The 115,343-nt window shown below is 70.4% G+C and carries 100 protein-coding genes and 2 riboswitches (2 of these 102 only partly in view); of the genes, 43 read left to right on the top strand and 57 right to left on the bottom strand.

The features are described 5' to 3' along the window. The 10 genes in view from sdhC to V6S02_RS02720 are tightly spaced (at most 58 nt apart) and all read left to right on the top strand, a layout consistent with a single transcriptional unit that may run on beyond the window. Positions 1-273 carry the 3' portion of a succinate dehydrogenase, cytochrome b556 subunit gene (sdhC, locus tag V6S02_RS02765; RefSeq protein ID WP_141937552.1) on the top strand. The gene continues 159 nt to the left of window position 1, outside the view, so the window shows 273 of its 432 coding nt (coding positions 160-432); its start codon lies off the left edge, out of view; the stop codon is at positions 271-273. Beyond that, the gene (locus V6S02_RS02760) at positions 273-725 is read left to right on the top strand and encodes a succinate dehydrogenase hydrophobic membrane anchor subunit (protein WP_336399787.1); all 453 of its coding nucleotides are present in this window, start codon (positions 273-275) and stop codon (positions 723-725) included. Before sdhC ends, V6S02_RS02760 begins: the two co-directional genes overlap by 1 nt. A gap of 49 nt (positions 726-774) precedes the next feature. After that, positions 775-2,580, top strand: coding sequence for a succinate dehydrogenase flavoprotein subunit (gene sdhA / locus V6S02_RS02755; RefSeq protein ID WP_124292684.1), 1,806 nt, complete (start codon positions 775-777; stop codon positions 2,578-2,580). Next, complete coding sequence (locus tag V6S02_RS02750) at positions 2,580-3,386, top strand: succinate dehydrogenase iron-sulfur subunit (protein ID WP_235014665.1); 807 nt, start codon at positions 2,580-2,582, stop codon at positions 3,384-3,386. The genes sdhA and V6S02_RS02750 overlap by 1 nt, the downstream gene beginning before the upstream one ends. 58 nt (positions 3,387-3,444) lie before the next feature. Further along, positions 3,445-4,668 carry a YihY/virulence factor BrkB family protein gene (locus tag V6S02_RS02745; RefSeq protein WP_336399786.1) on the top strand — a complete coding sequence of 408 codons (1,224 nt, stop codon included), beginning with the start codon at positions 3,445-3,447 and terminating at the stop codon, positions 4,666-4,668. 51 nt (positions 4,669-4,719) lie between these two features. Then, positions 4,720-5,577, top strand: a complete 858-nt coding sequence (locus V6S02_RS02740; RefSeq protein WP_240638793.1) for an exodeoxyribonuclease III — start codon at positions 4,720-4,722, stop codon at positions 5,575-5,577. Positions 5,578-5,631: 54 nt separating this feature from the next. After that, positions 5,632-7,533 (top strand): NHL repeat-containing protein, encoded by a 1,902-nt coding sequence (locus V6S02_RS02735; protein ID WP_336399785.1) that lies wholly within the window; start codon positions 5,632-5,634, stop codon positions 7,531-7,533. Between the two features lie 23 nt (positions 7,534-7,556). Further along, positions 7,557-8,561 carry a tryptophan--tRNA ligase gene (gene trpS / locus V6S02_RS02730; protein WP_336399784.1) on the top strand — a complete coding sequence of 335 codons (1,005 nt, stop codon included), beginning with the start codon at positions 7,557-7,559 and terminating at the stop codon, positions 8,559-8,561. Between the two features lie 43 nt (positions 8,562-8,604). Continuing rightward, complete coding sequence (locus V6S02_RS02725) at positions 8,605-9,174, top strand: GNAT family N-acetyltransferase (RefSeq protein ID WP_336399783.1); 570 nt, start codon at positions 8,605-8,607, stop codon at positions 9,172-9,174. Positions 9,175-9,207: 33 nt separating this feature from the next. After that, on the top strand, positions 9,208-10,098 hold the full coding sequence (locus V6S02_RS02720) for an Fpg/Nei family DNA glycosylase (RefSeq protein ID WP_336399782.1): 891 nt from the start codon (positions 9,208-9,210) through the stop codon (positions 10,096-10,098). Between the two features lie 61 nt (positions 10,099-10,159). On the opposite strand, the gene glpK is transcribed toward V6S02_RS02720, so the two are convergent. The 3 genes from glpK to V6S02_RS02705 form a co-directional block, all read right to left on the bottom strand. Further along, the gene (gene glpK, locus V6S02_RS02715; protein ID WP_124292678.1) at positions 10,160-11,674 is read right to left on the bottom strand and encodes a glycerol kinase GlpK; all 1,515 of its coding nucleotides are present in this window, start codon (positions 11,672-11,674) and stop codon (positions 10,160-10,162) included. Between the two features lie 72 nt (positions 11,675-11,746). Beyond that, entirely contained in the window at positions 11,747-12,505 is a 759-nt protein-coding gene (locus tag V6S02_RS02710) for an MIP/aquaporin family protein (protein ID WP_160141370.1), read from the bottom strand. A 113-nt stretch (positions 12,506-12,618) separates the two neighbouring features. Then, positions 12,619-14,352: a glycerol-3-phosphate dehydrogenase/oxidase gene (locus V6S02_RS02705; RefSeq protein WP_124292677.1), complete on the bottom strand. Its 1,734-nt coding sequence runs from the start codon at positions 14,350-14,352 to the stop codon at positions 12,619-12,621. Between the two features lie 115 nt (positions 14,353-14,467). Between V6S02_RS02705 and V6S02_RS02700 the strand changes: the two genes are divergently transcribed. The 7 genes from V6S02_RS02700 (at position 14,468) to V6S02_RS02670 (ending at position 21,146) form a co-directional block, all read left to right on the top strand. Continuing rightward, on the top strand, positions 14,468-15,487 hold the full coding sequence (locus V6S02_RS02700) for a sugar-binding transcriptional regulator (RefSeq protein WP_336399781.1): 1,020 nt from the start codon (positions 14,468-14,470) through the stop codon (positions 15,485-15,487). A 37-nt stretch (positions 15,488-15,524) separates the two neighbouring features. Further along, positions 15,525-15,684, top strand: a riboswitch (FMN riboswitch). 69 nt (positions 15,685-15,753) lie between these two features. Beyond that, positions 15,754-16,800: a bifunctional diaminohydroxyphosphoribosylaminopyrimidine deaminase/5-amino-6-(5-phosphoribosylamino)uracil reductase RibD gene (gene ribD / locus V6S02_RS02695; RefSeq protein WP_336399780.1), complete on the top strand. Its 1,047-nt coding sequence runs from the start codon at positions 15,754-15,756 to the stop codon at positions 16,798-16,800. Further along, positions 16,800-17,444: a riboflavin synthase gene (locus V6S02_RS02690; protein WP_336399779.1), complete on the top strand. Its 645-nt coding sequence runs from the start codon at positions 16,800-16,802 to the stop codon at positions 17,442-17,444. The genes ribD and V6S02_RS02690 overlap by 1 nt, the downstream gene beginning before the upstream one ends. Further along, entirely contained in the window at positions 17,441-18,715 is a 1,275-nt protein-coding gene (ribA, locus tag V6S02_RS02685) for a GTP cyclohydrolase II (protein ID WP_336399778.1), read from the top strand. The genes V6S02_RS02690 and ribA overlap by 4 nt, the downstream gene beginning before the upstream one ends. Further along, a complete protein-coding gene (gene ribH / locus V6S02_RS02680; protein WP_336399777.1) occupies positions 18,712-19,188 on the top strand; it encodes a 6,7-dimethyl-8-ribityllumazine synthase in 477 nt (158 codons plus the stop codon). Before ribA ends, ribH begins: the two co-directional genes overlap by 4 nt. Positions 19,189-19,303: 115 nt before the next feature. Beyond that, positions 19,304-19,654, top strand: a complete 351-nt coding sequence (locus tag V6S02_RS02675) for a Fe-S protein (RefSeq protein WP_336399776.1) — start codon at positions 19,304-19,306, stop codon at positions 19,652-19,654. A gap of 4 nt (positions 19,655-19,658) precedes the next feature. Beyond that, positions 19,659-21,146 (top strand): MFS transporter, encoded by a 1,488-nt coding sequence (locus tag V6S02_RS02670; protein ID WP_336399775.1) that lies wholly within the window; start codon positions 19,659-19,661, stop codon positions 21,144-21,146. Between the two features lie 3 nt (positions 21,147-21,149). Here V6S02_RS02670 and V6S02_RS02665 read toward each other — a convergent pair whose 3' ends face one another. From V6S02_RS02665 to V6S02_RS02650, 4 genes are all read right to left on the bottom strand, one after another. Then, a complete protein-coding gene (locus V6S02_RS02665) occupies positions 21,150-21,779 on the bottom strand; it encodes a LysE family translocator (RefSeq protein ID WP_248241339.1) in 630 nt (209 codons plus the stop codon). Positions 21,780-21,849: 70 nt separating this feature from the next. Continuing rightward, positions 21,850-22,677, bottom strand: coding sequence for an ABC transporter permease (locus V6S02_RS02660; RefSeq protein ID WP_336399774.1), 828 nt, complete (start codon positions 22,675-22,677; stop codon positions 21,850-21,852). Further along, positions 22,674-23,570: an ABC transporter permease gene (locus V6S02_RS02655; RefSeq protein ID WP_442927913.1), complete on the bottom strand. Its 897-nt coding sequence runs from the start codon at positions 23,568-23,570 to the stop codon at positions 22,674-22,676. Before V6S02_RS02655 ends, V6S02_RS02660 begins: the two co-directional genes overlap by 4 nt. Before the next feature lie 26 nt (positions 23,571-23,596). Beyond that, a complete protein-coding gene (locus tag V6S02_RS02650; protein ID WP_336399773.1) occupies positions 23,597-24,538 on the bottom strand; it encodes an ABC transporter ATP-binding protein in 942 nt (313 codons plus the stop codon). A 686-nt stretch (positions 24,539-25,224) separates the two neighbouring features. On the opposite strand from V6S02_RS02650, the gene V6S02_RS02645 reads away from it, so the two are divergent. Then, positions 25,225-25,440: an AsnC family protein gene (locus tag V6S02_RS02645; protein ID WP_442927889.1), complete on the top strand. Its 216-nt coding sequence runs from the start codon at positions 25,225-25,227 to the stop codon at positions 25,438-25,440. 23 nt (positions 25,441-25,463) lie between these two features. Further along, complete coding sequence (locus V6S02_RS02640) at positions 25,464-27,410, top strand: ABC transporter ATP-binding protein (protein WP_336399772.1); 1,947 nt, start codon at positions 25,464-25,466, stop codon at positions 27,408-27,410. Between the two features lie 7 nt (positions 27,411-27,417). Here V6S02_RS02640 and V6S02_RS02635 read toward each other — a convergent pair whose 3' ends face one another. Beyond that, positions 27,418-29,295, bottom strand: coding sequence for a phosphoenolpyruvate carboxykinase (GTP) (locus tag V6S02_RS02635; RefSeq protein WP_124292664.1), 1,878 nt, complete (start codon positions 29,293-29,295; stop codon positions 27,418-27,420). A gap of 116 nt (positions 29,296-29,411) precedes the next feature. On the opposite strand from V6S02_RS02635, the gene V6S02_RS02630 reads away from it, so the two are divergent. Continuing rightward, positions 29,412-30,875: a helix-turn-helix domain-containing protein gene (locus V6S02_RS02630; protein WP_336399771.1), complete on the top strand. Its 1,464-nt coding sequence runs from the start codon at positions 29,412-29,414 to the stop codon at positions 30,873-30,875. A 12-nt stretch (positions 30,876-30,887) separates the two neighbouring features. On the opposite strand, the gene V6S02_RS02625 is transcribed toward V6S02_RS02630, so the two are convergent. From V6S02_RS02625 to V6S02_RS02615, 3 genes are all read right to left on the bottom strand, one after another. Further along, on the bottom strand, positions 30,888-31,943 hold the full coding sequence (locus V6S02_RS02625) for a winged helix DNA-binding domain-containing protein (RefSeq protein ID WP_336399770.1): 1,056 nt from the start codon (positions 31,941-31,943) through the stop codon (positions 30,888-30,890). 67 nt (positions 31,944-32,010) lie between these two features. Continuing rightward, entirely contained in the window at positions 32,011-33,483 is a 1,473-nt protein-coding gene (locus V6S02_RS02620) for an NAD-dependent succinate-semialdehyde dehydrogenase (protein ID WP_124292661.1), read from the bottom strand. Positions 33,484-33,600: 117 nt separating this feature from the next. Further along, positions 33,601-35,544, bottom strand: coding sequence for an FAD-dependent monooxygenase (locus tag V6S02_RS02615; protein WP_336399769.1), 1,944 nt, complete (start codon positions 35,542-35,544; stop codon positions 33,601-33,603). A gap of 154 nt (positions 35,545-35,698) precedes the next feature. On the opposite strand from V6S02_RS02615, the gene V6S02_RS02610 reads away from it, so the two are divergent. Continuing rightward, a complete protein-coding gene (locus V6S02_RS02610; RefSeq protein ID WP_336399768.1) occupies positions 35,699-36,406 on the top strand; it encodes an IclR family transcriptional regulator in 708 nt (235 codons plus the stop codon). A gap of 29 nt (positions 36,407-36,435) precedes the next feature. Here V6S02_RS02610 and V6S02_RS02605 read toward each other — a convergent pair whose 3' ends face one another. Beyond that, positions 36,436-37,197 (bottom strand): enoyl-CoA hydratase/isomerase family protein, encoded by a 762-nt coding sequence (locus tag V6S02_RS02605; RefSeq protein WP_336399767.1) that lies wholly within the window; start codon positions 37,195-37,197, stop codon positions 36,436-36,438. A gap of 65 nt (positions 37,198-37,262) precedes the next feature. Between V6S02_RS02605 and V6S02_RS02600 the strand changes: the two genes are divergently transcribed. From V6S02_RS02600 to V6S02_RS02580, 5 genes are all read left to right on the top strand, one after another. Continuing rightward, positions 37,263-38,060 (top strand): transglutaminase-like domain-containing protein, encoded by a 798-nt coding sequence (locus V6S02_RS02600; RefSeq protein ID WP_336399766.1) that lies wholly within the window; start codon positions 37,263-37,265, stop codon positions 38,058-38,060. Between the two features lie 39 nt (positions 38,061-38,099). Further along, positions 38,100-38,669, top strand: a complete 570-nt coding sequence (locus V6S02_RS02595) for a hypothetical protein (protein ID WP_336399765.1) — start codon at positions 38,100-38,102, stop codon at positions 38,667-38,669. Between the two features lie 137 nt (positions 38,670-38,806). Beyond that, on the top strand, positions 38,807-39,679 hold the full coding sequence (locus V6S02_RS02590; RefSeq protein WP_336399764.1) for an ABC transporter substrate-binding protein: 873 nt from the start codon (positions 38,807-38,809) through the stop codon (positions 39,677-39,679). Between the two features lie 34 nt (positions 39,680-39,713). Beyond that, positions 39,714-40,565 carry an amino acid ABC transporter permease gene (locus V6S02_RS02585; protein WP_240638791.1) on the top strand — a complete coding sequence of 284 codons (852 nt, stop codon included), beginning with the start codon at positions 39,714-39,716 and terminating at the stop codon, positions 40,563-40,565. Next, positions 40,562-41,296: an amino acid ABC transporter ATP-binding protein gene (locus V6S02_RS02580; RefSeq protein WP_124292655.1), complete on the top strand. Its 735-nt coding sequence runs from the start codon at positions 40,562-40,564 to the stop codon at positions 41,294-41,296. The genes V6S02_RS02585 and V6S02_RS02580 overlap by 4 nt, the downstream gene beginning before the upstream one ends. Before the next feature lie 32 nt (positions 41,297-41,328). Here V6S02_RS02580 and V6S02_RS02575 read toward each other — a convergent pair whose 3' ends face one another. The 4 genes from V6S02_RS02575 to glyA form a co-directional block, all read right to left on the bottom strand. Next, positions 41,329-41,460 (bottom strand): hypothetical protein, encoded by a 132-nt coding sequence (locus tag V6S02_RS02575; protein WP_336399763.1) that lies wholly within the window; start codon positions 41,458-41,460, stop codon positions 41,329-41,331. Further along, positions 41,457-41,759 carry a hypothetical protein gene (locus tag V6S02_RS02570; RefSeq protein WP_124292654.1) on the bottom strand — a complete coding sequence of 101 codons (303 nt, stop codon included), beginning with the start codon at positions 41,757-41,759 and terminating at the stop codon, positions 41,457-41,459. Before V6S02_RS02570 ends, V6S02_RS02575 begins: the two co-directional genes overlap by 4 nt. A 60-nt stretch (positions 41,760-41,819) precedes the next feature. Continuing rightward, positions 41,820-42,704: a bifunctional methylenetetrahydrofolate dehydrogenase/methenyltetrahydrofolate cyclohydrolase gene (locus V6S02_RS02565; RefSeq protein ID WP_336399762.1), complete on the bottom strand. Its 885-nt coding sequence runs from the start codon at positions 42,702-42,704 to the stop codon at positions 41,820-41,822. A 160-nt stretch (positions 42,705-42,864) separates the two neighbouring features. Continuing rightward, the gene (gene glyA, locus V6S02_RS02560) at positions 42,865-44,139 is read right to left on the bottom strand and encodes a serine hydroxymethyltransferase (protein ID WP_336399760.1); all 1,275 of its coding nucleotides are present in this window, start codon (positions 44,137-44,139) and stop codon (positions 42,865-42,867) included. A 28-nt stretch (positions 44,140-44,167) separates the two neighbouring features. Further along, positions 44,168-44,269, bottom strand: a riboswitch (ZMP/ZTP riboswitch). Between the two features lie 57 nt (positions 44,270-44,326). On the opposite strand from glyA, the gene V6S02_RS02555 reads away from it, so the two are divergent. Beyond that, on the top strand, positions 44,327-45,856 hold the full coding sequence (locus V6S02_RS02555) for a family 20 glycosylhydrolase (protein WP_336399759.1): 1,530 nt from the start codon (positions 44,327-44,329) through the stop codon (positions 45,854-45,856). A 10-nt stretch (positions 45,857-45,866) separates the two neighbouring features. Here V6S02_RS02555 and V6S02_RS02550 read toward each other — a convergent pair whose 3' ends face one another. Genes V6S02_RS02550 through V6S02_RS02535 form a run of 4 tightly spaced genes read right to left on the bottom strand, consistent with a single transcriptional unit; the run spans position 45,867 to position 49,946 of the window. Beyond that, positions 45,867-46,814: a glycoside hydrolase family 43 protein gene (locus V6S02_RS02550; RefSeq protein ID WP_336399758.1), complete on the bottom strand. Its 948-nt coding sequence runs from the start codon at positions 46,812-46,814 to the stop codon at positions 45,867-45,869. Further along, positions 46,811-47,725, bottom strand: a complete 915-nt coding sequence (locus V6S02_RS02545; RefSeq protein WP_124292649.1) for a carbohydrate ABC transporter permease — start codon at positions 47,723-47,725, stop codon at positions 46,811-46,813. The genes V6S02_RS02550 and V6S02_RS02545 overlap by 4 nt, the downstream gene beginning before the upstream one ends. After that, entirely contained in the window at positions 47,722-48,681 is a 960-nt protein-coding gene (locus tag V6S02_RS02540) for a carbohydrate ABC transporter permease (RefSeq protein WP_336399757.1), read from the bottom strand. Before V6S02_RS02540 ends, V6S02_RS02545 begins: the two co-directional genes overlap by 4 nt. Beyond that, entirely contained in the window at positions 48,678-49,946 is a 1,269-nt protein-coding gene (locus V6S02_RS02535) for an ABC transporter substrate-binding protein (protein ID WP_336399756.1), read from the bottom strand. Before V6S02_RS02535 ends, V6S02_RS02540 begins: the two co-directional genes overlap by 4 nt. 174 nt (positions 49,947-50,120) lie before the next feature. Here V6S02_RS02535 and V6S02_RS02530 point away from each other — a divergent pair, with 174 nt between their 5' ends. From V6S02_RS02530 to V6S02_RS02510, 5 genes are all read left to right on the top strand, one after another. Continuing rightward, positions 50,121-51,158, top strand: coding sequence for a LacI family DNA-binding transcriptional regulator (locus V6S02_RS02530; RefSeq protein ID WP_336399755.1), 1,038 nt, complete (start codon positions 50,121-50,123; stop codon positions 51,156-51,158). Between the two features lie 14 nt (positions 51,159-51,172). Then, entirely contained in the window at positions 51,173-52,996 is a 1,824-nt protein-coding gene (locus tag V6S02_RS02525; RefSeq protein ID WP_336399754.1) for a glycoside hydrolase family 2 protein, read from the top strand. 63 nt (positions 52,997-53,059) lie between these two features. Beyond that, a complete protein-coding gene (locus tag V6S02_RS02520) occupies positions 53,060-53,467 on the top strand; it encodes a YrdB family protein (protein ID WP_336399753.1) in 408 nt (135 codons plus the stop codon). Then, positions 53,464-54,837: an FAD-binding oxidoreductase gene (locus tag V6S02_RS02515; RefSeq protein ID WP_336399752.1), complete on the top strand. Its 1,374-nt coding sequence runs from the start codon at positions 53,464-53,466 to the stop codon at positions 54,835-54,837. Before V6S02_RS02520 ends, V6S02_RS02515 begins: the two co-directional genes overlap by 4 nt. Continuing rightward, on the top strand, positions 54,834-55,247 hold the full coding sequence (locus tag V6S02_RS02510) for an NUDIX hydrolase (protein ID WP_336399751.1): 414 nt from the start codon (positions 54,834-54,836) through the stop codon (positions 55,245-55,247). The genes V6S02_RS02515 and V6S02_RS02510 overlap by 4 nt, the downstream gene beginning before the upstream one ends. Here V6S02_RS02510 and V6S02_RS02505 read toward each other — a convergent pair. From V6S02_RS02505 to V6S02_RS02480, 6 genes are all read right to left on the bottom strand, one after another. Next, positions 55,235-56,014 (bottom strand): glucosamine-6-phosphate deaminase, encoded by a 780-nt coding sequence (locus V6S02_RS02505; protein WP_336399750.1) that lies wholly within the window; start codon positions 56,012-56,014, stop codon positions 55,235-55,237. The genes V6S02_RS02510 and V6S02_RS02505 overlap by 13 nt on opposite strands. Beyond that, entirely contained in the window at positions 56,007-56,966 is a 960-nt protein-coding gene (locus V6S02_RS02500) for an ROK family protein (protein ID WP_336399749.1), read from the bottom strand. Before V6S02_RS02500 ends, V6S02_RS02505 begins: the two co-directional genes overlap by 8 nt. Continuing rightward, positions 56,966-57,847 carry a carbohydrate ABC transporter permease gene (locus V6S02_RS02495; protein WP_336399748.1) on the bottom strand — a complete coding sequence of 294 codons (882 nt, stop codon included), beginning with the start codon at positions 57,845-57,847 and terminating at the stop codon, positions 56,966-56,968. Before V6S02_RS02495 ends, V6S02_RS02500 begins: the two co-directional genes overlap by 1 nt. Further along, complete coding sequence (locus V6S02_RS02490) at positions 57,844-58,839, bottom strand: carbohydrate ABC transporter permease (protein WP_336399747.1); 996 nt, start codon at positions 58,837-58,839, stop codon at positions 57,844-57,846. Before V6S02_RS02490 ends, V6S02_RS02495 begins: the two co-directional genes overlap by 4 nt. An 83-nt stretch (positions 58,840-58,922) precedes the next feature. Beyond that, positions 58,923-60,161, bottom strand: a complete 1,239-nt coding sequence (locus tag V6S02_RS02485) for an extracellular solute-binding protein (RefSeq protein ID WP_336399746.1) — start codon at positions 60,159-60,161, stop codon at positions 58,923-58,925. 67 nt (positions 60,162-60,228) lie between these two features. After that, positions 60,229-61,410, bottom strand: coding sequence for an ROK family transcriptional regulator (locus V6S02_RS02480; RefSeq protein WP_336399745.1), 1,182 nt, complete (start codon positions 61,408-61,410; stop codon positions 60,229-60,231). Between the two features lie 122 nt (positions 61,411-61,532). Between V6S02_RS02480 and V6S02_RS02475 the strand changes: the two genes are divergently transcribed. The 3 genes from V6S02_RS02475 to V6S02_RS02465 all read left to right on the top strand — a co-directional run bounded on the left by V6S02_RS02475 (position 61,533) and on the right by V6S02_RS02465 (position 64,638). After that, positions 61,533-62,012 (top strand): hypothetical protein, encoded by a 480-nt coding sequence (locus V6S02_RS02475; protein WP_336399744.1) that lies wholly within the window; start codon positions 61,533-61,535, stop codon positions 62,010-62,012. 96 nt (positions 62,013-62,108) lie between these two features. Then, the gene (locus tag V6S02_RS02470) at positions 62,109-63,629 is read left to right on the top strand and encodes a L,D-transpeptidase family protein (RefSeq protein WP_336399743.1); all 1,521 of its coding nucleotides are present in this window, start codon (positions 62,109-62,111) and stop codon (positions 63,627-63,629) included. Positions 63,630-63,669: 40 nt separating this feature from the next. Next, on the top strand, positions 63,670-64,638 hold the full coding sequence (locus tag V6S02_RS02465; RefSeq protein ID WP_336399742.1) for an acetylxylan esterase: 969 nt from the start codon (positions 63,670-63,672) through the stop codon (positions 64,636-64,638). A gap of 33 nt (positions 64,639-64,671) precedes the next feature. On the opposite strand, the gene V6S02_RS02460 is transcribed toward V6S02_RS02465, so the two are convergent. Beyond that, the gene (locus V6S02_RS02460) at positions 64,672-66,891 is read right to left on the bottom strand and encodes an NADP-dependent isocitrate dehydrogenase (RefSeq protein WP_336399741.1); all 2,220 of its coding nucleotides are present in this window, start codon (positions 66,889-66,891) and stop codon (positions 64,672-64,674) included. Between the two features lie 177 nt (positions 66,892-67,068). Here V6S02_RS02460 and V6S02_RS02455 point away from each other — a divergent pair, with 177 nt between their 5' ends. Beyond that, positions 67,069-67,521, top strand: a complete 453-nt coding sequence (locus V6S02_RS02455) for a GNAT family N-acetyltransferase (RefSeq protein WP_124292634.1) — start codon at positions 67,069-67,071, stop codon at positions 67,519-67,521. A 209-nt stretch (positions 67,522-67,730) separates the two neighbouring features. Next, positions 67,731-68,618 carry an endonuclease domain-containing protein gene (locus tag V6S02_RS02450; protein ID WP_336399740.1) on the top strand — a complete coding sequence of 296 codons (888 nt, stop codon included), beginning with the start codon at positions 67,731-67,733 and terminating at the stop codon, positions 68,616-68,618. A 119-nt stretch (positions 68,619-68,737) separates the two neighbouring features. On the opposite strand, the gene V6S02_RS02445 is transcribed toward V6S02_RS02450, so the two are convergent. The 10 genes from V6S02_RS02445 to V6S02_RS02400 all read right to left on the bottom strand — a co-directional run bounded on the left by V6S02_RS02445 (position 68,738) and on the right by V6S02_RS02400 (position 82,330). Then, the gene (locus V6S02_RS02445) at positions 68,738-70,555 is read right to left on the bottom strand and encodes an ABC transporter ATP-binding protein (RefSeq protein ID WP_336399739.1); all 1,818 of its coding nucleotides are present in this window, start codon (positions 70,553-70,555) and stop codon (positions 68,738-68,740) included. Then, on the bottom strand, positions 70,552-72,444 hold the full coding sequence (locus tag V6S02_RS02440) for an ABC transporter ATP-binding protein (RefSeq protein WP_336399738.1): 1,893 nt from the start codon (positions 72,442-72,444) through the stop codon (positions 70,552-70,554). Before V6S02_RS02440 ends, V6S02_RS02445 begins: the two co-directional genes overlap by 4 nt. A gap of 260 nt (positions 72,445-72,704) precedes the next feature. After that, positions 72,705-73,220, bottom strand: a complete 516-nt coding sequence (locus V6S02_RS02435) for a methylated-DNA--[protein]-cysteine S-methyltransferase (RefSeq protein WP_124292630.1) — start codon at positions 73,218-73,220, stop codon at positions 72,705-72,707. Beyond that, positions 73,217-74,893: a DNA-3-methyladenine glycosylase 2 family protein gene (locus tag V6S02_RS02430; RefSeq protein ID WP_336399737.1), complete on the bottom strand. Its 1,677-nt coding sequence runs from the start codon at positions 74,891-74,893 to the stop codon at positions 73,217-73,219. The genes V6S02_RS02435 and V6S02_RS02430 overlap by 4 nt, the downstream gene beginning before the upstream one ends. Positions 74,894-74,986: 93 nt before the next feature. Further along, positions 74,987-77,026, bottom strand: coding sequence for a hypothetical protein (locus tag V6S02_RS02425; RefSeq protein WP_336399736.1), 2,040 nt, complete (start codon positions 77,024-77,026; stop codon positions 74,987-74,989). 35 nt (positions 77,027-77,061) lie between these two features. Further along, entirely contained in the window at positions 77,062-78,156 is a 1,095-nt protein-coding gene (locus V6S02_RS02420; RefSeq protein WP_442927888.1) for a glycoside hydrolase family 130 protein, read from the bottom strand. Beyond that, on the bottom strand, positions 78,153-78,992 hold the full coding sequence (locus tag V6S02_RS02415; protein ID WP_336399734.1) for a carbohydrate ABC transporter permease: 840 nt from the start codon (positions 78,990-78,992) through the stop codon (positions 78,153-78,155). Before V6S02_RS02415 ends, V6S02_RS02420 begins: the two co-directional genes overlap by 4 nt. Beyond that, the gene (locus V6S02_RS02410; protein ID WP_336399733.1) at positions 78,989-79,975 is read right to left on the bottom strand and encodes a carbohydrate ABC transporter permease; all 987 of its coding nucleotides are present in this window, start codon (positions 79,973-79,975) and stop codon (positions 78,989-78,991) included. The genes V6S02_RS02415 and V6S02_RS02410 overlap by 4 nt, the downstream gene beginning before the upstream one ends. A 1-nt stretch (position 79,976) precedes the next feature. Then, on the bottom strand, positions 79,977-81,266 hold the full coding sequence (locus V6S02_RS02405; RefSeq protein WP_336399732.1) for an extracellular solute-binding protein: 1,290 nt from the start codon (positions 81,264-81,266) through the stop codon (positions 79,977-79,979). Between the two features lie 41 nt (positions 81,267-81,307). Beyond that, positions 81,308-82,330, bottom strand: a complete 1,023-nt coding sequence (locus tag V6S02_RS02400) for a LacI family DNA-binding transcriptional regulator (RefSeq protein ID WP_336399731.1) — start codon at positions 82,328-82,330, stop codon at positions 81,308-81,310. A gap of 280 nt (positions 82,331-82,610) precedes the next feature. On the opposite strand from V6S02_RS02400, the gene V6S02_RS02395 reads away from it, so the two are divergent. Beyond that, positions 82,611-84,044, top strand: a complete 1,434-nt coding sequence (locus V6S02_RS02395; protein ID WP_336399730.1) for a dihydrolipoyl dehydrogenase family protein — start codon at positions 82,611-82,613, stop codon at positions 84,042-84,044. Between the two features lie 97 nt (positions 84,045-84,141). Here the strand turns inward: V6S02_RS02395 and purH are convergent, their stop codons facing one another. From purH to V6S02_RS02380, 3 genes are read right to left on the bottom strand one after another with little or no spacing between them, the layout of a single operon-like run. Beyond that, entirely contained in the window at positions 84,142-85,746 is a 1,605-nt protein-coding gene (purH, locus tag V6S02_RS02390) for a bifunctional phosphoribosylaminoimidazolecarboxamide formyltransferase/IMP cyclohydrolase (RefSeq protein WP_336399729.1), read from the bottom strand. A gap of 41 nt (positions 85,747-85,787) precedes the next feature. Next, a complete protein-coding gene (gene purN, locus V6S02_RS02385) occupies positions 85,788-86,414 on the bottom strand; it encodes a phosphoribosylglycinamide formyltransferase (RefSeq protein WP_336399728.1) in 627 nt (208 codons plus the stop codon). A 4-nt stretch (positions 86,415-86,418) separates the two neighbouring features. Then, complete coding sequence (locus V6S02_RS02380; protein ID WP_336399727.1) at positions 86,419-87,837, bottom strand: cell division protein PerM; 1,419 nt, start codon at positions 87,835-87,837, stop codon at positions 86,419-86,421. 88 nt (positions 87,838-87,925) lie between these two features. Between V6S02_RS02380 and V6S02_RS02375 the strand changes: the two genes are divergently transcribed. After that, on the top strand, positions 87,926-89,377 hold the full coding sequence (locus V6S02_RS02375; RefSeq protein ID WP_336400764.1) for an NCS2 family permease: 1,452 nt from the start codon (positions 87,926-87,928) through the stop codon (positions 89,375-89,377). A 34-nt stretch (positions 89,378-89,411) separates the two neighbouring features. On the opposite strand, the gene V6S02_RS02370 is transcribed toward V6S02_RS02375, so the two are convergent. The 5 genes from V6S02_RS02370 to sucC form a co-directional block, all read right to left on the bottom strand. Beyond that, positions 89,412-90,950 (bottom strand): polysaccharide deacetylase family protein, encoded by a 1,539-nt coding sequence (locus V6S02_RS02370; RefSeq protein WP_336399726.1) that lies wholly within the window; start codon positions 90,948-90,950, stop codon positions 89,412-89,414. Between the two features lie 53 nt (positions 90,951-91,003). Next, positions 91,004-91,540 carry a hypothetical protein gene (locus V6S02_RS02365; protein WP_336399725.1) on the bottom strand — a complete coding sequence of 179 codons (537 nt, stop codon included), beginning with the start codon at positions 91,538-91,540 and terminating at the stop codon, positions 91,004-91,006. Positions 91,541-91,610: 70 nt separating this feature from the next. Next, a complete protein-coding gene (locus V6S02_RS02360) occupies positions 91,611-92,060 on the bottom strand; it encodes a nitroreductase family deazaflavin-dependent oxidoreductase (RefSeq protein ID WP_124292617.1) in 450 nt (149 codons plus the stop codon). Positions 92,061-92,065: 5 nt separating this feature from the next. Further along, a complete protein-coding gene (gene sucD / locus V6S02_RS02355; RefSeq protein ID WP_124292616.1) occupies positions 92,066-92,968 on the bottom strand; it encodes a succinate--CoA ligase subunit alpha in 903 nt (300 codons plus the stop codon). A gap of 28 nt (positions 92,969-92,996) precedes the next feature. Beyond that, positions 92,997-94,160, bottom strand: coding sequence for an ADP-forming succinate--CoA ligase subunit beta (gene sucC, locus V6S02_RS02350; protein WP_336399724.1), 1,164 nt, complete (start codon positions 94,158-94,160; stop codon positions 92,997-92,999). A gap of 296 nt (positions 94,161-94,456) precedes the next feature. On the opposite strand from sucC, the gene V6S02_RS02345 reads away from it, so the two are divergent. Then, positions 94,457-94,948 carry a hypothetical protein gene (locus V6S02_RS02345; RefSeq protein WP_124292614.1) on the top strand — a complete coding sequence of 164 codons (492 nt, stop codon included), beginning with the start codon at positions 94,457-94,459 and terminating at the stop codon, positions 94,946-94,948. A gap of 12 nt (positions 94,949-94,960) precedes the next feature. Here the strand turns inward: V6S02_RS02345 and V6S02_RS02340 are convergent, their stop codons facing one another. Together V6S02_RS02340 and V6S02_RS02335 are read right to left on the bottom strand one after the other, a co-directional pair. Further along, positions 94,961-95,563, bottom strand: coding sequence for a response regulator transcription factor (locus V6S02_RS02340; protein WP_124292613.1), 603 nt, complete (start codon positions 95,561-95,563; stop codon positions 94,961-94,963). Continuing rightward, positions 95,560-96,795: a sensor histidine kinase gene (locus tag V6S02_RS02335; RefSeq protein WP_124292612.1), complete on the bottom strand. Its 1,236-nt coding sequence runs from the start codon at positions 96,793-96,795 to the stop codon at positions 95,560-95,562. Before V6S02_RS02335 ends, V6S02_RS02340 begins: the two co-directional genes overlap by 4 nt. A gap of 149 nt (positions 96,796-96,944) precedes the next feature. Between V6S02_RS02335 and V6S02_RS02330 the strand changes: the two genes are divergently transcribed. After that, positions 96,945-97,445: a small multidrug efflux protein gene (locus V6S02_RS02330; RefSeq protein WP_124294383.1), complete on the top strand. Its 501-nt coding sequence runs from the start codon at positions 96,945-96,947 to the stop codon at positions 97,443-97,445. 50 nt (positions 97,446-97,495) lie between these two features. On the opposite strand, the gene V6S02_RS02325 is transcribed toward V6S02_RS02330, so the two are convergent. Further along, the gene (locus tag V6S02_RS02325) at positions 97,496-98,233 is read right to left on the bottom strand and encodes a hypothetical protein (protein WP_336399722.1); all 738 of its coding nucleotides are present in this window, start codon (positions 98,231-98,233) and stop codon (positions 97,496-97,498) included. Positions 98,234-98,337: 104 nt separating this feature from the next. On the opposite strand from V6S02_RS02325, the gene V6S02_RS02320 reads away from it, so the two are divergent. Then, positions 98,338-99,012 (top strand): TetR/AcrR family transcriptional regulator, encoded by a 675-nt coding sequence (locus tag V6S02_RS02320; RefSeq protein ID WP_124292610.1) that lies wholly within the window; start codon positions 98,338-98,340, stop codon positions 99,010-99,012. A gap of 3 nt (positions 99,013-99,015) precedes the next feature. Here the strand turns inward: V6S02_RS02320 and V6S02_RS02315 are convergent, their stop codons facing one another. Further along, entirely contained in the window at positions 99,016-100,320 is a 1,305-nt protein-coding gene (locus tag V6S02_RS02315) for an acyl-CoA dehydrogenase family protein (RefSeq protein ID WP_336399721.1), read from the bottom strand. Between the two features lie 134 nt (positions 100,321-100,454). Between V6S02_RS02315 and V6S02_RS02310 the strand changes: the two genes are divergently transcribed. Then, on the top strand, positions 100,455-101,642 hold the full coding sequence (locus tag V6S02_RS02310; RefSeq protein WP_124292608.1) for an AI-2E family transporter: 1,188 nt from the start codon (positions 100,455-100,457) through the stop codon (positions 101,640-101,642). Positions 101,643-101,686: 44 nt separating this feature from the next. On the opposite strand, the gene V6S02_RS02305 is transcribed toward V6S02_RS02310, so the two are convergent. From V6S02_RS02305 to V6S02_RS02270, 8 genes are all read right to left on the bottom strand, one after another. After that, positions 101,687-102,748: an ATP-dependent DNA ligase gene (locus V6S02_RS02305; RefSeq protein WP_336399720.1), complete on the bottom strand. Its 1,062-nt coding sequence runs from the start codon at positions 102,746-102,748 to the stop codon at positions 101,687-101,689. Between the two features lie 173 nt (positions 102,749-102,921). Then, a complete protein-coding gene (locus tag V6S02_RS02300; RefSeq protein WP_336399719.1) occupies positions 102,922-105,756 on the bottom strand; it encodes an AfsR/SARP family transcriptional regulator in 2,835 nt (944 codons plus the stop codon). Further along, a complete protein-coding gene (locus V6S02_RS02295; RefSeq protein WP_336399718.1) occupies positions 105,753-108,644 on the bottom strand; it encodes a BTAD domain-containing putative transcriptional regulator in 2,892 nt (963 codons plus the stop codon). The genes V6S02_RS02300 and V6S02_RS02295 overlap by 4 nt, the downstream gene beginning before the upstream one ends. A gap of 58 nt (positions 108,645-108,702) precedes the next feature. After that, on the bottom strand, positions 108,703-110,289 hold the full coding sequence (locus V6S02_RS02290; RefSeq protein ID WP_164478155.1) for a S1C family serine protease: 1,587 nt from the start codon (positions 110,287-110,289) through the stop codon (positions 108,703-108,705). Between the two features lie 92 nt (positions 110,290-110,381). Further along, positions 110,382-110,966, bottom strand: a complete 585-nt coding sequence (locus tag V6S02_RS02285) for a hypothetical protein (protein ID WP_336399717.1) — start codon at positions 110,964-110,966, stop codon at positions 110,382-110,384. Between the two features lie 448 nt (positions 110,967-111,414). Then, positions 111,415-112,449, bottom strand: coding sequence for a non-homologous end-joining DNA ligase (gene ligD / locus V6S02_RS02280; RefSeq protein ID WP_336399716.1), 1,035 nt, complete (start codon positions 112,447-112,449; stop codon positions 111,415-111,417). Positions 112,450-112,499: 50 nt separating this feature from the next. After that, the gene (locus V6S02_RS02275; protein ID WP_336399715.1) at positions 112,500-113,627 is read right to left on the bottom strand and encodes an SseB family protein; all 1,128 of its coding nucleotides are present in this window, start codon (positions 113,625-113,627) and stop codon (positions 112,500-112,502) included. Positions 113,628-113,975: 348 nt separating this feature from the next. Beyond that, positions 113,976-115,343, bottom strand: partial view of an ATP-dependent helicase gene (locus tag V6S02_RS02270; protein WP_336399714.1) — the 3' portion only. The gene runs 1,101 nt beyond the window's last position; only the last 1,368 of its 2,469 coding nucleotides appear in the window; the start codon falls outside the window, past its right edge — the gene reads right to left on this strand; it ends in the stop codon at positions 113,976-113,978.

Here is a 115,343-nt window from a genome sequence, read left to right as displayed (position 1 = left end):
ACCGCGCTCATCCGGGTCTCCCCCGAGGCGTACGACGCGGTCATCGGCACCTACAAGAACCCCGTCATGGGCGTCGGCGAGGTGGCTCTCGTGGGAGCGATCGCCTACCACGCCTACAACGGGCTGCGGATCATCCTCGTCGACTTCTGGAGCTGGGCCACCCGCCACCAGCGGCAGCTGTGGTGGGGCGTCCTCGGCCTCTGGGTCGTGACGATGCTCGCCTTCACCCCGCGACACCTGATCAACGTCTTCGCCGAGCTCGGAGGGAACTGATGACCACCGACCTGCTCGCCGCACCCCGCAGCCCCCGCTCGGCCACCCAGCGCCGCCGCGGCAACCTCGAGAAGTGGGGCTGGATCTACATGCGCGCCTCGGGCGTGCTGCTGATCGTCCTCATCTTCGGGCACCTCTTCGTCAACCTGATGGTCGGCGAGGGCATCCGCGGCATCGACTTCGCCTTCGTCGCCGGTAAGTTCGCCACCCCGTTCTGGCAGTGGTGGGATGTCGCGATGCTCTGGCTCGCGCTCATCCACGGCACCAACGGCATGCGCACGATCGTCAACGACTACGTCGCCAACGAGACCACCCGCAGGGTCCTCGTCTACGGCCTCTGGGCATCCGCCGCCTTCCTCATCCTCCTCGGCACCCTCGTGGTGTTCACCTTCGACCCGTGCCTGGGCCTGAGCAGCACCAGCGCCGACTGGCTGCAGGAGCTGTGCGCCTGACCGGCGCTGCGGTTCACGGCCCTCTCACCAGAACGGAAGACATCCTCCAGTGAGCACGCAGACCTCCGACAGCGTCGTTCGCGACGGCGTCCACTACCACCAGTTCGACATCGTCATCGTCGGCGCCGGCGGCGCCGGCATGCGAGCGGCGATCGAGGCGGGTTCGGGTGCGAAGACCGCTGTCATCTCCAAGCTCTACCCCACGCGCTCGCACACCGGTGCGGCCCAGGGCGGGATGGCCGCGGCCCTCGCCAACGTCGAAGAGGACTCGTGGGAGTGGCACACCTTCGACACCGTCAAGGGCGGCGACTACCTCGTCGACCAGGACGCGGCCGAGATCCTGGCCAAGGAGGCCATCGACGCCGTCATCGACCTCGAGAACATGGGCCTGCCCTTCAACCGCACGCCCGACGGCAAGATCGATCAGCGCCGATTCGGCGGTCACACCGCCGACCACGGCAAGACCCCCGTGCGCCGCGCGTGCTACGCCGCCGACCGCACCGGGCACATGATCCTGCAGACGCTGTTCCAGAACTGCGTGAAGCTCGGCATCAACTTCTTCAACGAGTTCTACGTCCTCGACCTGCTCACCGTGAAGGACGCCGAGGGCAAGACCCAGACCGCCGGCGTCGTCGCGTACGACCTCGCGACCGGTGAGCTGCACGTGTTCCACTCCAAGGCCGTGGTGTTCGCCACCGGCGGTTTCGGCAAGATCTACAAGACGACCTCCAACGCCCACACCCTCACCGGTGATGGTGTCGGGATCGTCTGGCGCAAGGGCCTCCCGCTGGAGGACATGGAGTTCTTCCAGTTCCACCCCACCGGTCTCGCCGGTCTCGGCATCCTCCTCACGGAGGGAGCACGCGGCGAGGGAGCGATCCTCCGCAACGTCAGCGGCGAGCGCTTCATGGAGCGCTACGCCCCCACGATCAAGGACCTCGCACCGCGCGACATCATCAGCCGTTGCATGCAGCAGGAGGTCGCCGAGGGCCGCGGCGCCGGCCCCAACCGCGACTACGTGCTGCTGGACTGCACGCACCTGGGCGCCGAGGTGCTCGAGACGAAGCTTCCCGACATCACCGAGTTCGCCCGCACCTACCTCGGTGTCGACCCGGTGGTCGAGCCGGTGCCGGTGATGCCGACGGCCCACTACGCCATGGGCGGCATCCCCACCAACATCAAGGCCGAGGTGCTGGCCGACAACGACACCGTCGTGCCGGGCCTGTACGCCGCGGGCGAATGCGCGTGCGTGTCGGTGCACGGCTCGAACCGTCTCGGCACCAACTCCCTGCTCGACATCAACGTCTTCGGCAAGCGCGCCGGTCGCTACGCCGTCGAGTACGCCGCGACCGCCGACTTCGTGCCCCTCCCCGACGACCCCGCCCGCGGCGTGCGCGAGATGATCGAGGGCCTGCGCAACAACGCCGGCACCGAGCGCATCTCGGTGCTGCGCAAGAAGCTGCAGGAGGAGATGGACAAGGGCGCCCAGGTGTTCCGCACCGAGGAGTCGCTCGCCCACGTCCTCGACGTCATCGCCGATCTGCGCGAGCGCTACAAGAACATCCACGTCGACGACAAGGGCAAGCGGTTCAACACCGATCTGCTCGAGGCGGTCGAGCTCGGCTTCCTCCTCGACATCGCCGAGGTGGTCGTCGTCACGGCGCGCAACCGCAAGGAGAGCCGCGGCGGCCACATGCGCGACGACTTCCCCACGCGCGACGACGAGAACTACATGCAGCACACGATGGCCTACCTCACGGGCGACCCCACCTCGTCCCACGCCGACGACCACATCACGCTCGGGTGGAAACCCGTGGTCATCACCCGCTACCAGCCGATGGAGAGGAAGTACTGATGTCGACGGTTCTCGACACTCGGACGGATGCCGCAGGCGATCGCGTCGCGGACGGAGAAGACCGCGTCGAGCAGGCGCCCGAAGACACCGGCATCCAGTCGTTCCTGGTCACCTTCAACATCCGCCGCTTCGATCCCGAGGTCGATGATGAGCCGCGCTGGGTCGACTACGACGTAGAGCTGTATTCCACCGACCGTGTGCTCGACGCCCTCCACAAGATCAAGTGGGAGGTCGACGGCTCGCTGACCTTCCGCCGCTCGTGTGCGCACGGCATCTGCGGATCGGACGCGATGCGCATCAACGGCCGCAACCGCCTGGCCTGCAAGACCCTCATCAAGGACCTCGACATCTCGCAGCCGATCTACGTCGAGGCCATCAAGGGTCTGCCGTTGGAGAAGGACCTCGTGGTGGACATGGAGCCGTTCTTCGCCTCCTACCGCGAGATCAAGCCGTTCCTCATCGCGAACTCGACGCCCGAGCCGGGCAAGGAGCGCATCCAGTCGATCGCGAACCGCGAGATCTTCGACGACACCACCAAGTGCATCCTGTGCGCCGCGTGCACGTCGTCGTGCCCGGTGTTCTGGACCGACGGGCAGTACTTCGGCCCCGCCGCGATCGTCAACGCCCACCGGTTCATCTTCGACTCGCGCGACGACGCCGGGGATGTTCGTCTGGACATCCTGAACGACAAGGAGGGCGTGTGGCGCTGCCGCACCACCTTCAACTGCACCGAGGCCTGCCCTCGCGGCATCGAGGTCACCAAGGCCATCGCCGAGGTGAAGCAGGCGGTCCTGCGCGGGCGCTGACGTCTCCGAGGGGCGACCGCGACGACTCCGCGGGCGCACCCCTCGATACAGTGGGCCTGTGACCAGAGGAGCGGATGACGCCGGGCGCGCCGATCCGGATGCCGGGTCGTCGCCGACGTCGACGGCCTCGCGACGATGGTCGGACACCGAGGGCCGGTTGCGTGAGCGCTTCGATGTTCCCCTGACGCGGGCAACCGAGCTCACCCGACGAACACTGGCCTGGTTTCCCGTGCGCGTCTGGCGCCACTTCCTGCAGCACAACGGCTTTCTCCTCGCCGCCGGCGTGAGCTATCAGTCCCTCTTCGCGATCTTCGGTGTCATCTACCTCGCCTTCGCGATCGTGGGGCTGTGGCTCGGCGCGTCGAGCGCCGCGATCCAGCGTGCGATCGAGATCATCAACGAGTACATCCCGAACCTCATCAGTGAGAACGGGCTCGTCACGCCCGAGCAGGCGGAGGATGTGGCCAACCAGTCGGCAAGCGCCCTCGGGATCACGGGTGCGATCGCGCTCGTCGTGGTCATCTGGACGGCGATCGGATTCATCACCTTCACCCGCCGCGCGGTGCGCGACATCTTCGGGCTGCCCTTCGATCGACGACCGTACGTGCTGTTGAAGGCCCGCGACCTCGTCGCCGCCGTCATCTTCGGCGTCGCCCTGCTGGCGGGGGCTTCGCTCAGCAGCGTCGCGGTCTGGGCGTTGGAGGGGGTCTTCGACCTCCTCGGCCTCGCGGCGCTGAGCACGGTGACGGATCTGCTCACCCGACTTCTCTCGCTCAGCGTCTCCTTCGCGATCAACGCCGCCGCTCTCGCCGCGCTCATCCGCTTCCTCACCGGCGCCGCGCTCGGCTGGCGGCGCATCTGGCCGGGGGCGATGCTCGGTGGTGCGGCGATCGTGGTGCTGCAGATCGGCGCGGGTCTGCTGCTGCGCTACACCCCTTCCAATCCGCTGTTGACGACCTTCACGGTGTTCATCGGGTTCCTGCTCTGGTTCCGCCTGAACAGCATCGTGATCCTCGTCGCGGGTGCGTGGATCGCCGTGGCGGCCGCCGACCGCAACGTCGCTCTCGCCGAGCTGAGCGAAGAGGAGCGTCGTCTGCACGAGCACGAGGCGCTCGTCGTCGCCGCGCGCGTCAGGGTGCGAGAGGCCCAGGAGGATCTGGCGACGGCGCCGTGGTTCCGACGGTGGAACGCGGCACGCACGCTCCGACGTGCCGAGGAGGATCTCGCCTTGCTGGAGGCGTCCCCTCCCCCACCGGTCAAGCGCTCGCTGCTGCTCGAGTGACTCCGCCGCGCACCGGCCCCGATGTCGGAGGCGCCGGTTAGGCTGGCGGGCGTGTCTCGCCGGGTTCGTATCGCCACTGTCAACGTCAACGGCATCCGTGCCGCCGTCCGCAAGGGGATGACCGAGTGGTTGGCCGACGCCGACGTGGACGTCCTCGCCCTGCAGGAGGTGCGGGCGACGGCCGACGAGCTGGGGGCCGCGCTGCCCGGCTGGCAGATCGTGAACGAGGAGGCCGTGGCCAAGGGCCGCGCCGGAGTGGCGATCGCGACCAGGGAGCCGGCGGCGGCCGTTCGCCGCGGACTGGGCCCCGACGACGACGACCGCACGGAATGGGCCGGGCGGTGGATCGAGGCAGACCTCGACATCGACGGCGAGCGCCTCACGGTCGTCAGCGCCTATGTGCACAGCGGTGAGGCCGACACCCCGCGTCAGGAAGCGAAGTGGGCCTTCCTCGACGCCATGGAGGCACGGATGCCGCAGCTCGCCGCATCGTCTCCCCTCAGCCTCATCATGGGTGACCTCAATGTCGGACACCGCACCCTCGACATCCGCAATTGGAAAGGCAATGTGAAGAAGGCCGGCTTCCTCCCGCGGGAGCGTGCCTACTTCGATCGGTTCACCGGGCCCGCAGGAGAGGAGATCACCGCGAATGACGGCTCGGTGGGCACCGGGCTCGGCTGGGTGGATATCGGGCGCCGCGCGGCCGGCGAGGTCGACGGCCCCTACACCTGGTGGTCGATGCGCGGGCGGGCCTTCGACAACGACGCAGGGTGGCGGATCGACTACCACCTGGCGACGCCCGCGCTCGCGGAGCGGGCGAGTGACTATCGGGTGGTGCGCGCGCCGTCGTGGGATACGCGGTGGAGCGATCACTCACCGGTCGTCGTGGACTACACGCTCGGTCTCTGACCGCGCCGGGTGGACGGGTGTCTCGCTAGACTGCGCCTGACGATCGGGGGATCGATGGCGCGGCGCCCACACATCCTTGTCTTCGCGGCGGCTCTGGGGCTCTCGGCCTTCGTCGTCTCAGCCTGCACCGGGGCTCCTCCGGCGGACGCCTCCTCCCTCACGGGTGGGATCTCCCCCGTCGTCGACGGCGTCGATGCCTCCGGCTGGGAGGTCACGGCGTGGGAGATCGCCGACGCCGAGGCGCGCGAGGTCGCGTCGGCCACCGCCGGAGCGGACGGCGCCTTCACGCTGGACCTCGCAGACGACACCCGCCGCCCGATCATCGTCGACGCGCGCCCGGCCGGGGCTGAGGCGCCGCTGCTGGCCGGGGTGATCGCCGAGGACACCACCGATGTGACGCTCAACGAGCGGACGACGGTGGCCGCAGGCTACGGCATGGCGCAGTTCTTCAGCGACGCGCAGCCGTCGGGCGAGGAGATGCCGCTCGCCAACGCGGCCGCGATGGCGGCCAATCTCGCCGATGTCGCCACCGGCGAGTACGGCGAGGTGCTCACCTCGTCGCCCAACGGGTCGGAGACCGAGGCGCTGGCGACCTTCACGTCCCTGACCGCGATGCTGTCGGCGTGCCTCACGGAGGAGGCGGCGTGCGTGTCGCTCTTCGAGACGGCTGCGGGGGCGTCGCCGGTCGCCTCGGCCGCCGCCGCCTTCGCCGCCATCGCGCGCGACCCGTCGGCCGAACCCGATGCGCTGTTCGATCTCGCCCAGGAAGCCGCGGGCGCGGAACCGGGACTCTCCGATCCCCCCGCGGCCTGGACGCTCGCCCTGCGCTTCGACGGTGACGGGCAGTCCCTCGACGGTCCGGGGAACTTCGCGATCGACCCCCGCGGTCACATCTGGATCAACAACAACTACGAGTACGGCGACGACCCGACGGTGCCCGTGTGCGGCAGCGACGAGATGTTCGAGTTCGCCCCCGACGGGGAGCTCGTCGGCACCTACAGCGGCGGCGGACTCAGCGGCTCGGGGTTCGGCATCGACTTCGATGCGCAAGGCCGGCTGTGGCTGAGCAACTACGGCTTCGCTGCGCCCGAGCCGGGGTGTCCTGCCGACCAGCAGCCGCTGCACAACAGCATGACGCTCTTCGACGACGGCGAATTCCTCTCTCCCGACACGGGCTTCACGCAGGGCGACCTCAGCTGGCCGCAGGGGATCGAGGTCGCCCGAAACGGCGACGTCTGGATCGCCAACTGCGGCAACGACACCGTCGCGGTCTATCCCGACGGCGACCCCGAACAGGCGCGGAACCTCGGAAGCCTCGGTCTGGAGCAGCCCTTCACGGTGATCGACAACGGTCAGCTCCTGTTCGTCAGTGCGATGGTCAACAGCGCCGTCGCCGTGGTCGACCGCGACGGCACGCCGATCGCGGGGTCGCCCCTCACCGGGCCGTTCGACCGTCCGATGGGACTGGGCAGCGACGCGGCGGGCAACGTCTGGGTGGCCAATTCGGGCGGGATCAGCCTCCCCTGCCCCGACCGGGTCGAGGAGGGCCGGGGTGTGCCGTCCGTGACGATGATCGCACCCGACGGCTCGACCACGGCAGGTCCCTTCACCGGGGGTGGCGTGGTGCTTCCCTGGGGTCTCGCGGTCGACGGTGTCGGCAATGTCTGGGTGGCGAACTTCGACGGTCAGCGGGTGTCGGCGTTCTGCGGGGCCGATCCGTCGGTCTGCCCGCGCGGGCTCGACACCGGCGACGGGATCTCCCCGGATGACACCGGCTACGCCTTCGACGGGCTCACCCGCAGCACCGGCATCGCGGTCGACCCGTCGGGGAACGTCTGGGTGATGAACAACTGGGAACAGGTGCCCCAGCAGACCAACCCCGGGGGCCACCAGATCGTCGCCTTCGTCGGTGCGGCGCCACCCGTGCCGGTCGCGGCCTTCGCCGACGGCGGGTGACACAGGGCGCCTAGGATTGACGAGTGAAGAAAGCGCGTCTCTACTCCGGCATGCAGCCCTCGGCCGACTCCCTCCAGATCGGCAATTACATCGGGGCGCTCATGCAGTGGCGAGACCTGCAGGAGACCTACGACGCGTTCTTCTCCGTGGTCGATCTGCACGCGCTGACGCAGCCGAACGACCCGGCCGAGCTTCGCGAGAAGACCCGTCGAACCGCAGCCCAATACATCGCCGCCGGCATCGAGCCGTCGAAGTCGACCCTGTACGTGCAGTCGCACGTGCCGGCGCACGCCGAGCTCGCCTGGATCCTGTCGACCATCACCGGGTTCGGTGAGGCCGGGCGCATGACCCAGTTCAAGGACAAGTCGCAGCGGTACGGGTCGGACGCGACATCCGTCGGCCTTTTCACCTATCCGGTGCTCATGGCCGCCGACATCCTGCTCTACCAGACCGACATCGTGCCGGTCGGCGACGACCAGAAGCAGCACGTCGAGCTCACACGCGATCTCGCCGAGCGTTTCAACGGCCGTTACAGCGAGGTCTTCCGCGTGCCGATGCCGGTCATCCAGCAGGAGACCGCCCGGATCTACGACCTGCAGAACCCGCTGGCGAAGATGTCGAAGTCGGCCGAGTCGGAGGCGGGCGTGCTGTGGCTGCTGGACGACCCGGCGGTCAGCGCGAAGAAGATCATGCGTGCCGTCACCGACAGTGAGGGTGCGGTGCGCTACGACCGTGAGAACAAGCCCGGAGTGTCCAACCTGCTGGTGATCTACGCCGCCCTCACCGGGCGCCAGATCGCCTCGATCGAGGACGAGTACGCCGGCCGCGGGTACGGCGACTTCAAGAAGGGCCTCGCCGAGGTCGTCGTCGCCGAGTTCGAGCCCGTGCGCGCCCGCGCGATGGAGCTGCTTAGCGACCCGGCCGAGCTCGACCGGGTGCTGGCGGTCAACGCCGCGCGCGCGGCGGAGGTCGCCGACGACACGCTGGCCAAGGTGTACGACAGCGTCGGGCTGCTGCGCCGCGCCTGAGGCCGCTGCGAGGCGGACCCGCGCGAGGTCGTAGGGTGGCGACATGCAGCCCGCCATCCTCCGCACCCGCCGACTGGTGCTGTCGCTGCCGACCAGGGCCGATACCGACGCCGTGTATCACGCGTGTCAGGACCCCGACATCCAGCGGTTCACCACCGTGCCCCGGCCGTACGTGCGCGAGCACGCCGAGAAGTTCATCGACCTCGTGCCCAAGCAGTGGGCGGAGGGCGTCTCGACGAACTGGGCGATCCGTCACGACGGTGCCCTGGCGGGCATGATCGGCATGCACCGGCTGGGCGCGACCGAAGGATGCGGTGAGATCGGGTTCTGGATGGCTGCGCCCTTCCGCGGCAAGGGCCTGCTGGCTGAGGCTGCGACGGCCGTGCTCGACTTCGCCTTCGCCCCGCAGGGGCTCGATCTCGTGCGGGTGGAATGGCGAGCGGTCGCCGGCAACGTCGGTTCGGCGTCCGCGGCCCGCGCCGTCGGGTTCCGTTACGAGGGGCTGCTCCGCCAGGCGCTCGTCGGGCCCGGCGGACGCGACGACGGCTGGGTCGCCGGCATCCTCCGCACCGACGACCGCTCTCCCGTCCCCTGGCCGGTGCTGCGCCCCTGACCTCAGGCCGTCCTCGCGTGCCAGGATGAGGGGATGCCGGAGATGCCCGAGGTGCAGGGACTGGTCGATTTCCTCCGCGGCCGCCTGATCGATCACACCGTCACCCGCGCCACCGTCGCGAACATCGCCGCGCTGAAGACGTACGACCCGCCCATCACCGCTCTGGTCGGCGCCACCGTGACCGGCGTCGAACGCCACGGCAAGTTCATCGACATCGCCACCGCCGCCACGGGCGAAGACAGCGGCACCGCGACGGCCCCCCACCTCGTCTTCCACCTCGCCAAAGCCGGCTGGCTGCGGTGGTACGACGCCCTCCCGTCGACGGTGATCCGCCCCGGGAAGACCCCCATCGCCCTCCGTGTCGGCTTCGACGACGGCTCGGGCTTCGACCTCACCGAGGCCGGGACGAAAAAGTCGCTCGCCGTCTCGGTCGTCCGCGACCCTGATGAGGTTCCCGGCGTCGCGCGGCTCGGACCCGATCCGCTCGACCCCGCCTTCGACCGCGACGCCTTCGCAGCGCTCCTCGCCGGACGTCGCACCCAGATCAAGGGGGTGCTGCGCGACCAGTCGATCATCGCGGGTGTCGGCAACGCCTACTCCGACGAGATCCTGCACGCCGCGAAGATGTCGCCGTACGCCCTCGCCGCCGGCCTCGACGACGTCGAGATCGACCGGCTGTACCAGGCGATGACCGACACCCTCGCGGAGGCGTTGGCCGCGGCATCCGGAAAGCCACCCGCCGACCTGAAGGATGCCAAGCGTCGGGGGATGCGGGTGCACGGTCGCCGCGGGGAGGCATGCCCGGTCTGTGGTGACGAGGTGCGCAGCGTGTTCTTCGCCGACAACTCGTTGGAATACTGCCCCACGTGTCAGACGGGCGGGAAGATCCTCGCCGACCGGCGGCTCTCCCGGCTTCTCAAATGACGCCGGCGGGAAAGAAGACGGGGAGGCCGCCGCAGCGACCTCCCCGTTGTTCACACGCGCATCACGACACGTCTTCGTCGACCCAGTCGAAGGTCTTGGTGACGGCCTTCTTCCAGTTGCGCAGCAGACGGTCGCGCTCGGCGTCATCCATCTTCGGCTCCCAGCGGCGGTCCTCCTGCCAGTTCTTGGACAGGTCGTCCAGGCCCGACCAGAACCCGACGGCCAGCCCCGCCGCATAGGCGGCACCGAGGGCCGTGGTCTCGGCGACCACCGGGCGGACGACGGGCACGCCGAGGATGTCGGCCTGGAACTGCATCAGCAGGTCGTTGGCGATCATGCCGCCGTCGACCTTCAGCTCCGTCAGCGGCACCCCCGAGTCGGCGTTGACCGCATCGATCACCTCGCGGGTCTGGAAGGCCGTGGCCTCCAGCGCCGCGCGGGCGATGTGCCCCTTGTTGACGTACCGGGTCAGACCCACCAGCGCACCGCGGGCGTCGGGACGCCAGTACGGCGCGAACAGACCGGAGAACGCGGGGACGAAGTACGCCCCGCCGTTGTCCTCGACGCTCGCCGCGAGGGTCTCGACCTCCGGCGCAGAGGAGATGATGCCGAGGTTGTCACGCAGCCACTGCACGAGCGATCCGGTGACGGCGATCGAACCCTCCAGGGCGTAGTGGGCCGGCTCGTCGCCGAGCTTGTAGCCGAGGGTGGTTAGCAGACCGTTCTGCGAGTGGACGATCTCGGTGTCGGTGTTGAAGATGATGAAGTTGCCCGTGCCGTAGGTGTTCTTCGCCTCCCCCTGCTCGAACGCCGCCTGACCGAAGGTCGCGGCCTGCTGGTCGCCGAGGATGCCGGCGATCGGGGTCTCGCGCAGCAGGCTCGAGCTCTCGGCGTGACCGTAGACCTCGGACGAGCTGCGGATCTCGGGCATCATCGACAGCGGCACCCCGAACGTGTCGAGGATGTCCTCCCGCCACGTCAGCGTCTCGAGGTCCATGAACATCGTCCGCGAGGCGTTCGTCACATCGGTGGCGTGCACACCGCCGTCGACGCCGCCGGTGAGATTCCACAGCACCCAGGTGTCGGTCGTGCCGAAGAGGAGGTCGCCACGCTCGGCGCGCTCGCGCGCACCCTCGACGTTGTCGAGGATCCAGACGATCTTCGTCCCCGAGAAGTAGGTCGCCAGCGGCAGACCGACGACCGACTTGAACCGCTCGGTGCCGCCGTCGGCGGCGAGCTTGTCGACGATGCCCTGCGTGCGGGTGTCCTGCCAGACGATGGCGTTGTAGACGGGCTCACCGGTGTTCTTGTCCCAGACCACGGCGGTCTCGCGCTGGTTGGTGATGCCGATCGCCGCGATGTCGTGACGCGTGAGGTCGGCCTTCGACAGCGCCTGACCGATCACCTCACGGGTGTTCCGCCAGATCTCCATGGGGTCGTGCTCGACCCACCCGGCCCTCGGGAAGATCTGCTCGTGCTCGAGCTGACCGCTCTGGATGATGTTGCCGGACTTGTCGAAGATGATCGACCGGGTGGACGTGGTGCCCTGGTCGATCGCGAGGATGTAGTCGGCCATGCGTGATACTCCTTTGTCTCGTTGAAGATGGTTCGTCGTGCGGAGGGGCTGTGGTGCCCGGGATGCCGGGACTCAGCCCAGGATCGGCATGAGCGGGATCGCGGCGAAACCGGCCAGGACACCACCGATGATCGGTCCGACGATCGGCACCCACGCGTAGCTCCAGTCGCTGCCGCCCTTGTTCTTGATCGGCAGGATCGCGTGGGCGATGCGGGGGCCGAGGTCACGCGCAGGGTTGATCGCGTAACCGGTGGGACCACCGAGCGAGGCGCCGATGCCGACGACGAGCAGGGCGACGGGAAGGGCGCCGAGGGCTGCCAGACCCGAGGGATCGCCGTTTCGGCCGAAGCCGATGACGACGAAGACCAGCACGAAGGTGCCGATGATCTCGGTGACGAGGTTCCAGCCGTAGGTGCGGATGGCGGGGCCGGTGGAGAAGACGCCGAGCTTGGTCGCCGCGTCCTCCTCGGCGTCGAAGTGCTTCTTGTAGGCCGCCCAGGCCAGCACGGCACCGATGAAGGCACCGATCATCTGCGCCCCGATGTACACGAGGATCGAGAGGGGGCCGACCGGCACGCCCTGACCGAACTCCGTCGCGCCGTTGGCGACGAGACCCAGCGTCACGGCGGGGTTCAGGTGCGCCCCCGACACGTAGGCGACGGTCACACCGGCGAAGACCGCCAGGCCCCAGCCGAAGTTCACCAGCAGGAAGCCGCCGGCGAAGCCCTTGGTCTTCGTCAGGGCGACGTTGGCGACGACGCCACAACCCAGGAGGGTCAGCAGCATCGTGCCGATCACCTCCGAGATGAAGACGATACCCAGATTGTCCACATTGACCTTCTTTCGTCGTGCGGCCCCAATGCCGCGTCAGGGATGGTCGCCGACAAGCGCGCCCCCCGGCGACCGGGGCGACATGACCGGCGCCGGAGCGTCGGTCATGACGATCACGAGAGTACGGCGTCCTGCGTCAGATCGACACCATGCCGCTCCGCAAGCAGGCGGGCGCTGGCGGCGACTTCTTCGCCACGCCGCTCGGCGTCCCAGCCGAGCGTGTCGCCGACGACCTCGGCGAGTTCCTGCAGGACCGGCATGGTGACCGATCCCACGAACGCCACGCTCGTGCGTCGCAGCAGCACGTCGATGAGGTGCACGACGTACTCCGTGCGCGTGAGGTAGGCGATCTCACCGGTGCTGTAGTCGGGCAGGGTCCGCAGCGGCCGGTCGTCTTCGGGCAGGGCCTCGATGAGCGCGGCGGCGCGAGTGCCGTAGCGCTCGAGGAGCTGGTCGGTGCGTGCGGCGTCGAGGTGACCCCGGTGACTCTCGACCCAGGTCGCGCGGGCGCGCTGGGTACGGGGGTACCCTTCAGCGCCGCCGATCATGAGGCCGGCGGTGCTGCGCACCCGACGGCGTCCGAGGATGCCCAGTACGCGGTCGGAGAGCTGCTCGCCGAGGGCGCGGAACGTCGTCCACTTGCCGCCGACGAGGCTCAGCACCGTGGTCTGCGGGCGACCCGAGGCCGTGGCCTGCTCGACGCGGTAGTCGCGCGAGACGAAGCCGGGCTGGGTGTCGTCGTGGCGCGGAAGGGGGCGGACGCCGGCGAAACGGTAGACGATCTCGGAGCGGTCGACGGGAATGTCGGGGAAGACGTGCGAGACGAGGTCGAAGAAGTAGTCGACCTCTTCCTCGGTGCACACCGCGGGGGTCCGCATGTCGTGGTCGATGTCGGTGGTGCCGACCATCACTCGACCCTTGAGTGGGTAGATGAGGACGATGCGCCCGTCTTCATGCTCGAAGAAGATCTCGCGTCCCCCGGTGGCCTCACGCAGCGCCGGGTTGTCGAGCACGATATGCGACCCCTTGGTGCCGCCCATGTACGCGGTGTCGCGACCGAGCGACTCGTTGGTGAGGTCGGTCCAGGGTCCGGAGGCGTTGACGACGACGTCGGAGGTGAGCTCGAACTCCTCGCCCGTCACTTCGTCGCGCACCCGCAGACCGGATGCCGACATCCCGACCGCCGACAGATAGTTCGCCGCTCGCGCGTGGGGACCGGCGGCCAGGCCGTCGTAGAGGACGTCGAGCGCGAGACGCTCGGGGTCGTGCATGCTGGCGTCGAAGTAGGTGGCGGTGTACTTCACATCGGTGTTCAGCGACGGAAGCTCGGAGAGCGAACGCTTGCGGCCGTAGAACCGGTGCCGGGGCACCGCACCGCCGTCGCGCGAGAAGAAGTCGTAGATCGTCAGCCCGACCTTGATCAGCAGGGCACCCCGCTCGGAGGGCTTGCCCTGCTTGTGGGTGAGGAAGCGCAAGGGGGCGGAGAACAGACCCGAGAAGGTGGAGAAGATCGGCACCGTCGTGGGCAGCGGGCGCACGTAGTGCGGTGCGGTCTTGATGAGGGCGTTGCGCTCGACGACCGACTCGCGCACGAGGCGGAACTCGCCGTTCTCGAGGTAGCGGATGCCGCCGTGGATCATGTGCGACGACGCGCTCGAGGCTCCCGAGACGAAGTCGTCACGCTCGACGAGGATCACCTTCACGCCCTGCAGCGCCAGATCTCGGAAGGTCGCGATGCCGTTGATGCCGCCGCCGACGATGACGACGTCGGCGGTCGGGTCCGCGGCGATGGCGCGAACGTCAGCGCGCTGCGACGCGGGCTCTGATGTGGCGGGCTGGCTGCTCATCGGGACTCCTCTCACGGTGCCCCTTGCGCGACACCGCATCATCTGGATGAATACATCCTGAACCCGCTCGAACGTCAGTGCAATCATCTTGCACATATGTGCAAAGGAGAGGATGATGCCGAAGTCGGCCGACATCTCGGAGACCGTCCTCCCCGAGCGGACGCGCGACGCTCTGCGTGCCGCGCAGCTGTACTACATGCAGGACCTCACGATGGATGCCATCGCCCGCGAGCTGCGCACCTCACGGTCATCCGTGTCGCGGCTGCTCAGTCAGGCGCGCGAGACCGGCCTGGTCGAGATCGTCATCCACTCCCCCCTCGAGGGCCCGTCCCGCCTCGCCGCCGACATCCGCGATCGGTTCGGGGTGACAGCCCACATCGTGCCGGTGCCCGACCGTGCGAGCGACGTCGAGCGCCTCGACCGCGTCGCCCTGTCCGCCGCGCGGACCCTCGCGAGCTGGGTCGATTCCAACCAGAGCGTCGGAATCGCGTGGGGCTCCACGATCGGCGCGGTCAGCCGCCACCTGCCGCGGCGCGTGACCCACAACACCGAGGTGGTGCAGCTCAACGGCGCCGGCAACATGCGCACGACGGGCATCATGTACGCCAGCGAGCTGCTGAGCCGGTTCGGCGACGCGTTCGGGGCGCAGGTCCACCAGTTCCCCGTGCCGGCCTTCTTCGACGACCCGGCGACCAAGCGGGCGTTCTGGCGCGAGCGCTCGATCCGGCGGGTGCTCGAGATGCAGGCCAGCCTCGACCTCGCGGTCTTCGGCGTCGGCTCGCCCTTCGCCGAGGTGCCGAGCCACGTCTATCAGGGCGGCTATCTCGACGCCGAGGACTACCGGGCCCTCAGCCGCGAGCACGTCGTGGGCGACGTCGCGACGGTGTTCTACCGCGCGGACGGTTCGAGTGACGGCATCCCCCTGAACGAACGTGCGACGGGACCGGACTTCACGGTTCTGCGCCGCGCGCCCCGGCGCGTCGGCATCGTCGCCGGTCGCGCGAAAGTGCCGAGCCTTCGCGGCGCCCTGCGCGCCGGGCTGATCACCGACGTCATCCTCGACGAGTCCACCGCGCGCGACCTCGCCGCGACGCCGGTCGACGCCGGCCACGCGCGCCCGCATGCGCGGGAATGAATCCGCGGAGAGTGCGTTGACTACACTCGAGAGCAGCAACGTGCTCCGGGGTCGGTGAGAATCCGAACCGGCGGTCAGAGTCCGCGAGCGACGGCGTCGCATCCGAAAGGGTGTCGCCCGACCTGATCCGGTGGAATTCCGGAACCGACGGTGATGCGAGGGAAGGTCCTCGCGAGTCCGGATGGGAGAAGCACGTCAGGCGCCTGCGCCTGTCCTTCCCGTGCCCCGGTGCCCGTAAGGGTCGATGGGATGACGAGGGAAGACGGATGACGGTGCGAGACGTCGAGCGTGACGCGATGCGTCGCGCTCTCGCGCTGGCGCTGAACGGCCCCGCGGGGGTCAACCCGCAGGTGGGAGCGGTCATCCTCGCACCCGACGGCCGCATCCTGGCCGAGGGGTGGCATCGCGGCGCAGGCACTCCCCATGCCGAGGTCGATGCGCTGTCCCACCTCTCCCCCGGCGAGGCGGAGGGCGCCACGGCCGTGGTGACCCTCGAGCCGTGCAATCACACCGGACGCACCGGGCCGTGCAGCCAGGCGCTGTTGGCCGCCGGGATCTCGCGCGTCCTCTACGCCGTCGACGATCCCGGCGTCGTCTCCGCCGGCGGCGCCGACACGCTGCGCGCGGCAGGCGTGGAGGTCGAAGCCGATGTGCTCGGCGACGAGGGCCGCGCGCTCCTCTCGGCCTGGCTGACCGTGCAGCGCCTCGGCCGCCCGCACGTCACCGTGAAGTGGGCGCAGTCCCTCGACGGCCGCGCCGCGGCATCCGACGGCACCAGCCAGTGGATCACCGGCCCGGCCGCGCGGGAAGACGTCCACCGGCGCCGGGCGATGGCCGATGCGATCGTCGTCGGGACCGGCACCGTGCTCGCGGATGACCCGTCGTTGACGGCGCGCGATGCCGACGGCGCGCTTCTCGCCCACCAGCCGCGCCCCGTGGTGATCGGCGAGCGGCAGACCCCGTCCGGCGCGGCCGTCCGGCGGCATCCTCGGGAACCCTTGTTCTTCTCCTCCCGCGACCTCACCCGGGTCCTGGATGACCTCCGCCGCGAGGGCGTGCAGCGCGTGTTCATCGAGGGCGGTCCGACTCTCGCCTCGGCGTTCGTGCGCGCGGGACTGGTGGACGAGGTGCTCGCCTACATCGCACCCGCCCTGCTCGGCGGTCCGCGTCTGGCGCTCGACGACATCGGCGTCGAGACGATCGGCGATGCCGTGCGCCTCACCCTCTCCTCCGTCGAGCGTCTCGGCGAAGACATCCTGCTCGTCGCGCGCCCCGCGACGGCCCCCTCCCCCGCGAATGTGAAGGACAGCTGATGTTCACCGGAATCATCGAAGAGATCGGCGCCGTCACCGCCGTCGCCCCGTCCGGCGACGGGCTGAGACTGACGGTGCGCGCCCCCAAAGCGGTGTCGGACGCCGGCCACGGCGACTCGATCGCCGTCAGCGGCGTGTGCCTCACCGTCGTCGACCGCGGCGAGGACTGGTTCACCGCCGATGTGATGCGTCAGACCCTCGACATGTCGACCCTCGCCGGCGTCGCCGCCGGGCGCGCCGTGAACCTCGAGCGCGCGACCGCCGCTCACGGACGCCTCGGCGGCCACATCGTGCAGGGTCACATCGACGGCACCGGCACCGTCGTCGAGGTGCGCCCGGGCGCCGAATGGCGGGTCGTGCGCATCGCCCTCCCCGCGCACCTCGCTCCTCTCGTCGTCGACAAGGGCTCGATCGCGGTCGACGGGGTCTCGCTCACCGTCAGCGCCGTGAGCACGCCCGAGGCGGCCGAGCCGTGGTTCGAGGTGTCGCTCATCCCCGAGACGCTCGAAGCCACCACCCTCGGCACCCGCGCGGCCGGCGATGCCGTCAACCTCGAGACCGACATTCTGGCGCGGCACGTGCAGCGCCTGCTCGCATTCCCTCCGACGGCGCCCGCCGTCCCGAAAGAAGGAGGCTCCCGATGAGCCTTTCCCCCCTCTCCGACGCCCTCGACGCCCTGCGCGCGGGCAAGCCCGTCATCGTCGTCGACGATGAGAACCGCGAGAACGAGGGCGACATCATCCTGTCGGCGCAGCTGGCGACCCCCGAATGGGTCGCCTGGACGGTGCGCTGGTCGAGCGGCTTCGTCTGCGCGCCGATGCCCGCCGACTGGGCCGATCGGCTCGACCTCCCGCCGATGGTCGAGGTGAACGAGGACGCCCGCGGCACCGCCTACACCGTGAGTGTCGACGCCGCCGACCGGGTGTCCACCGGCATCAGCGCGAGCGACCGGGCGCACACCCTGAACGTGCTCGCCGACGTCGAGTCGACACCGAGCTCGGTCATCCGCCCCGGACACATCCTGCCGCTGCGCGCGGTCGACGGGGGCGTGCGCGAGCGCGCCGGGCACACCGAGGCCGCCGTGGAGCTGATGAAGCTCGCCGGCCTCCCGCCGGTCGGCGCGATCGCCGAGGTCGTCGCCGAGGACGGATCCATGATGCGGATGCCGGGGCTCGTCGACCTCGCCGCCCGCGACGGTATCCCGCTCATCACCATCGAGCAGCTCATCGCCCACCTCGACGAGGTCGACCCCGTCGACGTCTCGGCGCACGCTACCCAGCGGCGCCGCGTGAGCCTGCGCGCCGAGGCGAAGGTCCCGACCTCGCACGGCGAGTTCCGCTTCCGCGCCTACAAGGACCGGGTCACCGGCACCGACCACCTCGCGGTCATCTCGGGCGAGCTCACCGATGCCGCTCCGCTCGTGCGGGTGCACTCGGAGTGCCTCACCGGCGAGGCCTTCGGCTCGCTGAAGTGCGAGTGCGGTCCGCAGCTGGATGCGGCGCTGGACGCCATCGAACGGGACGGCGGCGTGGTCATCTACATGCGTGGCCACGAGGGGCGCGGAATCGGGCTCATCAACAAGCTCCGCGCGTACAGCCTGCAGGAACGAGGACTCGACACCGTCGACGCGAATCTCGCCCTCGGCCTGCCCGCCGATGCCCGCGACTACGCCGCCGCCGCGGGGATCCTCGCCGACCTCGGCATCGAGAAGGTGCGGCTGCTGACCAACAACACCGACAAGGTCGCGCAGCTGCGCGGGTTCGGTCTGGACATCGTCGAGCAGGTGCCGCTTCTCGTCGGCATCGGCCCGAACAACCACCAGTACCTGGCCACGAAGCGTGACCGCATGGGGCACATCATCGACGAGGGCGATCTGGCCGATGCCATCGCCCACATGAAGGAGGGGGTCGCGTGAGCGGCAAGGGAGCACCGATCGCGGTCGACGAGATCGACGGCGCCGGCCTGCAGATCGTGGTCGTCGCCGGCACGTGGCACGCGACCATCAGCGACGGCTTGATCGCCGGTGCCGAGCGCGTGCTCGACGCCTCCGGCGCCGATCACCGCCTGGTGCGCGTGCCGGGATCGTTCGAGCTGCCGGTCGCCGCGAAAGCGGCGCTCGAGGCCGGAGCAGACGCCGTGGTCGCCCTCGGCGTGATCATCCGCGGTGGCACCCCGCACTTCGAGTACGTCTCGGCCGCCGCGACCGACGGTCTCACGCGGGTAGCGCTGGACACGGGCAAGCCCGTCGGATTCGGCGTGCTCACCCTCGACGATGAGCAGCAGGGCCTCGACCGTGCCGGCCTGGAGGGATCGAAGGAGGACAAGGGGGCCGAGGCAGCCGACGCGGCCCTGCGCACCGCGCTCGTCCTCCGCGCCCTGCGCGGCTGATCCCCCTTCCCCTCCCGTTCCCCGCGAGAGCGGGGGGGGGAGACGGAGCGAAGCGGGGGACGGTTGAGGCGCGCCTTCCTGGCGAGGCGCCGGTGCGCACCCTACCCTCTGAGCTATGGAATTCCTGCGCCACCTCGTCGTGCTCGTCCACCTCGTCGGATTCGCCGTGATCTTCGGCGCCTGGGTCGTCGAGGCCGTCTCGCGCCGCCGCCAGGCGACCTCCCTGATGAACTGGGGACTGCTCATCGCCGGCGTGGCAGGCCTGATCCTGGCAGCTCCCTGGCCGGCGGGCATCGAGCTGAACTACGCCAAGATCGGCGTGAAGCTCGTGATCCTCCTCGCGATCGGCGCGGTGATCGGCATCGCCCGCGCCCGCCAGCGGAAGACGGATGCCACGCCGCCGGCCCTCTTCTGGGCGATCGGCGTCCTGACCTTCGCCAACGCCGCCATCGCGGTGCTGTGGTGAGGCGATGACCCAGGCCACCGACTCCGCCGCCGCTTCCTCGCCCGCCGCCCCGGCCAACCCCCGCTCGCGCGTCATCACGGCGAGCCTGGTCGGCACGACGATCGAGTTCTACGACTTCTACGTCTACGCCACTGCGTCGGTGCTGGTCTTCCCGCTGCTCTTCTTCCCCACGGGCAACGACACCACCTCGCTCCTGGCCTCGTTCGGCGTCTTCGGCGCCGCAATGGTCGCCCGGCCGCTTGGTGCGGTCATCTTCGGCCACTTCGGCGACCGCTTCGGGCGCAAGGCCACGCTCGTGGCATCCCTTCTCACCATGGGCATCGCGACCTTCCTCATCGGGTGCCTCCCGACCTTCAACGACATCGGCCTGTGGGCGGCGCTCCTGCTGCTGATCCTGCGTCTCGCGCAGGGGTTCGCTCTCGGCGGCGAGTGGTCGGGGGCTGCCCTCGTGGCGACGGAGAACGCGCCCGCCGGCAAGCGCGCCTGGTACGGCACGTTCCCCCAGCTCGGAGCCCCGCTCGGCTTCATCATCGCCAACTCGGTGTTCCTGACGATCTACTTCCTCCTCCCCCACCCCGAGGATCCGGCGCTGCGCTCCGACGCCTTCCTCGCGTGGGGGTGGCGCGTGCCGTTCCTCTTCTCGGCCGTCATGGTGATCATCGGCCTGTGGGTGCGTCTGCGGCTGGTGGAGTCCGACACGTTCGTGAAGGCCGAGCAGAAGGGCGTCATCCGCCGCTTCCCCGTGGGCACGGTGCTTCGCCGCTACTGGCGGCAGGCGATCCTCGGCACGTTCATCATGCTGGCGACCTACGTGCTGTTCTACCTGATGACGCAGTTCACGCTGTCGTACGGGACGAAGCCCGCCGACCTGGAGTCCGCGAGCGCGGCGGCGCGGGCGGCCGCGGAATCCGCCGGCCGCGCCTTCGACGAGGCCGCCTTCGCCGCGCAGTTCTATCCGGGGCTCGGCTTCGGGTACACCGACTTCGTCATCATGCAGATCATCGGCGTGGTCTTCTTCGGCATCTTCACCCTGCTGTCGGGTCCGATCGCCGACGCGATCGGACGGCGGACCCTGCTGATGTGGGTCACCGGCCTCATCGTGGTGTTCGGGCTGTCGTTCTCGATCTTCCTGTTGCCCTCGGCAGACCCGAAGTTCACCGGCGCGCTGACCCAGGCGTTCCTCATCTTCGGCTTCATGCTCATGGGGTGGAGTTTCGGGCCCATGGGCGCGGTCCTTCCGGAACTCTTCCCGACGAACGTGCGCTACTCGGGCTCGGCGATCGCGTACAATGTCTCGTCGATCCTGGGTGCCGCCGTGGCGCCGATCATCGCCGTGGCCCTGTGGCAGCTCGGCGACGGGAATCCCTGGCTCGTGGGGCTCTACCTCTCGGCGATGGGCGTGCTCACCTTCATCGCCCTGGCGCTTGCGCCTGAGACGAAGGACGTCGACTACGACGCCGACCTCGGGGTCGGTGCCACCGGATCGCTCTGAGACTCAGGCGGAAGCCCGTCGGGATGTCGCCAGCCACGCAGCGAGCCCGAGCAGCACCGCACCCGAGACCCGCTCGAGCCACACCGCGCCCCGTCGCTTGAGGAGGCGCACGGCACCGGACCCCAGCACGGCGTAGCCGAGCATGATAGCGAAGTCGAGCGCGCAGAACACCACGCCGATGAGCAGATACTGCGGCAGCGGCGGTGCGGCGGGGTCGATGAACTGCGGCAGGAGCGCGCCGACGAAGAGGTATCCCTTGGGGTTCGTCACCGCGACAAGGAAGCTGCGGAGGAACAGCGCGCGGCGCGAGCCGCGCGGGTCGGCTGCCGGATCGCCGTGGAGGAGCGCGCCGCGGGACAGCAGCATCCGGATCCCGAGGAAAGCGAGATACGCCACCCCCACCCACTTCACGACGGTGAACGCCAGCTCGCTCGCAAGGAGCAGGGCCCCGAGGCCGATGCCGACCGCGACGACGAGGACGACATCGGATGCCACGGCACCGAGCATCCCGGCGGTGGCGCGCTTGACGCCGTACCGGGAGCCGTTCGCGAGGGCGAGCAGGACGGTCGGCCCGGGGATCGCGATGGCGACCACCGCGGCGAGGGAGAAGGCGAGGAGGGTGGCGAGGTCCACAGGCGTCCCTTCCGTGACAGCACGGTGCTGGGGTGCAACAGTGGCGCCGAGTGTAGTGCGGCGCCCGTTCTCAGTCGAGGAAGAGGGCGCGCAGGCGCTTCGTGGTGAAGATCAGGCCGACCGCGATCATCACGACGAAGTAGAGCACGTGCCAGAGCATGCCCCAGCTGAGATCGCCGAGGGTGAGACCGCGGATGAGCTCGACGCCGTGCCAGAGCGGGAGGGCCTGGATGACGGGGACGAGCCAGTCGGGGTAGACGCTCAGCGGATAGAACGTCGCCGAGAACAGGAACATCGGCAGCATGACGAAGTTGATCCAGTCCATGTGCTGGAACGCCTTCATGTAGCTTGTGATCGCCATTCCGAGGCTTGCGAACCCGAACGCGATGAGAAGGACCGCGGGGATGGCGAGAATAGCCGTCCAGGCGAGGTTCAGCCCCGCGAACTGCATGATCACCATGAACCCGCTGGCGTAGACGAGTCCGCGTAGCAGCGCGTAGAGGATCTCTCCCAGCGCCACGTCGAGCGGGCCGAGCGAGGTCGCCAGCATCCCCTCGTAGAGCTTGCCGTAGTTGAGCTTGAAGAAGACGTTCCAGGTCGAGTCGTAGACGGCGCCGTTCATGGCCGACACCGCCAGGAGTGCGGGGGCGATGAAGGCGGCGTAGGACACCTCCAGGCCCGAGGCGGTCGTGACGTCGCCGATGAGCGCGCCCAGTCCGACCCCCATCGAGAGGAGGTAGAAGACCGGCTCGAAGAACCCCGAGAGCACGACGATCCAATTCGACGAGCGCGCCGCGATGAGCCCGCGCTGCACGACGGCCTGCGGGTTGCCGGCCCAGAGCGACCGGACTCCCCCGGCGCGGGCGCGGGGCTCTGCAGCGATGGCGGTGGCGGTCATTTCGCGAGCCTCCGCACGAAGATCCGGCGCGCGAGGAACGCGGCGCCGACGGTGAGGGCGACGAGGTACAGGATGTGCACCCCGATCATCAGGAGGCTCTCGGGCCGGCCGTAGGTGACGAGTCGCCCGAGCTCGGTGGCGTGCCAGAGCGGCGAGATCCAGCCGATCACCTGCAGCCAGCCGAGCGTGGACAGCGGGTAGAACGTGCCGGAGAAGAGGAACATCGGCATGAAGATGAAGCGCTGCACGAGAGCGAACTGCCCTTTGTCGTCTTCGATCGATCCGGCGTAGGCCATGATCGGCACCCCGAAGGCGAGCCCCGCCAGGATCGAGATGAAGATCGAGATCCAGCCCGTCTCGGGGTTCGGGATCGCCTGGAAGAGCACGAGGAAGACGTAGTAGGCCGCTCCCACCACGACCATGCGGGCGGTGGCGCCGAGGATCACACCGTGGGCGATCTGCGGCGAGGACAGCGCCGACGCGTTGAAGCCGTAGAAGTAGCGTCGCCACTTGAACCCCGCCATCACCGGGTAGGTGAACTCCTCGCTCGCGACGGCGATGGTCGCGGTCATGAGGAGGGCGGGCGCCACGAACACGACGTAATCGACGGTGACGCCGCCGTCAGAGACCGGCGCGTCGATCAGCGCCGCCAGACCCAGGCCGAGGCCCAGGAGATACACGATCGGTTGACCGAGGGCACCGACGACGATGGTCCAGCCGTAGGCGCGCATCGCGCGCACCATGTGCTCGGTGACGTACCACGAGCCGTAAGCGCGGGGCTTGCGTCCCCACGCCATCGCTTCGGCGCGCAGCTCGTCGAGGCTCGGCTGGGCGACCTTCGCGGTCGCCTGGGCGGCGCTTCTCGGGCCGGCGCTGTTCGGGTCGGCGCTCATCGCATCGGCGCTGCTCGGGTCGACGCTCATTCGATCAGCGACCTTCCGGTCAGGCGCAGGAAGACGTCTTCGAGGCTGGAGCGACGCACGAGCGAGGTGACGGGCTCGAAGCCGAGCTGCGTGACGCGCTCGAGTGCCCGCTCGCCGTTGTCGGTGTAGATAAGGATGCGATCCGGGAGCACCTCGACACTGTCGCCGAGGCCCTGCAGCTGCGGTGCGACCTGCTCGTTGCGGTCGGAGCCGAAGCGCACCTCGAGCACCTCACGACTGGAGTGCTCGCGGATGAGCGATGCCGGCGTCCCCTCGGCCATGATGCGGCCCTTGTCGACGACGATCAGACGGTCGCAGAGCTGCTCGGCCTCATCCATGTAGTGGGTCGTGAGCACCAGCGTGGTGCCGCGCTCCTTCAGCCGGAACAGGCGATCCCACAGCACGTGCCGGGCCTGGGGATCAAGGCCCGTGGTCGGTTCGTCGAGGAGGAGGATGCGCGGGTCGTTGATGAGGCCGCGCGCGATGGTGAGGCGGCGCTTCATCCCACCCGACAGCTGCTCGACCTTGTTCTTGGCCTTGTCTTCGAGCTGCGCGAACGCCAGCAGCTCGTCGGCCTTCTCGTGGCACACCTTGCTCGGCAGACCGAAGTAGCGACCGTAGATGTAGAGATTCTCGCGGGCGTTGAGCTCGGCGTCGAGGTTGTCCTGCTGCGGCACGACACCCAGGCGGGAGCGGATCTCGGGGCCGTACCGGTCGGGGTCGAGCCCCAAGATGCTCAGCTCTCCGCGCGTGCGCGTCGACACCGCGCCGATCATCTTCATGGTGGTCGATTTGCCGGCGCCGTTGGGCCCGAGGAGCCCGAAGGACTCGCCCGGCGCGACCTCGAACGACAGCCCGTCGACGGCGACGAAGTCGGGCTTCCCCTTCGACGAATACGTCTTCACGAGGTTCTCGGCGCGGATCACGGGCTCAGGCACCGGACCACCCTACCCGCGACCTCCGACACGGTGGACGGCGGCTGACCGGCCGCCCCCGCGGCATCCGTTCTCTTGCTTTCCCGCCGCCCCGCGCATCCATCGCCTGTCTCTTTCTCCGCTTCGTTCGCCGCCCTCTTCCTCCGTCCCCCGCTTCGTTCGTCGCATATGCACGCCACGGCGCCCTCCGGCGTACATCTGCGACGAACGGAGTCGCGTGGGGGTGGCCCGGGTCGGCTCGGGTGCGATGGCTGGCGGGTGAGCGTCGAACCCGCCCTATCCGACTCGTCCGTCGCAAACGCACGCCTATCCCGCCCGAACGTGTACATCTGCGACGAACGAGGCAGGGGACGGTGACCTGGGGGGGCGAGCCGGTGGTAATAGCGGCGGTCGGCTCACGTCCCCCGGGGCCGCTGGCACGCGTTTGTTCGTCGCATATGTACGCCTAACCCCCTCGATCGCGTACATCTGCGACGAACGAAGAGGGAGAGGGAGCCGGACGTGGGTGGGCGGCGGGAGTCGGGGCGGACGCGAGCGCGGGCGCGGGCGCCGGCGCGCGGGCGCGGGGGCGGGCGCGGGGGCGGACGCGAGCACGGGCGCGGACGCGCGTCAACCTCGGTTGACAGAGCGCAGAACGTCACCTACGGTTGACGACGGATGCCGCGCCGCGGCCGAGAGGGAGAGAGACCGTGTCCAGCGACGACCTGCGCACCCTGATCGGGTCCGCGCCCGATTCGGAGCCGATCGCCGAACTGCGACGACTCGCAGGGGTCCGCGTCGAGCTGTCGCGGGCCGAGGAGGTGCAGGTACGCCGCGCGCGCACGCTCGGATACTCCTGGCAGGCCATCGCCGGGGCACTCGGTGTGAGCAAACAGGCAGCTCACAAGAAGTACGGTCGTAGCTGAGCCCTAGCCCTCGGAGCATCCCCATGTCTGACACCACCCGCCCGTCCCGTCGCCGCGGCCGTCGCGCAGCCTCCCAGGAGGGCCCCCGCGCGAGCCTGAAGCAGCTGATCCCCTTCCTCCTCGAGCACAAGGGCGTGCTCGTGGTGGTGGCGGTCCTCAGCATCATCGGGGCGATCGCCACGCTCGGCCAGCCCGTGCTCGTCGGCCAGGTGATCGAGCGCGTGCAGGCGGGCGAGACCCTCGGCCTGCTGGTGTGGGGCATCGTCGCCCTCGTCGTCGCCGCGTCGCTGATCGGCGGATACCAGCATTACCTGCTGCAGCGCACCGGAACCGCGGTGGTGTACTCCAGCCGCCGGAAGCTCATCTCGCGCATCCTCCACCTGCCGATCAGCGAGTTCGACTCCCGCCGCACCGGCGATCTGGTGTCGCGCGTCGGCACCGACACCACCCTCCTCTACGCCGTCCTCACCCAGGGCCTCGCCGACGCCGTGGGCAACTCGCTCATCTTCGTCGGCGCCATCATCGGCATGGCCATCATCGATCCGGTGCTGCTCGGGGCGATCGTTCTGGTCCTGGGTGTGTCGGTGGTGGGCGTGGTCCTTCTCAGCGGCCGGATCCGCCGGGCCACCCAGGTGCAGCAGGAGAAGGTGGGCGAGCTGGCTTCGGGGGTGGAGCGCGCCATCGGGTCGATCCGCACCGTCCGCGCGGCCGGGGCGACCGAGCGCGAGACCGCGGCGATCAGCGCGATGGCCACCGACGTCTACCACGTCGGGGTCCGCATCGCGAAGGTGTCGGCGCTCGTCGTTCCCGTCGCCGGCATCGCCCTGCAGGTCTCGCTGCTGGTCGTCCTCGGCTTCGGGGGCTTCCGCGTCGCATCCGGAGCGATCGAGATCGCGAGCCTGGTGACCTTCGTCATCTTCCTCTTCCTCCTCATCGGGCCCCTCGGCACGTTCTTCGGCGCGATCACGTCGGTGAACCAGGCACTGGGTGCCCTCGGCCGCATCCAGGAAGTGCTCGATCTCCCGACCGAGGACGCCGACGACGCCCGCACCGCCGCGGCCGTGCCCGCCGCCCCGGCGGTCGATACGACCGCGCCGGCCGCCATCGAATTCGTCGACGTGCGGTTCTCATATCCCGAGAACGTCATCGCCGCGCGGCGCACGGCCGAGAAGGAGGCCAAGGCGCTGCTCGAATCGGCCCATGTCGACACCACGACGATCGACGTGGTGCGCCGGGACGATGGATCGGATGCGGGGGCATCACCGCCCTCACAGGAGGCGACGCCCGACGGCGAGGTGCTGCGGGGCGTCTCGTTCCGCGTCCCGCGCGGAGCGCGCGTGGCCCTCGTCGGCCCGTCGGGCGCCGGAAAGAGCACGACGCTCGCCCTCATCGAGCGGTTCTACGATCCCACCGGAGGCGCGATCCTCCTCGACGGCGCGGACGTCCGCACGATCGACCGGGCGGCGCTGCGCTCACAGCTCGGCTACGTCGAGCAGGATGCTCCGACCCTCGCCGGCACGATCGCCGAGAACCTGCGACTGGCGGCGCCGGAGGCCTCGGACGCCGAATGCGAGCGGGTGCTCCGCGCGGTCAACCTCGGCGAGGTGCTGGAGCGCAGCCCCCTCGGTCTGGAGGCACCGGTCGGCGAGAGTGGCGTGATGCTCTCGGGGGGTGAGCGTCAGCGCCTCGCGATCGCGCGGGCGCTGCTGGCGGCGCCGCCCATCCTGCTGCTGGACGAATCGACCTCGTCGCTCGACGGCCTGAACGAGCAGCGGATGCGCGACGCGATCGACGCCGTGGCGGCCGGACGCACGCTGATCGTCATTGCGCACCGGCTGTCGACGGTGGTCGACAGCGACCTCATCGTGGTTCTCGACCACGGCCGCGTGGTCGGCCAGGGCACACACGGGGAGCTGGTGGAGACGACGCCGCTGTACCGCGACCTCGCCCGCCACCAGCTCCTGGTGTGACGCGGCGTCAGGCCCGCTGGAGGCGGTAGCGCAGCGCCGCGAGCTCGGCGTACAGCGCCGCGGGAATCCGTCCCTCGAAGGTGCGGAAGAACTCGTCGGTGAGATCGGCTTCCTGGAGCCACGACTGCGGGTCGATGGCGAAGAGGCGCTCGAGGTCGTCGGCCGAGACGTCGATGCCGTCGACATCGAGGTCTTCGGTGCGCGGCAGGCGCCCGACCGGGCTGTCGACCGCGGGGACCTCGCCCTCGATTCGGCGGATGATCCAGTCGATGACCCGGGCGTTGTCGCCGAAGCCGGGCCATAGGAAGCGTCCGTCGGGGCCCTTGCGGAACCAGTTGACCTGGAAGATGCGGGGAGCGCGGTCGAAGCGGAGCTTCTGACCGACCTTCAGCCAGTGCCCGAAATAGTCGGCCATGTTGTACCCGCAGAACGGCAGCATGGCGAACGGGTCGCGGCGGAGCTCGCCGACGGTGCCCTCGGCGGCGGCGGTGCGCTCCGACGAGATCGTCGCGCCCATGAACACGCCGTGGGTCCAGTCGGTCGCCTCGACGACGAGCGGGACGTTCGTCGCCCGGCGGCCGCCGAAGAGGATCGCATCCAGCGGCACTCCCTGCGGGGCATCCCAGTCCTCGGCGATCTGGGGGCACTGGGCGGCACCGACGGTGAAGCGCGAATTGGGGTGGGCGGCGGGTCGACCGCTCTCGGGCGTCCAGGGGTTGCCCTCCCAGTCGGTGAGCTCAGCGGGCGGGGTGTCGGTCAAACCCTCCCACCAGACATCACCGTCGGGGCGGAGCGCGACGTTGGTGAAGATGGTGTTGCCCCACAGGGTCTCGACCGCGGTCACGTTGGTCGATTCGCCGGTGCCGGGCGCCACCCCGAAGAAGCCCGCCTCGGGGTTGATCGCCCAGAGGCGTCCGTCCTCGCCCGGACGGAGCCAGGCGATGTCGTCGCCGAGGGTCTCCACGCGCCATCCGGGAATGGTGGGGCGCAGCATGGCCAGGTTCGTCTTGCCGCAGGCCGAGGGGAACGCCGCGGCGACGTGGTAGGCGCGACCGGCCGGGTCGATCACGCGGATGAGCAGCATGTGCTCGGCGAGCCAGCCCTCGTCTCGGCCGATCACCGAGGCGATCCGCAGCGCGAAGCACTTCTTCGCCAGGATCGCATTGCCGCCGTACCCCGAGCCGAACGACCAGACCTCGAGGGTGTCGGGGAAGTGCACGATGTACTTCTCGTCGTTGCACGGCCACGCCACATCGGGCTCGCCGGGGCGCAGAGGAGCACCGACCGAGTGCACGGTCTTCACCCAGGGCTTCCCGGCAGCGATCTCCCGCAGCACCTGCGTGCCCACGCGGGTCATGATCCCGATGGATGCCACGGCGTACGCGCTGTCGGTCACCTGCACGCCGATGTGCGACAGCGGACCGCCGACCGGGCCCATCGAGAAGGGCACGACGTACATCGTGCGACCGCGCATCGATCCCTCGAACAGCGGCGTGATCGTCGCGCGGATCTCGGCAGGAGGGGCCCAGTTGTTCGTGGGGCCGGCGTCTTCTTCGAGCTCCGAGGCGATGAAGGTGCGCGCCTCGGTGCGCGCGACGTCGCTCGGGTGGGAGCGGGCGAGGTACGAACCCGGGCGCCACTCGGGGTTGAGCTTGATCAGCTTCCCCTCGTCGACCATCTGGCGCAGCAGCGCATCGTTCTCGCCGCGCGACCCGTCGACCCAGTGGATGCGATCGGGCTGGGTGAGAGTGGCGATCTCCTCCACCCACGCCTCCAACTCGGCCATCCCGCCGCCGATGATCGTGGGGCGGGCGCCGTACGCACGGGAGTCTCCGGCGTCCATCGCGGCGGACGCGGTACGCGAGAAGATGTCGGCGATAGCCATGGAAGCTCCCTCAGCTCGGCATGAAACCTGGTGTTCCTCCACTATCTCGGGTTGCGATACCGTGTTTAGGGGCAGCTACCGCGCAAAAATACTGATTCTTTCGCTATCCTCAAATCATGGCGCTTCCCACCGCGACCTCGACGGCACCGCTGCACCTCACGACGCTGGGCCACCGGATCCGTCACCACCGGCTCTCCCGCGGTTTCACGCTCGACGAGCTCGGAGAGCAGGTCGGCGTCGCCGGCAGCCAACTGAGCCTCATCGAGAACGGCAAGCGGGAGCCGAAGCTGTCGCTGCTGCAGGCGATCGCCGGGGCCACCGGCGTCGAGGTCACCGACCTCCTCTCCACCGAGCCGCCCAATCGACGCGCGGCGCTGGAGATCGAGCTCGCGCGCGCGCAGACGAGTCCCGTCTTCCGCCAGCTGGGGGTCGCCCCCATCAAGGTGTCGAAGTCGATGACCGATGAGACGCTCGAATCGATCCTGGCGCTGCATCGCGAACTGCAGCGTCGCGAGCGCGAGGCGATCGCCACGCCGGAGGAGGCCCGCCGGGCCAACACCGAGCTGCGGGTACGGATGCGCGACGCCGACAACTACCTCCCGGACATCGAACGCCTCGCCGAGAAGCAGCTGAAGGCCGCCGGCCACGTCTCCGGCGCCCTCACCCACCGAACCGTGAGCATCATGGCCGAGCAGCTCGGCTTCGAGCTGATCTACGTCAACGATCTGCCGCACTCGGCGCGCTCGGTCACCGACCTCGAGCACGGACGCATCTACCTGCCTCCCGCGTCGATCCCCGGCGGGCACGGCCTGCGCTCCATGGCTCTGCAGGCGATGGCGCACCGTCTGCTGGGGCACGAGCGGCCCACCGACTACGCCGACTTCCTGCAGCAGCGTCTGGAGATCAACTACTACGCCGCGTGCTGTCTCATGCCCGAAACCGCCGCCGTGTCCTTCCTCCAGCAGGCGAAGAAGGACCGCAACCTCGCCGTCGAAGACTTCCGCGATGCGTTCGGGGTGACCCACGAAGCCGCGGCGATGCGCCTGACGAACCTCCTCACCCACCATCTCGGCATCCGACTGCACTTCCTGCGGGTCGACGGCAACGGCGGGATCTCCCGCGTGTACGAGAACGACGACCTCCCGGTGCCGATGGATGTCACGGGGTCGGTCGAGGGACAGATCGTGTGCCGCCAGTGGTCAGCGCGCTCGGCGTTCGAAGAGCAGAACCGCACCACGGAGCACTACCAGTACACCGATACCCCGGCGGGCACCTTCTGGTGCTCGACGCAGACGGGCGTGACCAGCGACGGGGAGTTCTCGATCACGGTCGGCGTGCCCTTCGACGACGCCAAGTGGTTCCGCGGTCGCGAGACGGCCACGCGGGCCACCTCCACCTGCCCTGACGAGTCGTGCTGCCGCCGTCCCCCCACCGACGTCGCCTCGCGCTGGAGCGGCAAGGCCTGGCCGAGCGCGCGGGTGCACCAGCACATGTTCTCCCCTCTCCCCCGCGGCGCGTTCCCGGGAGTCGACGACACCGAGGTGTACGCCTTCCTCGAGCGGCATTCCCCGGCGGAGTAGTCCGCCTGCGGGTCATCCCGCGCGGAACGCGGTGAACCGGGCGACCGCCGCGCGCGCGTCGGCGACCGAGACGCTGTCGGCGTCGAACAGGTCGATGCCGGCCGCACCTCTGGCAGGCGTCCAGGTGCCCGCCACCCGGCCGTCGGCGATCAGCACGGCGCGGACCATGCCGTTCTTCGACGGCCCCACCCGGTCGAGATGCTGCGGCGCGCACGTGGCCGAGCGGTCGTCGTAGGAGAGGTAGTACTCGTCGAAGGGCGGCAGCGCCAGTGCGTCGTCGTACGCCGTCGCGCGGGGCGCCGCGGCGGCGTCGACGTACAGCGGCTCGGCGCCCTCGCGCCAGACCGTGACGCGATCACCGGCATCGGCGAGCGCCGCGCGGACGGCCGTGAGCGGCAGACCCGACCACCACGCCGCATCGCGTGCGGAAGCCGGCCCGTGGCCGCGGATGTAGCCGACGATCAGCTCGACGAGAGGATCGGCCGGCGTCGCGGCATCCGGCCTCAGGTCATCGACGAGGATGACGGTCTGCTCCCGTGCCGCACGGCTCGGCCGCTCCTGGACGGGCCCCAGGCACAGCACACCCGCAACGGCGAGCGCGGAGAGCAGGTGATAGCCGCGCTGTCCCGCGGTGGGAATGCCCGCGGCATCCCACGCGGCGAAGAGGTCGGCGCGGGTCATCCGCTCGTCGTCGTCGAGCGCTCGGCGCGCGGCCTGCTCGGCGCGCACCAGCACGGCGCCGTCGACCCCCTCGCGCCGGAGCACCGGGGCGGCACGGCGCTCCTGCCTCGCCCGGGTCGCCTCCAGGATCCATCGGAGGTCGGCTGCGGAGACGATGTGGAGCGTTCCGCGCATCGTCCACGAGCGCACCAGCCGGCCGCCGTCGAAGAGCGCGTCGACGGCGCAGAGCGAGGGAGCACCACGCGTGCGCGTCGCGAGCGCCCACCGGCCGCCCACGAAATCCTGCGCCTGGACCGCGAGCAGCGACCGCGCGGCGGCCTCCAGCGTCGCGGCGGGCGCGCTCAGACGGTGCGAGCGCAGGCGGCGTGCGAGCAGCGGTGACGTCATCACTCGGTCATCCTGCCCCGCGCCCCCGACACCCGGTCGCCGCCCCTTCCGAGGCGCGCCGCCGCGCTCAGGCGAACGGGTTCGGGGTGAGCGTGTACTTCGTCTGCAGGTACTCGTGGATGCCCTCGGCGCCGCCCTCGCGGCCGAGGCCCGAGAACTTCCACCCGCCGAACGGGGCGGCGGCGTTGGAGACGACCCCCATGTTCAGGCCCATCATGCCGGTCTCGAGCCGCTCGATCATGCGCTGCCCGCGGGCGAGGTTCTCGGTGTAGACGTAGGAGACCAGGCCGTACTCGGTGTCGTTGGCGATGCGGACGGCATCGTCCTCGTCGTCGAACGGGATGATGGCGAGCACCGGCCCGAAGATCTCCTCGCGGAGGATGTCGCTTCCCGGCCGCACATCCGAGACCACCGTCGGCTCGTAGAACGTTCCCGGACCGTCGACGGCCTTGCCGCCGGTGCGCAGCTCCGCACCGCGGCTCACGGCGTCGTCGACCAGGGCCGTGGCCTTGGCCACCGCGCGATCGTCGATGAGCGGGCCGATGGTGACGCCCTCCTCCGTGCCGCGACCGATGCGGAAGCCCTGCACGCGCGCGGTGACGCGACGGGCGAACTCGTCGGCGACGGAGCGGTGCACGATGAACCGGTTCGCCGCGGTGCACGCCTGACCGATGTTGCGGAACTTCGCCGCCATCGCGCCGTCGACCGCCTTGTCGAGGTCGGCGTCGTCGAAGACGACGAAGGGCGCATTGCCGCCGAGCTCCATCGAGGTGCGGAGCACGCCCTCTGCGGCCTGCTCGAGCAGCCGCTGCCCCACCGGCGTCGAACCGGTGAAGGAGAGCTTGCGCAGGCGCGGGTCGCGGATGATCGGCTCGGAGACCTTCCCCGAGCTCGACGTGGTGAGGACGTTCACGACACCCGCCGGGAGCCCGGCCTCCTCGAGCAGTTTGACGAAGAACAGCGTCGTCAGCGGCGTGAGCTCGGCGGGCTTGATGACCACGGTGCAGCCGGCGGCGAGCGCCGGGGCGATCTTGCGGGTGGCCATCGCGAGGGGGAAGTTCCACGGGGTGATGAGGTAGCAGGGACCCACCGGGTGCTGCGAGACGATCATGCGCCCGGTGCCCTCGGGGTTCGCGCCGTAGCGACCCTGCACGTGCGCGGCCTCCTCGCTGAACCAGCGGATGAACTCCCCGCCGTACACGACTTCGCCGCGCGCCTCGGCGAGGGGCTTGCCCATCTCGATCGTCATCAGGAGCGCGAGGTCCTCCTTGCGTTCCTGGACGAGGTCGAAGGTGCGACGCAGCAGTTCGGCGCGCTCGCGCGCCGGGGTGCGCGACCACTCCGGGAACGCCGCGACAGCGGCATCCAGTGCCGCTTTGCCGTCGTCGACCGAGGCGTCGGCGATCGTCTTGACCGCGTGGCCGGTGGCGGGATCGAAGACGCGGAGCGTCCGGCCCTCCGAAGCGTGCCGCCAGGACCCTCCGATGAACAGTCCATCGGGGACCTCGGCGAGCAGGGCGGCTTCACGATCGGCGGTCATGGGACTCCTCGGGATCGGGGGCGGTCGTGGTCATTGTGCCCGGCTGTCGGCGCAGGCTTCGATATACACGGCGTACAGTCGGCGCAAACGCGGTGTGCGCCGGGGCGGGCGGATGTCTCAGCGCGCCGACGTACCGGCCCCAGCGACCTCGCGCTGCGGCAGGAAGGCGCCCGAGAGGAAGGCATCGAGCTCAGCGGCCGCCCGGAGCGGCAGGACGGCGGCGACGTACTGGTCGGGACGCACCACCACGACGACGCCATCGCGCGAGAGGCCACGCTCGTCGAAGATGTCGGTGCGGGTCCAGGCGCTCGGTGCCGCCGCGAACACCTTCTCGCCGTCGACGAGGCCCAGCGGGCCGGAGCGGGGCCGGAAGATCTGGGGCACAGCGGCGAGCTCGACGTCGTCGAACGCCTGCTGGTAGATCACCTTCACGTCGAAGACGGTGTCGAGGTCGGCGCCCTCGGGCGTCAGCCGGCGCACGGGTCCGTCGGGGGCGTCCACCCGCTCCGCCCAGTCTGCGAGCGCCGAGGACTCGCCGGCGGCCGGGCGATCGGCGAAGGCGTAGATGCGCCAGCGCCCGTCGGCCTTGGCGTGGTGACCGAGGTGGACGGCGTTGCCGTCGACCACCCTCACCACCTCGGAGCTCTTGAATCGCAAGCCCACGGGGAAGCCCTCCGCCAGCGGCTGGTGCGCGCCATCCGCCACGATCGAAGACGGCGCGTAGCGAGTCATGAACCCCGACGGGAACTCGGCGGTGCCCAGGTAGTAGGTCGCGAGCTCCTGGGGGTCGGAGATCTCGGCGGGTTTGCGAGCCATGAGCGACGACCACTCCCGGTCGAAGTCGATGAGCTGCTGGGCCACGGGCTTGCGCTCGGCGTCGTAGGTACGGAGGAGGGATGCCGGAGCGAGGCCGGAGAGCACGTGACCGAGTTTCCAGCCCAGGTTGAACCCGTCCTGCATGGAGACGTTCATCCCCTGCCCGGCCTTGGCGCTGTGGGTGTGGCAGGCGTCGCCGGTGAGGAAGACGCGCGGATCGCGGTCGTCGTCGGCAGCGACGTCGTCGAAGCCGTCGGTGACCCGGTGGCCGACCTCGTAGACACTGTGCCAGGCGACCTGCTTCACCTCGATCGTGTAGGGGTGGAGGATCGCATTGGCGCGCCGGATGATCTCCTCGATCGGGGTCTCGCGGACGCGGTGGTTGTCATCGGCGGCGACCTCTCCGAGGTCGATGTACATGCGGCTGAGGTAGCCGCCCTCGCGCGGAATGTGAAGGATGTTTCCCGCCTCCGCCGCGATCGCGCATTTGATGCGCCAGTCGGGGAAGTCGGTGTCGACGAGCACGTCCATGACACCCCAGGCGTGCTGGGCGGTGCTGCCGACGTGGGTGCGCCCGATCGCCTCGCGGACGCGGCTGCGCGCGCCGTCGCATCCGACGACGTAGCGCGCTCGGATGGCGCGCTCCTCCCCCGCACGGGGGCCGGCGACGTGACGCACGCGCACCTCCACGGGGTGGTCGGTGTCGGCGCCGGGGTCGATGTCGGCATCGCGAACGGTGAGGCCGAGGAACTCCACGCCGTAGTCGGGCGCGATGCGGGCGGGGCCGAGCGCCGCGGCCTCGGCGAAGTAGTCGAGCACCCGCGCCTGGTTGACGATGAGGTGCGGGAATTCGCTGATCTTGTAGCCGTAGTCCTCGGTACGCGCGGTGCGGGTGATTCGTGACGGGTCGGTCGGGTCGGGGCCCCAGAAGTTCATCCAGCCGATGTTGTAGGCCTCGGCGATGATGCGCTCGGCGAACCCGAAGGCCTGGAAGGTCTCGACGCTCCGCGGTTGGATGCCGTCTGCCTGACCGAGCGGCAGGCGCCCGTCGCGGCGCTCGATGAGTCGGGTCGTGAGAGTCGGGAACTGCGACATCTGTGCGGCCAGGAGCATGCCCGCGGGCCCCGAGCCGACGATCAGCACGTCGACGACGTCGGGGAGATCGTCGGGCCGGTCGATCCCGGTGCCGGCGGCGGGCTGGACGCGGGGATCGCCCGAGACGTAGCCGTGGTGATGGAACTGCATGGATTCTCCTTGACGCCGATGTCCGGGCGGCGCGGCGGTGCGCTGTTGAGAAGAGTCGGTATGTTCTATATTCGAACACGCCGTTCTACTATTGAACGGATCGTATACGACGAGTCGAGGATGCGGCAAGGACCGGTCCGGGAGGGGGGCAGTCGTGACGGATGCCGCGCCGAGCGCACCCGCATCGCAGACGCTCAGCCGTGGCATCCGGGTCCTCGAGACGCTCGCCGATGCCCGGGCGCCCTTGACGATCGACGAGGTCGCCGAACGACTCGAGGTGCACCGATCGGTCGCGTACCGCCTCGTACGCACGCTCGAGCAGCACGGACTCGTCGTGCGCGAGCGCAGCGGGCGACTGACGCTGGGTGCGCGGATGGCGGCCCTCGCCGCCGGTGTCGCCCACGATCTGCAGGCCGAGGCTCTCCCCGAACTCACGGGGGTCGCGAACGACCTCGGGATGACATGCTTCCTCGCCGTCCTCGACCATGAGGAGTGCGTCACGCTCGTCAGCGTCGAACCCCGCCACTCCGTCGCCGCCGTCGCGCAGCGGCCGGGCACCCGGCATCCGGTCGGCGTCGGCGCGCCGGGCAAGGCGATTCTCGCGCAACTCCCCGAACGTGCCTGGCCGAGCGTGCCCGCCCCGGTGGCCGCCGAGATACGGGAGGCTGCTGCGCGCGGCTTCGCCACGAGCCACGACGAGGTGCTGCCGAGCGTGCATGCCGTCGCCGTGCCGCTGACGCTGCGGTCCCGACCGCCCGCGACGATCGCCGTGGTTCACGTCGCCGGCGGAACAGAGCCCTCGGTCATCGCGGCGCGCCTGGCCCGCTCCGCCGAGGCCATCCGCGACGCCCTCGGCGGCTGAGGCTGTCGTCGGGGACTGCCGGGGGCAGATCAGGCGCCGCGGAAGGTGGGCCGCCGCTTCTGCTGGAACGCGGCGAAGCCCTCGCGGTAGTCGTCGGTGGCGCGCAGCGCCTCCTGACCGGCCGTCTCGGCGGCGACCACCGCCCACAGCCGCTCGTCGCGGAGCGAGCCGATGAGGCGCTTGGACCTCAGGAACGCCTGCGTCGGACCGGATGCCGCGGCCCGGGCCTTCTCACGGGTGAACGACAGCAGGTCGGCGTCGGGGACGGCGCGGCTGAACAGTCCCGCTGCGACGGCCTCGGTGCCGCCGAGCAGGTCGCCGGTGTAGATGAGGTCGAGCGCGCGATGAGCGCCGAGCCGATCGAACAGCAACGCGTGACCGCCGGAGTCCAGCAGAGCCCCGAGCTGGGCGAACGGCGAGCCGACCTTGGCCGCCTCGCCGACGTAGACGACGTCGGTGGCGATCGCGAGGCCGAGCCCGACGCCGAGCGCCGCGCCCTGCACGGCAGCGAACGTGGGGGCGGGATGCCCCGCCATCCGTCGCATCAGCCGCTCGACGGCTCCGAGGTAGCCGGTGACGTCGTCGGTCTCGGGGTCGACGCCGGAGATGTCGCGACCCGCGCAGAACACGCGGCCCTCGCCGCGCAGCACCAGTGCGCGGGAGCCCGCGTCGGCGGCGCGTCGGTAGGCGGCATCCAGGTTCGTCAGATCGTCCAGGGTGAGCGCGTTTCGTCGTTCGGGAGCGTCGAGGACGATCTCCGCGACGCCGTCGTCGAGGGTGAGGGTGATCACCTCTCATCCGTACCACACCGTCCGCGCGGTTGTGGGCGGCGCCCGCGCCCGCGAGAGTGGAGCGCATGAAGCGGGATGTGGGCGCGAACCTGGAGCTCGAGGTCACCGAGCCGTCGGAGCTGGTGTTCTCCATCGCCGTCGCCGCCGGGGTGCCGCGCGAGCGTGAGCAGCTGAGCGTCACGATCGATGGCGAGCCGATCGAGGCGGACGAACTCTCAGACGAGCACGGCACGCGGCTGCACCGGATCGTCACGCGTCCCGGCGCCCTCGTGGTCGACTACTCGGCGACGATCGTCGGCTGGGCCGAGCCCGCCACCGCGAGCGATGCGGAGCTCGTGCGCTACCGGCGGCCGAGCCGCTACGCCGAGTCGGACGCCCTCTTCCCCACCGCCGCTGCCGAGTTCGCCGGGATCAGTGACCCGGCAGAGCTGCTCGCATCGGTGTCATCATGGGTCGGCACACGTCTGGCCTACGTCAGCGGATCGAGCCTGCCGACCGACGGCGCGATGCGCACGCTCCTTGCCCGACAGGGCGTCTGCCGCGACTTCGCCCACCTGACCGTTGCCCTGCTGCGTGCCCGGAACGTTCCGGCCCGGCTCGTCTCGGTGTACGCCCCGGGACTTCACCCGATGGACTTCCACGCCGTCGCCGAGGCTCACATCGACGGCGCCTGGTACGTCGTGGATGCGACGACCCTCGCGCCTCGCAGCACACTCGTGCGCATCGCCACCGGCCGGGACGCCGCCGACACCGCCTTCCTCACCACTATCTCCGGGGCCGTCGCGCTCGGCACCATGACGGTGACCGCCGTCGCCGACGTGCTGCCCGACGACGACCTGACCGAGCTCGTGCCCCTGCGCTGACCCGTGGCCCCCGCGAAGCGGGCGTGGCACGCTGGAGCCATGAAGACCTGGGTCGTGCGGTTCGTCTCGCTGCTGGTGTTCAACATCGCGGTGCTGCTGATGATCGGGTTCCTCACGCCCGCGCGCGTCGGGTGGGCGGCCCTGTGGGCGGGCATCGTGCTCACCGCGATCGTGATCTGGATCAAGCCGCTCCTCTCCCGATGGTTCGGCGGCATGGCGGCCCGCTCCGCCGACCGGCGGACCCGGGTGGGCGAGAAGGTCGCGGAGTTCCTCGTCGCCTTCGCGGTCGCCTTCCTCGTGTGGATCGCCACGGTGCTGCTGACCGGCGTGTCGATCGGGGGATGGTTCTGGGGGTGGCTCCTTCCTCCCGTGCTGCTCATCATCGGCTGGGCGATCTACGACGTCATCGACGATCGAGTCGAGGCGCACGCCGGCGCCCTGTACGACCGCGCCACCGGCGCGAGGTCGGCGGGCGCCGCGGCGCCGGCGGGAGCGGATGCCACGGGCCCGCGCCCCGGGGTCGGCGACTCCCGCGCCGCCGCGCAGGGGCGGAAGGAACTCCGCGACGGCCTGACCGAGGAACAGCGCCGCATGCTCGATGAGCTCTGACCCCGCCCCTCCCCGCGCGTGAAGAGCGTGTAACAAAGCGACGCGTGGCGGCGCAGCATCCGCTCTCTCGCAGGATGATGGAGGGGCGCATACCGCGGCAGCACGCGGCGCGCGACATCCCGTATCTGGAGGCAGCCATGTCCCGCACCCGTTCCCGCCTGCACCTGGCCCTGGCCGGCATCGCCGTGGCCGCCCTCGCCCTCACCGGCTGCGCCACCGGTAGCGGCGATTCCGACGCCGACACCGGTTCCGACGCGTCGTCGGCTCCGGCCGACGAGGGGTACATCACCCCCGGCAAGCTCACGATCGCCACGGGCGAGCCGGCGTACTACCCGTACGTCATCGACGACGATCCGGCCTCGGGCGAGGGTTTCGAGGCGGCGGTCGCCTACGCCGTCGCCGAGGAGCTGGGCTTCGCCCCCGAGGATGTCGAGTGGGTGCGCACCACGTTCGAAGCCGCGATCGCGCCGGGGCCGAAGGACTTCGACATCAACATCCAGCAGTACTCCATCACCCCCGAACGCGCCGAGAACGTCGACTTCTCCTCGCCGTACTACGCCGCGAGCCAGGCGATCGTCGCGATCGAAGGCAACGAGGCCGCCGAGGGCGTCACCTCGCTAGCCGACACCAAGGGTCTGCTGCTGGGCGCCATGGTCGGGTCGACCAGTGCGCAGACGATCGAAGAGGTCGTCCAGCCCGACACCCCCGCGCAGCTCTACAACACCAACGAAGACGCCAAGGCCGCCCTCGAGGCCGGCCAGATCGACGGGCTCGTGCTCGACACGCCGACGGCGTACTACGCCACCGGCGTCTACATCGACAACTCGTTCATCGTGGGCGAGCTCCCCACCGCCGGCATCCCCGACGAGTGGGGCCTGGTGCTGGCCAAGGACTCGCCGCTGACCGAGCGCGTCACCGCCGCCGTCGACGCGCTGCGCGAGAACGGAACGCTCGAGGCCATCACCCAGGAGTGGCTGGGCGAAGGTGCCGGCGTCACGCTGCTGGAGTGAAGCCCGGCCCGGAGCGGTCGGCTAGCGTCGAAGGGTGAGCGCCGACATCCATCAGCCGAGCGCGCTCGAGCTGGAGCGTCGCGCCTATCGCGCGCGCCAGTCGACCCGGTCGGTGCTGATCGCCGTCATCTCCACCGTCGTCTTCGCGGTGGCGGTCTGGCTCACCGTGGTCAACACCCCCGGGTGGGAGTCGGTCCAGCGATCGTTCTTCGACCCCGAGACCGCCATCGCCTCTCTCCCGCGCGTGTGGGAGGGGTTCCTGCTCAACCTGCAGGTGCTGGGACTCTCGGTGATCACCGTCGCGATCGGCGCGACCGTCATCGCGCTGCTTCGCACCCTGCGCGGCGCGGTGTTCTTCCCGCTCCGGGCGCTCGCGGCCGGCTACACCGACGTCTTCCGGGGCATCCCGCTGATCATCGTGCTCTACCTCGTGGGGTTCGGGATCCCGGGGCTCGTGAACGAGCGCATCCCCCCGGTCATCCTGGGTACCGCGGCGATCACGATCACCTATTCGGCGTACGTGAGCGAGGTGATCCGCGCCGGCATCGAGGCCGTGCACCCCTCGCAGCGCCTGGCCGCACGGGCGATGGGCCTCGGCTATGCCCAGTCGCTTCGCCTCGTGGTGATGCCGCAGGCGCTCCGCAAGATGACGCCCCCGCTCATGAACGACTTCGTCGCGATGCAGAAGGACGTGGGGCTCGTCTCGGTCATCGGCGCCGTCGATGCGGTTCGGGCCGCGCAGATCGAGACATCGCTGGCGTACAACTTCACCCCGTACATCGTCGCGGCGGTGCTGTTCGTGCTGCTGGCGATCCCCACCATCCGCCTCGCGGACTGGTGGACGGCACGGCTGCAGCGACGCGAGCAGATGGGATCGATCCTGTGACGGCGCTCCTGCAGGCAGACGGCATCTGGAAGTCGTTCGGAGACCGCTCGGTGCTGCGCGGCGTGGGGCTCGACCTCTCGGCGCACGAGGTGGTCGCCGTCATCGGGGCAAGCGGGTCGGGCAAGTCGACGCTGCTGCGCTGCCTGAATCTTCTCGAGACGATCGACGACGGCGTCATCCGGCTGGGTGGCGATGACATCTCCGACCCCCGCGTCGACGGCAACCGGGTGCGCGCGCGGTTCGGCGCGGTCTTCCAGCATTACAACCTCTTCCCCCACCTGTCGGTCATCGACAACGTCACCCTCGCCGCGCGGAAAGTGCACCGGATGCCGCGGCGCGACGCCGAAGCGAAGGCGATGGCCCTGCTCGAGCGCATCGGGTTGGCCGACAAGGCGCGCGAGCATCCCGACCGGCTGTCGGGCGGTCAGCAGCAGCGCGCGGCGATCGTGCGCGCCGTCGTGACCGACCCCGAGGTGCTCTTCCTCGACGAGATCACCTCGGCGCTCGACCCCGAGCTCGTCGGAGAGGTGCTCGAGCTGGTGCAGTCCCTCGCCGAGGAGGGGGCGACCATCCTCATGGCGACCCACGAGATGGCGTTCGCCCGCGATGTCGCTCACCGCGTGCTGTTCCTCGACGAGGGACGGGTGGTCGAGGAGGGGCCGCCGGATGAGGTCCTCGTCGCGCCCCGCGAGGAGCGGACGCGACGGTTCCTGTCGCGCTTCACGACCTGATCAGCCCTGGTGCGAGCCACGCCGGCCGCGCGTCAGACCGGCTCAGTGGTCCGGATGACGCCGCAGTTCACACAGGACCACGCCACGAGGAAGCGCTCGTCGTCGAGGATCTCGTACCGCAACCGGTCGCCGCAGGTCGGGCAGCGGGGCCGATCGGGGGTCACGCCGGGAGCCCGTCGCCGAAGAGGTTCCCCTGCCGCTCGAGCGACGTGATCTCGAAGCGCGTGCGGGCGACGAGCGGATAGTCCACGCTCAGCCTCGTGAGGATCACCCGGACCTGCGCCTCCACCCACGGTTGGGCCTCCAGCGCGACGCGCTCGATCTCGGTGCGCGTCCGCAGCCACACCACCGGCGTGCCATCCGGACCGGGGAGCCAGTGCGCGTCGACCACTCCCCACGCCCCCGTCGACACGACGAGGGGCATGAGCGCCCGGTCGATCGCGCGGCGCGCGGTGTCGTCCATCCCCCTACGCTAATCCGGCTCCACAGGCCGGGGTCGATGAGGAGGGGCGGATGCCGCGGCTCAGGCCTCCAGCGAGCGCTCGGCGGCCTCCACGACGTTCGTCATGAGGAGCGCGACGGTCATCGGGCCGACTCCGCCGGGGTTCGGCGACAGCCAGCCGGCGACCTCCGCGACATCGGGATGCACGTCGCCGTACACGCGCTGAGCGCCGGTCTCGGGGTCGTCCTCGCGGGTCACCCCGACGTCGAGCACGGCGGCGCCGGGCTTGACGTCCTCCGCTCGCACGAGGTGCTTGACCCCCGCGGCGGCGACGATGACGTCGGCCTGGCGGAGGAAGGACGGGATGTCAGGGGTGCCGGTGTGGGTGAGGGTGACCGTGGCGTTGATCTCGCGGCGGGTCAGGAGCAAGCCGATCGACCGCCCGATCGTCACGCCGCGGCCGACGACGACGACGTGCTTGCCCTTCAGGTCGTAGCCGTTTCGCAGCAGGAGCTCGATCACACCCCGCGGAGTGCAGGGCAGGGGCGTCGTGATCGGCGCGTTGACGTTGAGAACCAGACGGCCGAGGTTGGTCGGGTGGAGCCCGTCGGCATCTTTCGCCGGGTCGATCCGCTCGAGGACCCGGTCGGTGTCGAGGTGCTTCGGCAGCGGCAGCTGAACGATGTAGCCGTGGCATTCCGGATCGGCGTTCAACTCGTCGATGAGGGCCTCGACATCCTCCTGCGTGGCATCCGCCGGCAGCTCACGCTGGATCGAGTTCATCCCGATGCCCACCGACTGCTTGTGCTTCATGCCCACGTACAGCTGCGAGGCGGGGTCGGCGCCGACGAGCACCGTCGCGATGCCCGGGGTGACGCCCCGTGCTGTGAGCGCGGCGACCCGTTCGGTCAACTCCGCGCGGATCGCCGCAGCGGCGGCCTTGCCGTCGAGCTTCTGAGCCGTCATGTCGTCTCTCCTTCTGCGTCCCTGCGGCGAGAGTGCATCTGCGCGCCGAGAGTGCGGGGTGTGCCCGCATCCTCGGCGTCCAGATGCATTCTCGCGGGAAGGCGCGGGGCGCCGGGGGGCGGGTGCCCGGTGAGTGGGATTCCGCGGAGCGGGCCGCGGGTTACTGCGTGAGGCCGGGGTACAGCGGGAACGCGTCGGCGAGGGCGGCGACCCGCGCGCGGAGCGCCTCGACGTCGGCACCCGGCTGGAGCGCGAGGCCGATGATGTCGGCCACCTCGGTGAACTCGGCGTCACCGAACCCGCGCGTGGCGAGCGCGGGGGTGCCGATCCGCAGGCCCGAGGTCACCATCGGCGGACGCGGGTCGTTCGGCACGGCATTGCGGTTGACGGTGATCCGGATGTCGTGGAGGAGGTCCTCGGCCTGCTTGCCGTCGATCGCGGCATCGCGCAGGTCGACGAGCACGAGGTGCACGTCGGTGCCCCCCGAGCGCACCGCCACGCCGGCGGCGGCGACATCGGGCTGCATGAGCCGGTCGGCCAGGATCTTCGCGCCGCGGAGCGTCCGCTCCTGACGCTCTCGGAACTCCGGCGTCGCCGCCAGTTTGAATGCGGTCGCCTTCGCGGCGATGACGTGCATGAGAGGCCCGCCCTGCTGCCCCGGGAAGACGGCGGTGTTGATCTTCTTGGCCAGGTCGGGATCGTCGGTGAGGATGATGCCCGAGCGCGGACCGCCGATGGTCTTGTGAACGGTGGAAGACACGACGTGGGCGTGCGGGAAGGGCGAGGGGTGCACACCGGCGGCCACGAGGCCGGCGAAGTGGGCCATGTCGACCCACAGGTAGGCGCCCACCTCATCGGCGATCTCGCGGAACCGCGCGAAGTCCAGCTGACGGGGGTAGGCCGACCAGCCCGCGATGATGACCTTGGGCTTGTGCTCCACGGCGAGGCGCCGCACCTCGTCCATGTCGATCAGGGAGGTCTCGGGGTCGACGCCGTAGGCGACGATGTCGAACAGCCGACCGGAGAAGTTGATCTTCATCCCGTGTGTGAGGTGACCGCCCTGGTCGAGCGCGAGACCGAGCAGTGTGTCACCGGGGCGGGCGATCGCGTGCAGCACGGCGGCGTTCGCCGTGGCACCCGAGTGCGGCTGGACGTTGGCGAACCCGGAACCGAACAGCGCCTTCGCGCGCTCGATGGCGAGCTCCTCAGCGATGTCGACGACCTCGCAGCCGCCGTAGTAGCGGCGACCGGGGTACCCCTCGGCGTACTTGTTGGTCAGCACCGAGCCCTGGGACTGCAGCACCGAGACGGGCACGAAGTTCTCGGACGCGATCATCTCGAGGAAGCCCCGCTGGCGGTCGAGCTCGCGCTCGAGCACGTCGGCGATCTCAGGGTCGACCTCGGAGAGAGGGGCGTTGAAGATCGGATCGGACACGACGGTCTCCTTCCACAGCGGCGGATCGGACATCGGCCCAGGCGTGCGGTCGGATGCTCTGCGGTCGGACGGATGACTCCCGGTCGCTCCCCGGTGGTGTCCCACCTCAACGCCAGTCGCGACACCCCGAGCATAGTGGATCGCGAACGGTAGGCTGATCGGACCGCTTTTTGTAAAGGATCCTTACATGACGGCGATTCCGGCCCTCGTCCCCCTTCCGCGCTCCGTGGTCGCCATCGAGGGCGCCCCGTTCGTCCTGACCGCGCAGACCCCCCTGATCGCTGATCCGGATGCGGCGGCCGCGGCCCGCCGCATCCTTTCCGCCGCCACCGCGCAGGCCCTCGCTCTGCCCTCCGACGGCTCCGCTTCCTCCCTCGCGCTCACCCTCTCGCAGCGGTCCGACATCGGGCCGCTCAGCGCGTACCGGCTCGTCGCCGCCGACACCGGCGTGGAGATCTCCGCCGCCGACGCCACCGGGCTCGCCGCCGGCCTTCACACCCTTGCGCAGCTGCTCACCCCCGTCTCCGAGGGATGGCTCGTGCCCGCCATCCGCATCGACGACGCTCCCCGCTTCGCCTATCGCGGGCTCATGCTCGATGTCGCGCGCCACTTCTTCCCGGTGGCCGACGTCTGCGCCGTCATCGACCGGGCCGCGAGCCTGAAGCTCACGCACCTGCACCTCCACCTCACCGACGACCAGGGGTGGCGTCTGCAGCTGCGTGCGCACCCGGCCCTCACCGCGGCGGCGTCGGGCTCGGAGATCGGCGGCGGTCCGGGAGGTTTCTACACGCGGGAGGACTACCAGGAGATCGTCGCGTACGCCGCCGCCCGCCACCTCACCGTGGTCCCCGAGATCGATCTGCCGGGGCATACGCACGCCGTCGGCCTCGCCTACCCGCATCTCGCAGCCGACCCCGTCGTCACCCCCGAGCTCGCCGCTGAAGCCGGCACCCGCGGCGAGGCCCTCCCCGCTGCAGGGGCGCCGTACACCGGGCTCGGCGTGGGGTTCTCCTCGCTCCGCCTCGATGACGAGGCGACGTTCGACTTCGTCGCCGATGTGCTCGGGGAGCTCGCCCACCTCACGCCGGGTCCGTACCTGCACCTGGGGGGCGACGAGGCGTTCGGCACCGCCCCCGACCAGTACGACTCCTTCCTCTCGCGCGTCACGCAGCTCGTCGCCGATCTGGGCAAGGTGCCGCTGACCTGGCACGACGCGGGGCGCGCCGACGTCGCCCCCGAGACCGTGGGGCAGTACTGGGGCCTGACGACCCCCGACGCCGAGAGCGCCGACGCGGCGCGCGCCTTCGTGCGCCGCGCGAGCGGCGTCATCCTCTCCCCCGCCGACGCGGTCTACCTCGACATGAAGTACGACGGCGACACCCCCCGCGGCCTCACCTGGGCGAACGGCCCCACGAGTGTCCGGCGGGCCTACGAGTGGGATCCGGCCTCGATCATCGACGGGATCGCCGACGACGACATCGTCGGCGTCGAGGCGGCCGTGTGGACCGAGACCATCGACGACCTCGCGGGCCTGGACACCATGATGTTCCCGCGCGTGGCGGCCGCAGCCGAGGCGGCGTGGTCGGCACCGCTCGGCTCCACCCCCGAGCGCTCGTGGGAATCGTTCCGCCGCCGCGTCGGCGGACTCGGCCCGCTCTGGCGGCGACAGGGGATCGCGTTCCACCCCGACGGGGGGATCACCTGGTCGGAAGACTGACCCCGTTCCGTCATCCGCCGAGGCGAGGCGCGCGCTCCTCCCATGTCAGCGGCGCCGTGTGCAGCATCCGGTAGGTGTACGACGAGTCCCATCCGTGGAACACCAGCCACGATTCTCCGTCCGGACCCGTGACGACGTCCTGCCCGCCGGGGCCGCGCACTTCCTCGTCGAGCGACGCCGTCGAGATCCAGGGCCCGTCCGCCTTCTCCCAGGGTCCCGCGAGATCGTCGGCGATGGCATACCCCATCGCGTACTCGTCGCCCCCGTACGAATTGGCGGAATAGAGCAGGGTGAAGCCGCCTTCGTCATGGGCGACGACGGTCGGCGCCTCGATGAGGTCGCCCTCCCACGCCTGGTCCTGTTTGAGCATCCTCACCGGTTCACCGGCGAGGGCGAGTCCATCGGAGGTGAGCGGAGCGGTCTGTATCCACGTGTCGACACCGACGGCGTTCCCGTCGTTCTTCCACACCAGGTGCCACTCGTCATCGATCTCGACCGTCGTCGCATCGATCGCTCCGCCCTCCTCCGGTGGGCAGACGAGCATCTCGTCGCCCTGAACGGTGAAGGGTCCGAGAGGATCGTCGGCGACGGCGACCCCGATGCACTGGAAGGTCGGCTGGAAATTCGTCGCCGTGAAGTACATGACGTACCGGCCCGGCGAGATCTCGGTGACCTCCGGCGCCCAGGTCTTGCCCGGGATGATCCACGACGGCAGGTCGGGCAGCGCGTCGTCCTCCAACTCCCAGGAGCGGAGGTCGTCGGAGGTCGCGACCGGCACATTCCTCCTGTTCCCATCCGACGAGTACGCGACGTATCCGCCGTCCACCTGCAGGACGTCGGGATCGGCGAAGTTCTCCCGCAGCACCGGCGTGAGGTCCGGCCCGCCGGCACACCCGCTCGCTGTGACGGTGAGGAGGAGGAAGAGGGCCGAGCCCAGGATGACGCGGCGCGGCGTCATCCTTTGATTCCCGACTGGGACACGCCCTCGACGATGAAGCGCTGCAACGCCACGAAGAGCAGCACGACGGGGGCGCTGGCGATGACCGCACCCGCCATCAGCAGGTCGTATCGCACCGCGTTGGCCGACTGGAGGGTCGACAGACCCGCGGGGAGCGTCTGCACGTCAGGGCTGAAGAGCACATACACCGGCCAGAGGAAGTCATTCCAGTTCGTCAGGAGCGCCAGAAGTCCCAACGTGGCGAGAGCGGGCTTGGCCAACGGCAGCACCACGCTGACGAAGGTGCGCAATCTGTTCGCGCCGTCCAGACGCGCAGCCTCCTCGAGTTCCACCGGGATGGAGAGGAAGAACTGCCTCATCAGGAAGACTCCGAAAGCGCCGGCAGCGGTCGGCACGATGACCGCCACGAGGGAGTTCAGCCAGCCCAGCTCGCTGACGATCAGGTAGTTCGGGATGACGAGGATGACGGGCGGCACGAGGAGCGTGGCGATGATCGCGCCGAAGACGAGATTCTTACCCCGGAACTGCATGCGCGCCAAGGGGTACGCGGCCAGCGACGCCGTGATCACGACGAGGACCGAGTTCGCCACCGCCGCGGTGACGCTGTTGAGGAACCAGGTGAAGACCGGCGTGGATGCCGATCCGAGAATCGTCTGGTACGCCTGGAGGGTCCACTCCTCGGGGATCCAGCTCGGGGGGACACTCGTGGCATCCGCGCGCGTCTTGAACGAGGTCATCAGCATGAACACCAGCGGGCTGATGAACACCAGCGCGATTCCGACGAGCGCGACCAGACGCAGACTGCCGCGCACTCGCTGACCGGCGCTCGCCTTCCGACGCTTCGGGATGGCCTCCGAGGCTGTCGGCGAAGCGGCTTGCGCGCCCCGGGGCGCGGATCGGACGGTGGTCATTTGCGCGCTCCCTTGCGCTCACGGAACAGCCAGAACACCATGACGCTCAACCCGATGAGGAAGAGGGTCAGGATGTAGCTCATCGCCGCCGCATCCCCCATCTGGAAATTGCGCAGCCCCGTTTCGGCGATCTGGTAGATCGCGGTCCGCGTCTCGCGCCCTGGTCCGCCCTGGGTCATCAGGTAGGACTGGCCGAACATGTTCGCCGAAGCGATGAGGGTGTTGATGGTGACGAAGGTCAGGATGGGTCGAAGACCCGGAAGGGTCACGTTGCGGAACTGCTGCCAGCGACCGGCGCCATCCATCCGCGCCGCCTCGTAGAGCTCGGCGGGGATGTCTTGGAGAGCGGCGAGGTAGATGATGGCGTTGAACCCGAGGGTCCACCACACCGTGACGCCGACGAGGGCGACCCAGGCTGCCGGGGTGGAGGTCAGCCAGGCGGTGTCATCGGGAAGACCGAGAACACCGAGGTAGTAGTTGACGAGCCCGATGTTGTTGTCGAGCAGGTACCGCCAGAGCACGGCCACGACCGCGACACCCAGGACGTAGGGGGCGAAGTACACGGCGCGGAAGAAATTGCGCCCCGGGAACTTCGCATTCATCAGCAGCGCCACCAGCAGGGGGATGACGAGCAGGAAGGGCACGCTCGCGACGGTGAAGATCGCCGTGGCCTGCATCGCCTGCCAGAAGATCCCCGACGTGGTCGATCCGGGCGTGAACAGGTCGACGTAGTTGTCGAGCCCCACGAAGGGTTTCAGAGGAAGCGTGTAGTCCCACTGGTGGAGGCTCATCCAGAGGCCGAGGACCACCGGGATGACGACGAACCCCGTGAACAGCAGGAGGTAGGGCGCGAGGAACAACCACGGCGTGGCGCGACCGTGATCACGCAGCCGCCGCGCGGGCGCACTCGCTGTGGCGAGTGCGCCCGCGCCGGAGGGAAAGGTCGTCTGGCTCATTGCCCGAACGTGGCCAGGTTCTCTTCCATGAGCTGCGTGGCGCGGCCCTGCGCCTCCTCGAGCACGCTGGCCGGCTCACCAGCGCCGAGGACACCGTCGGCGACGGCGACCTCCAGCGTCTCGGTGGTCACCGTTCCGATGCCGGGTGCCGTGGGCGTGAAGCGCATGCTGTCCAAGGCCTCGGCGATCGGAGCCTGCGGCATGCCGTCCAGCGCCCCGCTGTCGAGGACCGACTGTCGGGCGGGGATCATGGCCGCGCCGGCCCAGTCCTCGGAGTGCTCGCTCATCCAGGCGATGAAGACCTTCGCGGCGTTCATGCGATTCTCGTCGTCCTGACGGGGCAGGAAGAACTGGTGCGATGACGCCCACGTGGACTCCTGCCCACCGATGTTCGGAATCGGGGCGCCGGCGTAGGGCAGCCCCGAGTCTTCGAGATCGTTGAACTGCCAGATACCGTCCCAGGTGATGGACGTCTCACCGTTCTTGAAGGCGACGTACTGCGCATCGATGGCGACGTCCTCGGGACTGTACCCCTCGTCGACGATCCCGCGCATCCACTCCAGCGCCTGCACGCCGGACTCATCGGCGAAGGTCGCCTCCGACCCGTCCTGCGCGTACGGCTCACCACCGAACTGCCAGTCGAGGGTCATGAACATGAGGTGTCCGGGCCACCGGGCGGGCATCCAGAACGGCGTCTCGTACCCAGCCGCCTGCAGAGCGTCCAGCGCCGCCATGAACGACGCCTCGTCGGTCGGCGCCTCGGTGATGCCCGCGGCCGCGAAGTGCTCGGTGTTGTAGTACATCGCAAGGGAGTGGACATCGAGCGGAATGCCGTAGCGCTGGCCGTCGTATTCACCGGCTTCCCACACCGTCTCGGTGAAGTCGTCGGCGCTGAGCCCGAGCTCGTCGACCATGTCGTCGAGGGGAAGGATGACCTGCCGCGCCGCGTTCGAACCGAGCTGATCGAAGTGCATCACCCCGACGTCGGGGCCTTCCCCGGCCGTGACGGCGGCGGGGAGTCGCTGGTAGAAGTCGGCCCACTGCATCGTGTTGGACTCGACCGTGATGTTGTCGTGCTCCTCGTTGAACTGGTCGACCATCTGCTGCATGAACGGTCCGTCCCCGCCGGTGAAGCCGTTCCAGAACGACAGAGTCACCTCCGGTCCGTCGTACTCGCCGGTGAACTCCCCGCCCGTCGACGGAGCGCCGCCGCCGCAGGCACTGAGTACCAGCGCGGTCGCCAGTGTCGCGGAGGCGGCGAGCACTGCCCGTCCTCGTCCCCGTCGATGTGACCTTGTCATGAAGTCCTCCTCGTTGAAAACGCATCGCGCGGCCCAGCTGTGACAGCCGCGATGAGGGACACTGTACAGCGCTGTAAATTTTTCCGCTAGACCGCGCTCGGAAGGTCGAACCCTAGGATGGCGACGAAGGGAGGCCCGATGCGGCGAGTTCGTCTGATCGATGTGGCCGAACGTGCCGGGGTGTCCATGAAGACGGTCTCGAACGTCATCCATGACTACCCGCATGTCGCGCCTGCACTCCGCGCCCGCGTGCAGGCGGCCATCGACGAGCTGGGCTATCGACCGAACCTGACCGCTCGCCGGCTGGCCACCGGGCGCACCGGCATGATCGCTCTCGCGATACCCGAGATCGACCACCCCTACTTCTCGGAGCTCTCACGCCGGATCGCGGAGGAGGCGACCACGCTGGGCTATCGGGTCATCTTCGAGCAGACTCTGAGCGACGCCTCGGCGGAGCGCGCGGTCCTCCACGACCGCGAAGCGGGCCTGGTCGACGGGGTGATCTTCCATCCCGTGCAGATGGGCACGATGGAGATCGCTCGCCTGGCGCCCGACGTCCCCCTGGTCCTTCTCGGCGAGGCCGCGATGCCGGTCACCACCGACCACGTCATGATCGACAACGTCGCCGCCGCCGCCGACGGAGTGGCCCTCCTGCTCGGGGCCGGTCGCCGGCGGATCGCCTTCCTCGGCACGGTCCGCGACGACATCACCGGCTCGACCGGCCAGAGGTTGCTCGGTTATCAGGATCGACTCATCGCCACGGGGATCACCCCCAGCCCCGACCTGATCCTTCCGGTCGACGGATTCTCGATCGAGGACAGCCGCGACGCCCTGCTTCGCGCGATCGATCGCGGCGTGGAGTTCGACGCCGTGCTCTGCCGAGACGACAAGTTCGCGATCGGCGCTCTCAAGGCCCTCGCGACGGCCGGTCGCGCCGTTCCCGCCGATGTCGCCGTCCTCGGGTGGGACGACACCCATCTGGCAAGCTACAGCTCGCCCGCTCTGACCTCGATCGCTCCGGACAAGCGGGCCCTGGCGCGAACGGCGCTGGAGCTGCTGCTCGAGCGGATCGAGGGATACAAGGGCGTCGGTCGCCATCGCATCGTCCCGCACGCCATCTCTGTTCGAGAGACGACGCCCTCCTCGACGCCCGGCTTTACAGCGCTGGAAACCTAGGCCATGATGACCTCATGGCCGAAGATGTCTTCTCCCGACCGAGCCGCCAAGACGGCACGCACCCGCGACCGCAGCTCCTGCGCCCGGTGTGGCACAGCCTTGACGGAGTCTGGGGGTTCGAGTACGACGACGGCGACGTCGGCCTGACCGAGGGCTGGAGCGAGCCGAACCGTCCGCCGGCGCGGACGATCATGGTTCCGTACCCCCCGGAATCCGCCCTGTCCGGAGTCGGCGACACCGGACACCACCCGGTGGTGTGGTACCGCCGCCGTGTCACGGAAGAGGATCTCGCCGCCGCGGAATGGGACGAGGGCGGCCGACTTCTCATCCACTTCGGTGCTGTCGATTACCGAGCTTCGGTCTGGGCCGACGGGCGTCTGCTCGGGGTCCACGAGGGGGGCCACACACCGTTCACCCTCGATGCCACCGCGGCCGCACGGCGAGGCTCGTTCGAGATCGTGGTGCGCGCTGAAGATGATCCCGACGACCTCGAGCAGCCTCGCGGCAAGCAGGATTGGCTCCCCGACCCGCATGTCATCTGGTACCACCGGACGACGGGGATCTGGCAGACGGTGTGGCTCGAGACCGTTCCCTCCCTGTACCTGACGGGCCTGGCTTGGGAGACCGACGTGGCGGCAGGCACCGTCACCGCCGACATCGAACTGAGCGGCCGACCTTCCGGCGGCGTCGACGTCGAGGTCGAACTCACCTACGAGGGCACGGCGCTCGCGCGAGTCGGCGCCTCGGTCAGCGAGCCGCGGTCGCGCATCGTCCTCCCCCTGCCGCCGCTGACCAATGGACAGGGCTACGAGGACCTCCTCTGGACGCCCGACCATCCCCGCCTCGTCGACGCCCGCGTGACGGTCCGCACAACGGCCGGTGCGACCGACACGGTGGCCTCCTACTTCGGAATGCGCACTGTCGGGGTCGACGGCGCTCACTTCCTCCTCAACGATCGCCCGAGCCCCATCGTGGCGGTGCTCGCGCAGGGGTACTGGCCGCAGTCCCACCTGGCCGCTCCGAGCGTCGACGCGCTCCGCGAAGAGGTGCAGCTCATCAAGGATCTCGGCTTCACCACCGCTCGGGTCCATCAGAAGATCGAAGACCCGCGGTTCCTGTACTGGGCGGATCGACTGGGGCTGATGGTGTGGGAGGAGCTGCCGAGCGCCTATCGCTTCTCGGCGACATCCGTCTCTCGATTGAGCAGGGAATGGACGGAGGCGATCGCGCGTGATCGTTCGCACCCATCCGTGGTCGCCTGGGTGCCCGTGAACGAGAGCTGGGGCGTCCAACAGGTCGCCCACGACCCGCGTCAGCGTGACTTCGTGCGTGCTCTCTTCCACCTCACGAAGGCGCTGGACGGCACGCGCCCGGTGATCTCGAACGATGGATGGGAGCACACCGATTCCTCGCTCCTGACCGTTCACGACTACCAGAACGACCCCGAGACCCTCTCGGCGTCCTACCGGGATGACGACGCGATGAGGGCGACGATCGCCGGTATCGGGCCGGCGGGGCGCCGCATGACTCTCCTCGCCGAGAACGAAGCGCCGCTGCTGTCTTCGGCGCCCGTCGTGGTCAGCGAGTTCGGCGGCGTCACCTACGCGCCGGATGCACAGATCGAGACGTGGGGATACGCCGTCGCCGAGTCGCCCGACGAGTTCGAACGTCGCCTGCGCGGGGTGTTCGGTGCGCTTCAGGCGAGCAGGGTCCTGGGCGGGTACTGCTACACCCAGCTCACGGACACGCTCCAGGAGGCCAACGGTCTCGTGGACGAGAACCGGGTGCCGAAACTGGCGACCGAAGTCATCCGCGCGATCGTCAGGGGGGAGTCCTGACGGTCTCGTCCGCGCCCCCGCGTGCAGGACGCGCGGCAACAGGCGGCGGGTAAACTGGCCCGCGTGTCAGAGACGCCGAACGTCGCACCGCAGCAGCCGCACGCGCCGACAGAGGGGCGCCCCGCCGGCACCCGTGCACCACTGACGGGAATCGACATCCTCGCCTTCGTCTGCGAGCTGTTCGCCTTCGTCTCGCTGGCTTTCTGGGGCTTCGTCGCCTGGCCCCTCCCCTGGAACATCGTCGCCGGCATCGGCGCGCCGGTGATCGCGATCCTCATCTGGGCGCTGTTCGTCTCGCCCCGCGCCGTGTTCGCGGTGCACCCGTTCGTGCGGGCCTTCGTCGAGCTGCTCGTCTACGCCGCGGCCGTCCTGGCCTGGTGGGACCTCGGCGCGGTCTGGGTGGGCGTCGTCTTCGGCGTCATCGCCGTCACCGCCGGGGTGTTCGCCGGCCGGCGGCAGCTGTCGTCGTGACCGCCGACGCCCGCGCGGTGCTCGCCACGCTCCGCGCGGCGCTGGGCGATCGCGTGGATGACTCCGACGCCGCCCGCGAGGCGGCGCGCGCCGACAAGTCCGGTCACGCCGCTGCCGGCCCGCCCCTCGCCGTCGTCCACGCGCGCGACGTCTCCGATGTGCAGACGACCCTCCGCATCGCGAGCGAGACCGCGACCCCCGTCGTCACCCAGGGGGCGCGCACCGGCCTCGCCGGCGGCGCGAACGCCGGCGCGGGTGAGATCGCCCTCTCGGTCCGCGGGATGGACCGCGTGCTCGAGGTGCGCGGCGACGACCTGATCGCGGTCGTCGAACCCGGCATCCTCAACGCCGATCTGAATGCCGCCCTCGCTCCGCACGGACTGTGGTGGGCTCCCGACCCGGCGAGCAGGGCCATCTCGACCGTGGGCGGCAACATCGCCACCGGTGCCGGCGGCCTCCTGTGCGCGAAGTACGGCGTCGTCCGCGACGCGGTGCTCGGCCTCGATGTCGTCCTCGCCGACGGGCGCCTGCTCTCCCTCGGGCACCGCACCGTCAAGGGCGTCACGGGCCTCGACCTCACCTCGCTCTTCATCGGCTCGGAGGGGACCCTCGGCGTCATCGTCGGCGCCACCCTGAAGCTCCGCCGCCTCACCGCCGGTGAGGTCTGCACGATCGCAGCGACCTTCCCCACCGTGCGCGCCGCTGCCGGCGGTTCCGCGGCGGTGACCGCGGCGGGCATCCAGCCGGCGATCATGGAGCTGATGGATGCCGCGTCCCTCGCCGCCGTCCACGCGCTGCTGGACCTCCCCCACCCCACGCCCGGCGCCTCGCAGCTGACCATCCAGACCGACGGCGCCGCCGCACGCGCCGAGGCCGAGCAGATCGCCGCGATCCTCGCCGCCGCGGGCGGTACGGTCGCGCTCTCGCACGACCCGGAGGAGGGCGAGCGGCTGCTGGCGATCCGCCGGTCGATGCATCCCGCGATGGAGAGCCTCGGCACCACGCTCATCGAAGACGTCTCGGTGCCCCGCAGCGCCCTCCCGGCGATGTTCGACGAGATCGCGCGCATCGAGCGCGAGTACGACATGACCATCCCCACCGTCGCCCACGCCGGCGACGGGAACCTCCACCCGAACTTCATCTACCGGGGACCGGGCGAGGTTCCCGCCGAGGTGTGGGCGGCCGCCGACGAGCTCTTCCGCGCGGCGCTGCGGCTCGGCGGCACGCTCACCGGCGAACACGGTGTGGGCATTCTGAAGCGCCGCTGGCTCGCCGACGAGCTCGGCGATGACCAGTGGCGGCTCCAACGCGAGATCGCCCGCGTCTTCGACCCCCAGGGGATCCTCAACCCCGGCAAAGTGTTCGCGTGAACCCGCCGTCGATCCGTGTCAGCGCGGGGCTGGTGACGGATGCCGCGGGCCGCGCGCTCCTCGTGCGCAAGACCGGCACGCGGCTGTTCATGAACCCCGGCGGTAAGCCCGAGCCGGGCGAGACCCCCGCAGAGACGCTCGTGCGCGAGCTCCAGGAGGAACTCGGCCTCTCGGTCACGGCCGCGTCGCTGCATCCGCTCGGGGTCTTCCGCACCGCCGCCGCCAACGAACCGGGCCACGACGTCGTCGCCGACGCGTTCCGACTTCAGATCGATCCCGCCGACGCGGCGCCCCGGGCCGAGATCGCCGAGGCCCGGTGGATCACGACGGAGGATGCCGCACAGACTCCGCTCGCTCCCCTGTGCGTCGTGCTCCTGCCTCTCGTGTGGGGCGCGGACTACAGGCCCTGACCGTCGGGCTTGTTGTCCCAGGCGTAGCGGTAGTAGTCGGCCAGGCGCAGCTGAGACGCCGCCGCCTCGTCGACGACGACGGTGGCATGAGGATGCAGCTGGATCGCCGACGCCGGAAGCGAGGCGGTGAGCGGGCCCTCGACGGCCCCGGCGACCGCCGCGGCCTTGCCCTCACCGAAGGCGAGGAGCACGAGGTGTCGCGCGCGCAGGATCGTGCCGAGCCCCTGCGTGATGCAGTGCCGCGGCACGTCGTCGAGGCTCGGGAAGAAGCGGGCGTTGTCGCGGCGGGTCTGGGCGGTGAGCGTCTTCACCCGCGTCCGCGATGCGAACGACGACCCCGGCTCGTTGAACCCGAGGTGGCCATCGGTGCCGATGCCGAGGATCTGGAGGTCGACGCCGCCGGCGTCGTCGATCGCCCGCTCGTACTCCTCGCCCGACACGGTGATCCGCTCCAGGTCACCGTCGGGCACGTGGACGAGCGCCGGGTCGAGGCCGAGCAGTTCGACGACCTCACGGCGGATGACCGACGCGTAGCTCTCGGGGTGGTCGGGCGCGATTCCGACGTATTCGTCGAGGGCGAAGCCCCGGATGCCGGAGAGGTCGATCCCGGCGGTCCGCTCCCGCAGGGCCCGGTAGACGGGAAGGGGCGTCGACCCGGTGGCGAGTCCCAGCACAGTCCGGGGGTTCTCACCGATGAGACGGACGATCTCGGCGGCGACGAGGGCGCCGGCGGCGTCAGGGCTGTCGACGATGACGATCTCAGCCAACGGTCAGCACCTCCTCGCCCCGCTCGGCGCCGAGAAGGGCCGCACCGAGCGCCGCGGCCGGCGATCCGGTGGGAAGAAGCTCGATCCGCTCGTCCAGATGCAGCGACCGGAGGAACGGCGAGGTCTCGCCGCTCCGCCGCAGCGCCGCGCGCACCGGCGCGACGAGCCGGTCGCCGAGGGCCGTGAGCCCGCCGCCGAGCATCACGACGTCCACGTCGGCGGTGAGGACGAGCACCCGCACCGCTGCGGCCACTCCGCGCACGAGGTCGTCGCGAAGCTCGCGCGCCCGCTCACGGACAGCGCTGTCGGGTCGCTCTTCGTCGACGCAGTCGAACACGTCGGCGACGGGGAGCGCCGCGGGCCTCTCCCACCGCTCGGCGATGGCGCGGCCGCCGGCGAGCGCCTCGATGCATCCGCGTTGACCGCAACCACACCGGGGTCCGGCGGGATCGACGCTCAGGTGTCCGATCTCACCGGCCGCACCGCGCGACCCACGCCAGAGGTCCCCGCCGATGACGAGCCCCGCGGCCACCCCGGTGCCGAGGTTCAGGTACGCAAGACCCGACTCCGCAGCCCCGGAGGCCCCGGGCGACGCGGAGCGGCGGAGGACGGCAGCGCCGAGCGCGGCGGCCTTGACGTCATTCTCGACGTCGACGGGGACCGCGAGATCGGCGCCGACCACGGCGGCGACGTCGAGGGAGCGCACGCCGAGGTTCACCGCGTGGGAGATGACCCCCGAGCCGGGGACGATCTGTCCCGGCATCCCGATCCCGACCGATGTCGCGAGCCCGCCGGCGTGCGTGCTCACCTCCTCGACCGCGGCGAGGATCGAGGCGATGACACCATCGGGGCCGAAAGCCGTGGGGCGGCGCACGCGTGCGACGACCGACCCCTCGTCATCCAGCGCCACCGCTTCGGTCTTGGTGCCGCCGACGTCCAATCCGACCCGCATCAGCCCTTCACCGCCCCGGAGACCAGGCCCGACGTCATCCGGCTCTGCACGATGAGGAAGAACACCACGACCGGGATCGACACGAGCGTCGATCCTGCCATGAGCTCGGCCCAGTTGATGCCGCCGTTGGGGTCGAGGAACGTGCGGAGCCACACCGGCAGGGTCATGGCCTCGGGGCGCGGGTTGAGCACGAGCGCGAAGACGAACTCGTTCCAGGCCTGGATGAACCCGAAGACCCCGGTGGCGACCAGGCCGGGGGCCAGAAGGGGGAAGGTCACCCGCCAGAACGCCTGCGACCTGCTCAAACCGTCGATCATCGCCGCCTCCTCCAGCTCGATCGGCACGCCGTTGACGAAGCCGCGGAGCGTCCAGATCGTGAAGGGCAGCACCGTCGCGAGGTAGACCGCGGTGAGACCGATGACGGTGTTGAGCAGCTGCCAGCCGTCGATGAGGCGGAAGACCGAGATGATGAGCGCCTCGGCGGGGATCATCTGGATGATGAGGATCGTGACGATGAACGCCGCGCGGCTGCGGAACCGGAACCGCGTCACGGCGAGCGCGGCGAGGAAGGCGAAGACCAGCGAGACCGCGACGGTGAGCAGGGTCACGGCGAGGGAGTTGCCGAGCGCGGGGAGGAACGGCGCGCGGTCGTGGTCGAAGATCACGCCGAGGTAGTTCTCGAGGGTCGCGTTCTCGGGCCACAGGCGGAGGGTGCTGCCGCGCACCTGGCCGTTGGGCTGCAGCGAGGTGTTGACCATCCAGTACACGGGGAACACCGAGCACGCGAAGACGATCAACCCCGCGACGGCCGCGAGGACGGATGCGACACGGCGGCGGGTCCGCGCAGACGTCAGGTTCCGCGAGGGAGCGAGCGTGGTCACAGCGACTCCTCCCGGAGGTTGCGGCGGACGTAGAAGATCGACAGGGCCACCAGCAGCAGCACGACGATCACCGAGATGGCTCCGCCCACGCCGAAGTCGCCGGCGCCGAGCGAGACCCGGTAGATGTACACCCCGAGGGTGTTCGTCTGCTCCGCCAGGCCCCCGATCGACTGGAGGGCGTAGATCTGCGTGAACACGCGCAGATCCCAGATCACCTGGAGGATCGTGACGACCACGAGGATCGGGCGGATGAAGGGAACGATGACGAGGAAGAACCGCTTCGTCGCACCCGCCCCGTCGAGCTGCGCGGCCTCGAGCACCTCGTCGTGAACCTGGGTGAGCCCCGCGTAGACGGTGAAGGCGACGAACGGGATCGCGCCCCACACGATGATGATCGTCGCGACGAAGAAGAAGCTCAACGGCTCGATCAGCCAGGAGTGCCCCGCGAACTGCTCGAGGCCGAACACCTGGGAGAGCACCTGATTCAGCACGCCGTACTGGGTGTCGAAGATCCAGCCCCAGACGATCGTCGCTGACAGCGGGGGCATCGCCCACGCCAGCAGCAGCCCGATCGAGACGAGGGTGCGGATGACCGCGCCCAGGCGTCGCATCAGGAGGGCGATGAGGATGCCGAGCACCATCGTCGCGATGACGCACACCGCGGCGAACAGCAGCGAACGGGTGAGCACCTGCCAGAACTGCGGATCGCTGAGGATGCCGATGTAGTTGGCCAGGCCGATGAATTCCGGCGGGGCGCCGAAGACCTGCGGCCGGCCGAACTCCTGGAACGACATGATGACCAGCTGCACGAGCGGCCATCCGGTGATGGCGGCGAGGACGATCAGCGCAGGCGTGAGCAGGGCGTACGGGGTGAGGGTGCCGGGGCGAAGCGCTCGGCGCCTGCCGGGGCTCGGCGGCGGTGCGGGGGCGACGAGGCGTTCACCGTCGATCGCGCTCACGGCGGGGCTGACGTCGCTGTGCAGCGTCGACATGGCGGGTCTCCAGGGGTGGTTCTGAGCCGGGACGTGGGGGCGGGCCGGCGGCGCAAGACCGCCGGCCCGGATGGAGGGAGGAATCAGCCGTTGAGGATGTCCTCGATCTGGGTGTCGACCTCGGCCGCGAGCGCGGCGACGTCACCGCCCTGAGCGACCTTGACGAAGAAGTCCTCCAGAACGCGAGATGCTTCGACCTCGGCCCAGTTCGCAGACGCAGGGGTCAGCTTGGCGTTGCTCGCGGCCTCGGCGAACGCAGCCGCCTCGGGGGTGTCGCCGAGGGTGGAGGCGAGGGACTTCTTCGCGGGGATCAGACCGTTTTCGCCGTAGATCGTCTGGAACTCGTCGCTGAGGATGATCGCCAGCGCTTCTTTGGCGAGGTCGGGGTTGGCAGACCGGGCCGAGATGCCGATGTTCGAACCGCCGGCGAAGACCTGGGCGGGTCCGCCATCCATGCCGGGAAGGGCATAGACGAGCGGCGCCGCGGGCGGGTTCTCGGTCTCGCACGCGCTCGCGAGACCCAGGGCCCAGTTCGGAGCGGAGAACTGGATCGCCGATCCCTCGCAATAGGGAGTCCACGGCTCGGCATTGTCGCCGTCCTTGGGCGCGGTCGACGCCGTCGTCATCAGTTCCTGCACCTGGAGGAGGCCCGCGACCGACTCGTCCGAGCTCAGCTGCGCGTCCCACTCGCCGTCCGATTCGACGGCGATCTCGCCGCCGTTCTCCCAGATGAACGGAAGGGCGTTGTACCAGTCCTGACCGGCGAAGTAGATGCCCGACTTTCCGGGATTCGCCTCGGCGAGGGCGGTCGCCGAGGCGATGTAATCGTCGAGTGTCGCGGGTGCCTCGGTGACGAGCGCCGGATCGGCGAACACCACGCGGGCGCCGGAGTACAGCGGCGGCGCGTAGAACGCCCCGTCGTACGACCCGGCTTCGACGAATCCGGGCAGCAGGTCGTCACCGCCGAGGGCCTCGAACTCGTCGCTGAGGTCGAGGAGGGCGCCGACCGAGGTGAAGGCGGGCGCCTGGGTGTTACCGAACTCCACGATGTCGGGGCTGTCGGAGCTGGACAGGCTGGTGGTGAGCTTGTCGACCAGCCCCTCCCAGCTCTGCTCCTCGATCACGAGGGTGGAGCCGGGGTTATCCGCCTCGAACGTCTCGACGAGGTAGTCGCGGGCCTCCTGCGGCGTGTCGGCGCCGACCAGCCACACGCGGATCTCCGCGCCCTCGTCCGAGCCTGCCGAGCCCGTGCCGCCGGCGCAGCCGGCCAGCACCACGGCGCCGACCCCGAGCAGGGCGGCGCTCACGAGCGTCTTCTTCATAGCGTTCCTTCTTCTGGGTGGGGTCGGAGAACCGACCGGGTGTGCGGGGAGAGGAAGTGGAAGGGCATCAGGAGACCCCGAGCTGACCGGAGAGCACCATGACGGCGGCGCCGCGCAGGACGATGTCCTGACCGTGCGAGGTCATGCGGATGCGCACCCCCTCGTGGAAGGGGGCGAGGGTGCGGGCGCGGAGGGTGTCGAGGGTGGCGGCCGCGAGGGGCCCGTCCAGGAGCTCGGGAGGGCCGGAGAGCACGATCTCGGACAGATCGAGGGTGGCGACCACCGGAGCGAGTGCGATCCCGAGCCTCTCCCCCGCGTCGCGGAGCACGCCCTCGCGGGCGGCGTCGTCGGATGCCGCGGCGAGACGCGCGGCGAGCGAGGGGACCGAGAGCCACGCCTCGAGGCATCCGATCTTCCCGCACGCGCACTGCGGGCCGCCGTCGGTGCCGACGGTGACGTGGCCGATCTCGCCGGCGGCGAAGCGCGAGCCGCGGAGGGGGCTGCCACCGGTGAGAAGTCCCGCGCCGACACCGCGGCCGACCTTGATGAGCATCACATCGTCGGCGGCGCCACCGAGGGTGTACTCGGCGAGGACGGCGGCGTTGGCGTCGTTGGCCACGAGGACCGGCAGCTGCAGGGCGTCGGTGAGTGCGCGTTCCAGGTCGAAACCCACCCAGCCGAAGTTCGGCGCAGCGAGGATCACGCCGTGCTCGTCGACGACACCGGGGGTTCCCACCCCGACGCCGAGGACGGGAGCGTGGGCATCGGCGACGAGCGACCGCGCCAGAGCCACCGCCGTGTCCACCACATCCGCGGCCGCCTCGGGAACCGCCACCTCTTGCCGGGCGACGATCTCCCCGTCCAAGGTGAGCACCGCACCGATGAAGGTCTCGCTCCCGGAGAGGTCCAAGCCGACGATGCGGTGACCCGCACGGTCGAGGTCGACGAGGATCGCGGGCTTTCCGGGGCCGGCGCTCTCGCGGGTGCCGAATTCGGCGAGGAATCCGTCGGCGATCAATTCCGCCACGAGGTCGGAGATGGTCACGCGCGTCAGCCGGGTCTCCCGAGCCAGGTCGGCCCGGCTCATCGCCCCGCCGTGGAAGAGCGTCTGCAGCACCAGGGCACGGTTGTGTCGACGCGCCTGCTCGGGCAGCACCTTCGCGGTCTGGCGGCGCCCGCGCGACGGCAGGCTCTGCGCCGGGAAGGCGGTGTCGCCGAGGGAGGTGCGGGATGCGTCGACCGGAGTCATGTTTGTTAGTACACCTTACGAACTAAGTCCGTGGCAAGGGGTAACGGGTATTTGCTCGGAGTCTTTACGAATTCGTGATCAACGCCATTGACCTAGGGTGGAGGTCGACGAAGGAGGTCGCCATGCGATCCACAGCCGCCATCGGCACCCTCAGCCTGCTCGCCGTCCTGGCCCTCGCCGGGTGCACGGGTTCGCCCGCCTCCTCCCCTTCGGAGGACTCGGCGGCCTCGCAGGGCACCACCGACGAAGGATCCTCCGACACCTCGGGCGACGGCGGTCAGTCGACGCAGGACGCGTGCCTGCTCATCTCCGACAGCATCACCGAGGCGACCACCGAGTTCCAGGAGGCTTCGGCCGAAGATCCCGGCGCCGTCGCCGAGGCCGCCCGCGCCGCCGCCGACAGCCTGGCTTCCGCCGCCTCGCAGGTGACGAACGACGAGATCGCCGCCCTCCTGCCCGAGCTTCAGGACATGTTCACCCAGACCGCCGAGGTGATGGACTCCGTCGCCAGCGGCGACCTCACCCAGATCGAGGATGCCGCCGCGATCGGCGAGTCGTTCCAGGTGACGGTGACGAAGTTCCAGGAGCTCTGCGCGCCCTGACGGGCCGCACCCCGGGTCGTGATAAGACCGTTGCCCTCGCCGGTGACAGCGTCGTTTAGCATGTAACGACGACACTGACGCAGTCGGGGGGACCGCGTGACTGACCTTGTGACCCGGCCGAATGCCGACGGGGCCGCTGAATCGCAGCCGCAGGCTGCTGATTCCACTCAGCCGCTGGCTGCCGACGTCACCGACGCGGCGACGTCCGACACCCCTGGCGGGGATGCCCCGACCTACGCCTGGGCGCCCGCAGAACCTGCTCCCAAGAAGCGCCGCTGGGGCCTCTGGATCGGTGTGACGGCCGCGGCCGCTGCGATCGGCATGGTTGCGGCATCCGTCTTCCTCATCGCTCCGGGCACGGCGGTGGCCGGAGTACCCGTGGGCTTCATGACCCCCGGCGCCGCCGCCGCCGCGATCGAGACCCGTCTCGCCGAGACGACGGTCGTCCTCACCGGGCCCGGTGGCGACGCCGAACTGACCGGCGCCGATCTCGGCGCCACCGTCGACGCGCAGGCCCTCGCAGAGACCGCCTTCGCCGAGCATCCCATGTGGAACCCGACCGTCTGGTTCCCCTCCCCCGTCGACGCCGAGGTGCAGCTCGATCCGGTGCTCGCCGCCGAGGCCCTGCAGGCCGCCGCCCCCGATCTCGCCGTCTCACCCGTCGATGCGGCCGTCGCCTTCGACGCGACTTCGGCCACCTACCAGGTCACGCCCGCCGTTCCCGGCGAGGGCATCGACGCCGATGCCGTGCGGCAGAGCCTGCAGGACGCGTTCCTCGCAGGCCGGCAGCGTGTCGAGGTCGCTCCGTCGCTGGCGGCCGTCGAGGCCGAGACGACCACGACGATCGCCGAAGCGACCGCCTCGCGCCTGAACGCCATGCTCGACACCGCGGGGTTCTACGTCGGCGAAGAGCGGACCGTGCCGCTCGACCGCGCCGTCGTGGCGTCGTGGATCACCCTCGGCGACGGCGACCGCGGAACGATCTCGATCGAGGTCGACGAGGCCGGCATCCAGTCGGTCATCGACACCCTGCCGGGCCTGGTCAACCGCGAGGCCGTGAACGCCACCGTCATCACCAACAAGGCCGGTGCGGTCCTTCGCGAGGACGTCGCCGGCGTGAACGGCCGGGCGCTGGAGTCGACCGACGGGCTCGCGGCCGACGCCGCATCGCAGATCGCCGCCGGCGATGGTGTCGTCGAGCTCGGCGTCACCGAGACACCCTTCACCACGGTCGCTCTGGCCCGCTCGGTCGAGGTCGATCTCAGCGCGCAGCGTGCCTACCTTTTCGAGAACGGCAACATGGTGGAGTCGTTCACCATCTCGTCGGGGACGGCCGCCACGCCCACCCCGACCGGCAACTTCACCGTCTTCGCCTACACGCGCGTTCAGGACATGGGTGCGCTCTGCTACAACCCCGATGCGGTGAACAGCTACTGCACCGAGGACGTGCCCTACATCACCTGGTTCGCTCCCGACATCGCGTTCCATGGCGCATCGAACTTCCGCTCGTCGCTCGGCTTCCCGCAGAGCCACGGCTGCGTGAACATGTGGGATGACGCGGCACGCTTCATCTACGAGTGGACCGCCACCGGCACCGAGGTCAGCGTCTACTCCTGAGCCGCGGCGATCGACTCCGGGAGGGCGCTACGCTGACCCGGTGCCCCGCTTCGATCTGAGCCCCGCCGACCTGGCGACCTATCGCCCCACCGTGGCCGAACCGGCCGACTTCGACGAGTTCTGGACCGGGACGATCGGTGCCGCCCGCGCTGCGGGCGGCGACGTCGTCGTCACCCCGGTGGCGACGCCGCTGACCCTCGTCGACACCTACGACGTGACGTTCCCGGGGTTCTCCGGCGACCCTGTCAGAGCCTGGCTGTGGGTGCCGCGCGGCGCCGACGGCCCCCTCCCGGCCGTCGTGGAGTTCAACGGGTACGGTGGCGGCCGCGGGCTCCCCCACGAGCGTCTGTCCTGGGCGAACGCGGGGTATGCCCACCTGTTCATGGACACCCGCGGGCAGGGCAGCGGCTGGGGTTCGGGCGGCGAGACACCCGACCCGCACGGGTCGGGACCCGCGGCATCCGGGTTCATGACCCGCGGCATCGACGACCCCGCGACGTACTACTACCGGCGTCTTTTCACCGACGGCGTTCGTGCCGTCGACGCCGTGCGGGGGCTGCCGCAGATCGACCCCGCACGCGTCGCCGTCACCGGCGGCAGCCAGGGGGGCGGGATCGCCATCGCCGTGGGCGGGCTGGTCGAAGGTCTTCGCGCCGTCATGCCCGACGTGCCCTTCCTCTGCCACTTCGAACGCGCCGTGGGTCTCACCGACGCAGACCCCTACCAGGAGATCGTGCGCTACCTGCGGGTGCACCGCGGCGCCGAGGAGCGGGTCTTCCGCACCCTGTCATACGTGGACGGCGTGAACTTCGCCGCCCGGATCTCGGCGCCGGCGCTGTTCTCGGCCGCCCTCCACGACATGATCTGCCCCCCGTCGACGGTGTTCGCGGCGTACAACCGCGTGCCGGTGGGCGACAAGGCGATCGAGGTCTACCCCTTCAACGAGCACGAGGGCGGGCAGTCCTACCAGTGGCTCGTGCAGGCGGCGTTCCTGCGCGAGCGACTGTAGGCTGCCCGCCCTCGCGGCGAGTCGGCGAGCGGATCAGGCGATGCCGTCGATGATTCCGTTCAGGGTCGCCGAGGGGCGCATCACCTGCGCGACCAGCTCGGGGTCGGGACGGTAGTAGCCGCCGATCTCGGCGGGCGAGCCCTGCACGGCGATGAGCTCGTCGACGATGCGCTGCTCGTTCTCGGCGAGAGCCTCGGCGATGGGCGCGAAGGCTGCGGCGAGCTCGGGGTCGGCGCTCTGGCGAGCCAGCTCCTGCGCCCAGTACAGCGCGAGGTAGTAGTGGCTTCCCCGGTTGTCGATGGTCCCGAGGGCGCGGCCGGGGGACTTGTCGTTCTCGAGGAAGGTCCCGGTCGCGGCATCCAGGGTGTCGGCGAGGACCTGCGCCTTGCCGTTGCCGGTGACATCGGCGAGGTGCTCGAGCGAAGCGGCGAGGGCGAAGAACTCGCCGAGCGAGTCCCAGCGGAGGTAGTTCTCGGCGACGAGCTGCTGCACGTGCTTGGGCGCCGATCCCCCGGCCCCGGTCTCGAACAGGCCGCCACCGGCCAGGAGCGGCACGATCGACAGCATCTTGGCGCTCGTGCCGACCTCGAGGATCGGGAAGAGGTCGGTGAGGTAGTCGCGCAGCACGTTGCCGGTGACCGAGATCGTGTCCTCACCGCGGCGGAGGCGGTCGAGGGAGTACTGCGTCGCCTCCGAGGGGGCGAGGATCTCGATCGTGAGGCCGGCGGTGTCGTGGTCGGCGAGGTAGGTGTGCACCTTCTCGATGAGCGTGGCGTCGTGGGCCCGGGTCTGGTCGAGCCAGAACACCGCGGGAGCACCGGTGGCGCGGGCACGGGTGACCGCGAGCTTCACCCAGTCGCGGATCGCGACATCCTTCGTCTGCATCGCCCGCCAGATGTCGCCCGCCTCCACCTCGTGCTCGATGAGCACGTCGCCGGCGGCGTTGACCACCTGGACGGTGCCCGCAGCCGAGATCTCGAAGGTCTTGTCGTGGCTGCCGTACTCCTCGGCCGCCTGGGCCATGAGCCCGACGTTGGGCACGGTGCCGATCGTGGCCGGGTCGAGCGGGCCGTGCGCGAGACAATCGTCGATGACCGTCTGGTAGACGCTCGCGTAGGACGAGTCGGGGATGACGGCGAGCGTGTCGTCTTCGCCGCCGTCGGCGCCCCAGAGCTTGCCGCCGTTGCGGATCAGCGCGGGCATCGACGCGTCGACGATCACGTCGGAGGGGACGTGGAGGTTGGTGATGCCCTTGTCGGAGTTGACGTACGACAGGCGCGGTCCGCCGTCGAGGTCGGCACGAATGGCCGCCGCGATCTCGTCGCCGCCGTCGACTGTCGACAGTCCGGCCAGGATCGCGCCGAGACCGTCGTTGGGGGTGAGACCGGCCGCGGCGAGAGCCGCGCCGTGGCGTGCGAAGACGTCGGGGAGGAAGGCCTTCACGACGTGGCCGAAGATGATCGGGTCGCTGACCTTCATCATCGTCGCCTTAAGGTGCACCGAGTAGAGCACGTCGTCGGCCCGGGCGGTCTCGATGCTCTCGGCGAGGAAGGCGTCGAGGGCCTTCGCAGACAGGAACGTGGCATCCACGATCTCGCCCGGGAGTACCTTGATGCCGTCCTTGAGCACCGTCTCGGTGCCGTCGGCTGCGACATGGCGGATCGTCAGCACGTCGTCGGCGGGGATCAGCACCGACTTCTCGTTCGAGCGGAAGTCGTCGTGACCCATGGTCGCCACCCGGGTCTTCGACCCCTCGGCGAACGGCTTGTTGCGGTGGGGGTGCTTGCGCGCGTAGCTCTTCACCGACAGCGGCGCGCGGCGGTCGCTGTTGCCCTCGCGCAGCACCGGGTTGACCGCGGAGCCCTTGATGCGGTCGTAGCGGGCACGGATGTCCTTCTCCTCGACCGTGCTCGGCTCGTCGGGGTAGGCGGGGATGTCGTATCCCTGGCTCTGCAGCTCGGCGATCGCAGCTTTCAGCTGCGGGATCGACGCGGAGATGTTGGGAAGCTTGATGATGTTGGCCTCGGGAAGCGTGGCGAGGCCGCCGAGCTCGGCGAGGGCGTCGCCGACCTGCTGCTCGGGCGTCAGGTTCTGCGGAAAGGCGGCGAGGATGCGGCCGCCCAGCGAGATGTCGCGGGTTTCAATGTCCACACCCGCGGTGCGCGTCACCGCCTGCACCATGGGCAGGAAGGAGGCCGTCGCCAGCGCGGGCGCCTCGTCGGTGTAGGTGTAGATGATGGTGGATTCCGTCACGTCACTGTCCTTCATGCGGCTGCTGCCGGCCGTCGTTCGACTGTCGTTCACGTCGCATCCCACCCTATCCCAACCGGCTGAAGTATCTTGACGTCGAGATACTTACGGGGGTGGTGTGGGGCGTCATCCAGCGACCTCGGCGCGCGTGACAAGACCTTTCTCGCTAGCCTGTCGGGTATGGCCGAACTTCGCCTCGAGGAACTGTCCGCGTCCACGATCGTCGCGGTCAACAACATGTCCCTGAAGCCGGGCCAGGAGGAGTTCCTCTCGCCGGTGAGCTACGGCATCGCCGCAACCGTGGTCAACCCCCAGACCTCGTGGCAGCGGGTCGTGCTCGACGGCGACGAGGTGGTCGGCTTCGTCAGCGCCAACTTCGACCCCGACTTCCCCCAGGAGTACTTCCGCTCCGTGCTCTGGCGCATCAACGTCGACGCCGACGATCAGGGCCGCGGCGTCGGCCGGTTCGCGGTGGAGCAGCTGCTCGCCGAGGCCCGCTCGCGCGGCATGAGATCGGTCAACGTCATCTACGAGGCCGGCGAGGGCGGCCCCGAGGCCTTCTTCCGCCGAGTCGGCTTCTCCCCCGTCGGTGAGACCGAATACGGCGAGGTCATCGCCGAGGTCTCCCTCTAACCACCGGCCCGCGCCACCGGCCCGGCGCCTCCAACCATCCGGTTTGTCGGAGATCCGGTCGGTTGTCGGATACAGCGCGTTGCAGCATCCGATCTCGCCGGGTTTCACCGACATTCGTCCTCTCCTGCACACCGCAGGTCTGGCCTGTGTTGTGCACGACTTCGATATCGCGGCCGCACTTCCTCCGCCACGTCGCACACACTGGCCGAATGACGCAGACCGCCCCCTCGCATCCGACCGCGTTCAGTCCTCGCTCTCTGGAGCGCTGCGGACGACTGCGCACCTGGATCGATGAGCGCGGGGGCATCGCCCACCGTGACGCCGCGTCCGACGCCGGCTTCGCGCTGACTGTTCAGCGGGAAGCGGTGCGGATGGGCATCGTCGGAAAGGTCCGCCGCCACTGGCTCATGACCCCTTCATGTGCGGGCGACCTGCTCACCGCGGCGCGGAGCTCCGGCGTCTTGACCTGTGTGTCGGCGGCCCGGCGCTACGGGTGGTGGCTGCCCCCTGATGTCGATCAACGCGTCCACATCCAGCTGAAGCCTCACGGACGCCCGCCGTGTGAGGACGCGGTAGCCCACTGGTCCGCGCCGCTCGCGCCCGCGCGCGGGAAGTTGTTGGCGTCCGTCGAGGACACCCTGCGCGATGTGGCCTCGTGTCTGGGACACGCCTCGGCGTTGGTGGTGTGGGAGTCAGCCATCCGCACGGAGAACCTTGCGATCGACGCTCTCCGACTCATTCCCTGGCGACGGATCGAGGCGGCCCGTCTTGCGGACGAGGTGCGCGGGCTCTCCGACTCGGGCCTGGAGACGTTTTTTGCGGTACGGCTGACTGCGTGGGGGGTGCCCTTCGTCCAGCAGGCCGTGGTCGCAGGCCACCGCGTAGATCTCCTCGTCGGCCGGCGACTGGTGATCCAGATCGACGGGTTCTCGTACCACTCGACGGCCGCACAGCGCGGGCGCGACGTCGCCCTCGACGCAGAGCTGGTCATGCGCGGATACACCGTGCTGCGCTTCACCTACGCGCAGGTCATTCACGACTGGGCCAGCGTCGAGCGAGCGCTGTCGCGCGCGATCGCCGCGGGGCTGCATCGTTGATGACGCTGGATCGTCGGGGAATCCGCGCGTTGTCGGTGCCCAAAACCTCTCGAGCTCCGACAACGGAGCGAATCTCCGACAACCGGGGCAGGGGTTTCCCGGACTGACCGACGCGCGCGTCAGACCAGGGACTGCCGCCACGCCCGATGCAGCTGGGCGAACTTGCCGTCGCCGTTGATCAACACGTCGGGGGCGTCGTCCTCGATGATGCGGCCGTGCTCCATCACCAGCACCCGGTCGGCGATCGCGACGGTCGACAGGCGGTGGGCGATGATGATCGCCGTCCGATCGGCGAGGAGGGTCTGCAGCGCTTCCTGGATCGCGCGTTCGCTCGGGATGTCGAGCGACGCCGTCGCCTCGTCGAGGATCAGCACCGCGGGGTCGGCGAGGAACGCACGGGCGAACGAGATCAGCTGACGCTGCCCCGCCGAGACCCGGCCGCCGCGCTTGTTCACGTCGGTGTCGTACCCGTCGGGCAGCTTCTCGATGAACGCCTCCGCGCCGACCGCCCGCGCCGCGGCACGGATCTGGTCCATGGTGGCGTCGGGCTTGCCGAGGGCGATGTTGTCCGCGACCGTCCCGCTGAACAGGTACGCCTCCTGCGTGACCATGACGATCGCGCGCCGCAGGTCTTTCGGGTGGAGGTTGCGCAGGTCCACCCCGTCGAGCGACACCGAACCGATCGTTGGGTCGTAGAACCGCGAGACGAGCTTGGCCAGCGTCGATTTCCCCGCCCCGGTCGTGCCGACGAGCGCGATCGTCTGGCCTGCGGGGATATCGAGGCTGAAGTCGGGCAGGATGACGCGGTCATCGCCGTATCCGAAGGTGACGCCGTCGAACCTCACGTGGCCGCGCGCCGACCACAGGTCGACCGGGCGCTTCGGGTCGGGAACCGTCGGCTGCTCCTCCAGCACGCCCGACACCTTCTCCAGCGCCGCGACGGCGGACTGGTAGGAGTTCAGGAAGAACGCCACCTCCTGCAGCGGCGAGAAGAAGTTGCGCACGTACAGCACCGCCGACAGCAGGAAGCCGAGCCCGAGCGCCCCGGTCGACACCCGGATGCCGCCCCAGAGCACCACCATCGCGATGGCGACCGAGGCCACGGCCATCAGGCCCGGCTCGAAGGTGCCGAACAGGCGGATGGAGCGGATGTTGACATCGCGGTAGCTGAGGGCCAGGTCGCCGAACTCCTTGTCGTTGCGCTCCTCGCGCCGGAAGGCCTTGACGGCCCGGATACCCGTCATCGACTCGACGAACTTCACGATCACCGACGCGCTCACCACCCGCGACTGGCGGTAGACCATCTGCGAGCGCTTGTAGAACCAGCGCATGAGGAGGAAGAGCGGAATCCCCATGATGATGAGGATGACGCCGGACTGCCAGTCCACGAGCAGCAGCGCGATGAGGGTGAACAGGCCGAAGAGGATGCCGGAGACGAGCTCGTTCAGCCCGCCGTCGAGGAGTTCGCGGATCGTGTCGAGGTCGCTCGTCTGCCGCGAGATGATGCGGCCCGACGTGTAGGACTCGTGGAACTCCAGGCTCAGCTTCTGGGTGTGCAGGAAGATCCGCTTGCGCAGGTCGAGCATGACCGCCTGGGTCAGACGCGCGGCGACCACCACGTACCACCCGATGAGGGCGGCTCCGCCGATGCCGCTGACGAGGTAGAGGCCCACGACGACGATGGTCGGCATCCAGTCGTTGCGGTCCACCACGGCGGGCAGGGCGTTGTTGATGCCGAATCCGATGAGCGCGGGGCCGGCGACGCGCAGCGCCGTGGAGACGACGAGCACCGCGGCGGCGAGCACCAGCTGCCAGCGCACGGGGGCGATCAGCGACCCGAGGAGCCGGAGCGAGCGGCGCCGGATGGCGCGACTCTCTTCCCGGGTGTAGTCGGAGCGGTCTTCGCCGCTGGTTCCGGTGACGGTGGCCGTGCTCATCGGGTCACCTCCTTCTCGAGGGCATCGAAGGGTTTCTCGCGGTCTTCGGACGAGGCCTCGAGCACATCCGAGGGGTCACGCGCCTCGCGCTCGGCGAGCTCGAGGCTGGAAATGACGTGCCGGTAATGCTCGCTCTCGCGCAGCAGGTCGGAATGGCGGCCCACCGCGGTGACACGTCCCGCTTCCAGCAGCGCGACGCGGTCGGCGAGCATGACGGTCGAGGGCCGGTGCGCCACCACGAGGGCGGTGGTGTCCTTCAGCACGACGCGAAGCGCGTCTTCGACGAGCGCCTCGGTGTCGACGTCGAGCGCCGACAGCGGGTCATCCAGCACCAGCACGCTGGGTCGGGCCGCCACTGCCCGCGCGAGCGCGAGACGTTGACGCTGGCCGCCCGAGAGGCTCAGCCCCTCCTCGCCGATGACGGTGTCGACCCCGTCGGGGAGGTCGTAGACGAAGCTCGCCTGCGCGACCCCGAGTGCCTCGTGCAGGATGCGCTCGGCCTCCTCCGAGCCCGGCTCGAGATCTTCGCGCCCCAGGAGGATGTTCTCGCGAACGGTCTGCGAGAACAGCGTCGCGTCTTCGAAGGCCATGCCGATGTGACGGCGGAGCTCCTTCAGGGTCAGGTCTCGGACATCCGTCCCGTCGAGGGTCACCCGCCCGCCGGTGACGTCGTAGAGACGCGTCGGCAGCGTGGTGAGTGTGGTCTTGCCGCTTCCGGTCAGCCCCACGAGCGCCATCGTCTCCCCCGGCTCGAGCACGAGGTCGATGCCGTTGAGCAGGTCGGCTTCGTGGGCGCCGGCGTCCTGGTAGCGGAAGTGGGCGTCTTCGAAAGCGAGCTGACCGCGCACGTTCGACAGCTGCACCGGTCGGGCGGGGTCGGTGATCGTGTTCTCCTCGTCGAAGACCTCGAAGATGCGGTCGGTGGCCGTCCGCGCGTCGAGGGTGAAGGAGAAGAGGAACCCGATCGATTCCATCGGCCAGCGCAGCACGGTGGTCATGGCGAAGAACGCGATAAGGGCGTCGACGTCGAGCTGGCCGGTCGCGGCGAGGTAGATGCCGGTGCCAAGGCACAGCGCGAAGGCGATGTCGGGCAGGATGACCAGCCAGAACCAGATCCATCCGACCGCGCGGGCCTTGCGCAGCTCGGTCTGGCGGAGGGTCTCGGCCTGGCGGGCGAACTTCTGCAGGGCGTGCTTGCCCCGACCGAAGGCTTTCAGCACCCGGATGCCGTGGACGCTCTCCTCCACGGACGTCGCGAGGTCGCCGGCCTGGTCCTGACTCTGGCGGGCCAGGGTGCCGTAGGCCTTCTCGAACCGGTAGCCGGCGTACCACAGCGGCGCCGACACCACGAGGAACACGGTGCCCAGGAGCCAGTGCCAGCGGAAGAGCAGCGCGGTGCCGACGACGATCGTCAGCACGTTCACCACGAGCAGCACGAGGCCGAAGGCCATCCACCGGCGGAGAGTGCTGATGTCCTGCATCATCCGGCTGAGGAGCTGTCCTGACTGCCAGCGATCGTGGAAGGAGACCGGGAGGCGCTGCAGGCGGGAGTAGAACGTCTGGCGCAGCTCGTACTCCACCATCGTGGCGGGGGCGAGCACGAACCAGCGACGCAGATACACCATCGCCGCCTCGGCGATGCCGAGCCCGAGGATGGCGGCGGCACCCCAGCCGATGAGGCCGATGTCACCGGAGTTGATCGGCCCCTGGATGATCGCCTCGAGGACGAGCGGGATGGCCAGGGCGAGCAGGCTGGCGATGAGCGCGCTGCCGGCGCCGAGGGCGAGGCGCGGGAGCACCGGGCGGACGAACGGCAGCAGCCGCGCGAGTGCGCGGGCGGTGGACAGGTGGGCTTTCGCGGATGACGCGGGCGGAGCGGAGGAGGTCATGATCCTTGGTGGGACGTGGCGGAGAAGCGCTCACTCGTGGCGAGACGCGGAAAGAAGCGCTGCTCGAGCGGAAACGCTCGGAGCGCGGCGGTTATGCCGGAAGAGAACCCGAAAGCTGCGAGCTACCGCGCCGCGGGGAGGACGGCGGCGATCTTCGCGACGTGGTCGACCTGATACATGGCATCCTCCAGGGTGTGGGGTGATCCGAAGCCGCCGCGGTCGCGACAGCCCTCCAGACTAAACCTGGGAGGAGGCTGTGATCAAGAGGCAGTTCGCGCCAGGGCGAACCGGCTCTCGCGATCGAGGAGCGAACGCTTGACGTCGAGTCCCCACGCGAACCCGCCGAGGGTGCCGTCGGAGCGGAGCACGCGGTGGCAGGGGACGAAGAGCGCCGGCGCGTTGCGCGCGCAGATCGAGGCCGCGACGCGGACGGCGCGGGGGTTGCCGAGCCGGGCGGCGAACGCCGTGTAGGTGAGCGGCTGCCCCGGTGAGATGCCGCGAAGCGCCTCCCACCCGGCTCGCTGCAGGGCCGTGCCGTGCTGGCGGACCGGGACGGCGTCGATCGCGTCGACGTCGCCGGCGTAGTAGGCGGTGACGGCGACGGCCGCCGCGGTGTCGCCCTCGGCGACCGCGTCGGGACGGTGAGCCGGGGCGAGGCGGGCGAGGAGTGCGGCGTGGTCGGCGGTCCACCCCGAGGCCTCGACGTGACCCTCGCTCTCGAGGATCGTGAAGGGTCCGTCGGGTGTGTCGAGGGTCTGGATGATCGCGGTGCTCATGAGGCGGTCCTCCGGCGGGTCGGTGCGGTGACGGGTGCGGGATCGGTGGGGCGCAGGGTAACGGGTGGGGCGGGTGAGGCACCGGGCACGGGGTCGGCCCTGCGGGTGTCCGTGCTGGCGGGGATCTCCCTGGTGACCGCGTCGGTGCGCCAGGCGCGCGTCACGGGTGCCGCGTACCAGAAGTGGGCCATTGCGTAGCTGCGCCAGGGCGCGGTGCGCTCGGCCCACGCCGTGAAGCTGCGCGGGTCGGCGGGGAGGCCGAGGGCTGCCGCCCCGGTGCGGGCGGCGACGTCGCCCGGCAGCAGCACGTCGGGGTCACCCAGCACGCGCATGCGGACGTAGTCGGCCGTCCACGGTCCGACCCCCGGGAGGGCGAGGAGCCGCAGGCGCTGCTCGGCGCGGTCGTCGCCCGGCCCGAGCGTCAGCGAGCCGTCGGCGAGCGCCGCGGCGGCGGCGACCACCGCACGCACGCGCGCCGCCGGGCCCCGCAGCACCTCGTGGCCGCGGTCGGCGATCACCGCCGGATCGGGGAAGAGCGTCATCGATCCCTCGGGAGTGTCGACCTCGGCGCCGAGGGCCGCGGCGAGCCGCCCCTGCATCGTGCGCGCGGCGGCGACGCTGATCTGCTGCCCGATCATCGCGCGCAGCAGCATCTCGTCGGCGTCGATCGCGCCCGGGACCCGCACACCCGGGATGTCCGCGACCGCGGCCCTGAGCTCGGGGTGGATCGACAGCGCCTCGTCGACGGCCAGCGGGTCGGCGTCGAGGTCGAACAGCCGCCGCACCCGGGCGATGAGAGTGCTGAGGTCGTGCAGCGACGACGGTCGGGCGCGCAGGCGCAGCCTGCCGGCCTCCTCGCGCACCTCGAACCAGGCGGGTCCGGACGGCAGGCGCACGACCCGGGCGAAGGATGTCGCGTCACCGCGCTCCACACCCGGAACGGCGTGCGCGCGCATCCAGCCGAACAGTCCCGCGGTGTCGATGGGTCCGCGAAGCGGGAGAGCGAGATCGATCGTTCCGGGGGCGAGGTCGCTCGTCCCGGGGACGACGGCCGACCCTGGGGAGCCCTGGCGCCGGGCGCGGAGGTCGCGCGGCGGCATCCCGAACACCTCGCCGATCGTGTCGGTGAACTGGCGGACGCTGGAGAATCCCGCCGCGAACGCGACATCCGCCGATGACAGGTCGGTGCCGACGAGCAGGGTGCGGGCGGTGTGGGCGCGTTGCGCGCGGGCGAGGGCGAGGGGGCCGGCACCGAGTTCGGCGGTGAGCAGACGGGTGAGGTGGCGCGCCGAATAGCCGAGTCGCCGGGCGAGGCCGGGTACTCCCTCGCGGTCGACGACGCCGTCGATGATGAGCCGCATGGCGCGGGCCGCGAGGTCGCCGCGGACGTCCCAGGCGGGCGAGCCGGGCGCCGCTTCGGGCAGGCAGCGCTTGCACGCGCGATAGCCGGCTTCGTGTGCGGCAGCCGAGGTGGCGAAGAAGGTGACGTTCTGCTCTTTGGGCGTGCGGGCGGGGCAGCTGGGCCGGCAGTAGATGCCCGTCGAGCGCACCGCGGTGACGAACTGCCCGTCGAAGCGCCGGTCGCGCGACCGGATGACCCGGTAGCGTTCGGCGAAGCCCATCTCGCGGGGCGTGCCCTGCACCGGCGGAGGCGGCGTCTCGGGAGTCGTCATGACCCCAGCCTGTCACGCTCGGGGGACACATTCCGGCGGAAATCGGACACGGGGGTGGGCGCCCAGGCACCCACCCCCGTGTGTCTTCGGGACTCAGCCCTCGGCGAGCGCGAACCCCCCGCGCGGGACGACCACGCTCGTCTCGCCCGTCACCGACGTCGTGCGCACGAGCTCTCCGGCCTCGTCGAAGACGCGGATCGTCGACTCGACCCCGTCGGCGCCGAGGGTTGCACGCTGCGTGCCGGTCGCGGTGGACTGCACGAGCTCGGTGCGCGCCCCGTCTCCCTCGAGGACGAGTCGCGACAGCCACGGGCGCACGAGGATCGCATCGAGCATGAGCTCACCGCTGAGGGCTTTCACGCTGACCTCGTCGCGGTTCGCCGACAGCGGGGCGGTCAACGCATACGGCAGCAGCACGCCCGGTGTGGGCGAGATGCCCTGCGCGGGTCCTGTCACCGTGAGCTGCCCGCCCGACCGCCAGGTCGACCTCGACGTCTCGCCGGGGTCGGACCAGACGACCGGCTCGAGCCAGCGCCGCGTGTCTGCCGGACCGACATCCCAGGTCGCCTCCTCCCCCGGGGCGAGCGACAGGGCGTCACCCGACCAGCTCGACTCGCCCGTCCACGACTCAGGGGTGGTGACGGTGCCGTCGGTGGTCACGGCGGTCTCGGCCTCGACGACACGCAGTCCGTCCTGCGCGGCGACGGTCGTCAGCGCCGTGGCGCGCGCCGCGACCGCCGGGTGCGCATCGAGGGCGAGCATCGTCAGCAGGCCGTGGATGGCACTTTCTGCACCGCTGTTGCGGTTGATGGAGCCGTCGGGCTGGAGCCCGTCGTAGGTGACACCGGTCGCGGCGTCGTACATCGGCTCCCCCGCCCGGTTCGCACCGAAGTACCAGGCCGCCTGCAGACCCGCGAGACCCTCGAGACCGGCCGAGCCCGTGGCATCCGCCACCGACAGCAGCGACTGCACCCGGGAGTCGACACCGTACGCGATCTGCACCCGGTCGGTGGGGCTGGGGAACCAGCCGTTGTCCGCCCCGCCGGCGGTCAGCAGCGTCGGGGTGAAGACGGCGGTGTCGGCCACGGCGGGTTCGAGCAGCGACGGGTCGTCGAGGACGTCGGATGCCACGGCGAGAGCCGCCGGCATCTGCGACGCCCACGCGTGCCACATGCTCCGCGACTGCGCCCACGGGAGCACCGCGCCGTAGGGCCACGATTTCTCGTCACCGGCCGACATCGCCGCGATACCGTCGGCGAGCTTGGCCAGCGCGTCGCGCGCCGCGGGCGCGTCGGGTCCGGCGGCCACCCGCGCCGCCAGTCCGATCACGGCCTCAGCCGAGGCATCCGCTCCGTCGACGATCAGCCACGCCGGAACGCGCAGTCCGTCGGATTCGGTCCACTCGCCGTAACGCGAGAGCACCTGCCGGTCGAGGGCCTGCAGAGCGAGGTCGAGCCGCTCGTCGAGGAATGCCGCGAACGCGGGGTCGACGTCGGCGAAGGCGGCGTAGCCCTCGCCGAGCGCCCAGATCGTGCGGGCGAGCCAGTAGCTGGCGCCCGAGTCCGACGGGTCGGGCAGCTCGATCGGCTCGGCCGAGGGGTTCAGGGTGCCGTCGGGCTGCATCCACAGCACGACGTTGCCGGCGTTCGGGCCGGTCACGGTCTGCATGTAGGTGAGCCCGCGCAGGAGTTCGTACGCCTTGTCGGCGCTCGCCTCGTCGCCCGTCTGCTCGAAGTGCCGGAGGTACACCACCGCGGCGCGGGAGATGTCGTCGGCGTTGTAAGCCCCCTGACCCCAGTATCCGGTCGCAGGATCGAGGGGCCCGCCGCCGACCCGCTCGAACGTGCCGCCGTCACGGGCGTCGGCGTAGGTCCAGGGGAAGGTCAGGGTGGGTTCCTCGGCCAGGCGGTAGGTGGTGTGCCCTTCGACGTCTGCGGGCGGGGTCGCCTGGTCGAGCAGGAAGTCCAGGTGCGCGAGGTTCGTCAGCGGAGCGGACGGGACGGATGTCGCCACCGCAGCCGTCGCCGGCGGCGTCGCCGTCGCCGCCGCAGGGCTCACGAGCCCCACGGTGAGGGCGAGAACGGCGGCGCCGGTGACGGCCCAGCGCGCACCTCGTCGTGCGTGCATATTCATGTGCTTCTCCTTTTCAGTCGGCCATGCTCGGACGGTCATGCCCCCTCGATCGGGGCGTCGGTGCGCTCCAGAAGCGCGACGCCGATCTTGGAGTCGGCCATGCCGTAGAAGACGAAATGGCGTCCGTCGATCTCCTCTATCGCGGTCGGGAAGACGACGTTCGGCACGATGCCGCTGCGCTCGTCGTCGGTCTCGGGCCGCAGGAGCGGTTCGGGGGTGCGCGCGATCACCCGGCTCGGGTCGTCGGCGTCGAGCAGCAGCGCCCCGGCGGCGTAGTTGACCTTCTGCTGCTGCGAGAAGGCGTTGTCGATGACGCCCGTCACCCCGTGGTGGAGCACCAGCCACCCCTCGGGCACGCGAAGCGGCGGCGGGCCGCCGCCGATCTTGACCTCTTCGAAGGGGAACTCCGGCCCCGCGACGAAGCGGTGCTGCTCCCACAGCACGAGGTTGGCGATGTCTTCGCGCACCGCATCGAGGGGGACGTAGCTGATCCAGATCGACTGGCGCTCGTCGGTGACACCGGCGGGCACCCGCACACCCTGGCCGGGCCTGGTCTCACCGAGATCCCACATGGGACGGTGCAGCACCGCGAGACTGAGCGTGCCGTCGGGTGCGGACACCGGCTCGGGGAAGAACACGGTGTCTTTGTTGTGGAACAGGTTCAGGTCCATGTCGAGCGCGTCGTCGTACCGGAACAGCGCGGGACCCAGGCGGCGCCACTGACGGAGGTCGGGCGAGACCGCGAGCGCGGTCCGGGGCCCGAGCGGACCGTAGGCGACATAGGTCATCACGTGCAGCCCGAGGGTCTCGATCCAGGTGACCCGGGGGTCTTCGACGCCGGCGTTGTCGGCTCCCCGCTCCCACCCGCGGTCGGGCTCGAGCACGACACCCTCGCGCTCGACTCCCGCCGGCACGCCGTCGTCGAGCACGACGCGGGCGAGGCCGACCCGTGAGACGTTGCCCTCGGCGACGAGCCGGGGCAGGAGGTAGAGGGTGCCGTCCGGGCTGCGACCCGAGGCGGGGTTCAGCACCCCCTCGGCCTCCTGCGGGTCGCCGGGGGTCGGTGTCATCACGACGCCGACGCGGGTCATCCGATAGGGAACGGTGGTCAGGGGGGATGTCATGGTCATCCTTTCACTCCGGATCCGAGGTCGTTGCTGGTGAAGTAGCGCTGGAAGACGAGGAACAGCGCGACGGCGGGCGCGGCCAGGGCGACGGCGCCCGCGAGGGTCGCGCCGAACGGGTTGGCGGTGGACGCGGCGATGTTCGACAGGAAGTTCGCCAGCGACACCGCGAGGGGTTGCATGGAGGCCTCCTTGGTGATGAGGAAGGGCCAGAGGAACTCGTTCCACGGGCCGATGAAGGTCAGCAGCACCACCGTCAGGAGCGCCGGGCGCACGAGCGGCAGCGCGACGTTCCACAGCAGCCGCAGCTCGCCGGCGCCGTCGATGCGGGCGGCGTCGAAGAGCTCTTTGGGAAGCTGCAGGAAGTACTGACGGAAGATGATGACGGCGGTGGAGTTGATGAAGAACGGCAGGATCATGCCGGCGTAGGAGTCGGCGAGCCCGTAATCCCGCGCGATCATCACGTAGAGCGGGATCATCAGCAGCTGGAACGGGATCACCTGCACCAGCAGCACCAGCGAGAAGGTGGCGCTCCTCCCCCGCCAGTGCAGCACCGCCAGGGCGTACCCGGCGAGCACGCCGAACACCACGGTGCCGAGGATCACGCCGCCGGTGAAGATGCCCGAGTTGGCCAGGCCCTGCAGCAGGTCGATCCGCGCGTTGATGGCGCCGTAGTTGTCGAGCGTCAGGTTGCCGGGGTCGGGGAACGCCCCGCTCGGCGACGGGTCGACCGTCGTCTGCAGCGACCCGATCACCATGTAGTAGAAGGGGAAGAGGAACGCCAGAGCGCCCAGGCTCAGCACGACGTACATCGCGGCGGAACTGCCGAGTACGCGTTTCATCGGTCCTCCCCTCCTACCAAGCGACGCTGGAGCGCCGCGATGATCAGCACGAAGATGATGAGGATGACCCCGATCGCCGCGGCGATGTCGGGGTTCCCCTGTTCGATGCCGCGCTGATAGATCAGGAGCACCGGGGAGGTGGACGCGCCGTTGGGTCCGCCCCCGCCGGTGAGCAGGTACGGCTCGGTGAAGAGGTTCGCCCCGGTGATGGTCGCCAGCAGCACGACGAGGAGTGTGGCGGGGCGCACGCTCGGCACCGTGACGGAGAAGAACTGCCGGATGCGGCCACCGCCGTCCATCGACACCGACTCGTAGAGCTCGCGGGGCACGTTCTGCAGCGCCGCGAGGTAGAGCAGGATGTAGAACCCGAGCCCCTTCCACGTGACGAACAGGGCGATCGTCGGCATCGCCAGCGCGGAGTTGATCAGCCAGGACGGGTCGGGCGCGAGCGGACCGAGGATGTTGTTGACCAGGCCGTTGCCCGAGAAGAGGAACAGCCACACCGCGACCACGGCCACCGACGCGGTGACGTAGGGGACGTAGTAGGCGACGCGGAAGAAGGTCTTCGCGCGCGCGACGCGATCCAGCGCCGTGGCGAGCAGCATCGACAGCGCCACCGTCAGCGGCACGTTGATGACGAGGAAGATCCCCACGTTGCCGAACGAGCGCCAGACGTCGGGGTCGCTCAGCACCGTGACGTAGTTGTCGAACCCGACGAACGGGCGGTCCACGACCGCCCCGGGCGCGGCGAAGAAGTAATCGTGGAACGACATCCACACCGCGAACACGATCGGGTACGCGAAGACGACGCCGATGAAGATCAGATACGGCGCGGCGAAGACGAGGCCCAGCGGATGCGAACCCAGGATGCGGCGCAGCATCCCCTTCGGTCGATCGGACCCTTCTGCGCCGTCCCGTCCGGGCGCCTCCCGGTCGGGGCGCGCGTCGGCGCCCTGACCGGGAGTGCCGGTGGAGACGGTCATCTCAGTCTCCCGCCGCCAGGTCGTCGACCTCGGTCGCGGTGTCGGAGAGGAACGTGGGGATCTCGCCCTCGCCGAAGACCACCGCCTCGGAGTATCCGTCGCGGAACGTCTGCCAGATCTCCACCGAGTTCGGCACGTTGGGCACCTCGACGGTGCGCGAGGCCTGATCGCCGAACTGCTCGTAGGCGGGGTTCGCGGCGAAGTAGTCGGGGTAGGTGCCGGTGAGATCCTGACGCAGCGGCATCTGGCCCGTGGCCTCGAGCCACAGTCCGTCCTGCTCCTCGCTGGTGGCGAACTTCAGCACGTCCCACGCCGTGCCTTTGTTCTCGCACGCGGTGAAGAGGCCGACGTTCTTGGCGTCGCTGAAGGTCCAGGTCTCCTCGGGCGCGGTGCCGCCGGAGGTCGGGACCGGAACCGAGCCCCACTCCACGGTGTCGCCGTAGACCGAGATGGCCCACGGGCCGACGATGGCCATGGCGGCGTAGCCGTCTGCGAACGCGTCGCCCTGGTACTGCTCCTGGCCGGCCAGGCCCTCGGCGTAGAGGGTGCGCCAGAAGTCGGCGACCGCTTCGCCCTCGGGGCTGTCGAAGGTCGCGGCGCCGTCCTCGACCAGCTGGGTGCCGCCGGTCTCCGCGGCATAGAGCGGGTAGAAGTCGAACCACGACTGGAAGAACTCGCTCGTCGGTGCGGGGTTGATGGCGTACTCGGCCACGCCCGCCTCGCTGAGGGTGCGAGACGTCTCGAGGAACTCGTCGTAGGTCGACAGCGACGGGTTCTCAGGGTCGAGCCCGGCTTCGGCGAAGAGCGCCTTGTTGTAGAAGATCATCACGGGGTTGCTCTTCCACGGCATCTGGTAGAAGCCGCCGTCCTCCGAGCGGTACTGCTCGGCGAGGTCGCCCGAGCGCTCGGTGATGTACTCCTCGCCGTCTTCGAACTCGGTGAGATCGACCAGCCCTCCCTGGCGCTGGAACTCCGGCACGGCCGCGGGCGAGGTGTTGAAGATCAGGCAGGGGGCATTTCCGGCGGTGATGGCCGCGCTGATGACCTCTTCGCTGGAGGAGCCGGCGGGGATCTCCTGAGCGGTGATCTGCTCGTCGGCGTTCTCGGCGTTCCATGCCTCGACCATCTGCTCGGCCCAGGCGATCTCGGCCTCGTTGTTGGAGTACCAGATCGTGATGTCGCCGCGGCTGTCCATGCCGCCGGCTCCGCCGCCGCCGCTGCCGCCGCTGCAGGCGCTCAGGGCGAGGATGGCCGCGGCGGCTCCCGCCACGGGAATGATGCGTCGTCGCATGTTCATCTCCTTGTGCGTGCGGGCGGAGCCCGCGGGTGGTGTCAGCCGCGCGGCGCGCCGGTGGAGGCGCGCACGACGAGCCGGGGGTCGGGGAGGTCGATCGCGCCGGCTTCGGCACCGGCGATGGCTTCGAGCAGCGCCCGCGCCGCCGCCGCGCCCCAGCCGCGGGCGTCGGTGGAGACGCTCGTGATGGCGGGGTGGACGTGACGACCGATCTCGGTGTCGTCGAAGCCGGTGATCGACAGGTCGCGCGGGACGTCGAGGCCGCGCCGCTGGGCGACCCCGAGACCGGCGATGGCCATGTTGTCGTTGGAGTACACGATCGCGGTCGGCGGCGTCGCGGCATCCAGCAGCTCTTCCGTGACGCGAGCGCCGTCTGCCGCGCTGAAGTCGGTCTCGACGATGCGGGACCGCATGCCGCGGGCCGCCGCCGCCTCTTCGAACGCCGCCGCACGGTGCTGTCCGTGCAGCATCGAGAAGGGACCGGCCGCATGGGCGATGTCGGTGTGCCCGAGGTCGGCGAGGTGGTCGACGGCCAGGCGGATGCCCGCGCCGTCGTCGACCGAGATCGAGGTGAAGGGGCTCGCCACGTCGGGGACCCCGAGGGTTACGGCGGCAAGACCCAACTCGCCGATGAGCGCGATGCGCTCGTCACCGGCGCGGAGGTCGGAGAGGATGACGCCGTCCACGCGTCGGTCGGCAGCAAGGCCCCGGTAGGTCTCGGCCTCCTGTCGACCGGGGGTCGCCGCGGCGAGCACCAGCACCTGGCCCGACACCGAGAACTCGTCCTCGACACCGGCGATGAACGACGGGAAGAACGGGTCTGCGGCGATGACGTCGGGGCTGCGCCCGATCACCAGGCCGCACGCGAAAGCGCGGCCGACGCTGAGGGAGCGGGCGCGGAGGTTCGGGCTCCAGCCGAGCTCGGCGGCAGCGGAGAGGATGCGCTCACGCGTGTCGGGGGCGACCCCGGCACGGTCGTTGAGGGCGAACGAGACGAGGCCCTTGCTGACCCCCGCACGGCGTGCGACGTCGGCGATGGTGGGGCGGCCGTGCTGCGTCATCCGTCACCTCTTCGTGTCGTCAGCCGGTGTCCTAAACCGGTTAAGAGCTACCCTAAAGCGGTTTAGCCCCGCGCGCAACCCCTCGGCGCGGCTCCCCTCCGCCCAGCGCCCCTCCTCACCGCATGGCCGCCCTCCTCGCCCGAACTTCGGAGAATGCGGTCATCTTCGGCGTGAACGCGCTGGAAGCTCCGCACTACGCGCGAATCTCCGACGCGCGTGGCTCGAGGGAAGGACCCGCAACCTCGCCCGCGCGCGGGCGCGCGGCGTTAGGGTCGGGTCCATGGACATCATCCGTGAGTACGACGTCGTCGTCGTCGGCGCCGGAGCGGTCGGCGAGAACGTGGCCGACCGAGCGGTTCAAGGGGGAATGAAGACCGTCATCGTCGAAGCCGAGCTCGTCGGCGGCGAGTGCTCGTACTGGGCGTGCATGCCGTCGAAGGCGCTGCTGCGGAGCGCCGCGGCACTGCGCGCGGCGCAGGCGGTGGATGGCGCGAAGCAGGCGGTGACGGGAGACCTCGACGTCTCGGCGGTGCTGCGTCGCCGCGACGGCATCACCCACGAATGGAACGACGACTCGCAGGTGCAGTGGCTCCAGAAGGCGAAGATCGACCTCGTCCGCGGCCACGCGCGTCTGGACGGCGAGAAGCGGGTCATCGTGACCGATGACGAGGGCATCGACACGATCCTCGTCGCCCGACACGCGGTGGCCCTCTGCACCGGCTCGGCGGCGCTTCTTCCCGATATCCCGGGGCTGCGCGACATCGAGCCGTGGACGAGTCGCGATGCGACCGCGGTGCAGAATCCTCCCGCATCCCTGACGGTCCTCGGCGGCGGGGTCGTGGGCGCCGAGATGGCGACCGCATACGCCGGCTTCGGCACCGAGGTGACGCTGGTGGCCCGCTCGGGGCTGCTCGGGGGCACCGAGCCGTTCGCGGGAGAGATGGTCGAGGAGTCGCTTCGCGGGCTCGGGGTCGACGTGCGGACGAACGTCGACGTCACCCGCGCCCGCGCCGCCGACGACGGGCTCGCTGTGCTCGAGCTGTCCGATGGCTCGGAGGTCGCGGCCGAGCGCGTGCTCGTCGCCACCGGCCGCGTACCGCGCACGACCGACCTGGGCCTGGAGAGCATCGGCCTGGAGTCGGGGACCTGGCTCGACGTCGACGACACGATGCTCGTGCGCGGCACCGACTGGCTCTACGCCGTCGGCGACGTCAACCACCGCGCCCTCCTCACCCACCAGGGCAAGTACCAGGCCCGTGCCGCCGGCGACGTGATCGCCGCACGCGCGACGGGCGCGCCGGTCGACGACGCCCCCTGGGGCGTGCACGTCGCGACCGCCGACCACGCCGCGGTGCCGCAGGTGACCTTCACCGACCCCGAGGTCGCGTCGGTCGGACTCACCGCCGCCGCTGCCGAGAAGGCGGGCCTGCCGGTGCGGGTCATCGACTACGACCTGTCGTGGGTCGCGGGGGCATCGACGGTGTCGGACGACTACTCCGGTCGCGCGCGCGCGATCATCGACACCGAGCGCGAGGTGCTCGTGGGCGCCACCTTCGTGGGGCCCGATGTCGCCGAGCTGCTCCACTCCGCCACCATCGCCGTCGTCGGCGAGGTGCCGCTCTCGCGGCTGTGGCATGCGGTGCCGTCGTATCCGACGGTGAGCGAGGTGTGGCTCCGCTTCCTCGAGGAGTACGGCCGCCCGACGGCGGTCTGAGCTCGCGGCACCGTCACTCCGCGCCGCCCCTCGCCCACCCGCTCCCCGCGCGCGACTCGCCCCGGGGCGAGGATGCAACGCCGAGCGCCGTGCGCGCTCAGTGGAAGAAGTGGCGCTCCCCGGTGAAGAACATCGTCACTCCGGCGTCGCGCGCAGCGGCGATGACCTCGTCGTCGCGCACCGATCCGCCCGGCTGCACGATCGCCGAGACGCCGGCGTCGATGAGCACGCGCGGCCCGTCGGCGAAGGGGAAGAAGGCATCGGATGCCGCGACCGAACCGCTCACACGGTCCCCCGCCCGCTCGACGGCGAGACGGCAGGAGTCGACCCGGTTGACCTGTCCCATCCCGATGCCGACCGTGGCGGAGTTCTTCGCCAGCACGATGGCGTTCGACTTCACCGCGCGGCAGGCCTTCCAGGCGAAGATGAGATTCGTCATCTCGTCTTCCGCGGGCCGGTCGCCCGACACCAGCTGCCAGTCCTTCGCGACCGACTCGATGTCGTCGGGGAACCGGTCGGCGTCCTGCAGCAGCAGGCCGCCCGAGACGAGACGTACGTCCATCCGCTCCTGCCGCCAGTCGGCGGGCAGCTGCAGGATGCGCAGGTTCTTCTTCAGCCGGAACACCTCCAGCGCCGCCGGCTCGAAGTCGGGCGCGACGATGACCTCGGTGAAGATGTCGCGCAGGTTCTCGGCCATCTTCAGCGTGACGGTCCGGTTCGCCGCGATGACGCCGCCGAAGGCCGACACCGGGTCGCACTCGTGTGCGCGCAGGTGCGCGGAGGCGATCGGATCGAGGGCGTTCGGCGCCGTGACGGCGATGCCGCACGGGTTGGCGTGCTTGATGATCGCCACCGCGGGCTTGACCATGTCGAACGCCGCGCGCAGCGCCGCATCGGCGTCGACGTAGTTGTTGTACGACATCTCCTTGCCCTGCAGCTGGGTGGCCTGGGCGATGCCGTGTCCGCCGACACGGGTGTAGATCGCCGCGCGCTGGTGCGCGTTCTCGCCGTAGCGGAGGGTCGCCAGCCGCTCGGCCTTGATCGTCAGGTGCGCCGGGAGGTCTTCCTCGGCGAGCGTCCCCTCGGCGAACCAGGCGGCCACGGCGGTGTCGTACGAGGCGGTGTGCGCGAACGCGCGGGCGGCGAGCTCGCGCCGCTGGGTCAGGGTGGTGCCGCCGCCGCGCACAGCCTCGATGATGGCGGGATACGACTCGGGTGACACGACGATCGCGACATTGGCGTGGTTCTTCGCCGACGCGCGCACCATCGCGGGACCGCCGATGTCGATCTGCTCGACGACCGTGTCACCCTCGGCGCCGGAGGCGACGGTCTGGACGAACGGGTAGAGGTTCACCACGACGAGCTCGAACGCGCCGATGCCCAGTTCGGCGAGCTGACGCTCGTGGTCTTCCAGCCGCAGATCGGCGAGGAGTCCCGCGTGCACTGCGGGATGCAGGGTCTTCACACGCCCGTCGAGCGACTCGGGGAAGCCGGTCACGGACGAGACGTCGGTCACCGGGAAGCCGGCGTCGCGGATCGTCGCCGCCGTCGATCCGGTGGAGACGATCTCGACACCGGACGAGGCGAGGGCCTCGGCGAGCGGCAGCAGATCGGTCTTGTCGCTGACCGACACCAGTGCGCGGCGGATCGGCACGACATCGCGGTCGCGGTACAGGGACGGGTCGTGACTCGGGCCGGCCATGGGTCTCCTTCTCGAGGCGAGCGGGGTGTCGGGGCGAGGGGTCAGGCGGGAGCGGATGTCGGTGACGCGGGCGTGCCGGGAACCGCGGCGCGAGCGAGGTCGAGCTCCCCGGTCGCGATCCGGCGGACCACGTCGATCATGAGGCGTCGCTCGACGGGCTTGATGCGTTCGTGCAGGCGGTGCTCGTCGTCATCGGGAAGGATCGGCACACGCTCTTGAGCGAGGATCGGACCGGTGTCGACTCCGGTGTCGACGAGGATGACGCTGGCCCCGGTCTCGGTCGCGCCGGCCGCGAGGGCATCGCGCACCGCGTGCGCTCCCGGGAACTCGGGGAGATACGCGGGATGGGTGTTGATGATGCGCGGGCTCCACGATTCGACGAAGGCGGCGGGGAGGAGGCGCATGAGCCCGCTCAACACGATGAGGTCGGGGTTCCAGACGCGCAGCTGCGCGTCGAGCTCGGCCCCCCACGCCTCACGCTCGGCGGCACCGCGCCACGGCACGAGGAGGGTCGGCACGCCGAAGTTCTCGGCGTGGGCGAATCCGTCGGCCTCGCGGTCGGCGCCGACGGCGATGATGCGCGCCGGATAGTCGGATTCGGCCGCGGCCTCGAGGAGCGCCCGGAGATTGGACCCCGCGCCCGAGATGAGGACCGCGACGGTGAGCACCGGCCTAGTCTAGCGGCGAGCCTCCGCCGCGCCGGGGGTGCGGCAAGAGCGGCTGGGTGTCGGTCTGATCGGGGTTCCCGGCGGGCTCGTCGTCCGCTGCGCCGGCCACGGGAGCCGTATCCGCCGCGGTGTCCGCCGGCGGAGTCTCGGATTCGACCGTCGGGTCCGGCTCCCCCACCCGCCACCCCTCGGCATCATCGTCGCCGCTCCCCCGACCGGACGGCAGCGCAAGCAGGATCGCCGCCCCGACGAGCACCTCGACGCCGACGGCCAGACCGACCGCGCCGGGCGCCGGTCCCACCTGCGCGAGCGCCCCCGGCCCGATCGCACCACCGGCGAGCTGCGCGAGGAGCGCCGCGGCGCCCCCCGACAGCACGGCGATCGCGCCGGCGATCGTCGCCCGCAGGCCCCACCCGTCGGCGATCGCACGCGGGCGGTCGGCGACCAGGCGCGAACGCACCATCCATCCCGCGAGTGCTCCGAGCGCGACCGGTACGAGCGCGAGGAGGAGTAGCCACGAGGTGGTCGATTCGGGGATGACGCCCAGGAGCGGCACCGGCGGCAGAACCCCCACCTGAGTGCCGGCGGGGGCGACCGTGGTCGCCGCGCCGACGGCGAAGCCGGGCCCGGCGATGAAGGACGACGCCCAGATGATCAGGGTCGGCAGATACGCGAGCTGGCCGAGCGCGATGACGCTCGCGCCGAGCACGTCGGCGTTGCCGGCCTGCGAGAGGGCGACCACCTGCGGGCCGCGGGCGACGAGCGCCACGGTGAGGAGGGCAGCACCCGCCCCGACGAATCCGGTGACGACGATCCCGACGCCGCGCGTGGTCTCCGACACCGCCGCGAGACCCGCCTCGCCGATCCGGATCTCGAGGGCGTCGCGGCCGCGGGCGATGAGTCCGACGTCGGCCTCCCGCCACTCGGTGATGAGCGCGGCGAGGGTCGCCGGAATCGCGAAGACGAGGGCCGGAAGGGCGATCGCGACCCCGAGCGGTGTGGCGGCGAGCGGGTTGGCACCGGTGACCGCGATGCCCGCGGCGAGCGCCGTGAAGACGCCGATCCCGCCGATGAGCCCGCTCTCCCACGCCTCCGACCGTGAAGCCCGCACGCCCGTGCGCGCGGCGAGGCCCGCGGTCAGGGCCGTCAGTGCGAGCGGTGCGAGCGAGAGCGAGAACGATGCGGCGGCCTCGTCGATGCCGGCGGCGGTGAGGTAGATCGGCGGAAGCGTGATGTCCAGCGGCACGAGATGGCCGAGCTGCCACACCGAGGCGGTCGCCGCCCACAGCGCCGACCAGTCGGCGGCGGTGCCGAACCCGAACACCCACAGCAGCGTCGCCGGCGCGAGGATCAGCGCAAGGCCGATCGCCGCCGCGATTGCGGCGTCGACGGCGGCGAGAAGAGCGACCACGAAGCGTTGCATGCCTCAACGACCCTACCGATCGGTGCCGCCGGAACCCGCTAACGTCGAGGGGGAGGTCTCAGTGAGCGACACATCTGACGCGCCGACGATCGGCGCCGCGACATCGAACCGGCACGACGAAGGCACCTCGAAGAACCGGCTCGACCGGTTCTTCGAGATCACCAAGCGAGGCTCGTCGGTCGCCGCCGAGGTCCGTGGCGGGGTGGTCACGTTCGTGACGATGGCGTACATCGTCATCCTGAACCCGATCATCCTCTCCAGCGGTGTCGACGTCGACGGCAACAGCCTGGACTTCGCTCAGCTCTCGGCGGTGACGGGACTGACGGCGGGCGTGATGACGATCCTGTTCGGCCTCGTCGCCCGACTGCCGTTCGGGTTCGCCGCGGGCCTCGGCATCAACTCGTTCCTCGCCGTCTCGGTCGTGGGTGAGGTGACCTGGCCCGAGGCGATGGGCCTGGTGATCATCAACGGTCTCATCATCGTGCTCCTGGCCGCGACGGGCCTGCGCCGCATGATCTTCGACGCCGTGCCCCTGCAGCTGAAGCTCGCCATCACGGTCGGCATCGGTCTCTTCATCGCCTTCATCGGGTTCGTCAACGCCGGGTTCGTCACCGCGACCGGTGTCGGCTCACCCCCGGTCGGGCTCGGAGTGGAAGGCTCGATCGGGACGATCCCGACGCTGGTGTTCGTCTTCACGCTGCTGCTCACCGGCATCCTCATGGCACGACGGGTGCGGGGCGGCATCCTCATCGGACTGGTCAGCGGCACCGTGCTGGCGGTGATCGTCGAGGCGGTGTGGAACCTCGGCTCGGCCGTCGACACTCCGGGCGGCTGGGGGCTGTCGGTGCCCGAGCTGCCCGCACAGTGGGTGAGCCTGCCCGACCTCGCGCTGGTCGGACAGGTCGATCTCTTCGGCGCGTTCGCCCGCATCGGCATCCTCGCCGCCCTCATGCTCGTCTTCACGCTGGTCTTCACGAACTTCTTCGACGCCATGGGTACCCTCACGGGCCTGGCGAAGGAGGCCGGCCTGTCCGACGCGCAGGGGAACTTCCCGCGCCTGCGCTCCGCGCTGATCGTCGAGGGTGTCGGCGCGGTCGCGGGCGGGTACACCTCCGGGTCGTCCAACACCGTCTTCATCGAGTCCGGCGCCGGCATCGGCGAGGGAGCTCGCACGGGCCTGGCCAACCTCGTCACCGGTGGCCTCTTCCTCGTCGCCATGTTCTTCACGCCGCTGGTGTCGATCGTGCCCACCGAGGTGGCCGCGGCGGCGCTGGTGATCGTCGGCGCCCTGATGATGTCGCAGATCCGGGCGATCGACTTCAGCGATTTCTCGGTGCTGCTGCCGGTCTTCCTCGCCGTGACGGTGATGCCCCTGACCTACTCGATCGCCAACGGCATCGGCGCGGGCTTCGTCTCGTGGGTGATCGTGCGGGTCTTCGCCGGGAAGGCGCGGGAGATCAGTCCGCTGCTGTGGATCGTGTCGGCCGGGTTCGTCGTCTACTTCGCCCGCGGCCCGATCGAGGCCCTCCTGGGCGCCTGACGTTCCCGAAAGGGCAGCAGGCAGGCGCTGTGGGTCAGCGCCCCGAGGTCCATGCCCCGGACGTCGGTACGTCGCCTTCGAAGATCTGCGTGACCGTCACCAGCGAGAAGCCGCGGTCGAGCAGTCCGTCGTAGGTGGCGGCGGCGGCGGCCGCGGTGCCGGGGTGGATGTCGTGCATCAGCACGATGGAGCCCGGACGGGGGGCGTCGACAGCCCGCGAGATGAGCGTGTCGACCTCGGGTCGCTGGTAGTCGAAGGTGTCGACATCCCACAGGATCGCCGGCAGCCCCGCGATCCGCAGGACGTTCTGGTTGTACTCGCCGTACGGCGGACGGAAGTTCGTCGGACGCGTCCCCACCACGTTCTGGATGGCAGCGCTCGTGTCGCGCAGCTGTGCGGCGACCTGCTCATCGGTGAGAGAGGGGAGGCTCGGGTGACTCCACGAGTGGTTGGCGATCTCGTGCCCCTCGTCGCGCATGCGGCGCAGCGTATCGGCCCAGCCCCGGGCCTTCTCGCCCAGAACGTAGAACGTGGCGGCAGCCGCGCGGGCACGGAGCTCGTCGAGGATGCCGGCGGTGTACTCCGACGGGCCGTCGTCGTAGGTCACCGCCACGCAGGGAACAAGTTCGCAGTCGATCGCGTCGGCACCGGCGGGGATGCTCGCCGGTGCTTCGTAGGGAAGAGCGGATGCCACGGCGCCGACGAGGCCCGCTCCGAACGGCGTCAGATACGGCGCCGCGACCTCCAGCGGTACCGCGACCGGCATCGGCGCGGTCGTCGCGGCGATGCCGAGTGCCTGCAGTTCGGGCGGGCTGAATCCGGCCGGCACCTCGACGACGACGGCGCCCCCGGCGGGGACGGAACGGGCGAGCGCCGCGCCGATGACGGCGAGCCCCGCCTCGTCAGGGGGTTGGACCGGAGCGAGGCTCAGCGCGCCCGCGTCGCGCCGGAGGGCCTCGACGATGTCTCCCCACAGCGCGGGCCCCGCCTCGGGGGTCCACAGCGCGTCGGCCGAGAGGGTCTCGCCGGTGCGGAGGTCGGTGTAGAGCGTGGTCGAGGTATCACCGCCGATCGTCGCCGCATCGCCGGAGACCGTCCGCACCCGCACCCCGAGGTAGGGTCCTGCGGCGGCGACGATGTCGCAGGCCACCGCGGTGCCCGAACCGTCGACCGGTCCGAGACGGGGGTCGGCGAGCAGCTCGGCAGCAGGAAGCCGGGTCGATCCGGTGATGCACATCCGCTCGCCGAGTCCCGCCCCGCGCGCCTGCACCTGGGGTGCGTAGGAGACGCCGGTGGCCGCTTCGCGGGCGCCGATCGCCTCGCGCACCGCGCCGACGACACGGTCGTTCAGCGGCGTGCGGCCGGGCAGGAGCGCCACCCGGGCCTGGACCCCCACCTCGTCGTTGCGGATGCGGATCGGACGAAGCGCCGGCACCGTTGCGGGATCGATGGCGGCGGGGAATTCCGTCACCGCCACCCGGGCGGCGGGGAAGGCGGTCGGCCGCCAGGCGGCATATGTCGCCGGTGCGCACGCGACGAGAGCGAGTGCGCCGATCAGGACGACGGGGAACACGATGCGGCGGTCCCGCGAGCCCCGCGACGCCGGACGCCGCCTCGGGCGCCCTTTCACGACGGCACCCGAACGGTGTCGAGCACCTCGGCGATCGCATAGCGGTAGTCGCCGATGCTCGCGTCGGTGACCCGCGCGACGATCCCCGCGCTGACCGGACCGCGCTCATCTCCGACGGCCGCCAGGACGACGCCGCCGTGTTCGTCGAGAACCTCGGTGTGCCGGGCGCGCGAGCCCGACGACAGGGTCTCGGTCACGGCCTCGGCGCCCTCCGCGTCGCCTCCGCGGACGAGGTCGGCGTACGCGGTGTCGAAGCCCCCGTTCAGCTCGGTGACCGCGATCTCGAGTCGCCCGTCGGGGCTGGTGAGGCTCAGCTCGTCGTCGTCGAAGGGCGGGCGGCGAACGACCCAGCCCGCCGGCGCGGTGAGACTCACCGAGGCGTCGGCGATCGTGACCTCGGTCGGCGTCTCGTACACCGTGGCTCCGAGGTTCGCCAGGCTCGGCGGAATGGCGACCGCGGCTGCGAGACCGATCCCCGCCGCGGCGCCGAGCGCGCCGACGCACGCCAGCACCAGGGCGATCTCCGACCTCACGGCCCGATCGTAAACCGGCGATCCGGCGCGACCACGGCGCGGCGCGGCATCCTCCGGGGATTCTCGGGGATTACTCCGAGGGCGGGTCGAACGGCTCGAGGACGAAGAGCGCGATCTTGCGGTCGGTCTTCTTCTGGTACTCGTTGTAGTCCGGCCACACCTCGGCCGAGCGGTTCCACCACTCGCTGTACTCGTCGCCCGACAGCTCGCGCGCCAGGTAGTCGCGCTTGACCGCCCCATCCTGCAGTTCCACGTGCGCGTGCGCGCGCATGTTCGCCGCCCACGCGGGCTCGTCGGGGGCGCCGCCCTTCGATGCGACGACCGCGTAGCGCCCCTCGTGCTCGACGCGCATGAGCGCCGTCTTGCGCAGGCCCCCGCTCTTCGCGCCGACCGTGGTCAGCACGATGATCGGCACACCGCGCAGGAGATTGGCTTCGGTTCCGCCCGAGGCCTCGTACTGCTCGGCCTGCTCACGGGCCCACTGCGACGTGCTGGGCTTGTACTCGCCCTTCAGCGGCACCGGACTCAGAGCCCCTCGATGATCTCGCGCATGAGGGCCGCAGTCTCAGACGGGGTCTTCCCGACCTTGACGCCCGCGGCCTCGAGCGCCTCCTTCTTCGCCTGGGCCGTTCCGGCCGAGCCCGACACGATCGCGCCGGCGTGACCCATGGTCTTGCCCTCGGGCGCGGTGAAGCCGGCGACGTAGCCGACGACGGGCTTGGTGACGTTCGCCTTGATGAAGTCGGCCGCGCGCTCCTCGGCGTCACCGCCGATCTCACCGATCATGACGATCGCCTTCGTCTCGGGGTCGGCCTCGAACGCGGCCAGCGCATCGATGTGCGTCGTGCCGATGATCGGGTCGCCGCCGATGCCGATGGCGGTGGAGAAGCCGATGTCACGCAGTTCGAACATCATCTGGTAGGTCAGGGTGCCCGACTTCGACACCAGGCCGATCGGGCCTTTGCCGGTGATGTTGGCCGGGGTGATGCCGACCAGAGCCTCATCGGGGGTGATGATCCCGGGGCAGTTCGGCCCGATGATGCGGGTCTTGTTGCCCTTCGAGGTGGCGTAGGCCCAGGCCTCCGCCGAGTCGCCCACGGGCACGCCCTCGGTGATGACGACCAGAAGCGGGATCTCGGCGTCGATCGCCTCGATCATGGCGGCCTTGGTGAACGCGGCGGGGACGAACGCGATCGAGACGTCGGCACCGGTCTTCTCGATGGCCTCGGCCACCGACCCGAAGACGGGAAGCTCGACGTCGGCGCCGTCCTTGTCCTTATGCAGAACAGTGGAGCCTGCCTTGCGGGCGTTCACGCCACCCACGACGTTGGTGCCCGCCTTCAGCATGAGTGCGGTGTGCTTGGTGCCTTCGCCGCCGGTGATGCCCTGGACGATGACCTTGGAGTCCTTGGTGAGGAAGATCGACATTTCTTGTTCCTTATCCGGATGCTGCGGGTCAGGCGTTCGCGAGTTCGGCGGCCTTGTCGGCGCCCTCGTCCATGGTCGAGGCGAGCGCCACCAGGGGGTGGTTCGCCTCCTGGAGGATGCGGCGGCCCTCCTCGACGCGGTTGCCGTCGATGCGGACGACCAGGGGCTTGGTGGCGGTGGAGCCGAGCTCGGCGAGAGCGCCGACGATGCCCTTGGCGACCGCGTCGCAGGCGGTGATGCCGCCGAAGACGTTCACGAACACGCTCTTGACCTGGGGGTCGCCGAGGATGACGTCCAGGCCCGCGGCCATGACCTCCGCCGAGGCGCCGCCGCCGATGTCGAGGAAGTTCGCCGGCTTCACGCCGCCGTGGTTCTCACCGGCGTAGGCGACGACGTCGAGGGTCGACATGACCAAGCCCGCGCCGTTGCCGATGACACCGACCTCGCCGTCGAGCTTGACGTAGTTGAGGTCGTTCTCCTTGGCCTTGGCCTCAAGCGGGTCGGCGGCGTCCTTGTCTTCCAGACGCGCGTGGCCGGGGTGACGGAACTCGGCGTTCTCGTCGAGCGTGACCTTGCCGTCGAGGGCGATGACGTCGCCCTCCTCGGTGAGGACGAGCGGGTTGACCTCGACGAGTGTGGCGTCCTCGCCCTTGTAGACGTCGTAGAGCTTGACGAAGACGTTCGCGACCTGATCGACGAGGTCGTCGGGGAAGTTCGCGGCGCGGGCGATCTCGACGGCCTTGGCGTGGTCGATGCCGGTCAGCGGATCGACCTCGACGCGGGCGAGCGCCTCGGGCTTCTCCACGGCCAGCTGCTCGATCTCCATGCCGCCCTCGACACTGCAGAGCGAGAGGTACGAGCGGTTGGCGCGGTCGAGCAGCACCGAGAAGTAGAACTCCTGGGCGATGCGGGCGCCGGCGGCGATCATCACGCGCTTGACGACGTGGCCCTTGATGTCGAGGCCGAGGATGGCCTTCGCGGCCTCGTAGGCCTCGTCGGGGGTCTTGGCGACCTTGACGCCGCCGGCCTTGCCGCGGCCTCCGGTCTTGACCTGCGCCTTGACGACGACCACGCCTCCGAGCTTCTCGGCGGCGGCCTTCGCCTCCTCGGGGGTGTCGGCGACGATGCCGGCGAGAACCGGCACCTCGTACTTCTCGAACAGATCGCGGGCCTGGTACTCGTAGAGATCCACAGAGAGTCCTTCGCTGGGCGAACGGTGGGATGTGTGGGTCAAGAAAATCTCGATGTCGAGATATCGACCAGTCCCCTACCCTACTACCGGCGACGGACCGCCTCATCCCGGTTGTCTCGACGCCGAGTCCCTTCGCGCCCTCCCTCCCGAGGGCGTACGCCCGCCGTCGCGGCGCCGCTCTCGCCCTCGCCCAGGTGCGGCACCTTCCCTCGACCGCCCCGCACTCGGCGTAGCGTTGTCGGCATGGGGAGGGGCGTCGCGCGGATCCACCATCGTCATCAACGGGGGTGGTGAGGATGAGGCGAGGGATCGCCGCCACGGCGGCCGGCCTCCTGCTCGTGACACTCGCCGCGTGCACCCCGTCTCCCGCTGATGGGCCGCTGACCCTCGAGCACGCCAAGGCCGACTACATGGATGCGCAGTCGGAGCTGCGCGCAGCGATTCCCGACGACGTCGTGATCGACGACCTCGACTCACCCCAGACCGCCTCGCTGCTCCTCTGCGACGACGGGAAGACCTACACCTGGCCGGGAGCGAGTGCCGTCGTCATCTCCCCCGACACCGACACGGCGTCGCTGATCGACGACATCGCCGCCGAGTGGGCGGACAGACCGGGCTGGACGCAGCGGACCAGCGCGCTCGGCGGCGGTGCTGCCGCCCTCGACCTGTTTCGGGAGGACGGCCTGACTCTGGGGATCGCCGCTCTCGAAGACAACACCCAGCTCATGATCTCGGGCTTCAGCGCCTGCTTCGCGATGTCCGATCACGATCCGCTCGAGCGCTACTGAGCACGACCGCCCTCAGATCCAGCCACGCTCGCGCGCGAGGATCGCCGCCTGCTGCCGGGTCGCGAGGCCGAGCTTTCCGAGCACGGCAGAGACGTGGTTGCGCACCGTGCCGGGCGAGAGGTGCAGCGTCGCCGCGATCTCGGCGATCGTCTCGCCGCGCGACCCCGCGCGCAGCACGTCGAGTTCACGATCGGTCAACGGACTCCGCTCGTCGGTCAGCGCGTCCGCGGCGATCTCGGGGTCGACGTAGCGCCGCCCGGCGGCGACGTCGCGGATCACCGCGGCGACATCCTGCGCCCGGCGCGACTTCGGCAGGAACCCGTCGACCCCGGCGCTCAAGGCCCGGCGCAGCACCCCGGGCCGCGCGTGGCGCGTCACCACCACGCAGCGCGACCCCGCCTGCCGGCGGATGCGCGCGGCGGCGTCGACGCCGTCGAGGCCGGGCATCTCCAGGTCGAGCAGGCACACGGTGGGCCGAAGCCGCACCGCCTCGGCCACGGCCTCCTCCCCGTCGCGGCACTCGGCGACGACCTCGAAATCGTCCTCGAGTCGCAGCAGTGCCGCGAGGGCCGAGCGGATCATGTCTTCGTCGTCGGCGATGAGGATCCGGATCATGCGACACCTCCGACGGATGCCGCGGGCACCGTGACCTCGAGGGCGAAGCGCTCGTGCGCGGCTTCCCAGTGCGCTGCTCCCCCGACCGAGCCCACCCGCTCGGCGATACCCGCGAGCCCCGATCCGGCGGGCGTCGCGGGCGCGGGTGTCGGCGGGGCGGGCAGGTCGTTGCTGACGCCGAACCGCCACACCTCGCCGCCCCCTCCCGCCTCGCGCGCGAGGCTCAACCGCACCCACGCGCCGCCGCCGTGCTTGAGGATGTTCGTCGTGCTCTCGCGCACGACCGGACCGAGGATGTCGGCGGGCGCCGCGTCGGCGCGGGGGTCGACGTCGAGCGTGACGCTCAGGCCCGCCGCCCGCAGCAGGTCGGCGGCGTTGGCGAGTTCGTCCGACAGCGGAACGCCGCGGAACCGTGCGGCGAGGGCTCGCGTGCCGTTGCGCGCCTCATCGACCGACGCGCGGGCGAGCCGCACCTGCTCCACGGCGGCGAGAGGGTCGCGCGGCAGCATCCGCTCGGCGAGCTCGAGCTGGAGGGCGATCACCTGCAGGTGGTGCCCCTGCAGGTCGTGCAGGTCGCCCGCGAGCCGCAGCCGTTCCTGGGCCGCGGCCAGCCGGCCCTCGGCGGCGCGGGCCTCGTCGAGGGCAAGGACGATGTCCCACCACCACAGGCACAGCACGGCCGTGGGCGGCAGCAGCACCGAGAACAGGTTGTAGACGAAAACGACCTCGCCGGTGAGCGTCCGACCCGTCGCGACCGGCTCGATGATCCAGATCGCGACGAGCACGACGGTGACGCCCGTCACCAGACGCAGACGCACACCGGGCTGCCAGCGCAGCAGCAGCACCGCCAGCGCGACGAGCGCCGCGGCTTCCAGCACCGACGATGCGATCACCCCGACCACCGCTGCGGCACCGGCGGCGACCACGAGCGACCAGAGCACCGTGGAAGAGAATCGCTCCTCGTCGTCGGAATCCTCACGTCGCCGCCGGCCGTACCGCGCGAGCAGTGGCACGCTCGAGGCGAGCGACACCGCCGCGGCGGCGAGGTACACCGCAACTTCGAGGGCCTCGCCGCCGGTGAGCGTCGGCACGAGCCAGAAGAAGAGCGTCACGGCCTGGAAGATCATCACCGACCCGGCGGTGTACCACCAGGTCGCCGTCACCCCGCGCGCCAAGGCGCGCGCGGCCGGCAGCGGCGCGAACGCCGAGGCGGTTCGGGAGACGTCGGTCACACTGCCACAGTACGACCATGACTTTTGTCACACCTCGCCCGCAGCATCCTCCCGGCGGCAGGTGACGCTCCGACACTGCCGCAGAACGCCCCGATCCCGTGGGATGGAATCACCGTCCGACAGACGGCCCGTCCGATCCACAGGGAGACATCGTGAACCCCATCGCCGACCTCATCCTCGGCTTCCAGAACCTGGTCGCCCAGATGCCCGAGCTGCTCCGCCCCCTCATCGTCGCCCTCGCGGGTGCCGTGCCGTTCATCGAGGGCGAGGGCGCCTCGGCGATCGGCATCATCGGCGGCATCCATCCCGTCGTCGCCGGCGTCGCCGGCTTCGCCGGAAACCTGCTCTGCGTCGCCGTGATCGTCTTCGCCGGCGCCCGGGTCCGCACCGCGGTGACCACGCGCGGAGGACGGGAGGAACCGGAACTCTCGCCGCGCCGTCAGAAGGTCATGCGCGCCTACGAGCGCTACGGCACTCCCGGGGTGAGCCTGCTCGGCCCGCTGCTGGTTCCGACGCAGTTCACCGCCGCGGCGCTGGTGTCCACCGGCGTCGCCCCGGGCCGGGTGCTGTTCTGGCAGGCGGTCGCGATCGCCTTGTGGACCACCCTTATCACGCTCATCATCACGGGTGTGATCACGTTCGTCGGCTGAGTGGGGGCTCTCCGACCCTGACGCCCCGCCACGCGAGAACGTCGTCGCCGTCACGCGACCGACGAGGTCGCGGGCGGGGTGTCGGGTTTCCGGGCGGTCTTGACGAACTGCGCATGCTGCGCCGCCTGCGCCTTCTGGAGTGTCACCTTCCACCCCGGTCGGTCGACACGGGCGAGCTGGAGGATGTCGGCGACCACCTCGAGCGCCGCGGGTGCCGCGCGCGTCCGGCCCCGCCCGTGGCAGGAGGTGACGAATCGGATGCGACCGAGCGCACGCGGCAGCTTGCCCACCATCGGCGCGGGTCCGATGACATCGGCCGGGCGGCGTGGCGCGTCATCCGTCCCCGGCGTCGCTGCGGTCGGCGCCGGCAGCAGGTACGACGCCGCGCGCCAGCGCGACGGGGTCGGGCCGGGACGGTAGACCGACTCGGCGTCGCGAGCGCCGGTGGCGAGGATCACCTGATCGGCGAAGAGCGGACCGTGTTCGGTGTCGAGCCGGCACGGGTTCGCCGACGTGACGGCGTGAACGAGCGTGCGGGTGTGCAGAGCGGCACCGGCGGCGACGAGCGCCGCGGCGAGCGCGGTCTCCTCATTCGCATCTCGGCTCCCGCCAGGGCGAGCCGGGCTGATCACCCCCGCTTCGACGAGTGCGACCCGGCGCCCGGACTGCGTGAGCATGAGGGTCGCGACGAGCCCGGTGAGCGAGGCCCCGACCACCACGACGTCGTAGTGCTCACCGCGCGGAAGCGCTTGGCCCGTGGTGTTGACGGCGGCGGCGAAAAGGGACATGAACACAGTGAAGGACCATGAACCCAACCGGACCATGGCCTTGACAAACGTGCGCACACCACACCCGCCGTGTTCCCCGGCGACCCCGCCGCTAAGCTCGGACCGTGAGCGACGCCGATCCTGCGTTCGTCGGCCGCACCGGTGTCGTGGCGGCCGCGGTCGAGTTGTTTCACACGCAGGGGTTCGAGCAGACGTCGGTCGATCAGATCGCGCGCGCGGCGGGGATGTCGCGCTCGACGTTCTTCCGCCAGTACGGCGGCAAGGAAGACGTGGTGTTCGCCGACCACGAGGGCCTGCTCGAAGAACTCCGGACCTTCCTCGCACAGCCGCACGATGATCCGTGGGCGGCCGTGTGCGAGGCATCCGTGCAGGTGTATCAGCACTTCGCCGCCGATCCCGACCTGGCCCGACGTCGCTACGCGGTGGTACGCCAGATCCCGGCGCTGCGCGACCGCGAGATCGTCACGGTCTTCCGCTACGAGCGCCTCTTCGACGAGTACCTCCGCCAGGCCCTGCCGGGCCTCGACCCGCTCGACGCGGTCGGATTCTCGGCTCTCGTCACCGCGGTGCACAACCACGTGCTGCGGCGGCTGATCCGCGGGCCGAAGCGCGTGCCGGTATCGGTGCTCACGCGGGCGCTCGACGATGCGCGGCGCCGCTTCGGGGTGCTGCCCGAGGCATCCGACCCGGCGCCCGACGACCTCGTGGTCGCGGTGTTCCCGCGCCGGACCCCCAGCGCCGAGGTGGCGCGGCGCCTGCGCGACGCTTTGTCGGAGTAGCGCTCAGGCGAACGCGCTCACACCCGTGATGTCGCGGCCGAGGAGAAGCGCCTGGATCGACTCGGTGCCCTCATAGGTGTGGATGGCCTCGATGTCGGCCATGTGCTGCATCACGCCGTACTCCAGGAGGATTCCGTTGCCGCCGAGGAGGTCGCGCGCCGTGGCGGCGATCCGGCGGGCGGTGCGCGTGTTGTGATACTTCGCCAGCGACGCCTGCGTGGGTCGCAGACCCCCGGATGCCTCCAGGTCGGCGAGGTGACGGCAGTACAGCTGCATCGCGGTGAGCTCGGAGAGCATCTGGGTGAGACGCTCCTGCACCATCTGGAACCCCGCGAGGCGCTTGCCGAACTGCTCGCGCTGCTGGGAATACTGCAGCGCCGCCTCGTAGCAGGCGGTCGCGTGCCCGAGAGCCGACCAGGCGACTCCCGACCGGGTGGCGTAGAGCACCGTCGAGGCGTCCTTGAAGCTGTGGCTGCCTGGAAGCACCGCGTCGGCGGGGAGCTGGACGCCGCGCAGGGTGATGTGAGCCTGATGGATGCCCCGCAGCGACGCCTTCCCGGTGATGGGCTCGCCGTGGTAGCCCTCGGTCTCCTGCGGCACGAGGAAGCATCGCACCTTGCCGTGGTCGTCGGCCCCGGGCGATTCGACGCGGGCCCAGACGAAGGTGACCCCGCCCGAGGCGCCGTTGCCGATCCACTTCTTCGCGCCGTCGATGATCCAGCCGCCGTCATCGGCGCGCGTCGCGCGGGTCTCGAGCGAGACCGAGTCGGAGCCGTGGTCGGGCTCGGTCAGAGCGAACGAACCGGGGATCTCACCGCGGGCGATCGGCTGCAGGTACTGCGCCTTCTGCGCGTCGCTGCCGAACAGCGCCAGGGTGCGCAGCGCCAGGCCGCCCTGCACCGCGAGGACGGTGCCGAGCGATCCGTCGCCGCGCGAGATCTCCATGTTGACAAGCCCCGCAGCCAGAGGCGACAGGGCGGTCAGGCCCTCGTGCTCGATGCCGTCGACGAAGAGGTCGAGCTCGCCCATCCGACGCACGATCGAGATGTCGTACTCGCCGGCATCCCACTGCGCCGCCGACCGATCGCCGTACTCCGAGATCAGTACCCGGGCGCGCGACCAGGCGTCACGCTCGGCGCCGCCGATGTCGGCGAAGACGCCGTAGTAGTCGGTGTCGAGCGGATCGGTCACGCGGTAGGCGCCCGCGCGGTCGCCCGGGAGGGCGCCGGCGGCGGCGGAACCGGCGCCGTGCGAGGTCTCGGCGCTGTCGGTGCTGTCGGTCGCGGTGGGGGCGGGCACAGACGTCATGACATCCAGTCTCGCACGGCGTGACACTCGATGTCACGACCCGGAAGCGCCGTCGGCTCGGGGAGCTCGTATCCCCCTGCGACGTGCCGCGCAACCACCTGACCGGCGCGTCGACACGGCCGTATGGTTCAGCCATGGGACTCTTCCGTCGCGCCCCGCGCCGCCACGCTTTCGACACCGGTGCACTCGGCTCCGCCGGTGACGCCGGGTCGGCCGCGGCCAAGGCCGCAAAGGCACCCGTCGCCCTCGGGCTCTGGGCCGATGGATTCGGCAAACTCGCGACCCGGTCGCTCCAGATCGCGATCGTCATCGGCATCGCCACGCTCGCCGTCCTCGGCCTTCAGCAGGTGACGGTGGTGTGGATCCCCGTCATCATCGCCCTGATCTTCGCCTGCGCTTTCGCGCCGCTGATGTCGTGGCTCCGCCGCCGAGGCGTACCGTCGGTCGTCGCGACGCTCATCACCATGCTCGCCGTCGTAATCGTGCTGGGGCTCGCCGGATGGCTCATCGTCTGGGCGGTGCGCAACCAGTGGGACGACCTCTACTCTCAGGCCGAGGCGGGGTTCCGCGAGTTGCTGAGCTGGATCAACACCCTTCCGTTCGCTCCCGACGAGGCCCAGCTCGAGCAGTGGCGCGATCAGGTCATCGACTTCGTCACCAGCGCACAGTTCGGCTCCGGGGCCCTCGCCGGCGTCAGCGTGCTGGCCAACTTCGTCACCGGCCTGATCCTCATGATCGTCGTCCTCTTCTTCTTCCTGAAGGACGGCCCGTGGCTCTGGGAGTTCCTGCTGCGCCCCTTCCGCGGGGCGGACGAGGCGCGCGCCCGCCGCATCGGCGACAAGACCGTCGTGACGCTCGGGTCGTACGTGCGCGGCACCGCCGCGGTCGCGTTCGTCGACGCCGTCGGCATCGGCATCGGCCTGGTCATCCTGCAGGTGCCGCTCGCGCTGCCGCTGGCGGTGCTGGTGTTCCTTCTGGCGTTCATCCCGATCGTCGGGGCGACCGTCGCCGGCATCCTCGCAGCACTCGTCGCCCTCGTCGCGAACGACTGGGTCAACGCCCTCTTCGTCGTGGGTGTGGTCGTGCTGGTGAACCAGCTCGAGGGCAACTTCCTCCAGCCCGTTCTCATGGGGCGGACGCTGAAGCTCCACGCCTTCGTCATCCTCATCGCCCTGACCGTCGGCACCGTACTCGGCGGGATCCTCGGTGCAGTGCTCGCCGTGCCGATCACCGCGGTGGTCTGGGGGATCGTCAAGGTGTGGAACGGCCCGAACGAGCCCGCCCGCTGGGCGCAGAAGAAAGCGGTCGAACCCGCGGTATAGCGCGGGAGTCCGCAGCGCGCGAGCAGTTCAGGCGCCCCCTGGGCTCACAGTCCGGGCAGGATGTCGGACAGCGTGAAGCTCGCCGGCACCTCCAGTTGCGCGAAGGTGCACGAGCGCGGGTCGCGGTCGGGGCGCCAGCGTCGGAACGACGGGATGTGGCGAAAACGCTCGCCCTCCATGTGGTCGTACGCGACCTCGACCACGAGCTCGGGGCGCAGCGGCTCGAAGGAGAGGTCCTTGCCGGCGTTCCACCGGCTGCCCGCGCCCGCGAGCCGGCCGCCGTCACCGGCGTGCTCGGCCCAGCCGCCCCAGGGGTGGGCGGAGAGGTCGACGTTGCGGTAGGGCGCGAGATCGTCGAGCAGGGTCTTCCTTCGAGCCATCGGGAAGGATGCCGTCACCCCGACGTGGTGCAGGGTGCCGTCGTCGCCGTAAAGGCCCAGGAGGAGTGAGCCGACGATCGGCCCCGACTTGTGCCAGCGGAATCCCGCGACCACGCAGTCGGCGGTGCGCTCGTGCTTGATCTTGAACATCGTGCGCTTGTTGGGCTGATACGGACCGTCGAGGGGTTTGGCGATCACGCCATCCAAGCCCGCGCCTTCGAAGGTCTCGAACCACTCCTGCGCGACGGCGGGATCGCCGGTCGCGGGCGTGACGTAGATCGGCGGCTCGACGCCCGAGAGCGCCTCGACCAGAAGGGCGCGACGCTCGGCGAAGGGACGGCCGGTGAGGTCGTCGTCGCCGAGCGCGAGCAGGTCGAAGGCGATGAACGACGCCGGCGTCTGGGCGGCGAGCAGGTTCACCCGGCTCGCCGCGGGGTGGATGCGCTGCTGCAGCGCCTCGAAATCCAGGCCGCCGTCGGTGGCGACGACGATCTCTCCGTCGACGACGCAGCGCTCGGGGAGCTGAGCGCGCAGGGCCTCGACGAGCTCGGGGAAGTACCGCGTCATCGGCCGTTCGTTGCGGCTTCCGAGTTCGACCTCGTCGCCATCGCGGAACACGATCGTGCGGAACCCGTCCCATTTCGGCTCGACATGCCCGAGGTCGGGGATCGCCGCGACCGATTTGGCGAGCATCGGCGCGACCGGGGGCATGACGGGAAGGTCCATCGCCTCAGTCTCGCGTGCGCGCCGGTGTCGCGCCATCCCGCCGCACACTCCCTCGCCTTCGGGCGCTCATCGCGCGACCTCACGTCCCTCGATACCGGCACAGACGACGTCCGGTGCCGGGTCGGGTGGTGGGCCGCGAAACGCGCCACCCGGCGATCCGCCGCACGAGCGCGTCAGACGCGAGCGGCGACCGCGGCTGCGCGCTCGAGCGCCCACGCGACGTCGCGCGCGGCGCCGCGGGCGCGCGCCGCATCCCACGCCGCGCCGAGTGCAGCGGCGGCACGCGCGCGGAACGGCTCGGCGTACGACCCGTCCGACGCCACGGGGTGGAACCCGAAGCGCGGCCCGAGCGCGTCGACCAGGCCGAAGAGCTCCCCGGCATCTTCGAACGCTCCGAGCTCCCCCAGCGCCACCGCGATCGCGTTGACCGCGGCGAGCGCGCTGATCCGGTCTTCACGGGCGAGGGAGTGGCCGGCACCGGTGCGGAGGATCCCCACCGCATCACGCGGCCGTCCGACCTCGGTCAGCACCTTGCCCGTGATGTAGCACGACGCCGCAAGCGTCCACGTGTGACCGATCTCGGCGGCCAGGCGGTAGCCCTCCTCGAGGCTGTCGAGCGCCTGCGCCGGGTGTCCGGCGATCCGCAGCGCATCACCCCGGATATAGAGGTGGTCCGCGATCGCCCACCGGTCGCCTTCTCCGACCTCGGCGCGCCATCGCTCGGCGATCGCAAGCTCGGCCTGCCGCGTGTCGATGTTGCCCTCGACGGCAGCGAGCGAGCCGAGCAGGGTGTGCGCGATCATCGCGTGCGCCGGGTCGGCGGCGGCATCGGCGGCCTCGGCGAAGCGCCGGAGTGCGTGCACGGTCCCGAGCGGGTCTCCTCCCACAGCCTGCATGAAGGTCGCGGCATACAGCGCGCGCGCCTCGGGTCCTGAGAGGCGCGGTCCGGGTACGGCGAGCGCCTGATCGATGAGGTTGAGCGCCTCGTCCGCCTGCCCGCGCTCGTACCAGAACCACGCGAGCGACCCGACGAGCTCGACCGCGAGCGAACGATCCCCCGAGCGGATGGCGCGGGCCGTGGCATCCTGCAGATCGGCGGCGTAGCCGCGCAAGGACGCGCGCGCCTTCGGCGCCGCCGTCGAGCGCAGCAGCGGTGCCGTGCGCTCGGCGTACGCGGCCATCCAGCGTCCGTGCCGCCCCTCCCAGTCCCCGCCGTCATCGGCCTGAAGGTGCGCTCGGGCGTACCGGCGCACGGTGTCCAGCAGCCGGAATCGCCTCTCGCCTCCTCCCGCACCCGCGGGGACGACGAGCGAGCGGCGCACGAGCGCGATGGTCATCTCCCGTGCGTCGGCTCCCTCGATCCGGCAGATGCCTGCCACGGCATCGAGTCCGAACGGGCCCGAGAAGCGGGCCAGCTGCCCGAGCGTGCGGCGCTCGTCGTCGGAGATCATCCCGACGCTCCAGTCGATCGCGGCATCGAGCGAATCGTGCCGGCCCGTCCCGCGACCCGGCGCGAGGGCCTCGAGCGAACCGGCGACTTCGCCGAGGCTCAGGACGTCCAGACGGGCGGCGGCGAGCTCGATGGCGAGCGGCAGACCGTCGAGCGCGACGCACAGTCGCCGCACGGCGGTGCGGTCGTCGTCGTTCCACGCCGTCGTCCCGCTGCTCTCGGAGGCGCGCTGCAGGAACAGGTCGACCGCGTCATCCAGGGCCCCGCCGAGCAGCGGCTCGACCGCCACGACCCGCTCGCCCGCCATGCGCATCGCCTCGCGGCTCGTGACGAGCACGCTGAGCCCGGCGCACCGCTCGAGCAGGGCGGACGCCAGGGCGGCCGTCGCCCCCAGCACGTGCTCGACGTTGTCGAACACCACGAGCGTCCGCCGTCCACCGAGCGCCGCCGCGATCGCGTCGATCTCGCTGGCGCATCCGAGCGTCTCGGCGACCGCGCCGATGAGGCGGTCGGGCGAGCGGATGACGGTGAGATCGACGAACCACTGGGCGTCGTCGTCGCTGCCCGCACCCCGGCGGGCCACCTCGGCGGCCAGGCGGGTCTTGCCGACACCGGCGGGGCCGGTGAGCGTCACGAGCCGCGACTGCGCCCGGGCATCGGCGATCCGATCGAGCTCGGCGGCCCTGCCGATCAGCGCCGAACGCCGCGATTGCACCCCCGCGGCGGGATCGACCGGGCCCCCGTGCTCCCCGACGCGCACGCCCCGCGCCGCGCCGACGGCCCCCGATGCGTCGCCGCCCCGCACCGCACCGGCGTCCGCCGCCGGGCCCGGGGCGCCCCCCGCACCGCCGTGCGACTCGCCGCGCAGGATCCCGTCGCGCAGCCGCGACCACGTCTCGGGCACCGCTCCCCCGACCTCGCGTCGATGCGCGACCCGCCGGTCGATCTCGCCGAGGGCGTCGGCGGTGCGTCCCCCCTCGGCGAGCGCCTGCGCCAGCCGACGGCCCATCTCGTCATCGTCGAGGTCGTCGGCCCATGGCGCGAGAGCTGCCAGCGCGTTGGCGGGGCGGGCGGCGGCGAGCTCCCGATCGGCCCGTTCGGCGGCGGCGGCGCGCCGCAGCATCCCGAGCTCGGTGATCACCGGCGCGGCGAAGGGGAACTCCGACACCCGGGCCAGCGGCGCCCCCGTCCAGAGGGCCTCGGCCTCGGCGAGCGCCGCCGCGCGGTCGTCACCGGTGGTCTCGAGCAATCGGCGGAAGCGGATGACGTCGACCGCTGCGGGGTCGACGGCCAGCCGGTATCCGCCGCGCCCGCCGGGCAGGAGGTCGTCCCATCCGCGTGTGCGCAGTCGGGACAGGTGCGCCCGAAGACTCGAGACGACACTGTCGGATGCCGCGGGCCAGAGTGCCTCGACGAGCTCGCCGGTCGTGAACGATCGCTCCGGGTCGAGCGCGAGACGGCAGAGGATCGCCTCGGGGATCGCGCCGCGCACCGGCGGCGGCGCCCCGTCGCCGGTGACACGCAAGCCGCCGAAGAGGTGGATCCGCACGTCGGTCACGGCGAGGCATCCGGGTCGGCGGGCGATGCGCCTTCGGGCGACGGGTCGGCGGCCATCGAGAACTCCCGGCGCGGGAGGCGCGCGAGCATGTCGCGCACCTCGGGCCACCCGCATCGCCTGCCCTGCTCGTACTGGTGCGCGAACTCGGGCCGGGTCATCCCCGCACTGAGCGAGTCCCGCAGGCGCTCCGCGTCCTCCCCCTCGACGACGGCGGTGCTGTAGTCGTACTGGCGCCCGATCTCCCCGACAGCTCCGAGCAGGCGCGCCCCGGTCTCGTGGCGCTCGACGAAGGCGCAGGCCCCGGCGATGACGAACACCACCGCGAGCGCGCCGGCGGCGTCCTCGTTCGCGCGGGCCTCGTCCACCGCGCCGACCGCGACGTCGATGGCCTCCTTCGGCCGGCGCGCATCCACGAGGGTCTTGGCGGCGACGTACTTCGACGTCGTGATCATCCAGGTGTAGCCGATCGACGCCGCGATCCGGTACGAGGCGCGCAGCGCACGGAGCGCGTCATCCGTCCTCCCCTGCGCCCGCCGGATCTGGCCTTCCGACATGCTGACCTCCGCCCGCGCCCACGCCTGGGCCTCGCCCGTCAGGTGACGAGCCTGCGCGAGAAGGGTCTCGCCCACGTCGGCCTGACCGAAGATCGCCCGGCCGTAGGCCTCGCGGGCAAGGGCCACCGCGGTCACCGACGGGTCGGCGAGCCGCTCGCCCTCGGCGCGCGCCCGCGCGATGGCGCCGAACCCCGCCGCGGCGTCGCCGGTCTGATAGGCGAGGTTCGCCAGCTCGAGCCACGCGATCCCATCCAGCGGCGTCGGATCGCCCGGCAGCTCGAGCGCCCGCTCGAGCCGGCTTCTCCCCTCGACCATGAGGCCGCGGAGGAACCAGTACTGCGCCTGTCCCGCCGCCAGCCGCACCGCCGCGTCGCGGTCACCCGCCGCCACCGCCGTCTCGAACGCCTCGGTGAGATCGGCCCGGAAGTCATCGAGCACCGCCATGCTGTCGCGCGCCTCGAAGGTGCGCAGCGTCGGACCGAGCGAGGTGGTGAGGTCGGCGAACCACCACCGGTACCGCAGCCGCCACATCGCCGCCCGCGCCGGATCTTCCCGCTCGGCGAGGTACTCCCGCGTCGACTCGAGCATACGGAACCGGCGCCGACCGGTGCTGCCGCGCTCGACGGCGAGGAGCGACTTGCCCACGAGCTCGTCGAGAAGGGCGACGGTGTCGGCCCAGGGGCGACCGGATGCTCCGGAGACGGCCCCCACGGTGAAGGCACCGGCGAAGCGCGAGGTCTCCTGGAGCAGGTCGCGCTGCGCGTCGCTCAGCTGGCCGAAGGTCCAGTCGATCGCGGTGCGGACGCTGTCGTGCCGTCCCCGCGTCGCGGCGTGCGCACCGATCCCCTCGCGCACCTGGGCGGCGTCGAGCACGTCGAGCCGCGCCGCGGCCAGCTCGAGTGCGAGCGGGATGCCCTCGAGCTCCGCGCAGAGTGCGCGGGCGTCGTCGAGCTCGCCGTCGTCGAAGCCGTACCCGCCTCGGGCGTCGGCCGCGCGTTCGGCGAAAAGTCGCCACGCATCGGCGTGCGCCTCGCCCACGAGCGGGCGCAGCACGACGACCTCCTCGCCCGACAGCCGGAGCGGCTCGCGGCTGGTCACCACGATGCGCACCCCGTCGGTTCCCTGCAGCAGCCGATCGACGGCGACGGCGAGCGCGCCGAGCACGTGGTCGGCGTTGTCGAGGAGCAGCAGGATGCGGCCGGAGCGAAGACGCCGCACGATGGCATCCATCGTCAGTTCACGCGCGCGCACGACCGCCGCGATCGCCGCGACCACCTCGTCGGGCTGGCGGAAATCCGCGAGGTCGACCATGTACTGCTCGTCGTCGAGGGCGGTCGTGGCCTCGCGGGCGAGCTCGACCGCGGTACGGGTCTTCCCCACCCCGGCGGGCCCGACGATCGTGATGAGGCGTCGGTCGCGGCGACGCTCGCGCAGGCGTGCGAGATCGTCGGCGCGTCCGACGAAGCGGGTGAGGGGGATGCCGACGCCCACCCGTCGCACGGCCGCACCGGTGTGGTGGGTGACCACCTCGGGGTCCATCCGCACGATGGAGGCACGCAGCGACTGCAGCCGGGGTGAGGGGTCGAGGCCGCGGTCGTCGCGGAGGCGCGTGGTGAACGCGTCGATGGCGGTGAGCGCGTCGGGAATGCGCGCGGAGCGGGCGAGGGCGGTGGCGAGCAGGCGCACCGGTCGCTCGTCGAAGGGGTGGCGCTGGGCGGTGCCGGCGAGCACCGAGGTAGCGAGCGCCGCGTCGCCGAGGTCGAGGGCCTGCTCGCCGAGATCCTCCTCCAGCAGCCGCCGATCGGCGAGATGGCGCGCGCGCACGGCGGAGACGAACGGGATGGCGTCAAGGCCCGGGAGCGGGTCTCGCGCCGCCCGCGCGGCGATCTCGCCGAGGGCGGCCAGACGTTCCTCCGATGCCGGCAGGCGGCCGGCCGCGGCGAGCTCCGCGCGCAGCCGCAGCAGGTCGACCCGATCGGCCGGCACGTCGAGGGAGTAGCCTCCACGGGCTCCGACCAGGTGCGCGCCGAGCCCGGCGGCCCGCAGCCGCGACAGGTGGGCCCGGAGAGTGGAGAGCACGTTCGCGGGGGGCTGCGGCCAGACATCCGCGATCAGCTCCTCCGCCGAGACGATGTCACCCGCGCTGAGTGCCAGCCGCGAGACGAGGGCTTTGGGGATGTCGCCCCGCAGCGCGACGACCCCGTCGTCCACGCGCACCTCGACCAGGCCCAGTAGGCGCACGTCCACCGTCACGCTCACTCCCCCCTCGGCGAAGCGCGTCGTCCCCGCGCCGGTGACCGGAGCGGGGGCCGTCAGTGATGATTCCGTTGCCATTGTGGTGCAATCCTGTCGTGCGGTGGGGCCCCGACCCGGCGGTCGGGGCCCCACGATTTCAGAAGGCAGCGGCGAAGCTGCCCAGGGCGTGATCGATCGCGTAGAGGTCGTTCTCCGTCAGGGCGGTGACCGCGAGCACGATGACGTACTGTCCGTCGTTGGAGTAGGCGGCGAGCATCAGATAGTCGGCTGCGGATTCGCCGCATCCGGTCCAGTACTGGAAGACCCCGGTGTGGAGGTCGTCGGTGTACTCGTCGATGGCGCCCTGCGAGCACCCCGACTGCTCCAGGTAGTCGGCGGTCATGCCCAGCCACTCCTCGGGCTGGATCGTCGCCGTATCCGCGGGAGCCGCGACCACCGAGACACCCGGCACCGACCAGCCCGATGCGAACGCCGCGACATCCGTGCTGGCATCGATGCGCGCCCACTGCCCGCCGCGCGGGTCGGTGTAGACCGAGGTGTCGAGGTCGCCCCAGGCGGCCGGCACATCGACCGTGACGCTTCCCGTGTCATCCACGATCGAGACGTACTCCTCGGCCGAGACGGCTCCCGAACCGCCGGAACCGCCGGTTCCCCCGCCGCCCGAGCCGGCGCCGGCCTGCGTGGCCACCGAGACCGCTTCAACGGGCTCGCCGTTGAACTGCCCGGTGTAGTAGACGCCCTCGGCGGGGCGGTACAGCTCCACCGACAGCGTGGCGTCATGGCCGTGTGTGCGCAGCACGTCGCAGTAGTCGGCCATGGTGCCGTCGACGCCCACCGAGACGCCCTCCATCTTTGTGAGGAGGTCGCCGGGCGCGACGCCGGCGGTATCGGCCGCCGACCCCGAGGCGACGGAGTTGACCCAGATGCCGAGCCCCTCGCCCTCCTCGGTCATGAGGGCGGTGCCGTTGATGCCGAGGCTCAGCACGCTCTCGCCCTCGCTCAGCTGCTCGATGACCTTCTGCACCTCGTCGCGGTGGATGGCGAGGTTCTGGTCGTACTGGTCGTTGCCGGCGTAGTTCACGCCGACCAGGCGCCCTTCACTGTCGATGAGGGGCCCGCCGGAGTTGCCGCCGCGGATGCGGGCGTCGTGCTCGATCACGTGGTCGAGTGAGGCCCAGGGAGTGTCGACGGCGGTGTCGGCCTTCGACACGATGCCGCGGGTCATGGTGAACTCGGGATCGCCGAGCGGGAAGCCGGCGGCGTAGACGTCGGTCGCGGTGGTGATCTCGCCCTCACGCCAGGTGAAGTGCGGGTATTCGTCCTCCTGCAGCTGGATGACCGCGAGGTCGAGACACTCCGACGACCCGAGCACCTTGGCGTTCAGCGTCTCGCTCGTGTCGCCGCCGCGCCAGACCTTCAGCGTGCCGGCGCCGACGACCACGTGGTTGTTGGTCACGGCGAGGCCGTCTTCGCTGATGAGGAAGCCCGAACCGCGGCCGGCGGCCTCGTAGCCGCCCATCTCGGGCGAGACGAAGGTGCCGACGGCCTCGATCTGGATGGTCGCGGTCTGGATGTCGTCGAAGCCGACGCCCGCAGGCTGGGCGGCTTCGGGAGTGACGAAGCTCATGCACCCGGTGAGGGCCAGAGCGGTCGTCGTGAGCATGGCCGCACCGGCCGGCAGAAGCCGTGAGCGAGTGCGACGAGAAGGTGCGGTGGTGTTCATGTCGCCGAAGCTACGGACGGGATCGGATGCCGGAGCGAGCCGTTTCGGGCGTGCAATGTTCGTGCAATCCGACCTTGCAGTGCGCGCGGCATTCATTGCGCGGCCAGCCTCTTGGTGAGTTCGTCGCCGTACGCGCGCACCGCGTCGGTGAAGTCGTCGGTCGGGCCGACGCAGGTGTCTGAGGTGGAGATGTCGCACTCGGCGGCGCGGAACGCGGCGGCGGCGTCTTCTGCCGCGGTCGCCGCGGTGACGAGCTCATCGTCGGCACCGGCAGCGGTGGCGCGGTCGGCCGCGCCGTCGATCATCTCGAGGGCCTCGATCGCGATGCCGACGCAGTTCTCGTCGCCCATCGCGATGTTGACGCTGGAGCAGAAGTTGTCGTACCAGCGGTCTTGAAAGAGCGCGATCGCACCGGCCTCGGTCTCGACGAATCCCGCGTCGCCGCCCGCCGGGCGGGTGCCGCCGGGGTCGGTGACGTCGGGGTCGGGGTCGGTCGTCGTTGTGGCGGCCGGCTCGGTTGCGCCGGGTTCGGCGCCGGAGGCGCCGAGTGTGAAGGTGCAGCCGGTGAGCGTGACGGCGGCGAGCAGCCCCGCTGCGGCGGCGGCCGCCAATCGGCGCTGCAGCGGAGTCGACGCTTCCGGCGCGTGGGCGGATGCGGGTGCGGGTGTGGTGTGCATGGGTGGTCCCCCTCGGTCCGTGGTGCCGGATCATCCGGCACGCGCCGACGCTATGAGGACCGTTGCGCGGTTTTCGGCGCGCTCTGCGCCGCGCAATCTTCGTGCAATGTTCCGCCCGACATCCGCTCCCCCGGCAACATCCGCCCCGCTTCGCGCGCTGGCAGGGCCGAACGTGACGGAGGAAGCCGGGCGCCCCATGCTCCCCCGGCAACATCCGCCCCTCTTCGCGCGCTGGCAGGGCCGAACGTGACGGGGGAAGCAGGGTAACCGCTCCCGTTTGAGGAGCACACCGCGCGACCTCGCGCTGCGGCATCCCGTGCCGGGAGCCCCGCGCGCGAGCCACCTGTCACAAAGAGCGGCCACGCGGGCCGTTTGCGACAGGCGAACGGGAGAAGCTCGACACGAGGCGCGCCGCGGCATCCGTCCCTTCGCCGGGGAACGAACCGCGCTACTCCTTCGGCCAATTCTCCGGATTCTTGCGGCTGGGCTGCACGCGGGGCGGCTCGCCGGGCATCTTCGGGAAGTCGGGCGGGAACGGCAGCTCGCCGAGCCCGTCGTCGAGGTCGCGCTGCCACCACTCCAGCAGCACGTCGATGCGCCCCGGCGTCTCGAGCATCCCCTGCCACGGGTCTCCGACCGAGGCCAGCCGCTCCGGCACCGAACGCACCGTGAAGGCCGCGGGGTCGACACCCGCGAGTTCATCCCACGTGATCGGCGTCGAGACGGTCGCGCGCGCGAGCGCCCGCGGGCTGTAGGCCCCCGCCATCGTGCGGTCACGATTGGCCTGGTTGAAGTCGATGAAGATGCGCTCGCCGCGCTCTTCCTTCCACCAGTTCGTCGTCACGCGGTCGGGCATCCGGCGCTCGAGCTCCCGTCCGGCGGCGATCACGGCGTGCCGCACGTCGAGGAACTCCCACTCGGGCTCGATGGGGCAGAACACATGGATGCCGCGATTGCCGCTCGTCTTCAGGAACGCCGTCAACCCCGCCTCGGCGAGCACGTCACGCAGGGCGGGCGCGACCGCGGCGGCATCGGCGAAGTCGGTGCCCGGCTGCGGATCGAGGTCGATCCGCAGCTCGACGGGGTTGTCGGTGTTGCTCGTCAGCGACGCCCAGGGGTGGAACACGATCGTGTTCATCTGGGCCGCCCACACGACGGCCGCAGGTTCGGTCAGCACGATCTGCGGATGCCGCCGTCCGCTGTTGTACCGCACGGTCACCGCTTCGACGTAGTCGGGCGTCCCCTTCGGCGGGTTCTTGGAATAGAACCGCTCCCCCTCCACCGATTCGGGGAACCGTTCGAGCGACACCGGCCGGTTGCCGTTCGCGGCGAGGAACGGACCCGACACCGCCATGAGGTATTCGGCGAGCTCGCGCTTGGTGATCCCGAGCGCCGGCCACAGCACCCGGTCGGGGTTCGACAGGCGCACCTCGCGGTCGCCCGCGGGCCCGGGAACGGTCAGCATCGTGAACGGGCTCGCCATGCAGGCGACGCTACAACGTCGCGACGGCACCCGTCAGGAGAGGACTCGCCTCAGGGGAGGATCGGGCCGAGGTCTTCGCGTCCGAGCCGGATCCACGGACCGGCGGCGTCAACGAGGATGCCGGCGAGCGCCGCATCGGCGGCGAGCGCGGCCCCCAGCCGGTCGGCCGTGATCGGGGCGGCCCTGTCGCCGCGGCCGATGGCCGCGACCTCGAGCGGGTGCGTGAACACCTGCAGCAGCCGCTCGCCGTTCGCGCGGGCTTCGGCGACGCCGACCTTTCCGTCGGGCGTTTCGTTGACCGCGACCCAGAGCCGTGCCCCGGGCATCGCCGCGACGATCTCGGCGCCGGTGGCGGGCGTGCGCGGGCCCGCGAGCAGGTGCTTGACCAGCGCGTTGGGGTCGGCCTGGTCGAGCATCCGCTCGATGAGTTCCCGCGGGATCACCGCGCGCGCGGGCGCCGACGACGGGTCGATGATGATTCCGGCGTAGGTTCCCGAGACCACGTGACGGAGCACCGTGGCCGCGGGCTGCGCGACAGCGGATGTCTGCTGATCGCCGTCCGACGCGACGCTCGCCTGCAGGGCTGCCCCGCCACTGAAGGCCAGCACGTACTGCTTGTCACCGACGGTCGCGACGGCGAGCGGAAGCTGGGCGCCCTCCGACAGCAGCTGCCGGGCGTCGCCCTTGATGCGCAGGAACAGCTGGCCCTGCAGGAGCTGACGGGCGACGTGGATGAGGTCGAGCGACTCGGGCTTGTCGGGAAGCGCGCGCAGCGCCTGGATGACCAGGCCGTTGTCGGGAAGGCCCGGAACGGTCTGCGACGGCGCGGGCGCCTCGGCGGGGCCGGGGGTGCGCGGCGCCGAGGCCGCTGCGCCGGCGGCGGTGGCCGGTGCGCTCGCGGAGGAGTCGGCGGCGACCGGTCGCGCAGCCGGCGCCGTGCGCGGCGCGCCATAGGTCGACACCGAGATGTTCACGTGCGGAACCGGCTCCTCGGCCGCGGGAGCAGCGGATGCGGCGTCACCGCCCCCCGCGGAGTCCTCACCCTCTCGCGGGGCGAGCCCGGGGGCATCGGCGACATCGACATCCGTCTCGGGCGCCTCGGAGTCGGGCGTTCCCGTCTGCGGAGTCGCGTCGTCGCGGTGGTCGTCGGTCTTCTTACGTCGCCCGAAGAGTGCCATCGTGCCAGCCTACGCGGCGGCCCTGCGGGCCGCGCCCGGCTCGGCCTCCGCGACCCGTCACAAAACGTCGCCCGCAGCTTCGAGGGGCGGCAGATTCTGACGGGTCGCGGACTCGCCATCACGACCTGTCAGCGCGACCCGTCAGAAAACGCGGCCCACATCGAGACCGAGCAGCAGAATCTGACGGGTCGCGAATTGGGTTGCGGACAGGCGCCCGGCAGAGCGCGACGCTCCGCCCGTCGTTCTGCCTGCGCCCGCCGCGACCCGTCACAAAACGTCGCCCGCAACCACGACGAGCCGCAGAATCTGACGGGTCTCGAACTACGCACGGGCGCGGCCTGCGCGCGGCTACAGCTTCGCGATCGGTGCGATCTTCACCAGGAGCTTCTTCATGCCGACCTTCTCGAAGCGCACATGCGCGACACGCTTCGCGCCCTCACCGGTGATGGCGTCGATGCGGCCCTCGCCGAAGTCGTCGTGACGGATGCGGTCTCCCGGCGCGAGCTCCATATCGCCGTTGTCGCGCACCTTCGCCGGGATGCGGTTGGCGAACTTCTCCAGCGACGTCGACTTCGGCACGAGGTCGTCGCCGTACCGTCGGCCCGACCCCGACGCGCCGAAGCCCGACCCCGCGGAGCCGCGCCGCGCATTGAGCGCCCGCGACTGCGTCCCGCCGCGTGAGTTGACGTCGCCCGGCGACTGGCGCCAGTCGAGCAGATCCGACGGGATCTCCTGCAGGAACCGGCTCGGCATCGCCACCGACACCTCGCCGAACTGCGCACGGGTCATCGCCAGGGTCAGGTACAGGCGCTTGCGCGCCCGGGTGACGCCGACGTAGAACAGCCGCCGCTCCTCCTGGGGACCGCCCGGTTCGCCGGCCGAGATCCGGTGCGGGATCAGGTCTTCTTCCACCCCGGTGAGGAACACGGCGTCGTACTCGAGGCCCTTCGCGGTGTGCATCGTCATGAGCGACACCGATCCCGAGGCATCTTCCAGGTCATCCGCGTCGGAGACGAGCGCCACCTCGGTGAGGAAGTCGACGATCGTCCCTTCCGGATTGTTGCGCGCGAACTCGCGGGCGACAGCGACGAGCTCGTCGAGGTTCTCAACGCGCGCTTCGTCCTGCGGGTCACGGCTCGCGCGCAACGCGTCGAGGTAGCCGCTCTTCGACAGCAGCAGCTGCAGTCCGTCGGCCACCGCGGTCGGCGGGGGCAGCTCGCCCGATGCGGGAAGCATGAGATCGGATGCTTCGGCGAGAACCGCATCCAGGTGCGCGATCGCCGCCTGGATCTTGGGTCCGACGCCCAGCGCCGAGGCATTGCCGAGCGCGTCGCGGAAGGTGATCTGCTCGTCGGCGGCATAGCGACTGATCGTCTCGATCGTCACGTCGCCGATGCCGCGGCGCGGCCGGTTGATGATGCGGCGCATCGCCATCTCATCGGCGGGGTTGGCCACGGCGACGAGGTAGGCCAGGGCGTCCTTGATCTCAGCGCGCTCGTAGAACTTCGTGCCGCCCATGATCTTGTACGGCACGGCGGCACGGATGAAGATCTCCTCCAGCGCACGCGACTGCGAGTTGGTGCGATAGAAGACCGCCATCTGGTCGTACGGCACGCCGCCCTTGTGCAGCACCTCGATCTCGTCGGCGACGAACTGGGCCTCGTCGTGCTGCGAGTAGCCGGTGAACCCGACGATCTTCTCCCCCGCGCCGACGTC

Origin of the sequence: Microbacterium sp. CCNWLW134 (assembly GCF_037083565.1) — a bacterium.
Classification (GTDB): domain Bacteria; phylum Actinomycetota; class Actinomycetes; order Actinomycetales; family Microbacteriaceae; genus Microbacterium.
The sequence above is the reverse complement of the archived record's forward strand: the minus strand, read 5'-3'. Positions and strand labels throughout refer to the sequence as shown.

Excerpts from the sequence above, each read along its gene's own strand:
- V6S02_RS02760 (WP_336399787.1), top strand. The coding sequence starts at position 273 with ATGACCACCGACCTGCTCGCCGCACCCCGCAGCCCCCGCTCGGCCACC.
- V6S02_RS02750 (WP_235014665.1), top strand. The coding sequence starts at position 2,580 with ATGTCGACGGTTCTCGACACTCGGACGGATGCCGCAGGCGATCGCGTC.
- V6S02_RS02735 (WP_336399785.1), top strand. The coding sequence starts at position 5,632 with ATGGCGCGGCGCCCACACATCCTTGTCTTCGCGGCGGCTCTGGGGCTC.
- V6S02_RS02725 (WP_336399783.1), top strand. The coding sequence starts at position 8,605 with ATGCAGCCCGCCATCCTCCGCACCCGCCGACTGGTGCTGTCGCTGCCG.
- V6S02_RS02720 (WP_336399782.1), top strand. The coding sequence starts at position 9,208 with ATGCCGGAGATGCCCGAGGTGCAGGGACTGGTCGATTTCCTCCGCGGC.
- glpK (WP_124292678.1), bottom strand. The coding sequence starts at position 11,674 with ATGGCCGACTACATCCTCGCGATCGACCAGGGCACCACGTCCACCCGG.
- V6S02_RS02705 (WP_124292677.1), bottom strand. The coding sequence starts at position 14,352 with ATGAGCAGCCAGCCCGCCACATCAGAGCCCGCGTCGCAGCGCGCTGAC.
- V6S02_RS02700 (WP_336399781.1), top strand. The coding sequence starts at position 14,468 with ATGCCGAAGTCGGCCGACATCTCGGAGACCGTCCTCCCCGAGCGGACG.
- ribD (WP_336399780.1), top strand. The coding sequence starts at position 15,754 with ATGACGGTGCGAGACGTCGAGCGTGACGCGATGCGTCGCGCTCTCGCG.
- V6S02_RS02690 (WP_336399779.1), top strand. The coding sequence starts at position 16,800 with ATGTTCACCGGAATCATCGAAGAGATCGGCGCCGTCACCGCCGTCGCC.
- ribA (WP_336399778.1), top strand. The coding sequence starts at position 17,441 with ATGAGCCTTTCCCCCCTCTCCGACGCCCTCGACGCCCTGCGCGCGGGC.
- V6S02_RS02675 (WP_336399776.1), top strand. The coding sequence starts at position 19,304 with ATGGAATTCCTGCGCCACCTCGTCGTGCTCGTCCACCTCGTCGGATTC.
- V6S02_RS02670 (WP_336399775.1), top strand. The coding sequence starts at position 19,659 with ATGACCCAGGCCACCGACTCCGCCGCCGCTTCCTCGCCCGCCGCCCCG.
- V6S02_RS02660 (WP_336399774.1), bottom strand. The coding sequence starts at position 22,677 with ATGACCGCCACCGCCATCGCTGCAGAGCCCCGCGCCCGCGCCGGGGGA.
- V6S02_RS02655 (WP_442927913.1), bottom strand. The coding sequence starts at position 23,570 with ATGAGCGCCGACCCGAACAGCGCCGGCCCGAGAAGCGCCGCCCAGGCG.
- V6S02_RS02640 (WP_336399772.1), top strand. The coding sequence starts at position 25,464 with ATGTCTGACACCACCCGCCCGTCCCGTCGCCGCGGCCGTCGCGCAGCC.
- V6S02_RS02635 (WP_124292664.1), bottom strand. The coding sequence starts at position 29,295 with ATGGCTATCGCCGACATCTTCTCGCGTACCGCGTCCGCCGCGATGGAC.
- V6S02_RS02630 (WP_336399771.1), top strand. The coding sequence starts at position 29,412 with ATGGCGCTTCCCACCGCGACCTCGACGGCACCGCTGCACCTCACGACG.
- V6S02_RS02625 (WP_336399770.1), bottom strand. The coding sequence starts at position 31,943 with ATGACGTCACCGCTGCTCGCACGCCGCCTGCGCTCGCACCGTCTGAGC.
- V6S02_RS02620 (WP_124292661.1), bottom strand. The coding sequence starts at position 33,483 with ATGACCGCCGATCGTGAAGCCGCCCTGCTCGCCGAGGTCCCCGATGGA.
- V6S02_RS02615 (WP_336399769.1), bottom strand. The coding sequence starts at position 35,544 with ATGCAGTTCCATCACCACGGCTACGTCTCGGGCGATCCCCGCGTCCAG.
- V6S02_RS02600 (WP_336399766.1), top strand. The coding sequence starts at position 37,263 with ATGAAGCGGGATGTGGGCGCGAACCTGGAGCTCGAGGTCACCGAGCCG.
- V6S02_RS02595 (WP_336399765.1), top strand. The coding sequence starts at position 38,100 with ATGAAGACCTGGGTCGTGCGGTTCGTCTCGCTGCTGGTGTTCAACATC.
- V6S02_RS02590 (WP_336399764.1), top strand. The coding sequence starts at position 38,807 with ATGTCCCGCACCCGTTCCCGCCTGCACCTGGCCCTGGCCGGCATCGCC.
- V6S02_RS02570 (WP_124292654.1), bottom strand. The coding sequence starts at position 41,759 with ATGGACGACACCGCGCGCCGCGCGATCGACCGGGCGCTCATGCCCCTC.
- V6S02_RS02565 (WP_336399762.1), bottom strand. The coding sequence starts at position 42,704 with ATGACGGCTCAGAAGCTCGACGGCAAGGCCGCCGCTGCGGCGATCCGC.
- V6S02_RS02555 (WP_336399759.1), top strand. The coding sequence starts at position 44,327 with ATGACGGCGATTCCGGCCCTCGTCCCCCTTCCGCGCTCCGTGGTCGCC.
- V6S02_RS02550 (WP_336399758.1), bottom strand. The coding sequence starts at position 46,814 with ATGACGCCGCGCCGCGTCATCCTGGGCTCGGCCCTCTTCCTCCTCCTC.
- V6S02_RS02545 (WP_124292649.1), bottom strand. The coding sequence starts at position 47,725 with ATGACCACCGTCCGATCCGCGCCCCGGGGCGCGCAAGCCGCTTCGCCG.
- V6S02_RS02540 (WP_336399757.1), bottom strand. The coding sequence starts at position 48,681 with ATGAGCCAGACGACCTTTCCCTCCGGCGCGGGCGCACTCGCCACAGCG.
- V6S02_RS02530 (WP_336399755.1), top strand. The coding sequence starts at position 50,121 with ATGCGGCGAGTTCGTCTGATCGATGTGGCCGAACGTGCCGGGGTGTCC.
- V6S02_RS02525 (WP_336399754.1), top strand. The coding sequence starts at position 51,173 with ATGGCCGAAGATGTCTTCTCCCGACCGAGCCGCCAAGACGGCACGCAC.
- V6S02_RS02500 (WP_336399749.1), bottom strand. The coding sequence starts at position 56,966 with ATGCGGGTCGGATTGGACGTCGGCGGCACCAAGACCGAAGCGGTGGCG.
- V6S02_RS02490 (WP_336399747.1), bottom strand. The coding sequence starts at position 58,839 with ATGTCGACGCTGCACAGCGACGTCAGCCCCGCCGTGAGCGCGATCGAC.
- V6S02_RS02485 (WP_336399746.1), bottom strand. The coding sequence starts at position 60,161 with ATGAAGAAGACGCTCGTGAGCGCCGCCCTGCTCGGGGTCGGCGCCGTG.
- V6S02_RS02480 (WP_336399745.1), bottom strand. The coding sequence starts at position 61,410 with ATGACTCCGGTCGACGCATCCCGCACCTCCCTCGGCGACACCGCCTTC.
- V6S02_RS02475 (WP_336399744.1), top strand. The coding sequence starts at position 61,533 with ATGCGATCCACAGCCGCCATCGGCACCCTCAGCCTGCTCGCCGTCCTG.
- V6S02_RS02455 (WP_124292634.1), top strand. The coding sequence starts at position 67,069 with ATGGCCGAACTTCGCCTCGAGGAACTGTCCGCGTCCACGATCGTCGCG.
- V6S02_RS02450 (WP_336399740.1), top strand. The coding sequence starts at position 67,731 with ATGACGCAGACCGCCCCCTCGCATCCGACCGCGTTCAGTCCTCGCTCT.
- V6S02_RS02445 (WP_336399739.1), bottom strand. The coding sequence starts at position 70,555 with ATGAGCACGGCCACCGTCACCGGAACCAGCGGCGAAGACCGCTCCGAC.
- V6S02_RS02440 (WP_336399738.1), bottom strand. The coding sequence starts at position 72,444 with ATGACCTCCTCCGCTCCGCCCGCGTCATCCGCGAAAGCCCACCTGTCC.
- V6S02_RS02435 (WP_124292630.1), bottom strand. The coding sequence starts at position 73,220 with ATGAGCACCGCGATCATCCAGACCCTCGACACACCCGACGGACCCTTC.
- V6S02_RS02430 (WP_336399737.1), bottom strand. The coding sequence starts at position 74,893 with ATGACGACTCCCGAGACGCCGCCTCCGCCGGTGCAGGGCACGCCCCGC.
- V6S02_RS02425 (WP_336399736.1), bottom strand. The coding sequence starts at position 77,026 with ATGAATATGCACGCACGACGAGGTGCGCGCTGGGCCGTCACCGGCGCC.
- V6S02_RS02420 (WP_442927888.1), bottom strand. The coding sequence starts at position 78,156 with ATGACCATGACATCCCCCCTGACCACCGTTCCCTATCGGATGACCCGC.
- V6S02_RS02415 (WP_336399734.1), bottom strand. The coding sequence starts at position 78,992 with ATGAAACGCGTACTCGGCAGTTCCGCCGCGATGTACGTCGTGCTGAGC.
- V6S02_RS02410 (WP_336399733.1), bottom strand. The coding sequence starts at position 79,975 with ATGACCGTCTCCACCGGCACTCCCGGTCAGGGCGCCGACGCGCGCCCC.
- V6S02_RS02405 (WP_336399732.1), bottom strand. The coding sequence starts at position 81,266 with ATGCGACGACGCATCATTCCCGTGGCGGGAGCCGCCGCGGCCATCCTC.
- V6S02_RS02400 (WP_336399731.1), bottom strand. The coding sequence starts at position 82,330 with ATGACGCAGCACGGCCGCCCCACCATCGCCGACGTCGCACGCCGTGCG.
- V6S02_RS02395 (WP_336399730.1), top strand. The coding sequence starts at position 82,611 with ATGGACATCATCCGTGAGTACGACGTCGTCGTCGTCGGCGCCGGAGCG.
- purH (WP_336399729.1), bottom strand. The coding sequence starts at position 85,746 with ATGGCCGGCCCGAGTCACGACCCGTCCCTGTACCGCGACCGCGATGTC.
- V6S02_RS02380 (WP_336399727.1), bottom strand. The coding sequence starts at position 87,837 with ATGCAACGCTTCGTGGTCGCTCTTCTCGCCGCCGTCGACGCCGCAATC.
- sucD (WP_124292616.1), bottom strand. The coding sequence starts at position 92,968 with ATGTCGATCTTCCTCACCAAGGACTCCAAGGTCATCGTCCAGGGCATC.
- V6S02_RS02345 (WP_124292614.1), top strand. The coding sequence starts at position 94,457 with ATGAGGCGAGGGATCGCCGCCACGGCGGCCGGCCTCCTGCTCGTGACA.
- V6S02_RS02340 (WP_124292613.1), bottom strand. The coding sequence starts at position 95,563 with ATGATCCGGATCCTCATCGCCGACGACGAAGACATGATCCGCTCGGCC.
- V6S02_RS02325 (WP_336399722.1), bottom strand. The coding sequence starts at position 98,233 with ATGTCCCTTTTCGCCGCCGCCGTCAACACCACGGGCCAAGCGCTTCCG.
- V6S02_RS02315 (WP_336399721.1), bottom strand. The coding sequence starts at position 100,320 with ATGACGTCTGTGCCCGCCCCCACCGCGACCGACAGCACCGACAGCGCC.
- V6S02_RS02310 (WP_124292608.1), top strand. The coding sequence starts at position 100,455 with ATGGGACTCTTCCGTCGCGCCCCGCGCCGCCACGCTTTCGACACCGGT.
- V6S02_RS02305 (WP_336399720.1), bottom strand. The coding sequence starts at position 102,748 with ATGGACCTTCCCGTCATGCCCCCGGTCGCGCCGATGCTCGCCAAATCG.
- V6S02_RS02295 (WP_336399718.1), bottom strand. The coding sequence starts at position 108,644 with ATGGCAACGGAATCATCACTGACGGCCCCCGCTCCGGTCACCGGCGCG.
- V6S02_RS02290 (WP_164478155.1), bottom strand. The coding sequence starts at position 110,289 with ATGAACACCACCGCACCTTCTCGTCGCACTCGCTCACGGCTTCTGCCG.
- V6S02_RS02285 (WP_336399717.1), bottom strand. The coding sequence starts at position 110,966 with ATGCACACCACACCCGCACCCGCATCCGCCCACGCGCCGGAAGCGTCG.
- ligD (WP_336399716.1), bottom strand. The coding sequence starts at position 112,449 with ATGGCGAGCCCGTTCACGATGCTGACCGTTCCCGGGCCCGCGGGCGAC.
- V6S02_RS02275 (WP_336399715.1), bottom strand. The coding sequence starts at position 113,627 with ATGGCACTCTTCGGGCGACGTAAGAAGACCGACGACCACCGCGACGAC.